Genomic DNA, 115,343 nt, shown 5'->3' with positions numbered 1-115,343 from the left:
CTGAACAAGTCGAGCATGACCGCCGCTACGACCAGGCCGATGAATACCTGGAGGTGCTCTACAAACTCTGGGAAGGCAGCTGGGAAGACGGCGCGGTGCTCAACGATCCCAAGGCGCGGGTGTACGCGCAGCCGGGCAAGGTGCACAAGGTCGCGCACCAGGGCGAGTTCTACCAGGTGGACGGGTATCACCTGTGCGAACCCTCGCCGCAGCGTACACCGGTGCTGTTCCAGGCCGGCAGTTCGGAGCGCGGGTTGCTGTTCGCCGGGCGCCATGCCGAGTGCGTATTCATCAGCGGCCAGAACAAGGCGGCGACCAAGGTCCAGGTGGACAAGGTGCGCGCCAGCGCGGTCGCGGCCGGGCGCAACCCGGATGACATCAAGGTGTTCATGGGCCTCAACGTGATCGTGGGTGCCACCGAGGAAGCTGCCTGGGCCAAGCATGCCGAATACCTCAGCTACGCCAGCGCTGAAGCAGGGGTGGCGCATTTCTCGGCGTCTACGGCGATCGACTTTGCCCAATACGAACTGGACGAGCCGATCCAGTACGTGAAGAGCAACGCGATCCAGTCGGCCACCAAGAACCTGCAGAACAACGACTGGACTCGGCGCAAGTTGCTTGAGCAACACGCCTTGGGTGGTCGCTATATCACTCTGGTGGGTTCGCCCGAACAGGTGGCTGATGAGTTGGAGTCGTGGATCAGCGAGACCGGGTTGGATGGGTTCAACCTGACGCGGATTGTGACGCCGGAGAGCTATGTGGACTTTATCGATTTGGTGGTTCCGGAGTTGCAGAAGCGGGGGTCGTACAAGACCGCTTATGAGACCGGCACGTTGCGGGAAAAAGTCTTCCACGGCGGCGCCCGACTTCCCGAACAACACACCGGTTCCACCTACCGACAAATTGCTTCTCTGACTGGAAATACCCAATGAAAAAGACACTGCTCACTCATCCAGTCAAAGCACTGGCCCTGGCATTCGGACTGTTCAGCTCAGCGGTATTCGCCGCCGATGCGCCGTTGAAGATCGGCACCACCGCCGCCTTTGCGATTCCTCTGGAAGCCGCTGTAGCCGAAGCCGGCAAGCAAGGCCTCAAAGTCGAGCTGGTGGAGTTCACCGACTGGATCGCACCTAACGTCAGCCTGGCTGCCGGCGATATCGACGTGAACTATTTCCAGCACATCCCGTTCCTGGAAAACGCCAAGGCCGCCGCCGGTTTTGACCTGGTGCCCTATGCGCCGGGCATCATCAACAACGTCGGGCTGTACTCGAAGAAGTACAAGAGCATCAACGACCTGCCCCAGGGCGCCAGCGTGGCGATTGCCAACGACCCGATCAACAGCGGTCGCGGCCTGCAACTGCTGGCCAAGGCGGGCCTGATCACGCTCAAGCCGGGCGTGGGCTACAAGGCCACCGAAGAGGACATCGTCAGCAACCCGAAGAAGATCAAGATTTTGCAAGTGGAGGCAGTGCAACTGGTGCGCGCCTACGACGATGCCGACCTGGTGCAGGGCTACCCGGCGTATATCCGCCTGTCCAAGACCTTCGATGCCGAGTCGGCGCTGCTGTTCGACGGCCTCGACCATCCGGAGTACGTGATCCAGTTCGTGATCCAGCCCAAAAGCAAGACCGACCCACGGGTGATCAAGTTTGTAGATATCTACCAGCATTCGCCGGTGGTGCGTGCCGCGTTGGATAAATCCCTCGGCAAGCTCTACCAAGTCGGCTGGGAAGATAAAAAATGACCGCCGCCCATGCCTCACTGCGCGACCTGGGCCTGCCGCCCAGGGACGCCGAACAGACCGAGCTGCACCCGGACCTCAATCGCGCCCATGTGCGTTTTATCAACCTGGGCAAGAGCTACGACGGCACCGTGCATGCCTTGCAAGGCATCGACCTGGCGATCCAGCGCGGTGAAGTGTTCGGCATCATTGGCCGCAGCGGCGCCGGCAAGTCATCGCTGATCCGCACCATCAATCGCCTGGAACAACCCAGCAGCGGGCGGGTGCTGATCGATCAGGTGGACATCGGCAACTTCGACGAAGACCGCCTGGTAGCCCTGCGTCGGCGCATCGGCATGATCTTCCAGCACTTCAACCTGATGTCGGCCAAGACGGTGTGGCAGAACGTCGAGTTGCCGTTGAAAGTGGCGGGCGTACCGAAGCTGCAGCGCGAGCAAAAGGTGCGCGAACTGCTGGAACTGGTGGGGTTGCAGGACAAGCACAAGTCCTACCCGGCGCAGCTGTCCGGCGGGCAGAAACAACGGGTGGGCATTGCCCGCTCGCTGGTGCACGACCCCGAGATCCTGTTGTGCGACGAGGCCACCTCGGCCCTCGACCCGGAGACGACCCAATCGATTCTCGGCCTGCTGCGCGAGATCAACCGGCGCCTGGGTTTGACCATCGTGCTGATCACCCACGAGATGGCAGTGATCCGCGAGATCTGCGACCGCGTGGTGGTGCTGGAACATGGGCGCATCGTCGAGCAAGGCCCGGTGTGGCAGGTGTTCGGCAACCCGCAACATGAAGTCAGCCAAACCCTGCTGGCACCGCTGCAACACGGGCTGCCGGATGAACTGCAAAGCCGCCTGCTGGCCACACCGGCGACGGCCGACGCGGCGCTGGTGCTGCGTTTGCAATTCAGCGGCGGCGACACCGACGAACCCGACCTCGCCGCCCTGTTCAGCGCACTCGGCGGTCGCGTGCGCCTTTTGCAAGGCGGCGTGGAACGCATCCAGGGGCATGCCCTGGGGCAATTGCTGCTGGCGGTAAACGGCTCGCCCCACAGCGCCGAAGAACTGCGCAAACGAGCCGGGAATTGGGCACAACACACAGAGGTGCTGGGCTATGTGGTTTGATCGTTTGGTACAAGGCGCCATCGACACCTTGTTGATGGTCGGCGTGTCATCGCTGATCGCGCTGCTGGTGGGAATCCCGCTGGCGGTATTCCTGGTGACCAGTGACAAGGGCGGCATTTACCAGGCCCCGGCGTTGAATCGCGTGCTGGGGGCGTTCGTCAATCTGTTCCGCTCGATTCCGTTCCTGATCCTGATGGTGGCGCTGATCCCGTTCACTCGGCTGATCGTCGGCACCACCTACGGCGTGTGGGCTGCAGTCGTACCGCTGACCATCGCCGCCACGCCGTTCTTTGCACGGATCGCCGAGGTAAGCCTGCGCGAAGTCGACCACGGCCTGATCGAAGCCGCACAAGCCATGGGCTGCCGCCGCTGGCACATCATCTGGCATGTGCTGTTGCCGGAAGCGCTGCCGGGGATCGTCGGCGGGTTCACCATCACGCTGGTGACCATGATCAACTCATCGGCCATGGCCGGCGCGATTGGCGCAGGGGGCTTGGGGGATATTGCGTACCGGTATGGGTATCAGCGCTTTGATACGCAGATCATGCTGACGGTGATTGTGCTGCTGGTGGCGCTGGTGGCGGTGATTCAGTTGGGGGGTGATCGGTTGGCGCGGGTGCTCAACAAGAGGTGAGGTATAGTCGGGCCATCGAAGACGCCCGGTATTACCCGTCATGACTCTCAAGCCCGACGACCTCAGCACCATCACCGCCACCACCCTCGGCCACTACAACAAAGTGGCCGAGGACTTCCGTGAAGGCACCCGCGATCACGATGTGAGCCAGAACATCGATGCCTTGCTGAGGCATATCCAGGGTACGGCGCCGTTTACTGTGCTGGATTTCGGCTGCGGACCGGGGCGTGATTTGCAGACCTTCACGCGCATGGGGCATATCGCCGTAGGCCTGGACGGCTCGGAGCGCTTTGCGCAGATGGCGCGGGAGGACAGTGGCTGCGAAGTGTTGCAGCAGGACTTCCTCAAGCTGGACCTGCCGGCTCAACGCTTCGACGGGGTCTTCGCCAACGCGGTGCTGTTTCATATCCCCAAGCAGGAATTGCCGCGTGTGCTCAAGCAACTGCATGGCGCGTTGAAAGCGGGCGGCGTGTTGTTCAGTTCCAACCCTCGGGGTGAGAACCAGGAAGGCTGGAATGGGCCACGGTATGGGTCTTATCACGACCTGGCGGCGTGGCAATCACTGCTGACGCAAGCCGGGTTTGTGGAGTTGGAGCATTACTACCGGCCGGCTGGGCTGCCCAGGGAGCAGCAGCCCTGGTTGGCGAGTGTGTGGCGCAAGCTGTAGATTTTCGTTGTCTGGTCTGACGCCATCGGGGGCAAGCCCCCTCCCACATTTTAAATGTATTCACAAATCAAACTGTGGGAGGGGGCTTGCCCCCGATAACGCCTGCTGAGGCAACCCTACTCCACCTGATACACCAGCGGTTTCTCACCCACCCCATATGCAGTCACACTGCGCCCGGCATAACCCTCCTTTTCCTCGACAGCAAAATTCGCCACCAACCGCGTCCCATCGGCAAAGGTGGTTTGCTGCACCTGCCTGTCCGGCGTCAGCCAACGAAAATCCGTCATCGCCTGGGTCGCCAAACGCTGGTGCAGCGGCCGGAAAAACCGATCCTGACGCAGGATCAGCGGCAGCCGCTGCTTAACGGTCGAAGCACTCAGGTGATACAGCGGCGGCACGTTGTAGAGCAGTTGCGTCAGCTCGTTTTCAGCCTGCACATTGCTCAGCTTCAGGCTGTCGAACAGCCAGTGGTGGGTAGTGATCACCGAGCCGTGGAACACCGCCTGGTACAACGGCAGGCGCATGCTCGGTTCAAAGTGGACCGTGCGAAACGGCTCTTTGAGCGACACCGGCTTGAAGAACACCGTCGGCTGCTCCGGCGGGTACCAATTGCCCACGTAATGGGGCGATTGCTTGTCTTGGGTCATATCCCGATCACCCCAACCAATCACCGGCGTCTGCATGCCGTGGGCGAACAGGATGCCCTGGGCGGTGAGGGCATTGCCGTCTTCGGAACCGGTTGGCAACTTGAGCACCGTGTTGAGCCAGCGCGAGGCGTCGATATTGCCCTCGGCGTTTTGCGCCTGGGTCATCAGGGCGCCGTCGCGGTAGCTGTCGAACACCATGCTGGTGGCATAGGCGTCGAGGAACCACGCGTTGAAGCCAGCCTTGGCCTGCACTGCCTTTACGCGGGCCTCCAACAGAGGCCGCACGCAGCGCGGGTCAGTGTAGTGGCCGGACTGCTGGAAGCCGGTTTTCAGCTTGCCATCCTTCAGCACAATCGCGCACTCGCGGTAGGCCCTGCTGCCCAGGTGGGCGGTGGTCCAATCCGGATTTTCCGTGGCGGACAACGCAGTTTCATAGGAATCGTAGGGCGCCATCAGGTAACCCGCATCGACCCCGGCGCGTATGGCTTCGGGGTGCCACAGGCCGCCCTCCCAGCCTTCGCCCAGGGTCAGCAGCAAGCGTGAAAGACCTGAGTCACGCAGCGACTGGATCGCCCCGCTGCCCCAAGTTTGAGGGGCGTCACTCAGCGCCCCGGCAAACGCGACAGCCAACTCGCTGCGCAGCTCACCATAACGTGCTGCGAGGCGCGGCATGTCAGGCTCATCTACCTGCCAACTCTGCCTGGCCTTCCGGTTGATGGCCGCGTTCAGCCCGCGCAGCAGCACCGTCTGCTCATAGCGATTCAAGGCCGTGGCCTGCGCCAGGATCTTCGCCGACTCCTGGTCGAGCAAGCCTTTGAGTTCATGGCCACGCAGGCGCTTGAGCAACAACGGCCAGTCACGCACATCCTCGGCTGCCAGCAGGTCATTGCCCCACAGGTAGACATGGCTGGCACCCAGCAGCTTCTGTGCTTCGGGCGTCTGCCGCAGCTTGTCAGCCAGCGGTTCATAACGCCCTTGCTCGACCAGCCATTGGCGATAGCGCTTGGCGCCGGCCAAGGGATCTGCCTCCCCCAGGTGCAACAGCAGGGTCATCGGCGCAGCAGGGTCGAGCGCGGTGAACTCATGGGCCACTGACAGTGCCATCCCTTCCTGCCAGCGCAGGCGATTGTTGTAGGGGTTGGTCAGCAACCAGTTCAAGGTGAAGCCCCCGTGGTCCAGGCCCCACAGCGGCAGGCTCAGGTCTTGGGTAGTGTTGAGGTCTCCTTGTTCCTGCAAAAACGCTGTCCATACAGCGTTGTCGGCGGGCACGTAATGCCCTTCGGCCAATGGCCACATCAGCCCCTGCCCAAAGGCGCTGGCGGGTTGTTGAAGGATCTTCAATTCGGCGGGTTCGTGCGCGGTGATGGCAAGCGTCAGGTCGCGTTGCGCAAGGCTGGCTGCCACACGAAAGGCCCCCCACTGCCAACTGGCTTGTTGGGCGTTCTGCACGAGTTCGCTGACTGCGCGTGCAGCAACGCCGCTGCTGGCCTGCACCGGCGCCTGGCCGTTGGGGGTGACGCGGATGGAGAGGGTCGCGGGGTCGAGTTCGACGCGCCACAGCGGGTTTTCAAGGACAGTGCTCGCAAGGGCCAGCGGGGAGATGAGGAATGTGCAGAGCAGTAAGCAATGACGATGCCAGTTCATAACGTTCGACCGGTTGGGTGGAGGTCGGGAGGGTAAAACAGACTGCTGCCTGACATGGCAGTGATAGAAATTTCAGGAAATTTCTCACAGCCCCCCAGCCCTATGGAGATCCAAATGTGGGAGCGGGCTTGCGCGCGATTGCGGTGGATCTGCCACTTCATTGTTGACTGACCGACTGCTATCGCGGGCAAGCCCGCTCCCACATTTTTGATCTGCATTTTTTCTGGTTAACCGCGTTGCTCCGGCTTGGGTTCGCGGATCTTGTACCAGGCCACGTACAGCGCCGGCAGGAACAACAACGTCAGCAAAGTCGCGATGATGATCCCGCCGATCATCGCGTACGCCATCGGCCCCCAGAATACTTCCCGGGCAATCGGGATCATGCCCAGGCTCGCCGCCGCCGCAGTGAGCAGAATCGGCCGGCGCCGGTGCTCGGTGGCTTCCACCACCGCATCCCACGGCGTATAGCCGGCCACCTCGTATTCATGAATCTGCGTCACCAGGATCACCGAGTTGCGGATGATGATGCCGATCAACGCCAGAATCCCCAGGATCGCCACAAAGCCCATGGGCGTGCCCGTGGGAATCAGCGCCAGCACCACGCCAATCAGCCCGAGCGGCGCGACGCTCGCTACCAGAAACATCTTCTGCACGCTGTGCAGCTGGATCATCAGGAACGTCGCCATGAGGAACAGCATCAGCGGCACTACGCTTGCAATCGGCCCCTGGGCCTTGCCGCTTTCTTCCACGGTGCCGCCGGTGGCAACCTTGTAGCCCACCGGCAGGCCGGCACTGAACTTGTCGATCTCCGGCTTGAGCTGTTTCACCAAGTCCGTTGGCTGCATCTCATCACGCACCGAGGCCTTGATGGTGATAGTCGGCTTGCGGTCGCGACGCCACACCAGCGGCTGCTCCAGCTCGTAGCGCACGGTGGCGAAGGCCAGCAGCGGAATCGAGGTACCGTTGGGCGTGACGATCTGCAGGTTCTGCAAGGTTTCCGGCGTACCGCGTTCAGCATCTTCGGCACGGCCGACCACGTTGATCAGGTAGATATCATCGTGCACCTGGGTCACCGAAGATCCGCTGACCACGCTGTTCATCAACTGCGCCACGTCTTCCGACGACAGCCCCAGTTGCCGCGCCTTGTCCTGGGCGATGTCGATGCGCAGCACTTTGCCCGGCTCGTTCCAGTCGTAGATGATCTCGCCCAGGTGAGTGTTCTTGTCCAGCAGGGTCGCCAGTTCGATGGCGTGTTTGCGCACCTGGTCGGTGTCTTTGCCCGACACGCGATACTGAATCGGCCTACCCACCGGCGGGCCCATTTCCAGCGGCTGCACGTAGCTGCCGATACCGACGAAGTCGTCGCGCAGGCGCTTTTGCAGACGCGCGATCAACTCGCCGCGCTCTTCCAGGCCCTTGCTCACGATGACCAACTGCGCGTAGTAGGGGTTTTCCAGTTGCTGGTCGAGGGGCAGGTAGAAACGGATCGCGCCCTGGCCGATATAGGTGCTCCAGCGGGCGATGTCCGGGTCGTCCTTGATGATCGCTTCCAGGCGGTCGACAGCCTTGCGCGTCTCGTTGATCGAGGCGTTTTGCGGCAGGTTCAGGTCGACGAGAATCTCCGGGCGGTCCGACGAGGGAAAGAACTGGTTCTGCACGAACTGCATGGAAAACACCGACGCCGCGAACAGCGCCACGGTGATGCCAATCGCCCACCAGCGGTTACGCATGGCCCATAGCATGCCGCCATTGAAAGCGCGCCCGATCCGCCCCGGCTCTGCATTGTGAGGTTTGACGTTGGCACTCAGGATATGCACGCCGATCACCGGCGCAAACAGCACCGCCACCACCCACGAGACCAGCATCGCCACGGCTATCACAGCAAACAGGGTAAAGGTGTACTCGCCCGCCGAGCTGGCGTTGAGGCCGATCGGCACAAACCCCGCCACGGTCACCAGCGTACCGGTGAGCATGGGGAACGCCGTCGAGGTGTAGGCGTAGGTCGCCGCCTGTTCCTTGGTCTCGCCTTTTTCCAGGCGCGTGATCATCATCTCGACGGTGATCATCGCGTCGTCCACCAACAGGCCGAGGGCGATGATCAGCGCACCGAGGGACACGCGCTGCATGGTGATGCCACTGTATTCCATGAACACGAACACCAGCGCCAGCACCAACGGAATCGAGCACGCCACCACCAGCCCGGCGCGCATGCCCAGGCTGATGAAACTCACGACCAGCACAATGATGACGGCTTCAAACAAGGCGCTGGTAAAGCCGCCGACCGCCTCTTCCACCACTTCCGCCTGGTCGGATACCTTGTGCACACCGACGCCCACTGGCAGGTCGGCGGTGAGTTCGTCCATGCGCTCGTGCAGGGCCTTGCCGAACGACTGGATATTGCCGCCCTTCTGCATGGCAATCGCCAGCCCGATGGCTGGCTTGCCGTTGAAGCGAAACATCGGCCGCGCCGGGTCCACATAACCCCGGCTGATGTCCGCGATATCCGCCAGGCGGTAGAACCGGTCATTGAGCCGCAGGTTGACGTTGGCCAGGTCTTTTTCTGAGGCGAACTGCCCCGAGGTGCGCACCGAAATCCGCTCCGGCCCGGCCTCGATCACCCCAGCCGGCGTCACCGCGTTCTGCGATTGCAGGCTCTGTACCACCTGGCGCTGGTCAATCCCCAGTGCCGCGAGTTTGCGCGTGGAGAAGTTCAGGTAAATCACTTCATCCTGCTGACCGATCATCTCGACCTTGCCCAGCCCCGGCACCGAGCGGATCTCGGCGCGCACCTGCTCCACGTAGTCACGCAACTGGCGCATCGACAGGCCATCGCCGGTAAAGGCGTACACCGAGCCGAACACATCACCGAACTCATCGTTGAACGACGGTCCTTGCAACCCCGGTGGGAAGCTGCCGCGAATGTCGTCGATCTTCTTGTGCACCAGGTACCAGATATGGGGGATGTCCTTGGCGCTGGTGGTGTCCTTGAGGAACACGAATACCGTGGACTCGCCCGGCCGGGTGTAGCTTTTCACGTAGTCGAGGGAGTCGAGCTCTTCGAGCTTTTTCTCGATGCGGTCGGTGACCTGCTTGAGGGTTTCTTCCTGGGTCGCGCCCGGCCAGCGGGTCTGGATCACCATGGTCTTGATGGTGAACGAAGGGTCTTCCTCGCGGCCCAGGTTCATGTACGAAAACACGCCCATCAGCAGCGCGACGAACATCAGGTACCAGACGAAGGACTGATGCTTGAGCGCCCAGTCGGATAAGTTGAAGCTCCCTTTCATCGCGGGCTGTCCTCGTCGATTTTGACTGTTTGCCCGGGTTTCAGGCTGTTCACGCCGGCGGTGACGATGCGCTCGCCGGGTTTGACGCCGCCGTTGAGCAAGGCGCTGTCGGCATCGCGGCTGATCACGCTGATGTCGCGTGGTTGCACGGTCTTGCTCTGGGTGTCGAGCAGCCAGATGCGGGTCTTGCCGTCGACGTCCTGCAAGGCGCTCAGGGGCACTTCGATGCGCGGGGCGATGGCGGTGCTCAACGTTACGCTGATCGCCGTGCCGAGGCGGAACGCGGGCGGCGTTTCGGCCAGGGTCAGGCGCGCACGCCGGGTGCGCGTGGCGCTTTGGGCCTGGGGTTCGATCTCGCGCACGATGGCGGTGGTGTGCACGCTGGGGTCAAGTTGACCGGCAACCAGGAACACCACGTCCGGTGGCAAGCGCTCGGCGAGGCCGGCGGGCAGGTCGATCACCGCTTCCTTGATATCCGGGCGCGCCAGGGTCACCACTTGCTGGCCGGCGCTGACCACCTGGCCGGCCTCGGCATTCCAGGCGGTGACGATACCGGCGTGGTCGGTGCGCAATTCGGCGTAGTTGAGCTGGTCCTTGGCCTGGTTGACCGACGCCTTAGCCTGGTCGAGGGAAGCCTGGGTGGTCTTCAGGTCGGTCTGGGCGATATCCAGTTGGGCCTGGGCGCCGACGCCACGGTTGAACAGTTCCTGCTGGCGGCGCGCATTGGCCTGGGCGTTGATGTATTGCGCCTGCACGCGGGCCAGGTCGCCCTGGGCCGAGCGCAATTGGTTCTGTTGGTCGGTGGGGTCGAGCACAGCGAGCACGGCGCCCTTTTCCACCTCGGCGCCCACGTCCACGGCGCGGCGGGCAATGCGGCCGGGTACGCGGAAGCCTAAATTACTTTCGTAGCGGGCCTGGATGGTGCCAGCGAAACGGCCGAGGTTTTCCTGGTCTTCCGCCTTCACTTCCATGGACAGTACCGGGCGCACGGGCTCGGGCGGCGGTTCTTCCTTGGAGCAGGCCACCAGCAACAGGCTGGCGGCGAGTATCCCCATAAGGCGCTTCATGGCTGGGCTCCAGGCTGGGCGATCTCGACAATCATGCCGGGGTGCAGCAATTGCCCGCCGGCCACCACGACTTTTTCGCCCCCCTTGAGGCCGTCGCCGATGATGACTTTGCCGGTGAGGTAGCGCGCCACGGTGACCTTGTGCAGCTGCGCCTTGCCATCGCCGTCGATCAACCACACGGCGGGTTCGCTGAGGTCTTTGGTCAGCGCGGCCCACGGCAATTCGATACTGGCCTTGGCCGGGCCATTGGCGGTGGCGCTTACCACTGAGCCCAGCTCCATGCCCTTGGGTAAGGCTTGCAGGGCGATTTTGACCTGTACGGTGCCGGTGTTGGCGGCCACTGCCGGGGTGACCTCCCGGACTTTGCCCACAGCCTTGATGCTGGGGTTATCCAGCAGGCTGACGGTGATCGGCGCATCCGGCGGCGGTTCCATCAGCAGGGACTCGTAGACGTTGAACACCGCATCACGCTCGCCATCCCGCGCCAGGCTGAAAATCGGCACGGTGGCCTGCACCACCTGGCCGACTTCGGCCTGGCGCGCGGTAATCACCCCGGGCGCTTCGGCGATCAGCGCGGTGTAACCGAGTTGCTCGCGGGCGTTGGCCAGTTGGGCCTGGGCGGCAGCCAGGGCGCTCTGGCTGCTGCGTAATGCGGCCTGGGCGGAATCGTATTCGCTGCGGCTGGTGTAGCCCTTGGGCAAGAGTTTTTCCTGGCGCACGAAGGCGGCGGCGGTCTGCTTGACCCGCGCCTGTTCGGCCACGACCTGGGCCTGGGCGGAATCGACGTTGGTCTGCAAGTCCTTGGGATCGAGCCTGGCCAGCACTTGCTTGGCGGTCACGCGGTCGCCCACGTCCACCATGCGCTGGATGATCTTGCCGCCGACACGGAAGGACAGATCGGTTTGCACCCGGGCCTGGATATCACCCGTGAGAGTCACCGCCGCAGCAAAATCCGCCGGCTGCACGGTCTGCACGAACACCCGTGAATGGGCCTTGGGTTCAGCCTTGTCCTCGCCACAGCCGCTCAACAGCGCCAGTAGGCCAAGGCCGAGAATACAGGTGGAAATGCGAGCGCCCATGCAGGCTCCTTTTGCGTGATGCCGACGTGCCAGTGTGTATGCGACTGTGAGCTTAGTTCAGGGTTCCTTATCTGCATGGAGGCTCCCATACTCCAATGGTTCCCAAGGCGACTGGATGCCCACGCTCAAGACCCTCGCGGTGGCCAATTACCGCTCGATCAATAAATTGGTGGTGCCCCTGGACCGGTTGAACCTGATCACCGGCCCTAACGGCAGCGGTAAGTACAACCTGTACCGCGCCCTGCGTCTTTTGGCGGAAACCGCCCAGGGCGCGTCTGATTATCCAGGCGTCCCGGCAGCCAGCCGGTTGATTGCGGCGTTGCAGCAGGACGAGGGGTGTAATTCGATTGTGCTGGAGAAGGGGCTGGGGGAAACCCGGATCGTCGGGCAGGGGATATTGGATGCCCCCGCCTGGCATTGGCCGGAGTAAGTGGTGGCTGGGCGGGCCTCTTCGCGAGCAAGCCCGCTCCCACATTTAACCGAGTTCCACCTTTGGAATGCGGGCGAATGTGGGAGCGGGCTTGCTCGCGAAAGCGGTAGATCAGTCACCACAAGAGCAAGGGATCAGCCCTGCCACTTCCCGCCTTCGACAATCACACTCTCAGGCTTGGTGTCATCGCTCAGCTCTTTACGCACATACTGGTCATACAGCTTGAGCAGGAATTTCTCCTCGCCCAACTTGGCCAACTCGGCATTCACCCAATCGCGCAGTTCGATGTTGCCTTTCTTCACGGCCGGCGCAATCGGCGCTTCATCACCGAGCTTCTCTTCCAGCACGCGGTAGCCCGGGTTCTGTTTGGCCCAGCTGAACAGCACTAGGTTGTCCTGGGCATAGGCATCGCCACGGCCAGCGGACAACGCTTGCAGCGACTCGGAGTTTTTCTCGAACTTGAGCAGTTTCCAGTCCGGGTGGTTCTTGGTCAGCCAGATATCGGCGGTGGTACCGGTGGTGACGATGGTGGTGCGGGTGGCCAGGTCATCCAGGCTTTTTACCGTGCTGTCATTCGGCACCAGGGCTTGCACCGCGACTTTCAGGTTGGGGTTGGTGAAGTCCACCGCCTCCTTGCGCTCCGGGGTCACGGTCATGTTGGCGAGGATCAGGTCGACCTTGTCACTTTGCAGGAACGGAATGCGGCTGGCCGGTTCGACGGCCACAAACTCGACCTTGTTTTCATCGCCCAGCAGGTCCTTGGCGAACTGGCGGCCGATGTCGGTATCGAAGCCGACGTAGCGCCCAGCTTCGTTGACGAAACCAAAGGGCGGCTTGTCGGTGAATACACCCACGATCAGCTTGTCGCGCGCCTTGATCTTGTCGAGGTAGCTTGCGGCAGCAACCGGTTTTGCAGGCTCTTCGGCCTTTTTATCGCAGCCGGCGAGCAGGGCGACGGCAAACAGTGGCAGCAGTAGTTTTTTCATATCAGCTCCAGTTCCTGGGTTTTCTTCGGCAGTGTTGAAACAAAGGAGAACTTCTCCAGGAACTGCTGCGCGCGTGCGGTTTGCGGGTTCGTAAAGAATGCCTCGGGGGTGTTGTGTTCGAGGATGCGACCGGCCTCCATGAACACCACGCGGTCGGCGACGGCGCGGGCGAAGGCCATTTCGTGGGTGACGATCAGCAGGGTCATGCCATCGCGGGCCAGGCCCTGGATCACTTCGAGCACCTCCTTGACCATCTCCGGGTCGAGGGCTGCGGTGACTTCGTCAAACAGCATGACCTGGGGGTTCATGCACAGCGAACGGACGATGGCGATGCGTTGTTGCTGGCCGCCGGAGAGCTGGCGCGGGAAGGCATCGCGCTTGTCCGCCAGGCCGACGCGGGCCAGCAATTTTTCCGCCTGTTCGCGGGCTTCACGGGGGTCGCGTTTTTGCACTTTCAGCGGGCCGAGCAGGATGTTGTCGAGCACGCTCATGTGCGGGAACAGGTGGTAGCTCTGGAACACCATGCCCACGTCCTGGCGCACCTGGCGCCAATCGGTGCTTTTGTCCAACAGCTCTTTGCCGGCGAAACGCAGGCTGCCGCTATGGGCGACTTCCAGCCCATTGAGGCAACGCAGCAAGGTGCTTTTGCCGCAACCGCTGGGGCCGAGAATCACCACCACTTCACCGCTTTGCACGCTCAGGTCGATGCCCTTGAGCACCTGCGCCTCGCCAAAGAATTTGTTGAAATCCTGGAACTCGATCAATGCGTTCATGCCTGGCCCCAGCGCCGTTCCAGCACCTTGGAGGCAGCCGACAACGGGTAGCAGATAAAGAAGAAAAACAGGAACAGCACGCCGTAGATCAACACGGACTCGTAGGTGCGTTCGATGATTTGCTGGCCGACCTTGATCACGTCCACCACACCGATCAGCACCGCGAGGGAACTGGTCTTGATAATGCGCGTGTAGACATTGATGGTCGGCGGCGTCATGCGCTTGAGCGCTTGCGGCAGCAGCACGTAGCCGTACAACTGCGGACCTGACAAACCAATCGACAAGCCCGCTTCACGCTGGCCACGGGGCAGCGAATGCAACGCGCCGCGCACCACCTCGCCCACTTCGCTGGCGCCCCACAGCGACAGCACCAACACCGCGCACCAGAAGCTCGGAATGCTCAAACCAAAGAAAATCGGCAAGCCGAAAAACACCAGGTACAGCCACACCAGCACCGGGATCGCGCGGAACAATTCCAGGTACACCCGCAGCACGCCGTTGATCAGGCAGTTGTTCAAGGTGCGCAGTACGCCGTACAGCACGCCGCCGACGGTGCTCAAAGCGATACTCAAGAACGAAATCGACAGGGTTTGCGCAGCGCCCTTGCCCAGTTGCGGCAACGACACCCACAGCAACTCAAGACCCGAACTGGCCATGCTGGAGCCTCCTTTCCAGGCGGCTGAGCAGCAGCGACAGCGGCAAGAACAGCAACACGCAAATCAGCGTCAGAACGGCGAGCATTTCGTAGGTCTTGTAGTAGAGCGCGATGTAACTCTTGGTGGTGTAGAGAATCTCCGGCACCGCCACGGCGGAGACCACGGTGGTCTCCTTGAGCAGAAAGATGAAGTTGGCGAACAGCGCCGGCAGGCTGAGGATGCCGGCCTGGGGCAGGATCACATGGCGCAGCAGTTGCCAATCGGACAGGCCGATGGACTTGCCCGACTCGATCTGTGCCAGCGGCACCGCTTCCACACCGGCGCGCAGCACTTCGGTGAGGTACGCGCCGCCGAGGAAGGTCATGGTGATGATTGCCGCCCAGAACCCGGAGATATTGAAGCCCAGTGCCGGCAGCGCGAAATACACAAAGAACAGCTGGATCAGCAGCGGCGTGTTACGCGCCAGCTCCACATACAGCGCCACCAGGCGCGACAGGTACGGCGTGCGAAATACCAGCAGCGCCGCGTTGATCAGCGCCACCAGCAGGGAGGTGGCAATAGCGATCAGGCCCACTTGCAGCGTCACCCCCACGGCCTTCAGGAACGCCGGCAGGGTGCTGAGGATAAAAGCGAAATCGAAGGTCATTTCCAGTCCATGACGCCGCAAGGGTAATGCAGCGAGCGCAATCCGATCCGGTGTGGGTAACGCCGGCTAGCGCGAACTTTAAAGGTATAAAAAGCAAACTTTAAATACCTAAATAGAATATTGATATCACCCAAAAAGATAACCGGCGGGTTCGCGGGTTTGGCGGGTGAGAGCTATGGTTTGGAGGTCTGAGATTCGAGGGATCGAACAATGAACAAAGCGAAACCGATGGACCCGCAGGAACTGGTGAAGTGGCTGGTGGCGTTGCGCAGGGCGATCAATAGCAGAGCTCTTTAGATCAAAGCGGATCAAATGTGGGAGGGGGCTTGCCCCCGATGGCGGTGGGTCAGCAAAAAATGTGCTGACTGAACCACTGCAATCGGGGGCAAGCCCCCTCCCACATTTGGATTGCATTCCAGATTTCAGGCATAAAAAACGCCGACGCTAAACAAGCCGTCGGCGTTCAAACCTTGAAGGGGGTTTGGGCTACATCAGAACGCAGGCACTACCGCGCCGTTGTACTTCTTCTCGATGAAGGCTTTGACTTCCGGGCTGGTCAGGGCCTTGGACAGCTTCTGGATCGCGTCGCTGTCCTTGTTGTCCGGGCGAGCCACCAGGAAGTTCACGTACGGCGACTTGGCGTCTTCGATGATCAGCGCGTCCTTGGCCGGGTTCAGGCCGGCTTCCAGGGCGTAGTTGGTGTTGATCAGGTCCAGGTCAACCTGATCCAGCACGCGTGGCAGCAGGGCCGATTCCAGCTCCTTGAATTTCAGGTGCTTGGGGTTGTCCTTGATGTCTTTTGGCGTGGCCAGGGCGTTGGTCGGGTCTTTCAGGGTGATCACGCCGGCTTTCTGCAGCAGCAACAGGGCGCGGCCGCTGTTGGAGCCTTCGTTCGGGATGGCCACGGTGGCGCCATCTTTGAGTTCAGAGATGTTCTTGATCTTTTTCGAGTAACCGCCGAAGGGTTCAACGTGCACACCGACCACGGTGACCAGGTTGGTGCCCTTGCCCTTGTTGAAGTTTTCCAGGTACGGCAGGGTCTGGAAGTAGTTGGCGTCCAGACGCTTCTCGGCAACCTGTACGTTGGGCTGTACGTAGTCGGTGAAGACTTTGATTTCCAGGTCCACGCCTTCTTTGGCGAGGGTTGGCTTGACCAGTTCGAGGATCTCGGCGTGCGGGATCGGCGTGGCGGCCACCACCAGTTTTTCGTTGGCCTGGGCGAAGCTTGCAGTCAGGGCAGCCGCCAGTGCGGTAAACAACAGAACCTTTTTCATGCAGTGTCCTTATCGAAATTCCGGGGCGTCTCTGACGACCGTTTTTTATGTAGTGTGCCAGCGAAGTGCTATCGCGGCGTGGGAGGGACAATACCTAGATTTTTTATTCCGGAACAATATCTTTTATTCACGTTGATATTCCATTTTGTTCATGCAGGAATTTACTTAACGTTTCCCGCTCGGCGGGGCTGGCGCGCTCGAAAATCCGCCGCACCTGTTCCAGCGCAGAACCCGCCACCGGCAGATTCAAATGTTCGGGCAAAATCTCATCCCCACTGCTGACCAGCAAGGCAAAGTGAATAACGTTTTCCAGCTCGCGGGTATTGCCCGGCCAGCTGTGGTGTTCCAGCACACGCTGGGCCGCATCGCTGATCAGCGGCACCGGCAGGTCCAGGCGCTGACTGTAGATGCCCAGGAAGTATTCGGCCAGGGACAGGATGTCACCGACCCGCTCACGCAGCGCCGGCAAATCCAACCTACCTTCGCTCAGATAGTGGAACAGCCGCTCATGGAACTTGCCGGCGGCGACGGCCTGGGCCAGGTCGATGCTGGTGGCGGCGACCAGGCGCACGTCCACCGGGCTCGGCTGATGGGCACCGACACGGGTGACTTCATGGTTTTCCAGGGCGGCCAGCAGTTTCACCTGGATCGGCAGCGGTAAATCGCCGATCTCGTCCAGGTACAAGGTGCCGCCATTCGCCGAGCCGAACCACCCTGCCCGGCTACTGGCCGAACCACTGTGGCTGCCGGCGGCATAACCGAACAACTCGGCATCGGCGTAGGTCGGGCTGATGGCGCCGCAATTGACCGAGACAAACAGACCGGTGCGGTCGCTGCCACGGTGGATATGCCGCGCCAGCAACTCCTTGCCGCTACCGGTCTCGCCGCGAATCAGCACGGGCAAGGCACGCGGTGCGAGGCTTTCGAGGTCTTCGCGCAGTTGTCGCGAACGCGGGTCGACAAACACCAACGCCTTGGCGCGGATACTCAGCGGGCTTTTTTCCGCGTCGGGAAAGGTCAGCAATGGCTGGCCGTAGGTTTCATGCAGACTCATGGCAGGCTCCCGCCCCCAATCCACTCAAGGGACGGGGCGTTGAAAAAATTCAGGCAGTACGCCGGGCGTGATGCTCAAGGCGGCTTTGCAGGCGATAGAGGTAGGCAAAGCCTTGCTCCCAGCGCTGGTGGCCGGACTTCACATTGATATGCCCCGCCCCCGACAGAATGCCGGCTTCGGCCCCCCAGTTGCGCGCCAGCTCCAGGGCTCGCGGGGCGCTGACGGCACTGTCGTTGTCGGAGCTGACCACCTGGCTGGGGAACGGCAACAGGTCGGTCGGGATCGGCGCAAAATTACGCAACGCAGGAGAGCAGGCAGGACGTTCGACATCGGCCGGGGCCACCAGCAAGGCACCGCGTACCTGGCGCAGGAAGTGCACCGGCGCGGTGGCCGCCCAATGCGCCACCGTGATGCAACCCAGGCTGTGGGCGATCAGGATCACCGGCGTGCTGTCGGCCGCGATGGCCTCGGCCAGCGCAGCAACCCAGTCCTCGCGGCGCGGGGTCAGCCAATCGGCCTGCTCCACGCGGGCGCTGTTGGGCAGGCTGTTCTGCCAGTGACTTTGCCAATGATCTTCTGGCGATCCTTGCCAGCCCGGCACGATCAGATAACGAATCGACTCGCTGTGCATGGGTGTGCCCTCCTGCAGCGTTTAACGTTGCTGAACAGTATAGGGACGGGGGTTATATTCGTTAAGGAATAAGAAGCTATTTATTAATAACCAAAATCTCAAAATTAATGGAGTTCAAAATGTGGGAGGGGGCTTGCCCCCGATGGCGGTGTATCAGTTACAGATTGATTGGCTGACACACTGCAATCGGGGGCAAGCCCCCTCCCACCTTGATCGCATTTCAAGTTGAGGATTGAATCGCAGGCAAAAAAAAGGCCGCACCCTGCCAAGGAGACGGCCAAAAACTTGTCGAGGCTTTTGCAACTAACGTGCGGTAATCACCGACAGCTTGGTAATGCCCGCGCGCTCGATAGACGCCATGGCTCGCGCCACTTCGCCGTAATTCACCCCATCATCCGCCTGCAGTTGCACCCGCACATCGGGGTCCTTGGCCTTGGCCGCCTGCAGGTTGAACTCCAGCAGGTCCGGCTGGATTTCGTCCTTGTTGATAAACAGTTTGCCGGCGCCGTCGATGCTCACCACCAGCGGGTCTTTCTGCTCCACCGGGGCCACGGCCTCCGTCTTGGGCAGGTTGATCGGAATCGCGTTGGTCAACAGCGGCGCAGTGACGATAAACACCACAAGCAGCACCAGCATCACGTCCACCAGGGGCGTGACGTTGATCTCGCTCAGCACTTCATCGCTGTCTTGCGTGGAGAAGGCCATGTCAGGACGCCTCCTTCACTTTCTGCGGGGTGCCGGCGCCGGCTTTGTGCAAGGTTGGGTGCAGCAGCACGCGGAAGGAGTTCTTCTGCGCCAGGCTATAGAAGTCGTGGGCGAAATCATCGAGGTCGGCAGCGGTCAGCTTGAGGCGACGCAGGAAGTAGTTGTAGACCAGCACCGCCGGCACCGCGACGGCGATACCCACACCCGTCGCGACCAGTGCCGCACCGATTGGGCCGGCCACGGTTTCAAGGCTGGCGGAACCGGCGGCGCTGATGCCCTTGAGCGCTTCCATGATGCCCCACACGGTGCCGAACAGGCCGATGAACGGCGAGGTGCTGCCGATACTGGCGACCACGGCCAGGCCGGTTTCCAGGGAGCGACGCTCTCGCACGATCTGTTGGCGCAGGGCGCGTTCGAGACGGTCCTGGTGGTTGATCGCCTGGCTCAGGTCGGCGGCCTGTGGGGTTTCGCCCACCTGGATCGCGGCATAACCGGCCTGGGCGACACGGGCGGCGGCGCCCGGCTGGGTTTGCGCCAGCTCAGCGGCAGAGTCGAGGCTCGACGCTGCCCAGAACTGTTTATGGAACTTGCGATCCTGCGCCTTGAGGCGACCGAACTGCACGCCCTTGAGCAAGGCCAGGCCCCAGGTGGCGACCGAAAAAACCACCAGCAGCCAGATCACCGCGCTTTCGATGGATTCAAGTGGAGATGCTAATGCCATGATGTCTTCCCTCTGTGCAGGTCGCGGCGTGTGCAACACACCGCAGCCGAATAGTTAGTGAATCTTGAAATCGATCGGGACGCTGACCCAGCCGTCCTGGGCCACATCGCCCTGCTTGGCCGGCACGAAGCTCCAACGCTTCACGGCGTTCAGTGCGGCGTCATCGAGTTGCTGGCGACCGCTGCTCTTCTGGATCTGGATCTCGCCCGGCTTGCCGCTGGCCAGTACATGCACGCGTAACAACACCGTGCCTTCCCAACCGCGCCGCTGGGCCAGGGACGGGTACTCCGGCGCCGGGTTCTTCAGGTACGCGGCGTTGGCCGAAGCGGGCGTGACCGGAGCCGGCGCCGGTGGTGCTGGAAGCGCAGGCGGTGCAGGGGTCGGTGGTGCAGGCGGTTGCTCGATCGGTTTCGGTGCGGGCTTGGGCTCAGGCTTTGGCACCGGCTTCGGCTTAGGTTTTGGAATCGGTTTGGGCGGCGCCGGCTTGGCGGCCAACTCATCCACCACCGGCGGCGGTGGCTCGACCACGGGCGGCGGCGGTGGTGGTGGCACAGGCGGTGGCGGTTCCACCACCGGCGGCGCCGGCTGGGAAAATTCGATGGTCATCGGCGGAATTTCCGGCGGCACGATTGGCAGCACCGGGGTCGGCTTCTGGCTCACCCAGTAGATCACCGCACCGTGCAGGGCCAGCACCAGCAGGCCGAGCAGAATGCCTTCGCGACGGCTGGAGAAACGCTTCGGGGTCTGCTGCGTTCGCAGTTGCCCCAACGGCGCGCGGTGCGGCCGGCCAAGGTCGACCAACTCACCACCCGGTGTCTGGCGCCACGGCGCCTCGTGTGCACTGGCGGCGGTCTGGACATTGCCCATTGATTCACTCCCTACGGTTTTCAAGCATAAAAACCGACAGGCCTGCTTGGAAGGCCGTCGTGGGCTGAATCATCGGGGCCAGGGGCTTATCTCTTAAAGTAATCTTTGCAGTTATACATAGGCCTAAAACGAATAAACGAAACAGACTGAAACGCCAAAGCCCCGGCCTGCGTGGCCTCGCGTCCAGGCGATGTTTTTCCATGCTTTCCAGGCATAAAAAATATTCGGCAAAGGCATGGTTCAGGCCGGGCTGTTTGCACACAAATCCAGCAACTGACGCTGCAGGCTTTGCCCCGCCGCACCCAGGCCAGTGCGCCCATACAACGCCAGCCGCACGCCCTGCACCGCAGGCAAACCGCTATCCGCACCTAATACGACATGCCCGGCCTGCACCACACGCCGGGGCAACAGACTGATACCCAACCCCGCCGCCACCGCCGAACACACGCTGGCCAGGCTCGCGCTGGAGTAACCGATGCGCCAGCGCCAGCCCCCCACTTCCAGGTGTTGCAGCATTTCATTGCGGTACAGGCCCCCCACCGGAAAGGCCACCAACGGCAAAGGGTCGCGCCCCAGGGATGGCGTACTGCGGCTGTCCACCCAACACAACGGCTCTGGCCATGAGGCCAGGCAGTCGTCGCTGTCGCCCATCTGCTTGACCAGCAATACGTCGAACTCACCGCTACGGTACTGGCGCTGCAACTCGGGGCCAAGACCGCTGGTGACCTCCAGGCGCACCCTGGGGTACGCCAGCACAAAGGCCGATAACAGCGGCATCAGGCGTTCGGCAGCGAAGTCTTCCGGCACACCGAGGCGCAGCACGCCGTCGCTTTGCTGGTTGACCAACACGTCGGCGGCTTCCTCATGCAACGCGAGGATGCGCCGCGCATAGGCCAGGAGGCGCTCGCCTTCCGCCGTCGCCACCACACGACGTTGGTCGCGATCCAGCAACTGGCACGCTACCGCCTCTTCCAGGCGGCGGATCTGCTGGCTGACGGTGGACTGGGTCAAGTGCAGGCGCTCTGCCGCGCGGGTGAAATTGCCGCAGTCCACCACGGCGACAAAGCTGCGCAACAACACGGGATCGAACATCGTGCTCACCATTCCATTTGCCACTGGTTGGCATGGTTATATTTAATTTCAGAATACCTCGGCGACTGTGGATACTTCACGCCTCATTTGCACACTCCGCAGGTTCTGCATGTCGCTTCACTCCTCAACCGCAGGCCGGTTCGCCGGCTGGGGCCTGCTGGTGGTCCTGGGCCTGAACCTGCGGCCGATCCTCAGTTCCATCAGCCCGTTGCTCGGCGAAATCCGCCTGGCCACCGGCCTGAGCTTCCAGAGCAGCGCCCTGCTCACCAGCCTGCCCGTGGTGTGCATGGGCCTGGTGGCGCTGGTGGGCGTGCGTGTTGAAGCGCAGTTGGGGGAACGACGCGGCATCGCCCTGGGCCTCATGATGATCCTGTTGGCGTGCCTGGCCCGCTGGCTGATGGGCCAAGGGTCGACATTGCTGGTGACTGCGTTGCTTGGCGGTGCCGGCGTGGCACTGATCCAGGCGTTGATGCCGGCGATGATCAAGCGTGAATTCCATCACCGCGTGCCGGTGGCGATGGGCGTTTATTCGGCCTCGTTGATGGCCGGCGGCGGCCTGGCGGCGCTGATCAGTCCGGTGGCGGCCACGTATTTTCAGCAATGGGAGGCCGGGCTGGGCGTGTGGTTGTTACCCGCGTTGGCGGCGCTGCTGCTGTGGGCCTGGTTGCCACTGGGTGCGGCAAAAAACGCGAACGTCATCCCTGCCTACAAGGGGCTGCGCAATCGCCGTGCCTGGCTGCTGGCGCTGTATTTCGGCCTGGTGAACTGCGGCTACATGAGCCTGGTGGCGTGGCTGCCGGCCTACTATCAGCAACTGGGTTGGGGCGTGTTGCCCAGTGGTTCATTTCTGGCGTTCATGACCATCTTCCAGGTGATCGCCGCGCTGTTGATGCCGGTGCTGGCACAACGCGGGATCGACCGTCGGCCATTGCTGTGGATCAGCTTGCTGGCCCAAACCCTCGGCTACCTCGGCCTGTTACTGGCGCCGCTGGAATCTCCCCACCTGTGGGTGGCGCTGTGCGGCTTTGGTCTGGGAGCATGTTTTGCCCTGAGCCTGTTGCTCACCCTCGACCACCACCGCGACCCGCGCCAGGCCGGGCAACTGGCGGCATTCGTGCAGGGCGTGGGCTTTTTGATCAATGCGATTTCGCCATGGATGACCGGCTGGCTACGCGAACTCACCGGCAGTTTTGCCAGCGCGTGGGTGGTGTTGACGGTGACGGCCTTGGCCATGCTGCTGGTGACACGGGTGTTCAGCCCGGCGACATACCGGACGGCACACGCTCTATAGATATGCATTTAAGATCTAGATAAAACAAACAAGCTTCATTGACGGAATAAGTACCCCCCTTAAAATCCCGGTTCTCCTACAGGATGCCGGGCACACCATGGACCTTCGCCAACTGCGCTACTTCATCGCGCTGAACGAGCACCGCAGCTTCGTGCGCGCGGCGGACGCCATGGGCATCACCCAGCCCGCCTTCAGCCGCAGCATCCAGGGCCTGGAGCAGGAGTTCGGTTGCGTGTTGGTGGACCGCGCCCATAAAGACCTGCGACCCACCCCGGAAGGCCAGGTGGTGCTGCAACACGCGTTGAGCCTGGTGCAAGGCGCGGCCCTGCTGAGCCATGAAGTCACGCGCATGACCAAACTCGACGCCGGCGAAGTGCGCTTCGGCAGCGACGCCGTGGCCGCGGAGAACCTGGCGCCCCAGGCCATGGCGCGGTTCATCACGGCTTATCCCAGAGTGCGCACCGTGTTGCAGGTGGACAACTGGGTAAAACTCGGGCGCAGCCTGAACCGTGAAGAGATCGAATTCTTTATCGCCGATGTGCGTCACTTCGAGGCGGACCCGAACTTCCAGACCCTGGCCCTGACACCTCGACGCAGCGTTTTTTTCTGCCGTGCGGGGCACCCGCTGCTGGCCAAGGACAGCCTGTCCACCAACGACCTGTTCGGCTACCCGCTGGCCACGCCGCTGATCGCACCCGGCATCCGCAAACTGCTGGCCAATCTCAGCGGGCGCGTCGACTTCGCGCCCGCCATCGAGCTGGAGCAATTTGCCGCGCTGGCCACTGTCGTGCGTCAGTCCGATGCCATTGGCCTTGGCGCCGAAGAGGCGTTTGTCGAAGGGTTCATCAAAGGCGAACTGCACGCACTGCACTGGCGCAACCTGCCGCACGCCCTGGACAGCCTGAGCAACCGCTGCGGGGTGATCAGCCGCGCTGGGGTGCGCTTGTCGCCTGCGGCGAAGGCGTTGATCGAAACCCTGCAGGCGGTGGAAACCCAAGCCGATTGGCCCGCGCAAACGTCCCGAAATCATTGAAGCGCACACCCATCTCAGCCATGACCTTGTGTGCCACCTTGGCGGTCATCTGGCGGATGTAGAACGGCTCCTTCACCACAAAATGGTGGATGCCGTGGGTGCTGCCGAAGTTGAAGCAGAACGCCTGCAACGGCCACAACCACCAAGGGTTCAATACCTGGGTCTGCTGGATCACGTTGCCCAGCTCCACATCGCCGTAGTAGTGCATGTTCGAGCTGACGAAATGCAGGCAAAAGGTACGCAGCACGTTGGGGCCGATGATCACCACGGCAGCGATATCAATCACCTGCATCATCTGCACGGTGCCGGCTGACCACTCGATAGGCGCACCGAGCAAACTGGCAATGCCATTGGCGGCATGAAAGCCAAGGAACACATACCACGCGCCCCAATGCAGCAGCGCCAGTGGCGCATACACCAGCAGCGAGCGCTTGAGAATCGTCAGTTTGTGCGTCCAGGTCCTGGCCCGCAGGATGCGGATGAAGGCCGACATGACGTTATCGCCTACCATCAGCAACCGCGCAAAACCCCAGGGCTCGCCGTTGGTGATGGCGCGCTCTTCCATGTCGGTTTCGGTGCCGGAGACCTTGTGATGGTTGAGGTGCAGGTGCCGGCGCACCCACGGGTTGATGGTGCTGGGCCGCGCCAGCCATACCAGGCCCATCATCAGGTTGTGGGGCACGCGCTGCTTGCGAAAGTACATGCTGTGGATCAGGTCGTGTTCCAGCTCGTGGGTCAGTGAAGCCAGGAACGCGTTAAGCAGCAGGCAGACCCACCAGGCCATATGGCCGGTGATGTAGAGCGCCGCCGAACCGAGCATGCCCAGCAACGCAAACGCCAGGATGCCCGCGCCCAGCGCGTCCTGATGCAGCAGCCAGGGATGCTGCTGGCGCAGGCGCACACCCTCGGCCAGCACCACGTCACGGATATGCGCCGAACGCTGTTGCGCGTTCATCTGCCGGGGACTTGCAGAAGTACCGTCCATGCTTCCATCCTCTTGAGTATTGTTGGATGCATCCTGGCCCAAGCGGTCCGCCAGGGCATCGGCCACACACGCCAACCTGTTGACCGCAAGCGCCAATCGCCATGACCGAACCCACCTCCCTCGCCAGCTGGACCCGCGCCCTGCGCAAGCAACTCGACGCCCTGGGCCTCGACAGCGCCGCGTTGTGCCTGCAAGCCGGGCTCGACCCACAGCTGATGGACGACCCGAATGCGCGCTACCCGCTGTCGGCGACCACGCGTTTGTGGGCGCTGGCGGTGCAGGCCAGCGGCGACCCGGCGATTGGTCTGCGGGTGTCGCGGTTCGTCAGCCCCACCACCTTTCACGCGCTGGGCTATGCGCTGGTGGCCAGCGGCAGCCTGCGGGAAGTGTTCGAGCGCATCGTGCGCTATCACCAGGTGGTCAGCGATGCGCTGGCCCTGGAGCTGAGCGGCGATGGCGAACGCTATCGGTTTCGCCTGTTGCAACTACCCGGCAACCCGGCGCCGGCGTTCGAAGCCATCGATGCGTTTGCAGCAATCTACGTACGCACCTGCCGCAATCGCCTGGGCCGTGAATACGCGCCACTGGCGGTGTATCTGCGAAGACCCGAACCCGCAGACCCCAAGCCGTGGCACACGGTGTTTCGTGCGCCGGTATTTTTCGGCGCCGAAGAAGACCGCCTGGAGTTTGCCGCCATCGATTTCGACAGCCACCTCGACGACGCCAACCCTGAGTTGGCCGAGCACAACGAAACCGTGCTCAAGCGCACCCTCGCTCAACTGCAACCGCTGACCTGGGAGCGCAAGGTGCGTCGGGTGATCGAAGCGCAGTTGCCCGACGGCGAGCCGAGCGCCGAGCGGGTTGCGCAGGCGCTGCACCTGAGCCTGCGCAGCCTGCAACGCCATCTGGCGGATGAAGGCTGCCGGTTTGATGCGTTGCTCAATGAGTGCCGGGAGAATTTGGCGTTGCTGCATTTGCGGGATCCGCAATGCTCATTGGCCGAGATTAGCCATTTACTTGGGTTCGCCGACACCAGCAGTTTCAACCGCGCGTTCAAGCGCTGGACGGGAATGACGCCGGGGCAGTTCAGGGATGGGTTGCGGTAGGTGGATTTGCGGTGTTCGTGATGGCCCCATCGCGTGCAAGCCCGGCTCCCACAGGGGAATGCATTCCAAATGTGGGAGCTGGCTTGCCTGCGATGGCGGTGGTCCAGGTATTGAAGATGCCGGATCAATCAGCGCCCACGGTCACGCCGCAACAACTTCTTCACCCGCGCCACCAAGGCCTTGGCTTCAAACGGCTTGAGCAAGTAATCATCCTCATGCAGTTCCAAACCGCGCAGACGGTCCTCGATCCCTTCCGGGGTCGTCAAGAACAAGACCGGCGTCTCGCCCTTCTTGCGAATCGCCTGCTGCAACTTCCAGGCATTCAAACCCGGCAACATGACATCCAGGATCACCAAGTCATAGTCAGTGCTTTCCACAAACCGCTGAGCGGCCATGCCATTGGCTGCGACTTCCACTGCGAAGCCGGCCTCACTCAAGCCCTGGGCCATGACTTGCGCCAATTTCGGCTGGTCTTCCACTAACAACACCTGCATGCCTACCTCTTGGTTTATTACAAACCTGTAATCGAATTGTTCGGCTTTTGACCGAGACCGCTGGCTAAGGTAGCGGCCTGCTTTCTGGAGCCGTTCCCATGTACCGCAATGCCTTGTTCTTGAGCTTCGCCATCAGCGCCAGCGTCCTGGCAGCACCACCGTTGCCGCGCCACGCCGACCTGGATTTGCACACCGCACGCCAACTGGCAGACGCCAGCCTGGCACAGTGCACGGCAGCACTTACCGTACTCGACCGGGGCGGCAATCCGTTGCTGAGCCTGCGGGCCGACGGCGTAGGTCCACACAACAGCATCGCCAGCCAACGCAAAGCGTACACGGCGTTGTCGACTAAAACCCCCACTCGGTTGTTTGCCGAGCGTGCGCGCAACAACCCAGAGGCCGCCAACCTTAACAGCTTGTCCGAATTGCTGTTGCTCGGGGGCGGCGTGCCGCTGTTCGCCGACACTGAACTGGTAGGCGCGCTTGGCATTGCCGGTGCCGGCGGTGCCGAGCAGGACGACGCGTGCGCGGTAAAGGCGGCCAATCAACTTGGCCTGACAATCACCCCTTGAGGAAACCTCGATGAAAACCCTGACTATGACCCTCGCCGCCCTCAGCCTGAGCGGCCTGAGCAGCCTGGCCCTGGCGGCCGGCAACCCGTTGAGCGTGCATGTGCTGAACCTGGAAAACGGTCTGCCGTCTGCCGGTGTCAACGTCACCCTGGAGCAACACGTAGGCGATCACTGGCAGTCGCTGTCCGAAGGTGTCACCAACCAGCAGGGGCGCATCGCCGAACTGTTCCCGGCCAACCAAGCCATGAAGCCGGGCGAGTATCGCGTGGTGTTCAAGACCGGTGACTACTACAAGAAAGCCAATCGCGAGACGTTTTTCCCGGAAGTCCCGGTAATATTCGAGGTCAAGCAGGCCGACCAGCACTACCACATCCCGCTGCTGCTGAGCCCTTACGGCTTTTCGACGTATCGCGGTTCCTAGCCAGCCCCCGCGGCCTGCCGCAAGCGCGGCAGGTCGAGCACTTCAATCGCGCCGTAACTCAGCTTGATGATCTCCTGCTGCTCTAACGCCTTGAGCAAACTGTTGGTGGTCTGGCGCGACAGGCTCAGCATCGCGGCCAGATCTTCCTGGGGCAGTTGCAGGACGCGACGGGAATGCTCTATCTCGCCGTACCCGCCGGCAATCATCAGCAGCCGGTGAGCGATACGTGTCGCCGCCGGCATCAGGCTCATCTGTTCGATATTGATCAGCGACAGGCGCAACTTCTGGCTCATCAACAACGCCATGTCGCGCCAATACGCCGGGCTTTGGTCAAGAATCTCGAGCATCGCCGATTGCGGTACCTGCAACAGCGTGCACGGCCCAACCGACAAGGCGTCGTGGGTACGCGGCAAACCGTCGAACAGGCAGATCTCGCCGAACCAGTAAGGCGTTTCAACCAGGCTCAGAATAGCTTCCTTGCCCTGCGCATTGACCGCGCTGACCCGCACCGCCCCCTCCAATACCGCATACACCCCACAGGGCGGATCACCGCGCCGGAACAGGTACTGCCCCGCCGTCAGCTGACGCAGCCGAGCCGCCGCCAGCAAACTATCCTGTAGCGGTACAGGCAGGTGGCTGAACCACTGGCCGGTGGCCAATCGGGCATGCCAGGTTGCCGCAATCATGAGAACTCCAGAGATTGTCGCCCAGTTGACAGTCAGTCGCCGGCTGACGGGAGATGATCAAACATCCTACAGGAGGAATAACAATGAAAAGCCTCATCGACCACCTCAGTCAATATGCCGCGTACCACCGCGACCCGCGCAATATCGCCAGCCACTTTGTCGGCATTCCACTGATTGTGGTGGCCGTGGCCGTGCTGTTGTCACGCCCCGAATGGGCGGTGGGTAACTTCTGGCTTTCACCCGCCGTGATTGTCGCGCTGTTTTCAGCATGGTTTTACCTACGCCTGGAACTGGCACTGGGTGTGCTGATGACGGTGCTGATGGGGCTGTCGGTGTGGGCCGGGCATGTGCTGGCGGCGCAGAGCACGTTGGTGTGGCTCAGCAGCGGTGTGGGGATGTTTGTGGTGGGTTGGGTGATCCAGTTTGTCGGCCACTATTACGAAGGCAAGAAGCCGGCGTTTGTGGATGACGTGTCGGGGCTGATCGTGGGGCCGTTGTTTGTGGTGGCGGAGTTGGCGTTTCTGCTGGGGCTGCGGCAGGGGCTCAGGCAGCAGATTGAAGAGCGCTCTGGGCCGGTGGCGCACCGTGATCTGAAACCTGGCAAGGTCTGAATGTGGGAGGGGGCTTGCCCCCGATGGCGGTGTTTCAGTGACATGTTTATCAACTGACCCACTGCTATCGGGGGCAAGCCCCCTCCCACATTGGCTCCATTTTTAGATTGGGTATTGTGGGGTTTTTAGGCTTTTTGCCAAACCTTGGGTTTGAAGAACAGCGTCTCGCCGCGCGCCAGGCCGTTCAGGCTGTCGTGGTCTTTCACCACTTCAGCTTCGATCAGCTCGCTCTGGCCTTCCACTTTCAACGTCACACGGGTAGTCGCGCCAAGTGGGCGAATATCCCGCACTTCAGCCGCGTGATGGTCTTCCAGCTCATGCCGCGACAGCGACACTTCGTGTGGACGGAACAGCACGTGCTTGTCTTCCCCCAAGTGCAGGCGGTTCGAATCCCCGAGGAAGTGGTAGACGAAATCGCTGGCCGGGTTTTCGTAGACGTCACCCGGTGAACCGATCTGCTCGATCACACCCTTGTTCATCACCACGATACGGTCGGCAACTTCCATGGCCTCTTCCTGGTCGTGGGTCACGAACACCGAGGTCAGGTTGATGTCTTCGTGCAGGCGTGCCAGCCAGCGGCGCAGTTCTTTACGCACCTTGGCGTCGAGGGCGCCGAAGGGCTCATCCAGCAGCAACACTTTAGGCTCTACCGCCAGGGCGCGAGCCAGGGCGATACGCTGGCGCTGGCCACCGGAGAGCTGCTCCGGGTAGCGATCCGACAACCAATCCAGTTGCACCATGTTCAGCAGTTCATGGACCTTGACCGCGATCTGGCTTTCGCTCGGGCGCTGGTTCTTCGGTTTCATGCGCAGGCCGAACGCCACGTTGTCGAACACGGTCATGTGACGGAACAACGCATAGTGCTGGAACACAAAACCGACGTTGCGATCGCGCACGTCGTGGCCGGAGACGTCTTCACCGTGGAACACGATGCTGCCGTCATCCGGGGTTTCCAGGCCGGCGATGATGCGCAGCAAGGTGGTCTTGCCGCAGCCGGACGGGCCGAGCAAGGCCACCAGCTCGCCACTCTGGATGTCCAGGTTGATGCTGTTCAGGGCCTTGAAGGCGTTGAAGTTCTTGCTGACATTACGGACTTCGATCGACATGACTTATTCCTCAGCCGCACCGGCGCGCAGGCGGTTAATACGGTTCTCGCTCCACTGCTTGAGCAGCAGGATGAAGAGCGCCAGGATCAGCAACAGACTCGCCACCGCAAACGCGGCAACGTGGTTGTATTCGTTGTAGAGAATCTCGACGTGCAGCGGCAGGGTGTTGGTCACGCCGCGAATGTGGCCGGACACCACCGACACCGCGCCGAACTCACCCATGGCCCGCGCGGTACACAGCACCACGCCGTAGATCAGACCCCATTTGATATTCGGCACGGTCACGTGCCAGAACATCTGCCAGCCATTGGCACCGAGCAGGCGCGCGGCCTCTTCTTCCTGGGTGCCCTGTTCCTGCATCAGCGGGATCAGTTCACGGGCCACGAAAGGCACGGTGACGAAGATGGTCGCCAGCACGATGCCAGGCAAGGCGAACACGATCTGGATGTCGTGGTCCTGCAACCACGGGCCAAAGAAGCCCTGGGCGCCGAACATCAACACATAGACCAGGCCGGCGATCACCGGCGACACCGAGAACGGCAGGTCGATCAGCGTCACCAGGATGCTCTTGCCACGGAACGAGTACTTGCTCACGCACCACGCGGCGCTGACGCCGAACACCAGGTTGAGCGGCACCGAGATCACCACGGCGATCACCGTGAGTTTCAGCGCCGACAGTGCGTCCGGTTCGAGGATCGCGGTGAAGAATGCGCCGAGGCCGTTCTTCAGGCCCTGGGTCACCACGATAAACAGCGGCAACAACAGGAACAGGGCGAACACCAGCCAGCCAAGGCCGATCAGGATGCGTCGCGACGCGGCGCTGCCACGGCGGGCAGCGTTGGCCGAGGACGCGGCGGAAATAGACGATTGGGACATGTTCCGCGCCTCCTTATGGACGTTCGATGCGCCGCTGCAACAGGTTGATCAGCAGCAGCAGGACAAAGGAAACCACCAGCATCAATACGCCAATGGATGTGGCGCCGCGGTAGTCGTACTGGTCGAGCTTGACCATGATCAGCAACGGCAGGATCTCGGTTTTCATCGGCATGTTGCCGGCAATGAAAATCACCGAACCGTACTCACCGACACCACGGGCAAACGCCAACGCGAAACCGGTCAACCAGGCGGGCAGGAGCGCCGGCACCAGGATGTGACGGAACACCTGCAACGGCTTGGCGCCCAGGCAGGCGGCGGCTTCTTCGACTTCCCGGGGGATATCGGCCAACACCGGCTGCACCGTGCGCACCACGAACGGCAGGGTGACGAAGGTCAGCGCCAGGGTGATACCCAGCGGGGTGTAGGCGATCTTGAAGCCCAGGTCGGCGGCGAACTGGCCGACCAGCCCGTTAGGCGTGTACAGCGCGGTCAGTGCAATGCCGGCGACAGCGGTGGGCAAGGCGAACGGCAGGTCGATCATCGCATCGATGACCTTGCGACCGGGGAAGGTGTAGCGCACCAGCACCCAGGCCAGCAGCGTGCCGATCACGCCATTGATCAGCGCGGCGTACAGTGCGGTGCTGAAGCTCAGTTGCAACGCCGCCAGCACACGCGGTGCGGAGATGATGTTCCAGAACTGATCCCAGGTGAGTTGAGCGGCGTGTACAAACATCGCCGCCAGCGGGATGAGTACGATCAGGCTGAGGTACACCACGGTGTAGCCCAGCGTCAGCCCGAAGCCGGGTATGACGGGGGAGATACGACGCGACATAAGAGTCCTTGGTCAAAGGGTAGAAACCACTGTAGGAGCGCGCTTTTCTGTGGGAGCCGGGCTTGCCCGAGATGCAGGCACCACGGTGTATCAGTCACACCGCAGTGATGCTATCGCAGGCAAGCCAGCTCCCACAGAAAAGCGGGCCCCTACAGGTATTTTGGCTTACTGCGCCGTGTAGATCTGGTCGAACACGCCACCGTCGTTAAAGAATTTCGGTTGGGCAGTTTTCCAGCCGCCGAAGTCTTTGTCGATAGTCACCAGGTCCAGTTTTGGGAACTGCTGGGCGTATTTGGCGGCCACTTTTGCATCGCGTGGGCGGTAGAAGTTTTTCGCCGCAATCTCCTGGCCAGCCGGGCTGTACAGGTGCTTCAGGTATTCAGTGGCGATTTCGGTGTTGCCCTTTTTCTCGGCGTTCTTGTCGACCACGGCCACCGGCGGCTCGGCGAGGATCGACAGGGAAGGCACGACGATGTCGAACTTGTCGGCGCCGCCGTCTTCCTTCAGCGCCAGGAAGGCTTCGTTTTCCCAGGCCAGCAACACGTCACCCTGACCGTTGTTGACGAAGGTGATGGTCGAGCCGCGAGCGCCGGTGTCCAGCACAGGTACGTGCTTGAACAGCTCCTTCACGTATTCCTGAGCCTTGGCTTCGCTGCCACCGGCCTTGAGGCCATAGGCCCAGGCGGCGAGGAAGTTCCAACGGGCGCCGCCGGAGGTTTTCGGATTCGGGGTGATCACGGACACGTCTTTCTTGATCAGGTCGCCCCAGTCCTTGATGCCTTTAGGGTTGCCCTTGCGCACCAGGAACACGATGGTCGAGGTGTATGGGGTGCTGGCGTCCGGCAGGCGAGTCTGCCAGTTTTCCGGGAGGGTCTTGCCCAGCTTGGCGATTTCGTCGATGTCACCAGCCAGGGCCAGGGTGACCACGTCGGCGCGCAGGCCGTCGATCACGGCACGGCCTTGCTTGCCCGAACCACCGTGGGATTGCTGGATCTTGACGTTGTCGCCTGGGTGGGACTGTTTCCAGAAGTTGGTGAACTCAGCGTTGTAGTCCTGGTACAGCTCACGGGTAGGGTCGTACGAGACGTTGAGCAACTCGTAGTCCTTGGCAACCGCGGAACCTGCAAACACGGCGCTGGCCAGGGCGGCCAGGGCGTAACGGCGAATCGACGACATAGAAGCTCCTGAAATTCTTGGGGTGTTGGCTTTTTTTATAGTTGCGGGTCTATCGCCGTTCTTGCTCAGCTCGGTTTGTTACCCGGGTTTTGCAGGCGGAATTTTTCTTTGCGTTCGATCTGGACCACTTGGGCGTTGTGCACCGTGATTTCCACCGCGCCAAACCGCAGATCGCGCAGGGCGCTCTGGATCTCACGCAAAATGGCTGCTTCGTCCTGGCCGTCGACGCTACGTAGAGATGCGCTCATGGTCTCGCTCCTGAAATGAATAGTGCCTCGCAGTGGCGGCACTGCTTGCGGCGTGAGGGCGATAGTAGATAAGCGCAGATATTCTTAAAAATACTATTTAAGAATGTTTATATAACCAGAAAGAATTTTCTGGTGGGACGCGGGGTTGCGCGCAGCTTGCGTTCAAATGTGGGAGGGGGCTTGCCCCCGATAGCGGTGCGTCACTCACATCTTCATTGACTGACAGTCTGCCATCGGGGGCAAGCCCCCTCACACATTTGAACGCATTTCAGGTTCGGATCGCGGGTGCCTTGGACCAATCTAGTTCGCCCGCCGGCATCGGCCGGCCAAACCAATACCCCTGCCCCATATCGCACTGCTGATCCAACAGGAACCGCGCCTGTTCCACCTGCTCGATCCCCTCGGCATGCACCTGCATGCCCATGCTTTTTGCCAGGGCGATTACCACGCGCACAATCGCCGCATCGTCCTCGTCCCACGGCAACCCGGCGACGAAGCCTTGGTCGATCTTGAGCTTCTGCACCGGCAGGCGCTTGAGACGCAACAGCGACGAATAACCGGTGCCGAAGTCGTCGATGGCCAGGCGCAGGCCCAGTTCGCGCAGGCGATGCAGTTGCTCCAGGGCCACTTCAGGGTCGTCCATCACCGCGCTTTCGGTGACTTCCAACTCCAGGAAAGCCGGATCCAGGCCCGTGTCGTGCAGCACCTGGGCGACCTGCTCGTAGAGCTCGCGCCGGGCAAACAGGCGGCTGGACACGTTGATGGCGATAAAACTCAGTGGGGCCCCATTCCCCAGCCAGTCGCACATTTGCCGGCAGGCCCGGTCCATGACCCAGGCGTCGATATCGGCAATCAGGCCGGTGCGCTCGGCAATCGGGATGAACTCGCCCGGCGGCACCAGACCGCGCTCCGGGTGCTGCCAGCGCACCAGTGCTTCGACGCCGATCAAGCGGCTGCCCTGCAGGTCGTGCACCGGCTGGTAGTAGACGCACAGCTCCTGCTGTTCAAGCGCACGGCGCAACTCACTGGCGATCTCCACCCGGTTCTGCGCATGGGCGGTCAGTTCTTCGGTGTACAAGGCGTAGCCTTCGCGCCCCGCGCTCTTGGCCTTGAACAGCGCGGAGTCTGCGTTGCGCAACAACTGCTCGGCGCTCAGCGCGTCATTGGGAAACAGGCTGATCCCGATGCTGACGCTGATAAACAGCTGATGGCCGTCGAAAATGAATGGTTGTTTCATTGCATCCAGAATCCGTTGTGCCAAGCCTGCTGCCTGAGCCACCTGTGGACAACTTTCTGCCAGCACGGCGAATTCATCCCCACCCAGGCGCGCCAGGGTCACCCCTGGGCCGAACAACGCCTTGAGCCGTTCGCCGACGACTTTGAGCAACTGGTCGCCAACGTTATGGCCCAGGCTGTCATTGATGATCTTGAAGTGGTCCAGGTCCAGCAACAGCAGGGCGCAACCGCGCTTGTGGATCTGCGCCGAGGCCAGCGCCTGTTCGGCGCGGTCGGTGAACAGCAGGCGGTTGGGCAGGTCGGTCAGCGGGTCGTGATGGGCGAGGTGCGCCAGTTCGTGCTCGGAGTCCTTGATGGCGCTGATATCGGAAAACACGGCGACGTAATGGCTGACGTGGCCCTGGTCATCGTGAATCACGCGAATGGTTTGCCACTGGGGGTAAATCTCGCCGCTTTTACGTCGATTCCAGATTTCACCGCTCCATTCGCCGGTGCGCTCAAGGCTCTGGAACATCTGCTGGTAGAAATGCGACGAATGGCGCCCGGACTTGAACAGACTGGGCTGCTGGCCCATGACGTCTTCGCGGCGGTAGCCGGTGATCGCCATGAAGGCGCGGTTGACATGCACGATCAGCCCTTGCGCGTCGGTGACCAGCACGCCTTCACGGGTGCAATCAAACACGGCGGCGGCCTGGCGCAGGCGTTCGCGGTTTTCCTTCAGCGGTTGTTGCAGCTGGTTGGCACGGGCAAATCGGGCGCACATCAGGTAAATCGCCAGGGCGCTGAAGGCCACCCACACATAGCCGCGCACCTGCAGCCAGCGCCCCAACTCCCGCGGTTCATCGAGAAAGCTGATCAATAAGTGGTTGCTGAGCTGGAGCCATGCGACGGAAACCAGCAGGTATACCAGCCCCACACGCAGGGCACCTCGGTATGAAAACGGCATATGTTCAGTAATCCTTACCAAAAAAACAGAATCGCCCTACAAAGGCTGCGGATTATAGAATAAGAAACATCCAGTCACTCCTATCTGAAAGGGCGGCTGGTTTTCTCTGTAGGCTTAGTGATAATGCGTGAGCTGTTCTTTTCTTTATCTGAGGGCCATACAGCCTATGTGGTACAACGGTTTTCTTGACCTGTCAGCCTGGCAACTGGTGGCAGTCACGCTGTTGATGACCCACGTGACCATTGTTGGGGTCACGGTCTATCTGCACCGCTATTCAGCCCATCGCTCCCTGGAGCTCAATGCCGGCCTGAAACATTTCTTCCGCTTCTGGCTGTGGCTGACCACGGCGCAGAACACCCGCGAGTGGACCGCTATCCACCGCAAGCACCACGCCAAGTGCGAAACCGTCGACGACCCGCACAGCCCGGTCATCAAGGGTCTGTCCACTGTGCTGCGCAAAGGCGCCGAGCTGTACCGCGCCGAAGCCGAAAACCCCGAGACCCTGCGTATCTACGGCAAGAACTGCCCCGACGACTGGATCGAACGCAAAATCTACACCCCCTACCCACTGTTGGGCGTGGCGATCATGGGTGTGATCGACCTGCTGCTGTTCGGCACCATCGGCATCACCATCTGGGCGATCCAGATGATGTGGATTCCCTTCTGGGCCGCCGGCGTGATCAACGGCCTGGGGCATGCCGTGGGCTATCGCAACTTCGAATGCCGTGACGCGGCGACCAACCTGGTGCCGTGGGGCATCATCGTCGGCGGCGAGGAGCTGCATAACAATCACCACACCTACCCCAACTCCGCCAAACTGTCGGTGAAAAAATGGGAGTTCGACCTGGGCTGGGCATGGATCAAAGTATTCAGCTTCCTGCGCCTGGCCAAGGTGCAGCGTGTCGCCCCTATTGCCCACCGCGTGGAAGGCAAGGGCCACCTGGACATGGATACCGCCATGGCGATCCTCAACAACCGCTTCCAGATCATGGCCCAGTACCGCAAGTTGGTGATCGGCCCGCTGGTCAAGCAGGAGCTGGAAAAGGTCGATCACTCGGTGCGTCATCAGTTCCACCGCGCCAAGCGCCTGCTGTCGCGGGAAACCAGCTTGCTGGATGACCGCCATCACGTGCGCATCCAGAGCATGCTGGAACACAGCCATGCACTGAAGGTGATCTACGAAAAGCGCCTGGCGCTGCAGCAGATCTGGCTCAAGACCAGCTCCAATGGCCACGATATGCTGGCGGCCATCAAGGAATGGGTGCATGAAGCCGAGGCCAGCGGCATCCAGTCCCTGCGGGATTTTGCTCACCAATTGAAGACTTATTCGCTGCGTCCTGCGGCAGTCTGATGCTGCGGTGGGAGGGCTTGCCCTCCCACCTATCAGCTTTTTGGCGTCATTTACCGGGCACCGGCAATCGGTCCTGTTGACGGAACTTCACTGCAATTCGCCTCTCTCAATGAACACTTCGCCATCATGGTGGCCCCTTGTAGTGACCGCTGCTCCTGTTTGCGGCGCGCCCAGAGAGAGTTGTGCCGATGGTTCACGAAAAGTCCTCCTTAATCGACGCGCCAGCAGCTGAGCATCCCCGCCCAGCAGCGGCGGCGACCCTGCTGGCGCTGGTGCATGCCCAGGGCGAAGTCGAGCGACTGAGCGAACGTGAGCAACTGCTGAGCTCAATGCTGGTCAGCGTGAATGCCGTGCTGTGGGCCATCGATTGGGAAACCCGTCGAGTGCTGTATGTGAGCCCGGCCTACGAACGCGTCTTCGGGCGCTCTGCCGGCCTGCTGCTGGCCGACCACAGGGAATGGCGCAACAGCATTCACCCCGAAGACCTCGACTACGCCGAACACAGCCTGGCCCGCGTGCTGGAACAGGGCGCCGTGGAAGACCGCGAGTACCGCATCATCACCGCCGACGGGCAGATCCGCTGGCTGAGTGACAAGTGCTACATGAACCAGCAAGTCGAGCCCGGTGAGCCGCTGATCGTGGTGGGCATGGCCGAAGACATCACCGAAAAGAAACAGCTGGAACTGGAGCTACACCGTCTCGCCACCACCGACGTGCTGACCCAGAGCAGCAACCGCCGGCACTTCTTCGAATGCGCCAACCAGGCCTTCGACAGTGCCTGTGCCCAAGGTGCACCGCTGGCCTTTTTGCTGCTGGATATCGATGACTTCAAAGACATCAACGACAGCTACGGCCACCTGGAGGGCGACCAGGTGCTGCGCCGTATCGCCGAGAGCGGTCGAGGGGTGCTGCGCCGTGGCGATCTGTTCGGGCGCATCGGTGGCGAAGAGTTCGCCGCCGTACTGCCTGGCTGTGCGCCGGAGATGGCGTTGCAGGTGGCCGAGCGCCTGGGCCGGGAGATCCAGGAGCTGAGCTTCAGCTACGAAGGCCAGGCCTTCAGCGTGACCATCAGCCAAGGCCTGGCCAGCCTCACTGAGCACGACTCGACCCTGGACAGCCTGTTCGCCCGCGCCGATGCGGCCATGTACGAGGCCAAGCGCCTGGGCAAGAACCGCGTGATCGCGGGCTAAACACTGCTCAAATGTGGGAGGGGGCTTGCCCCCGATAGCAGAGGGTCAGCCAGCACATGGGTGACTGATACACCGCCATCGGGGGCAAGCCCCCTCCCACATCAGGATTTGCGCACTCGGGTCAGCTCCGACAAGCCCACCTTGAGCAATCGCGCCGTCTTGCCCGCCGCCAGTTCTTCCAGGCCTTCATGCTCGGTCAAACGCGCCATCTGCGCCGCCAGGTTCACCACCAACGCATCCCGGGCGTACACGCCGCCCTCCAACGAGTAAATCGCCGCAATCAACTGGCGCAGCTCCAACGGCAAGCGCCAACGCGCACGCAGTGCCGAGCCATAGGCAGCGCCAAAGGTGTAGAGGGACTCACCAATCGCTTCGTCATCCAGTTCGCCGCCCCCCTGGCGCCAGTCCTCCAGGCAGCGCAACAGCGCCAGGTCGCCCAGCCGATGGAGGATACCCGCGCTGTAGCAGCGTTCGTGATCCAGCTCCAGCATGCAGGCCAGGCGCCGGGCGTAGTCGGCAGTGTCCTGGGACACTTGCCAGTGCCGCTCGGCATAGGCGACCAGCGCCGGGTCACCGAGTACCACGTTGTGCTTGAGCGCCAGCCCGAGGATCAGGTTCATGCTTTGCCCTGGCACCAGTTTGTGCAGGGCGCCGGGCAGGGTCTGCACCGGTGCGCCGTGATGGCCGGCACTGTTGGCGGCGGCGATGAGCACGGCGGTGATTTGCGGGTCCATACGCACCTGGTCTTCCAGGTGCTTGAGGTCCAGGCCTTCTGGCCCGAGGCTGTGTTGCACGGCGGCTTTCACATCGACCCGCAATGGCGCGCCATCGCACACTTCGCGGCGCCGCTCGAGGAACACTGGCAAGGTCATGCCGGGCGCCAGCGGCGGGATCTCGCAGTACACCGTTTCGCCTTCGTTGAGCAGCAGGTCTTGCAGACGCTGGGTCAGGCCTTCCATATTCAGGGGTTTGGTCAGGTACGCCGTGGGCGCCAGGGGCAAGGCTTCGCGCACGCTGGCGCTGTCATTGCGACTGCTCAGCAGAATGAACGGCAGAAGCGGCGAGCGGCGCTTATGGCGCACACTGCGCAACAGGCTCAGGCCATCGATGCCGGGCAACTCCCAATCGGCCAGGATCAGGTCGTAGGCCTTATCCCGCAGCAGGATCGCCGCTTGCTGGCCGTCCGCACACACATCCAGCCGCGCATCGCAGCGCACATTCAACAGCACTTGCTTGAGCAGGTCCCGCGACCAAGGGTCCGCCTCGGCAATCAACACGCGGGGTACAGCGGGTAAATCAACAGCAGTCATCCAGCACGCTCCATCGGCAATGCTTGCAACCTTAGTCAATGGAGCCGCCTACGTACAATGAACACGGGCTGAATGTGCGGCAATGGGCGTAAAAAAACCCGCCGAAGCGGGTTTTTTCTGTCGATCCAGTCAGCGTGCGCTTACAGCTCGGAGAAGCACTCTTCGATGATCGCCAGGCCTTTGTCCAACTGCTCGTCCGGCGAGGTCAGCGGGACCAGTACGCGCAACACGTTGCCGTAGGTGCCGCAGCTCAGCAGGATCAGGCCCTTCTCACGCGCCTTGGCCACCACGGAGGCAACGGCAGCGGCGTTGGGCTTGTGGCTGTCGCCATCTTCGAACAGCTCGACCGCGATCATCGCACCCAGGGCACGCACTTCGCCGATCACCGGGTACTTGGCCTGGATGGCTTTGAGACCAGTCACCAGACGCTCGCCAACTGCCTTGCAGCGGTCCAGCAGGTGCTCCTCTTCGAACACTTCCATCACCGCCAGCGCAGCTGCACAAGCGATCGGGCTACCGGCGTAGGTGCCGCCCAGGCCGCCTGGCGCGATGGCGTCCATGTATTCAGCCTTGCCGCACACACCGGCCAGCGGGAAGCCGCCAGCGATGGATTTGGCGAAGGTGGTCAGGTCGGCGGCAACGCCCATCTGTTCCATGGCGAAGAACGTACCGGTACGGCCGGCGCCGGTTTGCACTTCGTCGGCGATCAGCAGGATGCCGTGCTTGTCGCACAGTTCGCGCAGGCGCTTCATGAAGGATTTCGGCGCGACGTAGAAACCGCCTTCGCCCTGCACCGGCTCGATGATGATGGCGGCGATATCACGCGGCTCGGCATCGTTCTTGAAGATGCGTTCGATGCTGGCGATGGAATCGTCATCGCTCACGCCGTGCAGTTCGTTCGGGAACAGCGCGCGGAACACGCCGCCTGGCATCAGGCCCATGCCGGCCGAGTAAGGTACGACTTTACCGGTGAGGCCCAGAGTCATCATGGTGCGGCCGTGGTAGGCGCCGGTGAACGCGATCACACCGGCACGCCCCGTGGCGGCCCGCGCAATTTTCACGGCGTTTTCCACCGCTTCGGAACCGGTGGTGACCAGCAGGGTTTTCTTGGCGAAATCGCCTGGGACCTTGGCGTTCACTTTCTCGCACAGTTCCACGTAAGGCTCATAGGCCAGTACCTGGAAGCAGGTGTGAGTCAGTTTGTTCAGCTGCTCGGTCACGGCGGCGATGATTTTCGGGTGCACGTGGCCGGTGTTCAGCACGGCGATGCCGCCGGCGAAATCGATGAACTCGCGACCTTCAACGTCGGTCACGGTGGCGTTCTTCGCCGATTCGGCAAAGATCGGGTGAATCTGGCCAACACCGCGCGGTACAGCGGCTTCACGGCGTTTCATCAGGGATGCGTTGGTCTTGCTCATAAAGTCCTCATTCGCCACTCATCGGGTGGCGTGGTCCAAGGAATACGTGGCGGGGAGGCAACTACGGCAGCATGCGATGATCGACTGCCACAGCTTTCCCGGTCACTACGAATTGCGGGGTGAAACACGCAAAGGGTCAGCGCTCTCGTGCCCTTTGCGTTTGCTGCAATCTGTTGCCGGGTCAGATGCCCAGGCAGAGGTATTTGATTTCCAGGTAATCCTCGATCCCGTACTTGGAGCCTTCACGGCCCAGGCCCGAGGCCTTGATGCCGCCGAACGGCGCCACTTCGTTGGAAATCAACCCGGTGTTGACGCCGACCATGCCGTACTCCAGGGCTTCAGCCACACGGAACACACGGCCCAGGTCGCGGGCATAGAAGTACGACGCCAGGCCGAACTCGGTGTCGTTGGACATTGCGATCACTTCGGCTTCGTCTTTGAAGCGGAACAGCGGCGCCAGTGGGCCAAAGGTTTCTTCCTTCGCCACAGCCGCGTTTTTCGGCACGTCGACCAGGATGGTCGGCTCGAAGAAGTTACCTTCCATCACCTTGCCACCGGCCAGCAGCTTGGCGCCTTTGCTCAGGGCGTCAGCGATGTGTTCCTGCACCTTGGCCACGGCTTTCTCGTCGATCAGCGGGCCAGTGGTGGTGCCGTCTTCCAGACCGTTGCCGATCTTCAATTTGGCCACCGCCACTTTCAGTTTCTCGGCGAATGCGTCGTACACCGAGTCCTGGATGTACAGGCGGTTGGCGCAGACGCAGGTCTGGCCGTTGTTGCGGTACTTGGAGATGATCGCGCCTTCGACGGCCTTATCCAGGTCGGCGTCGTCGAACACGATGAACGGCGCGTTGCCGCCCAGCTCCAGGGAAACTTTCTTGATGTCCTTGGCGCATTCGGCCATCAACTGGCGACCGATTTCGGTCGAGCCGGTGAAGGACAATTTACGCACGATCGGGTTGCTGGTCAGCTCGCCGCCGATGTCGCCGGCACTGCCGGTGACCACGCTCAACACGCCTTTCGGGATACCGGCACGGTGCGCCAGTTCAACCAGGGCCAGGGCCGAGAACGGGGTTTGCGAAGCAGGCTTGATCACCATGGTGCAACCGGCGGCCAGGGCCGGGCCGGCTTTACGGGTGATCATCGCAGCGGGGAAGTTCCACGGGGTGATCGCGGCGGTCACGCCGATCGGCTGCTTGATCACGATCAGGCGCTTGTCCGGCTGGTGGCCAGGGATCACATCACCGTAGATGCGCTTGGCCTCTTCGGCGAACCACTCGATGAAAGAGGCGGCGTAGACGATTTCGCCCTTGGCTTCGGCCAGTGGCTTGCCTTGCTCGAGAGTCATCAGGCGACCGAGGTCTTCCTGGTTTTCGATCAGCAGTTCGAACCAACGGCGCAGCTTGTTGGCGCGCTCCTTGGCGGTCAGTGCACGCCAGGCCGGCAAGGCCTTGTCGGCGGCTTCGATGGCGCGGCGGGTTTCCGCAGCGCCCATCTTCGGCACGGTGCCGAGAATCTCGCCCGTGGCCGGGTTGTTGACCTTGATGGTCTGACCGTTGTCCGCATCGACCCAAGCGCCATCGATAAAGGCTTGCTGGCGGAACAACTGGGTATCTTTGAGCTGCATGTCGGGTTTCCTTAACAGCACCGCGCGCACGCGGAGCGAATTAGAGTTGTTGAAAGGCGCCTTGTGGGCTGCCGTCAGGGAAATCAGCCCCAGCACGCGGGATAGCGTGAATAGCGCGCGGGAGACAGAGCGTTTGAAATCTCAAACGAATCCTAGGATCAATGGGGGGGCAGGGCAATAGTCTGTTCGAAAAAAAGAACGAAAACGGCACTTTTAGTCGAACTTTCTGATCAGCGTCGTTGGGCCGGATTCTGCCATTCCGATGGGTGGTGCCCGGCCTAGGGCCTTTATGCGGCGAATTCCTACGCTTGGATGCCCAAAGACCAGCATGGACGCCCAAGGTCGACATGGGTATGATGTCGCCCGCACAAGCATCCGTAGCTCAGCTGGATAGAGTACTGCCCTCCGAAGGCAGGGGTCGTGGGTTCGAATCCCGCCGGGTGCACCAGATACAATGAGAAAGCCCCAGGTCGAAAGGCCTGGGGCTTTTTTGTAGACTGTCGATCAGCCCGATCAATGAGTTCACACATGAACGACAGCAGCCAGAACCAACTCCCTCCCGCTCCACTAGGTGAAATGCTGCTGTTCCAAAGTAGTGATGGTTCAGTTCGCCTGGAATGCCGCTTTGACAGCGACACCCTGTGGCTATCACAGGCCATGATTTGTGAGCTGTACGGTAAAGCGAAAGCGACTATTAGCGAACATATCAGCCACATCTTTGCAGAAGGTGAATTGGTTGAGAATTCAGTTGTTCGGTTTTACCGAACAACTGCCGCCGACGATAAACCTTACAACGTTAGGCATTTCAGCTTACCGCTGATTCTGGCCGTCGGTTATCGCGTCCGCTCCAAGCGAGGTACGCAGTTTCGCCAATGGGCTACGCAGGTATTGCAGGAGTTTTTGGTCAAAGGCTTCGTCATGGATGATGAACGGCTGAGGAACCCTCCAGTAGGCCGCTCATTGGTTCCTGACTATTTCGATGAGTTGCTTGAGCGCATTCGCGATATCCGTGCCAGCGAGCGACGGGTTTACCTGCGGGTTCGGGAAATTTTCGCGATGGCTGCGGACTACGTGCCATCGAACAGTGAAACCACGGCTTTTTTTCAGATTATTCAAAACAAGCTGCACTTCGCTAGCACAGGCCTCACAGCCGCAGAGTTAATAGCCCAACGTGTCGATTCGACTCAACCGAATATGGGACTCACCAGCTTTAAAGGCGATGAGGTACGTAAATGCGATGTCACCATCGCCAAAAACTATTTGCGTGCCGACGAAATCACCGCATTGAATCGCATAGTCACTATGTGGCTGGATTTTGCAGAAGACCAAGCCTTGAGGCGCAAACAGATCTTTCTACGGGATTGGCAGGAAAAACTGGATCAGTTCCTGGCCTTCAATGATCGTGAGGTTTTGCAGGATTCCGGTCAGATCAGCAAGCTCGTGGCTGACGACAAAGCCAAAGCGGAATACGAACGTTACAACCAGCAACGCAGAGTGTTGAAAGAAGCCAGTGGAGAATCCTTAAGCATAGAGACGCTGCGGGCTATCTCACGGAGAAAAAATCCGTAAGACCGTTCGCATTAACTTGGCATAAGCCCCAGGTCGAAAGGCCTGGGGCTTTTTTGTGGGCGTTGGGCAAAGACCGCATCGCCCGCCCTTCGCTTCAAACCCGGGCAGGCGACACAATGATTTTCACATTATGTTCTTTGTTTTTGACCAGTTCCTCGAAGCCCTGCCCCACGATCTGCTCCAACTGAATACGCCCTGTCACCAGTGGCGTGATGTCCAGCCGCCCGTCCGCGATAAATGCGATCACGTCAGCGAACTCTCCGTTGTAGGCCAGGGCGCCCATTACCTGTTTTTCCGTGGACACCAACTCGAAGAAGTTGAATTCGCTGGGCTCCTCGAAGATGCCCACCAGTACGCACTTGCCGGCCTTGCGGATCAGGTCGATGGCAAGTTTGGCGGTGTGTTTGTTACCGATGCATTCGAAACTGACATCCGCCCCGAGCCCGCCGGTCAGGCGGCGTACTTCGGCCAGGGCATCGCATTGATTGGGATCGAGCACGTGGGTCGCTCCCACTTCCAGCGCCTTGGCCTTGCGTGCTCCGGACATCTCCAGCGCGATCACCTGAGCAGCACCGGCGGCCTTGGCGCACATGATGGTGCACAGGCCAATGGTGCCCGCGCCGACCACCACCACGTTTTGCCCCAGCAGGCTTCCGGCTTTTTTCACCGCGTGCATGCCTACGGCCAGAGGTTCGATCAGTGCCCCGGCTTCAGCCGGAAAGTTCGCCGGCAACTTGTACAACAGGTTGGCGGGCACGTTGACCCATTCGGCAAAGGCACCGTTGTTCATCAGCCCGGTGAAGGCCAGGTTTTCGCAAATGTTGTACAGCCCGTGGGTGCAGTAGTAGCACGTGCCGCAATGCTGGCAGGCATCGGCTGCCACCGACTCGCCGACGCTGAAGCCCTGCACCCCGGCACCGAGCTCGACGATTTCGCCACAAAACTCATGACCGAGAATGCACTGGCCCTTAATCCCGGTCAGCGGGTGCGGCGCATCAACCGGTATGAACACCGGACCGGCCACGTACTCGTGCAGATCGGACCCGCAAATGCCGCACCATTGCACTCGGATCTGCACCCAACCCGCAGGGGGCGAAACGGGCAGCGGCACATCTTCGACGCGGATATCGTTACGGCCGTGCCATACGGCGGCACGCATGCTGCGTTGCGAATTGCTCAAGAGGCTCATGGCGTTTTTCTCCTTGAAGCGGATGGCACTGGTGTGCCGAGCGGTTTACCAGTGCCAGAGCAAAGCCAATGCCAGCTGCGTGAAAACGCCTGGACACGCCTTTCATAGAGCGGCCGAAGAAAACCCGAGGGTAGCCGGCATTGAGCTCAAATGAGATCCGTGATGCCAGATCGTAAGCGGCGGCCATGAGACCGTGAGACATCGCGTCTCACGGCCTTTGTGAATCAACGCTTCTGCAACGCCTCCAAACGCGCCGGCAGGTCTTCGTCAGGGAAACGCGCATGCAATGCCAGCAGTTCTTCATCCGCGGCTTTGCTTTCACCGGCTTCACGCAAGCGCACAATCTCCTGCAACCCCTCCTCCAACGAAGGCAACACCACCGGCGCACGCTTGCTGAATTTGGCGCTCGACTCATCCGCCATCGAGCCCGTGACTTGCGCGCTCTCTGCCTGGGGCGCGGCGGCCATTCGGGCGACTGGGGCAGGCGCGGACATCGCGGGGGCAGCGGGACGCGGTGCTTCGTCGTGCAGCGCAGAGAAGGTCGCGGTGGAAATGTCGGGTTGCGGCACGGGCGAGCGCATCACCACGCCGATCATCAGGGCCAACCCTGCAACGGTGGCGAATGCCATCTGCCAGCGTGGCCGTTGGCAGGCTTGCAGCCAGCGTTGCCACAGGTTCGGCTGCGGCGCCGGGGCTTCGCGGCGGGCGGTGTTGAGGATGAAGGCGTCGAGGGACGCCGGCGGCTCGACCGGGCTGTGTTGACGATAGTGCTGGAGCAATTCGTTGTCGGAATCGGGAGTGTTTCGGGAGTCGATCATGCGGGTATCTCCTCGGCCAGCAGGCGGCGCAGTTTCTGCTGGGCGTAACGCAGGCGGCTTTTCACGGTTTCCAGCGGGGCGTTGGTGAGGGCGGCGATTTGCGGCACTTCGAGGTCGCCGTGCAGGCGCAGCAGGAAGACTTCGCGCTGGTCTTCGGGCAGGTCTTGCAGCGCGGCATCGAGCCGCGCCTGGTCACGGCTCAGGCTCAGTTGCTGCTCGGGGCCGGCGCTGTCGTCGGCCTGGGCGTGCAGTTGTTCGTCGTAGCTGTCGTGCAACGGGTTGTGGATGCCGTGCTTGCGCCAGTGGTCGATCAGGCGGTTGCGGGCGATCTGGAACAGCCAGGTGCGAAAACTCGCCCGGCCTTGTGGCTGGGTGGCGCTGCGGATCAGGCTGAGCCAGGTCTCCTGGTAGATTTCCTCGGCCAGTTCGGCCTTGTTGCTCAAGGACACAAGGAATCGGTACAGGCCCTGGCGGTGCCGCGCGTACAAGGCTTCGAACGCGGCGCTGTCGCCGGTGCGGTAGCGGGCCAGCAGCGATTCGTCGCTGGGTAGATCATCTGGAACAGCCATGTAGGGGGCGAACTCCTTTTTATCAGCCGAAGCTGGTCTAACTGTGGGAGGGGGCTTGCCCCCCGATAGCAGTGGGTCAGTAGCACACTTGATGCTGATACACCGCCATCGGGGGCAAGCCCCCTCCCACATTTGATCAGTGTTGCGTTGAAGATCAGGGTTTCAGGCTTTGGGCCAGTTCCACCAGTTGCACAAATTCATTGCGCAAGCCGAACGGGTCATCGCCCCGGGCTGAGCGGGCCAGTGCGGCGGTGTCCTGCAGGCTCATGCTGCCAGTGTAGCGGCCATCGCCCTTGAGCTGTTGGGCAAAGGCAGCCACTGCCGCCGCAAAGCGCAGGTCGTCGCTGGCTTTGGAGGGTTCCTGGCTGATGGGCCGTTCGATCAGTTGGCTGGCATCGCCAGCAGCCGGTTTGTAGCGCACGCGCAGCATCGCCAGTTCTGCAGATTTATCCTCGGCCACAGGCGCAGTGGTGTAGCGCAGAGGCTCCAACCACCCCTTCTCGCCCTTCGGCACAATTTCGTACAGTGCCGTGACCGTATGCCCTGCGCCAATCTCACCGGCGTCGACCTTATCGTTATTGAAATCCTCACGCTTCAAGGCGCGGTTTTCATAGCCAAGCAAGCGATATTCGCTGACACGCGCCGGGTTGAATTCCACCTGCAACTTCACATCCCGCGCGAGCACGGCCAAGGTCGAGCTGAGCTGATCCACCAGCACCTTGCGCGCTTCGCGCAGGTTGTCGATATAGGCATAGTTACCGTCGCCGGCATCGGCCAGTTGCTCCATCAGGTGTTCGTTGTAGTTATCCACACCGAAGCCCAGGGTGGTGAGGGACACGCCGCTCTTGCGCTGTTCGACGGCCATTTGCTTGAGGCTGTCGAAATCACTGATGCCCACGTTGAAGTCACCGTCGGTGGCCAGCAGGATGCGGTTGATACCCTTGTCGATAAAGCCTTCGCGGGCCATCTGGTAGGCCAGTTCGATACCGGACGCGCCCGCCGTGGAGCCACCGGCGGTGAGTTGGTCGATGGCGTTGCGGATCTTGACCTTGTCGCGCCCGGAGGTGGGCTTGAGCACTACTCGGGACTCACCGGCATACACCACCAGCGAAACGCGGTCCTGGTCGCGTAATTGATCCACCAGCAACTTCAGCGTGCTTTTCACCAGCGGCAAGCCTTCGCGGCGGTCCATGGAGCCGGACACATCCACCAGGAACACCAGGTTGGCCGGCGCCAATTGCGCAACGGCGCGGTCGGACGCCTTGATGCCGATGCGCAGCAGCTGAGTATGCGGGTTCCACGGCGTGGCGGCGACTTCGGTGGTCACGCCAAAAGGCGAGCCATCGGTGGGCAGCGCGTAGTGGTAGGGGAAATAGTTGACCATCTCCTCCAGTCGCACGGCGCCTTCGGGCGGTAGGCTGCCTTGGTTGAGGAAACGCCTGACGTTGGCGTAGCTGCCGGTATCGACGTCGACACTGAAGGTGGACACCGGCGTCTCGGCCACACGGTGCACCGGGTTGTCCGGCAGGTTTGCGTATTGCTCGCGGGGTTCGCTGCGGTAGTCCATCGCGGCTGACTCCTGCATACGCATCGGTGCAGGCATTGCCATGCGTTTGACCAACGCACCCTGGGGTGACGCGCTTTGCAGCTCAGCGACGGGCTCGGCCGGTTTGGCCAACTCAGGCGAAGAGGACAGCCCGCACCCGGCCAGCGTTACCAGTACGGTAACCGCAAAGCCCTGGGCAGCAGGACGCAGGAAGAGCAGAGGACGGGACATGGGCTGAACCTCGTGAATGAAATGATCCGTTCACAAGGTCAGACGCAAGATGCGAGATGTTCGGGTTAACCCTGATTCAAATAACAGTCCAACTGTGGGAGGGGGCTTGCCCCCGATGGGGTGGGTCAGTCAAACATGTACTGACTGATCTACCGCTATCGGGGGCAAGCCCCCTCCCACATTTGGACCGTGGTGCTCTCAGAATCCGGATATCAGTCCGTGCCGTACTTCGGGTTACGCGGACCATACAGGATCCCCGCACGTTGCCCCGGTGACAGCAGGCGCGCACTGGTGATGCCGGCGATAGGATGCGCCGCATCGGTGGAGCTGTTGATCACCTGCTTGACCGCCGCCGTGATCAGCATGCCGACGAGGCCGCCGCTGTTGTTGTTGCCCTCTTCGCTGGACGCCCGCGCCGAGCCGGTCCACAGGGTGGTGCCGGTGCGCAGGTCCACCAGTTTGGCCGAAGCCGTCACGGCGGTGTCACTGGAGATCAGCATGTACTTGGTGCCGTACTCGGTGACGGTGATGTACAGCGCGGCGTCCGCACCGAAGATGTCATGCAGCTTGGTCGGTGGCAGGGCCTGGATATCGTTGGCCGTGGTCAGGCCGTTCTGGCGGAAGGTTTCATCCACCAGGGCTATCGGCAGCACGTAGTAGCCGGCTTCCGCCAACGGGTAGGTCACTTGCGAGACCAGGCTGTAGGAAGCCTGCACTTCCGGCGACTCATTGAGCGGCGGCAGTACCAGGATCGACTTCGGTCGTGCCTGCTTGTACGCCGTGTAATCAATGGTCTTGGGGGCTGCGCAACCGCCGAGCAGGGCCAGGGCCAGCAAGGCGCCCGTGAGTTTCAACAGGCTCATTTAGTGGCGACTCCGGTCTTGGCGTTTTTCAGCAGAAAGTCCATGTACGAGGCGGATTCAGGGAACAGCGCCTTCTCGGTGCGGAACTCCTGCACCATCTGGTCATCCTTGCCCATGCTCAGGTACAGCATGCCCAGGTGGGCGTGGTAACCCGGCGGGGCTTTGCGGCCGCTGGCATTGATCTTCTGCAGATCGCGCTCCAGTGCCTCGACCTGCGCTTCCTTGGGCTCACCCTTGAAGTATTCGTAAACCTGCGGCTGATAACTTTCCCATTGATACAACGGCTGGGGCGCGGTTTGGCACCCGGCGACCGTCGCCACTGCTGTCAGCATCAGCGCCAACTTGACTGCCTTGCTCATCCTTGTACTGCTCCTTGAGGTGCTGCTGATCAGTTGCGCGGGTTCCAGGCGCCGGCATTGATGCCGTCGACGAGGCGGTTGATGGCTTCGCGCATGGCCAGGTCGAGGACCTTGCCATTGAGGGTGGAGTCGTAGCTGGCGGTGCCGCCGAAGCCGACCACTTCACGGTTGGACAGCGCGTATTCACCGGCGCCCTGGGTGGAATACACCACTTCGGAGGTGCTGATGTTGACGATATTCAACGCGACTTTGGCGTAGGCCACTTGGGTCTTGCCACGGCCGAGAATGCCGAACAACTGACGGTCGCCGGTTTCCTTGCGGCCGAACTCGGTCACGTCGCCGGTCACTACGTAGTCAGCGCCCTTGAGCTTCTGCACGGTGCCTTTGATCGCGGCTTCCTGGGAGATTTCGCCCATGTTGTCGCGGTCCAGCACGCTGAAGCGGTTGGTCTGCTGCAGGTGGGTGATCAGGATGGTCTTGGCCTGGCCGCCGAGGCGGTCGACGCCGTCGGAGAAGATGCCGCGCATGTAGCTGGAGCGGTTGTCGAACTTGCCCACGGCGATTGGCACGCGTACGCCGGAATAAGCGACGTTGGCGCTGGCGACTTGTTCCACCGGCATCGCGCGGTTGCTCTCCGTGGCGCAACCGGCCACGGTCAGCAGCGCTGCGGCGGTGAGGCCGGACAGCAGGATTTTGGACAGTGTGTTCACAGGGTGCTCCTGGGTGATAAATCGGTTAAAGCGGATGAAACTAACGGGATGGAATGTTACGGAGATCGGTGGCGATGAAACTGCTCAAATTACCGGTATAAAACCCCTCGACATTTGAGTTGCCGCTACGGGTCAAAATACCGCCAACGGTCTTCCAGTGTTGCCATTGTCCCGGCCCCATACTCGGCATGAGGCGTTCGCGCGTTTGCGCAAAATGCAGGACTTCGGTATCGCCTTTCTTGACCTTGACCTCATAGCTGAAATCAACCGAGACCAAGTACTTGTTGTCTTCGATGATCGTGCTGACGAGCGCGCCATGCGTATCCTGGATGAGCCGTTTGTAGACGACTTTCACATCGAGCAGGTAATCGGCGGAAGCCTTGCTGGTGGCGTATCGCTTGGCTTTAAGCAGGCGGTTAATCAGGTCAATGCCCAATTGTTCGCGGACTTTATCGTCCGACATGAAGCGATCGTTCTGCCCCTCCACCTCAACATCGAAGTTGTCGAGCCAGTAAGTAGCAGTCTTCGGAATCGTTACCGGCGCCGGGGAGATGTAGTAATCCGGCTTGGAGGCACAGCCCGCCAGTAGGCAGGCCGCGATAAGTACGGCAAACACACGCATGTCTGAGTTCGTCCCTGAAAAGTATCGTGCTTTAAACAATCGCGGCATTTTACGGAGTTGAAAGCGCTTCTCAAGCTGTTTTACCGCTCAAGTAATGTCGTTTTAATGGCACTGCCAGCCAAGCGCGCGGCGCTCGGTTATAAAGCCTTGTCGGGCAAACAAAAACCATCCGGGCGTTTGCTCGGCCCACTGAGTTTTTTGGGGTTTAAAAAAATAAACAACACGCACTTAAGTTATCCACATGTCTACGTCGGCACTGCAACCAAGAGTACAGCCCGGTCTCGGCGTTCCTCACCGGCTTCACGTTCTTCGTCATCCCGACCACGGCAAAGAACATCTTTACGCTGGAGACGGTGTTCAAGGACAAGGATGGCAAGGAACTGGGCCGCGTCAAAAAGAGCGAATCGGTGCGCACGTGGGTGCACCTGGTGCTGATCGTGGGCATCCCGTTCCAGAGCGATACGCGGGAAGTGGTCGAGGCGCTGACGCGCAGTACGCTGGATGAGGCGGTGCCGCGCAAGTTGCTGTAACCCCGCCCCCTGTAGGAGCGAGCTTGCTCGCGAAAAACCAGAGAACACCGCAGGCATTCAGCATGCCCGCGGTATCGTTGCCGGCCTCAGCTCACTTGATCAGGTCAGGTCGAGTGGTCTTGAGCATCGCTGCGCTCACCGCACCCTGAACCGAACAGGTGATCATGCCTTTGCTGGTCTTGGCCAGGTCACTCGGTGCGGGCTCGACCATCAAGATACGTTCGGCCGTATCGGTGACCAGCTTACCTGCGTTGTCATCGCCGCCCTCCGGTACCCAGGCTGATTGCTTGTGCGACCAGATCTGCGCACGCGCGAAGATACCGTTGGCTTTCTCCAACGCCGTACCCGGTACCTTACTCAGCTGTGCGTAAAGCGCGTCGGGCGCCTGCTCGGTGTAGAAACCCCAGTTGATGATGCGCGAGCCCATCAGGTCTTGGTCTTCGGCGAAAAAGCCGGTCAAGGTCATACCGTCAAACGTCAGTGCCGTGTCGAACATCCAGCGCTGGCCCATATCGGATTTTGTGCCGCCGCTGAGCGTGATCCTGCCGTTCTCCACCTTATGGGTGACACGGTCCTTGAGCCCTGGCTGGCTTACCACCGCCAGGGAGTTCTGGTCGCAGGCGAGAAAATTTTGCAGGGCTGGCGCTGCGGCGAAGCTGCTGGTGCAGGTCACCAGCGCAGCGAGCGAGATAAGCAGACGATGCAGTTTCATTGAAAGCTTCCTTGGGTCCAAATAATGGGTGGGTGGAGCGAGTTGGCTTCTGCAGTAATGGGATAAAACGGTTAACACGCATACAGGGCTTTGAGCATCGCGCCATTAGCATCAACTCATGGCGTTTGTGGCTGTTCTGAATGTGAACAGGCGCAGATTTGCTCCCACCCTTTCTCAATCATCCCTGCGTACTTACCGCACGATGCCCACCTTTCGCCAGCAAAGGCCGATTCAGATTTTTGATGCGTCTGGGCATCGCCAGTGTGTCGGCAGTGGATGGCATAGCATGAGGCATTGTGCCACTACTTTGATGCCTTGCGCGGTTTTGGGTGAGGGGCTTATAGTCCGGCCGTCGCCCAACAGGGCGATCGGATTTGGCGATCCGTTGACCGTATGCGAAAGCTTTCTGCTTGCTTGCAGGTGCTTTCGTACCCGCATCGCTGCTTTATGGCAGCTGTGCGCGGGAGACCTTCGGGTCTGCCGGAACTCGGTCCCGGTTCGCCAACCTGCGTACAGCTGTCACCCATTCGTTTGGCGACGATAGGTGACAGCCTCACTCTACTGACCGAGGTTTTACCTATGAACCGTTACATGCCCCTGACCGGCCACGACTGCACCGTCCCCGCCCTGCTGATCGACACCCAAGCCCCCCTCGACGTCCTCCACGACGCCGCCGTGCACCGCATCCAAGCCGTCACCCAACTCCTGGAAAACCTGGCCTTCCGCGATCAGCTCAGCAGCGACGCAGTAGTGCTGCAGGACTTCGCCCATCTGCTGGCGATTCCGCTGCGCGACGGCTGTGATTTGTTGGATGCGATCAGTCGCAGGCTGAACGCCAGCCCGTCCTGACTCAGACCGGGCGGCCGTTCAGGCCGCCCTGCTCAGGTATTGATGACAATCGTCTTGGCCAACATATCGCCCAAGCGACGACGCAGGCCGAACAATACAAAAGACCGTCCAGCACACTGAACAGCAGCTTCGGGGAAATAGTGGTCAGACCAACCATTAATGTAACCGTGTTCTGCCCGGCAGGCTGTTGTGCCTATGCCGGCGCGCTGTAAGAAACATCTCCCGAGTCGCGCCAAACTCCATTCGCAAAGCTCACTGGTCGCTGTGGGTAACAAACCAACAGCCCTTCGACGAACTGACAAAAGGACAAGTCAAGTCGCGTTATCCAACGCATATTGTCGATTTCCAACAATCGCCAGTTGTCTCCGCTGTCGAAACCGAAAGCAGTCCCGACGCTATCCCAGCCGAACAGCCACACCTCGCCCTTCGCGCACGCTTCATAGGGCCCGTCTTTATAAATTCCATCATCACCGAAGTAGTCAGCCTTAGCAGAAAGCAGCATCGGTTGAATCGTCAAAAGCGGCAGCGCGCAGTCGTCCTCCTTGATTTCACCGTGCCCCCGCTCCTGCATAAAAGCAAAGTACTCGTCGGGCGCCGCCGGCCACTGCTGCCGCATCACACTTATTTCACCTGAAGAAACAGGCGTCAGCCGCTCTAATAGCGCACATCCCAGCGCATTAAAGACTTCTAATTTTTCGTACATGTTCACCATAACCTCGGGGTTACTGCGGAAACGCTTTCAGCTACTCGCTTGAGTGCTCGTTATTGCTCCGCACGCCAATCGACGTAACCTTTCACCTCAATCAATTGATTAAGGATGAAGCTTGAGAAGTGATCGGCCAGCACCCTCACCTAAGAAATAGGTCAAAGAAATAGGGGTCAGACCCTGAGGGATCCCCGATTTTTCTTACCGAAAATCAAGAAATTGGAATATTGAAGACGCCTGCATGAGTCGGCAACTTGGTTTGCACCACACAAAAACAAGACCCCCGAACTCATGCAGGCCATCCGATTTTTACACAGAGCACTCGCTCAAGCACTGCCTTCAATCCATTCTCGCCGTCTGACAACGCTGGTGAGTTGTGTCAGTTCGTTACTACGAGGTCGTCGTCTGACGCTGACTGCGCTCGGACGTTTTATGCCAGGTCAAGCGTATCCAAAACATGCAATCAAGCGAGTGCACCGATTGTTGGGTAATCAACACCTGAGAGCGGAGCGGCCATTGTTCTACTGGGCGATGCTGCGGGCATTGCTGGGCTCCTTGAAGCACCCTTTAATCTTGGTCGACTGGTCGAGAATTGATGCGCCTGGCGACGCTTTTTTGTTAAGAGCTGCTGTCCCGTTTGCGGGACGTTCATTTCCTATTTATGAAAGCGTTCATGAACGCGAAAGTTGCCCAAGATATCAAAGTCGTCTGCTCAAAACGTTGGCTGAGTTACTGCCTGATGGGTGCGTTCCAGTCCTGGTCACTGATGCAGGTTTCCGGCGCCCCTGGATGAAGGCTGTAGCAGCGCAGGGCTGGTATTACGTGGCCCGTATACGAAATCGTGAGCTTTATCGTCGCGAAGACAATGACTGGCAACCAGTGAAGAATTTGTACGCTCTGGCCACCTCATCGGCCAAATCGTTAGGCCGTGTCGAGATGACAAGTAGCGCCCCTCACTTCATCGATTTGTACTGTGTCCGTCATTCAGCAAAGGGCCGCAAACACCAACGTGTTACAGGCTCATACGCTAGAAGCAAACTAAGCCGGCAGTCCGCTAGACGTGAGCGCGAGCCGTGGTTGCTTGCCAGTAACTTATCGCAAAGCGAGTGGAATCCAGCAAAAATCGTCGCGATTTATAAGCGGCGTATGCAGATCGAAGAACGCTTCCGGGATGTCAAAAGTGGGCATCTGGGATGGGGCTTGAACCTGCATCGAAGCCACTGTCCAAGGCGCATTGAAGTGTTGTTGCTGATTGCCGCTTTGGCCAACTACCTGATCTTCTTAACAGGGTTGCAGGCACGAGAGAACCAATTGGAGCGGCGTTATCAAAGCAACAGCCTCAAGGAGCGGCGAGTACTTTCTCTGTGGCGTTTAGGCCTGGAGTATTGGCGCAGTTGCACAGGTCTCGGAGACCGAAAGCAATTAGAAATATTGGAGCATGCTCTGCGTGATGAGGTGCATCATCAGGCGCAGAGCTTGGAGTAAATTTGTGGGGATCCCTCAGGGTCAGACCACCAATATACATTGGTGCACTAATCGTGGCCTCACCCCTATTTCCCTTTTTTATTTCCCTTTGAGGTGATTTCGCCACGGCACAAGCAAACCGTCCAGCAGGACTCGATCAATAACACCGTCCTCAATAGCGCCAACATAAGTAGTATCTAACTTAAACTCAAAGGAAAGATCTTCATCTTCAGATAGTTTTTTTACGGCACCTACCAGCGCCTCTACGTCATCTAGGTTTTTTGAGTCCATCTCAATAGGAAGTATGTTTGGCGGCAAAGCCGAATAAATTTCTAAAATCCCACCTACAACTTCCGCGCCACTCTCGTCTATCTCATCAATAAATCTCGGCGGAGTAACGCTCCATATTCTTGACGCAGCAACCTCATTCACAAGCTGCTGCACATTAGATCTAATAGACTTATCCAAATCCTGAGCCACGTAAAAAATTAACTTTTGCTTCGCAAGCTCTAGCGGTATGGAATGCATTACTCAGCTCCTTTTTTCGGAGGGTATGCCGGGAGAGCGGACCCTGGACCGCCCGGATTATATCTAAATCCTCCTGGCATATGCGCGTCCAAATGCCGTGTATCAGGCAGTGGCACAGTAAGTGGCGAACCCTGGACATGGTGCATAGGAATTCTCTCGCCCTTTAGCCCTGCATCTTCAGGAAAAACCTTAACCCATGCATCGTCAACTTTCGGCGTCTTCCCTTTAGCTATCGCTGCCCGATTTTCAGTACTTAAGATTTGACCATATCCAAGGTCATCCCAGTTATCACGCAGTGCTCTCCAGTCTGCGGCATTTGTACGAACAACGCCTGTCCGAGTAGTACCAGAAGTAACAACAGGCACAGGAGGCACGACTTCACCCGTCGCTTTTGCACCAAGAGCGCCACCTTTTGCAGTCTCGACATTCCGCGCTGCTGCCGCAGCATCCGCAGTAGCAGCTACCTCCTTCGCTGCAAGACTACCAAATCCTCCCACGCCTAATGCCGTACCGCCCGCCGTTGCGGCACCAAAGGGCAACTCAGCTGCTGTTAATGTCAGTTCGGTACAAACTACTGGGCTCATCCCACAGACATTTAACAGTGCTGGACCAAGCAACATTGCTCCTGCCACCGTTCCGGCTACAACTGCACCACCCGCCACCGTATAAGCGAGGTTTTCACGACGTTCATCATACATTTGCGCCGAGCATGCTTGCGCGCTCAGTCCTGCACAGTTTTGCTCCTTGTAGCGCTCATTTTCAGCCTTGATGCGCTCTTCAGCCTTTTGTTCAAGCGTCTTACCCTCAGCTAATGCACTAGCAATATCACCCAGCGAGTTGTTCTCAACCGCATTGTTGCCAGCCTTTGCACCGGCAAATGCACCGCTCAGGTCACCCCCTGCAAGTCCGCCCGCCAATCCCGACGCCAATGTCGAAAGCGCCGATATGGTCTGTCTCTGCTCCTCACTCAAATTCTCAGTTTTAATATCCGGATACAGCCGCGCCGCAATCAACTCCCCCGTACCAGCTCCCGCAGCACCGGCACCCGCCGAGTTCCCTTGTGCCTGTGCAACCACAGCACCCAGTACCACGTGGGCCATGATCCGGGCGGTATCGTTGCCCTGCGTTGATTGCTTGATGAGGTTCGCCAGATAGGGCGCCGACGCACCCGCAAGGGCAGAGCCGATGTCCCCCCCTGCCAGTCCTTGCAAAGCTGCCGTCACCGCTTGAGCGGCGCGTTGATAATCGCCCCCCGTTCCGTACGGCTGCATCACCGTGCGGGTCACCTGTGCGGCGATCTGTTCATCCGTTGGCCGGGTATTGCCCTCCCTGATCAGCTTGTCTCGCGCAGCCGCTATCGCTTCAGGATCTTTTTGAGCGTTGGCCGCGTTAATGGCACCTTGTGTGCGAACGATGTCCGACGCCTGAGTGCCAATATCCGCGATCAACTGCACCTGCCGCAGGCGCTTCTGCTCTTTCTCCTTATCGAAGATGGGGCTGATGCTGCCGTTAGCGTGTTCAACATCGTGGCTCAGTGTTGCAACGTCCTGCTGCTGTTTGGCAGGGTCGCGAATGTCAAGGGTGCCGTTGGAAATGGCCGATGACGTGGTGCCGCTGTCACTGTCACCATGTTTGAACGCAACCAAGCTTCCGGAGGGCATATTGCTAACGAAGGCGTTCGCGCTGCTTGCGCCACTGCTGACGCTAACGCTCTGCAACTGGCTCGTGTAATCAGCTTTGTTCTTCAAAACGCTCCAGCCAAGGGTGCCGGTGCTCAGGCGGTTCTTGTCCGGCGTGGCCGTGCTGGCGATCACGCTGCCATCGAGTTGGGTATGGTTGCCCACATCAATTTGGTAGCCACCCTTACCGCCGAACAGGCCAGTTTGCTCCTGCACACTTTTATAGTTGGAGTCGATCTTACTCTTGCTGATACTGAGTGAACCGCTACCCGTCATGGTGCCAAACGTGAAACTTGCACCACCGCTGACATCGGTTTGTTTGGACTTGTAGTCGTCAGTGTCTTGCAGACTTTGCAGCCTAAGATCGCGGCCTACTGCGGCCTTGATCTGGTCTGCACTGACCTGCGCCCCTTTGAGGACGGTATCTCGCCCACTGATCAGGCTAACTTGCCTACCCGCATTCAGAGTCGTTTCTGTCCAGGTCGTGCCATTGCCCTTTTCGTTGCCAGTCCCTTTATTCGCATTGGCAAAGATGCTTAGGCCAGCACCACTGGAACCAAACCCAAGGCTGACGCCCACGGCCCCGCCGCCACTACTGTTCTTGCCATCGAGTTTTTGTGTGTTGGCGGCCGCTTCCAGGCGAATATCACGCTCTGCGGCCAACAGCATTTCATTACCGGCCTGGAGCTTACTGCCCTGAACACGGATGTCTCCATCAGCGCCAGGCGTGCCATTCCCGGCAGCTACAATACTCAGGTTATTGCCACTGGTGAGGCTGCTGCCTTGGTTTGCTGTCTGCTCCTGGGTCTGTTTGGAGCTGGATTTTTGCGAGCCAAGCGAGATGGCGATGCCAACAAACTGCCCGGCGTTAGCTCCGTTCATACCGCCATTCTGCTGCGCAGCTTGCCATGCCTGCACCCCGGTCAAACCCGCCTTCACACCTTGCAGCGCCGAGAGGCGGCCGTCGTCCTCGCTCTTGGCTTGCTTGGCGGTCTTGTAAGCGGAGTCCACCGCACTACCCACGGTGCCGGACAACGCTAGGGTCAAACCACTGGTCTTGCTCTTCGAGGTCTGCTCGCTGCGGTTGTTGTTCTCGGAAGCCAGGATGCTGACATTTTGCCCAACCAGGCTGATGTCCTTACCGGCAACCACGTCTGAACCGCGAATGGTCAGGTCTTTGCCAGCCTGAATATCCACACTGCCCAGCACACTGCCTATGTTGCTGGCCCGGGTGGTTTCAATGCTGCTGGTGAAGGTGTTCTGGTTGCTGCTTGAGCCCAACGTAACGCCGATGCCGCCGCTGCTCATCAAGCCCGATTTTTTGGTCGAGGACGAATGGCTTTGTTCGAAGGTATCCGTCGCCCCATCTATCACCACATTGCGCCCGGCAATCAGGCTGGTGGCGTTGGTGGAAACCACATCACTGGCGGTAGTGCCAATGTCACGGCCAGCACGCGCGACGACGGTATCAGCGCTGATGGAAGAACCCTGCTGGCTGATCTGGTTACTGCTGTCGATGCGCGTTTTCTGGCTGCTGGACAGCAACCCTTTGCTGGTTTTGGTTTTGCGGTAATAGCTGTAGTCGCTGTCTTGCGCGGCGTTCAGCGCCAGATCATTGCCGGCGTACAGATAGGCTTCCTTGCCGGCGCTCGCACGGCTGGCGCTGACGACGACGTCGTTGCCAGCACTCAAGGAAAGGTTGTCACCGGCCACCAACGATGTGCCCACTTGTTGGACATGATCTTCCCGGCTCGTAACCTTCTTCGAATTAGATGCCGAGTGTTGCTCGTTCGCGACCGAACCGAGACTCAAATCACCCGTAGCCGCCATCGCTAAATTGCGCTTGGCATTAACCTGGCTGGCCACGGCACTGATATCACGTCCGCCAATCACATGCAGGTCGCGGCCAGCGTCGACCACGGAGCCTTGCTGGGCGATGGTGGTGAAGCTGGAACGGTTGCCGATGGCGCCGCTGTCGAGGGTTTTCGAGGCGGTGATGTTGACGTCGCCCACGGCCTTGACCGTGGTGTCGGCACCGCTCTTGAGTACGCCGCCGACGTTGTTGACGTTGCCGCCCGCCTGCATGACCAAATCGTTGGCCGATTCGATGCGCGCGGCGCTGTCGACGAAGTCGCTGCGTTCGGTGCGGTAGCTGCTGGCGCTTGCGTGGGTGGTGACGCTGCGTTCGTTGAGCAGGTCGGCGCCGGCGGCGAGGTTGACGTTGCCCGCGCTGATCACACCGCCCGCGCGGTTGGTCAGGTTGTTACCGCTGAGCAGGTCGAGGCGGCCACCGGCTTCCATCAACCCACTGTTGGTGAGGTTGCCGCCAGCGTTCGCCAACAGGCTGCCGGTGGCACGCAAGGTGCCGGCGTTGTTGAGGTTACGGCCGGTGATCAGGTTGACGTCAGTGCCGGAAATCAATGCGCCGTTGGGCGCCAGGCGGTTGCCGGCCTGGGCCAGGTACAGCACCGGCACCAGCACTTGTTGGCCGGCGACAGTGGCGTTTTCCAGCCACACGATGTCGTGGGTCAGGGCGGCGACTTGTTCGGCGGTGAGGCTCACGCCTACGGACAAATTCAGCGCGCTTTTGCTGCTGATGGCGTTGTCCATCAGGTGCTTGAACAGGTCGGCGTCGCTGGTCTGGCCATCGATGAAACGCTGGCCGGTGCGAGCGAGCACGGCTTGCTGGATCAGGCGCTGTTCGTAGAAGCCATCGCCGAGGCGTTTTTGCGCGGTGTCGGGGTCATAGCCGAGCTTGCTCAGCATGTAGTCCGAGCTCATGAACTGGCGCATGTCGGTGAGCAGCGGGTTGGTTTCGATCAGGTACTTATGCGGGTTGGCCGCGAACTGGCTGGTGGGCAGGCCTTTGGCGCCATCGCTGTCGCTGAGGTGAAACAGGCCGTTCTCGCCAGTGGGCAGGTCGAAGCCGGGCAGGCCCAGCGGGTTGACCTGTTGCTGGGCAACGTCCGGCGGCAGTTGCGGGTTGAGGCTGACCAGGGTCGAGTAGCCCGGCGCATTGGTGTTGGCACCGCTGCCGACGTAGGTGTAGCCACCGCGCACGACGCTGTTGTCGATGCCGGCCTGGGCCTTCACATCCACGCTGCCGCCGGCTTGGATCACGGCGGCGTAACTTTGGTCTGGCGCGCTTAACTGGGTGGTCTTGCGCAGGGCGATCTGCTCGCTCTCCATCTTACCGATGAACGAGGCCAGGCCCGCTTCGACGCCGCCCATGTCCTGGCCTGCCGAATAGCGCTGGGTGAAAGCCGCTGCCTCGCGGTACCAGCCCCCCGGCTTACGCTCGCGCTCGGAAGTGAAGACGCGATCGTACTGAGTGTCGTGGGTCACGACACCGACGTTGGTGAGTTGGTTGACGATGGCCGTGAGGTTGCCACCGGCGGCAATGCTACTGCTGCTGTTGAGCAGCTCGCCGCCGGTGAGCTGCATGTTGCCGCCCGAGGTGATGCTGGACGCTGCAGTGGCCTGGCTGACGATGAAGTGATCACGCTGGGTAATCAGGAACGGGTGGTTCTGCTTGGGGCCGTCGCAGTCGCCACCGGTCACGCGAAAGATGCAGGCGGTGGGCGTGATGGAGGCGCTGTAGATGCCGGACTCGGTGTTGAGCACAGTGCGGATGTTCTGGATCGTGCTGGCGGCCAGGATCAGGTTGCGCTCGCTTTCGAGGGTGCCCGAGCTGTTGATGATGCTGGTGGCCAGGCCACCCTGGCCGTCGCGGTCGACGCGCAGGTTGCCCATGGCGTAAATCGTGGCGCCGAGGTTTTTCAGGCGGTCAACCTTGAGGTTCAGGTCGCCGCCGCTGAAGATCAAACCGTGGTCGTTGAGCAGGTTGCCCACCGAAAGATCCAGGCTGCCCTGGCTGGCGACGCTGCCGCCCACGGTCCAGTCCTGGCCGCTGCCGACCAGGGCACGGGTGCCGAGCAGCTTGCCGGTGGCGGTCTGTTGCAGGTTATCCACGTTGACGGTCAGGCGCCCGGCCTGGATCGCGGTGCTATTGGTCCAGTTGGCTTTATCGAGGGTCAGGTCGCCGTTGGTGACCAGGCTGCCACCCACGTCATCGAGGCTGATGCCACTGAGGTCGAGCACGCCGGTGCCCACATGCAACACCTTGCCGCCGGTGTTCTGGAAGCGGGTGGCGGCGAGGCTCAATTGGTCGTTGGCGGTCTCCAGGCTGCCGCTGTTGTTGAGCAGGCCGCCGATGGCGTAGCGGGTCTTGCCGCTGGTGCCCAAGGCGCGAATTTGCCCGCTGTTGTTCAGGCTGGCGGTCTCGACATCGAGGGCCGTGGCGCTTTCGATCAGGCCACGGTTGGTCAGTGCGCCATTGAGGCTGACGTCGATGCGGTTACCGGCGATCTCGCCGCCGTTATCCACATTCATACCGGTCAGGTGCACGCGATCGCGGGCGAACAGTGCGCCGCTGCCGTTGTTGAAATCCGTGGCGTCGATCTGCACATCACCGGCTTTGGCGGCGATGCGGCCACCATTGTTGTCTAGGGTGCCGGCGGTGATGGTCACGCCAGCGTTTTCACTGTGGATCAGGCCATTGCCGCTGTTCTGCAACAGGCCGCTGGTGGTCAGGACCAGGCCATCGTTGGCGGCCAGGGTGCCGTTGTTCTGGTTGTCGACGCTGTTGGCGAACACGGTCAGCAAGCCCTGGCTGGCGAGCTTGCCACCCTGGTTATCGATGTGCGCGGCGCGCTGGATCAGCAACGGCCCGGCGCTGGCCAGCTTGCCGTTACGGTTGATCAGGTCGCCGATCAAATCCAGGGTGATCGCCCCGCCGCCGGTCAGGCTACCGGCGCTGTTATTCAGGCTATTGCCGTTGAGGGTGAACGCACCGCTGCTGTCGATGATGCCGCCCTGGCTATTGTCCAGCAGGCCGCTGACGGTGAGGGTCTGTGCGCCGTCGCTGAGCAGGCGACCTTTGTTGCGGTTGTCGACACTGGCGGCGGTGATGTTCAGCGCCTGCTTGGCGCTCAAGGTCGCGCCCTGGTTATCCAGGCTTTGCGCAGTGGCGGTGAGGCTGCGATTGGCGATCACAGTGCCGGTGTTGGTGATGCGCTGGCTGTCGAGGCTGACGTCGCCACCGGTATTGCGCGTGTTGTCAGGGTTGACCCCGGCTTCAATGATGCCGCTGTTGGTCAATTGGCCGTTGCTGGCCAGGGTGATGCTGTCGCGTGCGGCGAGGGTCTTGCTGTTTTTCAGGGCGCCCTTGGTCTGTGCCTTGAGGGTGGTGCCGGCGTAGACCGCACCCTTGGTCTCCAGGCTGGCGGCCTTGATGTCCACCGCACCGCTGGCGGCGGCCTGGGCCATGCTCAGGTGGCCGTTGGCATCGAGTTGAATGTCACCGCCACTGGCGGCCAGCGTACCGTCGAGCTTCACGCCCACACCGGCTTCGGTGCCCACCAGTTTGATCGCGCCGGCGTACATGCCGCCCAAGGCCGACGAGTCAATCGCCAGCTCCGGCTTGGCACTGCCGTCATCGGCACGGGCGGTGGTTTTCAGGCTTTGGGCATCGACGTCATTGCGCCCGGCGATCACCGTGAGTTGTTTCGCGTTGATCTGCGCATTGATCTTGGCCGAACGGGTGATGATCTCGAAGCGGTCGACGTTGCTCGCGTTCAGGCCTTTGCCGTCGATGGTCACGACGCCGCCGTCGACCTGGTAGCTTTTCAGTTGCCCGGCCTGATCGATCACCGGTTTACCGGTGGTCAGGGTGACGTTGGGGGTGTTGATGAAGCCGCAACCGTTGCAGCTGATGCCGTAAGGGTTGGCGACGATCACCTTGGCCGACTGGCCCGCCACTTCGGTGTAGCCGCGCAATTGGCTGGGGCTGCCGCCTTTGACTTCGTTGAGGATGACATTCGCCGCGCCACCCTTGAGGTTCGGGTTGCCGACAATGATCCCGCCCAGTTGCGTGCTTTGCACAATGCTGTTGGCGTTGTTGAGGATCACGCCGTTGGGGCCGACGTTGTAGTCCTTGAATTGGTTGTGGGACAGGCCGCTGCCATTAGGGGTGGCGATGTTCACCACCGGCACGCCGTTGCCCGCCTGGCCGACCGTGGTGCCTGGGCCACTGACCACGATGCCTTCGGCGCTCGCCAGCAATGGCTGCCAGAACAGCGCGTTGGCCAGGATCAAGGCCAGGCCGCGTTGGCTCAGGGTTTTCAGGGCAGTAACAGGGCGAACGTCCATATTCAAAATCTCAAGGCAGCGGGCGTTGAATTACAGGTAGAAATCCAGGCGGAAATAGATCGGCGCTTCGCGCTCGGTCATCACGCCAGGTCGCTCCAGGGAGTGGGCAAAGGTCACGCTGGTGCTGACGTTTTTGCCACGGGCGAACAGCTCGAGGGAGTTACTCGACACCCGGCCGTGCTGGTCATCGTTGTAGCGATCGTGGCGAATCACGCCCTGGTCATAGCCGACGCTGGCGCCGTATTCGGCAAAGGCCGGGCGCATCCAGTCGAGGGTCACCGGGCGGGCCCAGCGCACTTCGTTGCGCCAGTAGCCACCACTGTCGCCGGTCAGTTGCTGGTCCTTGAACCCACGCACCGAGTACGAGCCGCCGAGGCTCATGCGTTGCGCCGGGTACAACACGTCTTCACTGCGTTGCCCGGTGGCCAGGCTGGAAAAACTCAATGATTCGCCCCACAGCGTGAACGGTTGCAGGTAGCTCACCGTGGCGGTGTATTTGCGGTAGCGCGGGGTGGGGGTGAGGTTGCCGCGGATACGTTCCTGGTCATCCTTCTGGGCGTCAAAGGCACCGGTGCCGTTTTGCATGCCGACATCCAGGTTGACGAAGGCGCTGCCGATGCGGCGTCCATGGGTGATGCCCACCTGGAACTCGCTGAGGCGGTTGCTGCTGACGTCCAGGCGCTCGTCGTTGAAGTAGTTGTTGGTGCGCAGATGGGTCAGGCCGACATTGACCGAGGTCTTGCTCACGTCATCGCGATGCACCACGCGCTCGGCACGCAGTTGGTGGTTCTGGCTGTCGCCTGTCTGCTTGTACTTGTAGCCGTCAAGGTCGCCCGGCGTGCGGTAGTCGCTCTCGCTGTAGGTGTAACTGAAGTTCCACCAGCCCCACGGCACGTTGTAGTAGAGCATGCTGTTTTTCGAGGTTTTCTGGTGGTCGCTGATGGCGTCGTGGCCACCGCGCAGTATCAGTTGATCGGCCAGGCCCAGGGGACTGTCCCATTCCAGGCCTGCGCCCCATTGCTGTTCGCCGGTGCTTTTCTGCCCGTCGTTGTTGCGCGACAGGCTGGCGCGCCAGGGCTTTTGAGGGGTGTTCTTGACCAGCACTTCGCTGCCGCCGATCTGGCTGCCGGGGGTCAATTCCATCTGCGCCTGCCTGGACGGCAAACGGCTGAGCTGGTCGACCAGTTGCTCGACCTCCCGCAGGTTCAGCGCCTCGCCGACTTTGCCGGGAAACGCCATGGCCAACTCGCGGTCTGTGACGGTGCTGCCTTGGGCGCCTTTCAATCCTTCGAGCTTGCCTTCGACCACCAGCACCTGCAGGTGGCCGCTGGAGAGGTCCTGTTGCGGCAGGTAGGCACGGCTGGTGACGCGGCCTTTGGCGATGTAGTAGTCGGTGATCACCTTGAGCAGCTCATTGAGCTGCGCCACGCCCAGGCATTGGCCGATATAGGGCTTGAGCAGACGCGTGCGATCGGCGCCGGACAGGCTGTCGGCGCCCTTGAGCTCGATGTCTTTGATCGGGAAGCAGCGGGTGTCGACCGGCGTGGCGGGAGCCTGGGGCTTGGCTTCTTTGCCAGGCAGGTCCTGGAGTTCTTCCAGGCGCCGACGCTGCTCTTCCAGAAGACGGTTCTGGCGGTCGCGGATCAGGTCCTGATCCCCTGGCGTAGGGGCGGCGGTGGCGCTGTTCAGGCTCAAATAAGCGAGCAGGAAAGTGCACAGAAAGTACCGAGTCCGTGGCAATAACAAAGACATGTTCGATCCGTCGAAAATCAAGGGCCGGCAAACTAACATCGAACTTGTACTCACTCAAAACACCGAGCTAGTTGCACATTCGTACTAGTTATCCACACAACCCGTTGATTAATAACAACTAAATTTAATCAGATAGATGTGCGGCGTGTCATCGGAAGTATTATTCCGACCAGCGGCAGCACTATTGATCGCGATTCATCGGAGAACTTATTAATTGCCATTAATTGGCCATCAAGCTCTTACCGAGATAAGTTAGTACCGGAAAAAGCAGAAAAGTTCGCGGGCGTTTTGTGAATTGGATCCCACTTGTCGGGATTAACCGAGGTCGTTCCCACGTTGCATGGGAACGACCTTACAGCGCACTGGCTCAGCTGGCGTCTTTGTTCTGGTCCTTGCCGGGCACCAGGGTCAGCCCCGGCTTTTCTACATCGCGGGAGACATGGGACTTCACACCCGCCACACCGCCCTCCTCGTCATTCTGGATCACCAACACCCCAGGTCGGCGCAACTGCTCCAGGTCCCCTTCACCGAGGCTGAAGCTCTCGCTCAGGCGCTTGTCGCTGAGGGCGTTGCCCTCGGCACGGCGCTGGGCAAACTTGCGTCCCTTGCGTTGCTGGTAGCGCGCCCAAGTGACCAGGATCACGGCGTTGAACAATGCAATCCACAGGTACACCTGCAGGGTATTGAGCGCGGCAAAAATCGGCGCCTCGATGCGCGGCCCTCCGTGGGTTTCCAGCATCGAAGTGATCCCCCGCGCCAGCAACCAGATCAACCCGGCCCAGGCCATCAGGGTCAACACCACATCAATGATCCACATCACCAAACGCTGGCGGGTTCTGACCAGTTTCATGATCACGCCTCCTCTTCGGTAGGTTTGATGCCGCGATCAGGGCTGACCCAGCGCGCACGCTTCTGATGTTGGTTGAACAGCACCTTGGGGAAACTGACCAGGGTAGTGAACAGGCTCACCAGCCAGAACACCATCGGGTACCACACGGTCCAGAACAGGGTTTTCCACAGGTCTTTCTCGTAGCGGCGGTCGATCATGATGCTCACCGCGAACTGCAACAGGCATACCATCGCCAGCACCAGCCCGGTAAACGCCGGCGGGACCAGCGAGTCCACGGTAATGGCCGGTGGCAGCACCATGAATTTGCCGAGCACGTAGAAGATCACCGACAACAGGAAGGTAAACGCCCAACCGGTGGACAGGCAGTACTCGAACAACAGCGGCCACAGGTAGCGATGGCGCCATTGCCAGATGCCACGGATGTTCTTGAACAGCACTTCGGCACCGCCCTGGGCCCAACGCAGGCGCTGCTTCCACAGGCCGCCGACGGTTTCGGGCATCAGGATCCAGCACAGCGCGCGAGGCTCGTAGAAGATGCTCCAGTGATCGAGCTGCAGCTTCCAACTGACATCGATGTCCTCGGTGATCATGTCGGTGCTCCAGTAGTCGATGCGGTCCAGCGCCTTTTTACGGAACGCTACCACCACACCCGACACTGTGAAGATCCGGCCAAACACCCGCTGCGTACGCTTGATCAAGCCGATGATCGACGAGAACTCGCCGACTTGCACTCGACCGATCAGCGTCGAACGCGTGCGGATGCGTGGGTTGCCGGTGACGGCGCCCAGACGCGGGTTGTCGAGCATCGGCGCGACCATGTAGGCCGCGGCGTTTTTGTCGAGCAGCGCGTCGCCGTCGATACACACCAGGTACTCGCTGCGCGCCGCCACGGCGCCCATGCGCAGGGCCACCGCCTTGCCCTGGTTCTGCGCCAGGTGCAGCACGCGCAGGCGCGGGTTCTCCAATGCCAGGGCATCAAGTACGGCGGCGGTGTTGTCCTTGGAGCCGTCATTCACCGCGATCACTTCGATGTTCGGGTACAGCTGACCCAGCGCCGCATGAATGGTATCGGCGGCGTTATCGCCTTCGTTGTAGCAAGGGATGATGATCGAGATCAGCGGGTTGCCGGCCAGGGTTGGCGCCGGGGTGTCCTCTTCCCAGGGCCAGTGGCGCTCCCAGTGCAGCCAGAAGTACAGGCCGCCGGCGATCCACAACGCCGACATGAACAGCGGGTAGAAAAACACAAAGTCCATCAGGAACTGCCCGGTGACCAGGAAGATCAGGCCCAGGGGCACACCCAATACCAATGCCAGCACGAATAAAGCCAAGAGTCTGTCGAACATGGTCAAGGGTTCCATTGGTTGGAAAGGGCCGGACGCACAGTCTTCAGGTCCGGGGAGTTTTCCAGGAAGTTGTCCGGGTAGTAGCCAAAACTGGTGACACCCTGGCGCTTGAGCACCCCCATCCATTCAGCCATCTGTTGGCTGTCGATGTCCGGTGCGGCCTTGGTGCGCCAGTCTTTGGCTTGCAGTTCGAATACGGTGCGCTCCAGCGCGCCAGGGCGTGCCTTGACCGTCGCCACCAGCTTCTCCAGCCAGGCGTTGGAGGTCTTGTATTCCTGGCCTTCCATCAGCGGCATGGCCATGGGCGCGGTCCAGTCGTAGGTCTGGAGGAAGTCATCAAGGTTCTGCGCGAACCAGGCTTCGCTGCCTGGGTTGAGCATCGGCTCGGCGAAGATATTGCGCGCCGTCAGCAACTGCGGCCCACCGATGGCGCGGACCTTGGCGGTCAGCTCCTTGGTGAAGTCGATCAGGTAGCGGCTCTTGAAGCGCGTCCAGCGTTGCATCACCGCCGGGTCGGCACGCAAGGCCTGGATTGTGCCCGGCAGGCCGGCGGCGACATAGGCCTTGAGCGCGGCAGGGCTGGCATCTTCGAAATCGTTGAACACCGCATCGTCGTGGTACAGCACGCCGTCGATGGCGTTGTTGCGCGCCAGGTCTTCGTAGATCTCACCGATGATCTTGCGCACCTGCGGGTCAAACGGCGACAGGCGTTTGTATTGGTCCGGGTCGAGGCCGACCTGGCCGGTTTGCGGGTCCCAACGCGTCACGCGTGGCAGCTTGGGGTCGAGGGCAAAGCTGAGCACCGGCATCCACGCATACACCGCAGCATGAGCCCGGGTGTGCAACTGCCAGGAGACGCGGTTGAACAGGTCGGCACGCACCGGCAGGTGGCGGTTGGGGAAGTACAGCTCATGCACCAGGCCGTCACCCTTGGGGTCGGCGAAGGCTTGCAGGAACACGGTGCCCGCGCCCATGTCCACCACGCGTTGCACCAACTGGTCGAGGTTGCGCGCTTGCTGGGCCGGGTCCGGGTCGTAGACGTTATCCAGGTCGACGTGCAACACGCGCATCGGTGCCTTGGTTTGCGCCGCGACGATGCTGTTGGCGAAGTGTTCGCCATCCGGGTCGGAAGCCACCAGGAAGCGCGGGCTGTTCATCAAGTCGGCAGAGCTGTCGAGACCATCTTCCAGGGTCAGGGCCATCTGGTAGCCCTGCTCGCCAATGATCGCCAGCGAGGTGCCCTTGGCAGCACCGTACGGCCAGACCCACACGCGCGGTTTTTTGCCGGTGACGTTCTGGATCTTGTTCGAGATAGCTACGACGTCGGCACGCATGCGCGCATCGAACTGCGCCTGGCTTTCATAGCGGCCCGTCGCCGGGTCAAAGCGCAGCGAAGTCGCCGCCGGCTCCAGGTTGCCCTGGGGGTTGGCCAGGATGCCTTTGTGGTTGTTGTCGGTGTGCGCGGCGATTTCCACCAGGCCCGACTGCGACACTTCGCGGATCTGCTGCCAGGTGAGGAACTCGCCACGTGGCCGTGGCTGGCCGGCGAAATCCACCGGCTGGTTCATCGGCGTATCGATCCAGTAGCCCACTGGCGCCAGCAGCGCCGGCCAGCGATAGGCGCGCAGCACCGGCATCACCCGGGTGTAGAAACTGGAGTAGCCGTCATCGAAGCTGAGCATGATGGCTTTGGGCGGCAACGCCGGCCCACCGTTGCGGGCCGCCAGGATCTGGTCGACGCTGACCGCTTGGTAGCCGTTCTCGCGCAGCCAGGCCAGCTGCTCGATCAAACGCTCGGTACGCACCGCCACCACCGCCTGATCGGGGTCGCGATCCTCGACGTCGTGGTAGGCAATGCCCAGGAAATGGTTTTTCGGCCACGGCGCTTCATTGACCGGTGTCGGCCGCTCGGCGGGTGGAGTGAAAGGTGCGGGTTGCTGGGCGCAGGCACTGGCCAGCATTACACCCAGGATCAACAGGCAACGGCTGAAGACGGTCATGGTCAGGCTCTTCTAGAAACGGTAAGTGAGGTCGACGAGCAGACGCAGATCGCGTTCGCGATCACCGTCGTATGGTCGGCTGACCAAGCTCAGGTTGGCGCCGGCTTCCAGGACATCGTTCCAGCGAAAACGTTGGCCGTAGCCCACCAGACCGATGCCACCGGTGGAATAGTCCCGCTGGCTGTAGGTACCCGCACCGACCTGGAACTGCTGACTCCACTGGGTCTCGTAGCGGTGATAGAGCACATGGTTGATATTGAGGACCGGCAACACGGTGAAGTCCGACTTCGGGTTGAAGTAGATCGTGTCTTCCTTGCTGTTGCGGCTGGCGCCGACTTCCAGGCCCAGGTCCACTTGCACTTTCGGCGAGCTGTAGAGGCCTTCGCGGCCACTGAGCAAGGCTTCGAAGCGGTCGTTGCCGTCGCTGAAATGGGACGGGCTGAGGGTCAGTTTCCACTCGCGGCTTTCATTGGCGCGCCAGCGGATAAAACCGCTGCCGCCGTTGGCCGTAATTCCGTCATTCAGCGCCCGCAATGGGGTGGTAGACAGCAGGTAGCCCAGGCTGCCGCCGTATTGCCAGTTGTCATTGATGTCGCGGGCAATCGACACGGCGGCGCCTTGTTTTGAGCCATCGCCGTAGGAATGGTTGGAAACCTCGGCTTCAATGGTCATGTCGCGGGTGCGCCGCTCTACACCGACCACCTGCCAACGATGCTGCCCGGTGCCCTCTTCGAACGTGGCGCGGGCATAACCGGCACCGGCGAACAGGCGCCAGTCTTCATCGATGGGCGGCGTGTAGAGGCGACTTTCAATGCCCCAGTCACGGCTACCCGAGACGGCACCGGCATCGCCGTTGCTGCCGCCGCCGAAGCTTTTACCGGTGTAGGCCTCGACCCGCAGCTCGGCCATGTCATGCACTTCACGCAGGCGTTGCAGGCGCTGCACCTGGCGGTTGTCGGGGTTACGGGCGACCACGTCGTCGGTGAGGATGTCGAGTTGGCGCCACTCCTGCAGGTCCAGGGCGGTGTAGGCCTGACTCACTTCCAGGCCAATGTCTCGTGGGGCCTGGGCCTCTGTTTCCTTGAGCGAGCGTTCAGCGCGTCGAGGCCAGTCACGGGCGCGGTACATTTCCGCTTGCGCCAGGCGCAGGCCGATGCTGCCTGGGGCCTTGCTCACCAGGTCGTCCAAGGCTTTTTCGCTGGAGGGCAGGTCGGCGCCGTAGGTGCCGGCCTGCGCGGACAATTGCTGGGCGTCCATCCACTCATCGTTCGGGTTGCCAATCGGCAGCCCTTTGAGTTCAACCCTTGGTTTCTGGGTGTCGGCCAAATTCTTGGCGACCGCACGTGCTTCATCCACCTGGTCGTTTTCGAGCAAGGCGTAGAACAGCGCGGTGGTGTCTTCAACACGGTCGCCCACGTCCGCATCGGGGGCGTCCAGCGCCTCGCGGTACAACGGTGCAGCCTTTTCCGGCAGACGCTGGTCGAGGTAGGACGCGGCCACCCAACGCTTGGCGTAGGTGGGCAACCGCACGCCTTCGGCCTGGAGGGCCTCGTATTCGCGGATCACCTCAGCGGTACGCGCCCGCGCCTTGAGGGCGCCCAGGCGGTCGATGCGCCAGATCAGCACGTCATCATGGGCGGTGGCGTCCGGGGTCCAGCGGGCGAGGAGCTTGTCGTAGTCCTGGAGCGCACGGTCGGCGATGACATAGCGTTCTTTTTCGGTACGCGTGGCGAACTCGGCGATGCGCACACGCTCGGCGGCCAGGTCACCTTCGAGGCGACGCTGGGTCACCGGATCGACCAGCCCCGGACGCTGGGCCGACAGGCGCAACGCCGGCTGCGGCAGGCGGGCCTTTTGCAGGGCGACCACGTATTCGCGGGCGACCTCCGGTTTGTCGCCGGCACGGATAAAGGCCTGGTCGAATTCAAACAGGGCGTCGTAATTCAAGCCTGCACGGGTCAGGGCGTAGCCCAGCGCCATGCGGCGGTTGGGATCGTCGGGCTTGGCGGCCACCAGCGCGCGGGTGCGTTGCACCGCGTCGCTGGCCTTGCCACCGTCAGCCTCGGTAAGGGCCAGGCCCAGTTGCAGGTCGATATTATTCGGCTCACGCAGCAGCGCCTTGCGATAGACCGCTTCGGCCTGCGCCCACTGCTTCTGGTTGCGATATGTGCGCGCAACCGTGGCCAGCGCCTGGGCGGTCAGGTTGCGGTTTTGCCCCTGGGCCTCGTACACCTTCAGCACTTCGGCATCCTGGCCGGCCCAACCGGCGATCACCAGGTGGTCGCTGATCTGGCCTGGCGTCTGACGCTCGGCTGGCCATTGGCGCAATTGGGTCAGGGCGGGGGTGAAGTTGCCGTTGCGCGCCTGGATGATCAGGGCGTCGTAGGCCGGGTCGGCCATGGCAAAGGTGGGCATCAGCAACTGGCTGCACAAGGTTACCCCGATGAGCAGCCGCAAACGGCCTGAGGCACTGAGTGGGAGTGTTCGCAGCATATCGTGAGCTTCCTTACACACGGAAAGCTGTAACGATAGGTGGTCCTGAGCGATTTGCATCAGGGTGTCGGCGTCTCGTGACCCGACCTAGCTTTCCTGTAGGAACTATCCCCGACGCGCGGATGGAAAAGGACAAGTCATAACAATTGTTCAGAATTGCACTGCAAATCTGAAATACGAATGGGGGAGCAGGGTTGGCTGCGATAGAGGGTTGCCAGTCGACATGAGTGTCGACGGTTTGACCTTTATCGCGGGCATCCCCGCTCCCCCATTTTTTATTTCAGGGCGATGGCGAAATTTTTACTGCGCGCCGCCAACCGCACCGACTTTGGACATGACGAAGCTGATGAACTGCTCGACGGTCATCTTCTGGCCGTTGAAGGTCACTTCATTGTTGGCGTAGTGAAGTTTGGAGACCACGTCGCTGCCCACCAGCGTCGCCAGTTGCGTACCAACGGCCATGCCGCTGACCATCTCGCTGGCCATCTGGGATTGCTGCTCGATGGCTTTAGGGTCGGTCACACCGCCAACCTGCGCTTGCAGGGCGGCAACGTCGGCGATCATCGGCTTGGACAAGGTCAGGTTGGCATCCAGCAGCGAAACCATTTGCTTGCCCAGCTCAACTGGCGGCAGTTCCATGGAAGTCGGCTTGGCCAGGTCCAGCACCAGATTGAATTTGCTCTCACCGTGGGTGGTTTTCAGCGACAGGTTTTCCAGCGCCAGGTGGGGCTTGGCAGCCAACAGTTGGTTGACGTTGGCTTCGGCCAGGGCCTGCTCGGCTTCGGTCAATTGCAGCTCCGGCACTGGCTGACCGGCAGCGGCAGCGGCTTGCACCGGCTGCATCTTGTCCTGGTACAGCTTGGTCAACACCAGGCCCGATGGCACGTCGATGTTCTTCAGGCTCAGGGCCATGGCGGCAGAGCCGACCGGTTTGCCCTGGTAGCCGATCTCGTCGATCTTGTAATCGACGCGGCCAGCCATGTTGTTGTCTTTGACTTCGCTGGAGTCTTTCTGCTCGAAACCCTTGAGGGTCAGCACGGCTTTCTGCGGGCCGAAGGTGAGCTTGGTGTCCGTCAGCTCTACGGTGTTCTGCCCGGTGTAGAAGCCGAAGGTGGATTTCTCCAGGTTGCTGGCCACGGTCAGGCCGGCGAATTCGGCGTTGAACGGCGCGCCATTGGCGTCAACGACGTCCAGCTTGAGGCTGTTCATGTAGCCATCCACCTTGACCTTCTTGCCTTCGGCAGTGCTGTCGAAGTCCAGGTTGAGGCCGGAGAAGCTCACAGAAGACGTCTCGTCCTTGAACTCCAGGGGCAGCAGTTCGAGATTACCGTTCACCGAGCGGCTGTAGCCGATATTGGCCACGCCTTTGAGCGGCGACACATCTTTGGCGGCGGCGAACCACTTCTCGGTGGTGGCGTTCTTTTCCAGTGCATAGTGACTGGTGGCCATGACCGGCAGCCATTTCAGCGACACCAGGCGCGAGAATGGAAGCGGGCCGTGTTCGATATGGTCGACAATCAGCAGCTCAGGGTTCGGGTTCTGTTCGCCGAAGACCGAGCCCTGGCCCTTGAGGCGATAGTGCGCGGTGCTGCTGAACAGGCCACGGTCCAGGGACACCAGCTCCAGGGTGACGCTGCCGTCGACGCCCGCCATGGAGCGTTGCAGTTCCTTGTTGGCGTCCTGCACGGCCGTTTGCAGCACCGGCTCCAACTGCTTGCCGGTGTACCAGGCACCGCCTGCACTGACGACGCCGACGGCGACAACAAAACCCAAAAGAACGACTGCTGGCTTATTCATGAAGTGACCTGATCAAATCCTGTGAGAAGTGGGCTGTCTTCCTTGAACCCCGAGGGGGTTGGCTCAAGCCCGCCGAAAACGGGGGAAGATTAGCACTGGGGGCCGCGAACGGCCCAGCTTTTCAGAGGGATCAGTTCAGCAGGAGTTCAGGAGTACTCCAACTCAATTTCATCCAACTGGTGGTCGAAACTCTTCAGCCGCGCCGTCCAGGTGTACACCAGCACCTCAAACTCGCGATGTATCACGGCGTTGCCCGGGGTATCGGTCTTGGGGTCGCAGAAGTCCAGCTGGTAGCGCTCGCGGGCCATTTGCGTGGCCACATCGGACAATTCCCGCGCGTTGTTCAGCCAGTGCCGACCGTCAGCCACTTGCCGGTCGAGCGCCACGCACTGTTTTTTCAGGACTTCGAGGCTTTTTTCCAGGGGGGTGCCGGTGAGGTCGCCCATGACTTCCTGGAAGGTACGTCCCGGCTGCCAGTAGCTACCCCAGAAATAGCGGTCGAATACCGTCTCGACCCGGCGCAGCGCGACCTTGGTGTCCCAGATCGCGACACGGGTCTTGCCCTGTTCGAGGAGCTTTCGCTTCACCCGTTGATTTTGGTAGGAGGCCCAGGCCACCACGCCGATGGACAGGGTGCCGATCACCAGGCAGGCGCTGTCGAGAAACACCATGGCCTTGTCGAGTTGGTGAGCCAGCATGACGCCATAGAAATAAGCAGCCGATAACAGCACCAGTGCGAAGAGCACGCACCAGAAAGCGGGAGCATAAGGGTTTTTCATTATTGGAATCCCCATGAGCAAACGCGAGCAGTGTCAGGTGGAGCGTCACGGCGCCCCACCTGACCAAGCATAGCTTTTAGCTCAGGGTTTGCCGGGCTGTGACGCTTGCGTTCGTCCGCTTTCCCACCCACCGCCCAGGGCCAGGAACAGATCGATCTGGCTCATGGCGACCTGGGTGTTGGCCGCTGCCAGCTGTGCGCGCACATCGGTATAGGTGCGGGTGGCTTGCAGGTCGGCCAGGAACGATGCGCGACCGGCCTGGAAGAAGCGATGGGTCTGCCCCGCCGCTTCCTTCGCCGACTCGCCGGCCTCATTCAGGGCATCGCGGCGTTGCAGTTGCGCGGTGTATTGCGCAAGGCCGGTCTGGGTTTCGCGGATGGCATTGAGCACCACGCCATCGAAGTGCGCCAGAGCGCCCTGGGTCGCGGCTTCGGCTTCGTGGATACGCGCACGGGCGCCGTTGGTCGGCACCGTCCAGCTGATCATTGGGCCAAAGCCCCAGCGGTTGGTGGGCGCCGTACCCAAGTCGTCCAGAATGCCGACGGTGCCAACGGTGGCGCCGATGCTGATGTCCGGGTACAGCGCAGCGGTGGCCACACCGATACGCGCGGTGGCGGCGGCCAATTGGCGTTCGGCCTGGCGCACATCGGGACGGCGTTTGAGCAGCGCCGCGCCATCGCCCACCGGCAGCAATTGCGCGATATGCGGCAGCTCGGCGCAGCTGCCCGTGCCGGCCGGCAATTGGTCCACCGGCTTGGCCAGCAGCATCGACAGGCGGAACAGTCCGGCCTGGCGCGCCGCTTCGTAGCGCGGCATGTCGGCGCGCAGGGATTTGTATTGAGTCTGCGAGCGGGTGACCTGGGTTTCATCGCCCCGCCCGGCGTCGCGCAGGCGTTGGGTCAGCTGGGTGCTCTGGGCTTGCAGGTCGAGGGACTCGTTGGCGATGGCCAGCTCTTCATTGGCTGCGCACACCTGGGTGTAGGAACGCACGACATCCGCCACCAGGGTGATGCGGGCAATGTCGGCAGCGGCCTGAGCCGCATCCGCGTTGGCCTGGGCGCTTTCGATACCGCGCTGCAAGGCGCCGAACAAATCGAACTGATACGAGGTGGTGATGCCCACGCTGCCGATGTTGGCCACCGGGACTTTTTCCGTCAGCAAAAACGCCTCGCCGGATTCCTGCAGACGCTGGGCCTCGGCCTTGGCGCCCGCGCTCCAGCCGCCCGCCGACTCAGCTTCCTGGGTTTGGAAACGCGCGCGTTGCAGGTTGGCGGCGGCCACCCGCAAGTCGGTGTTGGAGGCCATGGCTTGGCGCACCAGTTCATCCAGGCGCGGGTCCTTGTACAGCTTCCACCAGTCGGCCGGCACCGGGGCCGACACGACATTGCTACCCTCGCCGGCGATCTGCCCTTGCAGGTCGCCCCGGTTGATGGCGGATTTTTCCGGCAGCGTGTAATCCGGCCCCACCACTTGGCAGGCCGACAGCAGCAACCCCAGCGCGGCGGTGGCCAGCAGTTGCTTCATGGCTTGTCTCCGTCTTTGACCTTGTCGCCGATGATCGAGACGGTGGCCGTACGCCCGGCGATCATGCGGAAGTCCGCCGGCACATCGTCAAACGCGATACGCACCGGAATCCGCTGGGCCAGGCGCACCCAACTGAACGCCGGGTTGACGTTGGGCAACAGGTTGGAGCCGCTGCTGCGGTCGCGGTCTTCGATACCGGCGACGATGCTTTGCACGTGGCCATGCAGGCGGGCGTTGTCGCCGATCACACGGATGTCCACGCCCATGCCGACGTGGATGCCGTCGAGCTTGGTTTCTTCGAAATAGCCGTCAATGTGAAAGGAATTGCTGTCCACAACCGACAACACCGGGCGTCCGGCGGTGACGAACTCCTGGGTACGCGGCGCACGGTCGTTGACGTAGCCATCCACGGGGCTGCGGATCACCGAGCGGTCGAGGTTCAACTGCGCGGAATCCACCGTCACCTGGGCTTCGGCCAGGGCCGACTGGGCACGGGCCACGCGGGACTGGCTTTCTTCCAGCTGCTCGCTGGGCACCAGGTTGCCCAGGCCACGGTTACGCTTGTACTCGCGCTGGGCCTGGGCCAGGGTTTCCTGGCGATCGGCCACGGCGGCCTGGGCTTGGCGTAGCGCCAGCTTGAAGCGGTCCTGGTCCACGGCAAACAGCACCTGGCCCTTGGTCACCAGCTGGTTGTCGTGCACGTCCACGCGCTGGATCAGCCCGGACACGTCCGGGGCGATCTGCACGATGTCGGCACGGATGTGGCCGTCACGGGTCCAGGGGGCAAACATGTAGTACATGACCATGCGCCACACCACGACGACCGCGAACGTCACGATCAACAGCGTGAGGACTACACGGCCGATGGTCAAAAAAGGTTTTTTCATGTCATCAGGTATCGACTGAGTGAGTCCACCGCGCCCAGCAACAGCGCGTAGAGCCCCACATTGAACAATGCCCGGTGCCAGACCAGGCGATAGAAGTGGAGGCGGGTCAACAACCCGTGCACCACCAGGAACAACACATACGTAATGCCCATCAGCACCAGCAGCGTGGGCAGGAACACCCCGCTGATATCCAGATCACCGATCATAAAGGCGCTCCATCAGGCAGCGGCACTTCCATCTCAGTGCCGCCAATGAACTCCACACCCGGCAGCAACGCCAGGCGCAAACCGGCCAGCGCATGCAACAAGTGCAGACGGGTGTCGTCTTCGTCTTGCAGGCCCTGGCCGTTGAGCGCGCGGCGCGTGCGGTCGAGGGTCATCAGCAGACCGCTGGGCGCGGGTAAGCGTTCACCGGCCTTCAGGCACGCCTTGAAGTAACCGCCCACGCCTTCCACCACTTGGTTGAGCAACACCCGCGGCACGCCGAGGATGCGCGGCGAGTAAGCCAGCAAATCGAGCAGGTTCAGCGCCACGCGCAAATCGCGCAGGGCGGTGCCGGTGTCCTGGTTGATCAGGGCCAGGCGCGGCAGGTGCTGCATCAGGCGGTCGAGCATCTGCACGGCCATGTGCCGGTGTTCGGCCAGGGTCGCAGGCTCGGTGAGGCTGACGATGTCGCGCCAGCTGAACCGGGTCAGGCGCTTGGCCGCCAGCTCGGCGCCGAAGGGCCGCGCGATCAGCGTCCACACAAAGGCGAACAGCAGGCCCACCGGCCCGGCCAGGTTGACGTTGGCGAAGTTGAGGAAGTCGGCGTCGTAAGCCCCCTGGATGCTGATGAACGACGAGGTGTTCACCAGCGTCAGCAACATGCCCAGGTAGAAACGCGGCTGCACGGTGAGCGTGCCGATGCAGATGAACGGCACCGCGAACGCCAGCACCAGCATCGGGAAGTCATGCAGGTTGGGCAGCACCAGGAACAGATAGAGGCTGGCGAACAGCACCGACATGGCGGTCCAGAAGAAAAACCGGTAGATCTGCGGCGCCGGGTCATCCATCGAAGCAAAAAAGCTGCAGGCGACGGCGGCCAGGATCACCGCGCTGCCGCCGTCGGTCCAGCCGAGCAGAATCCACAACACCGACGCGACAATGATCGCGGTGACGGTGGAAAACGCCGAGTAAAGCATCAGCCCACGGTCGAGGAACGGCGTGAGCCGGCCCAGGCGCCAGTGACGGTACACGGCGCGCCAGGTGTCCTGGCTTTCGCACTGGATGGCGGCTTGCAGGCTGCGGCAGTCTTGCCACAGGTCGATCCACTCGGCCAGACGATACAGCGCATTGGAGAACAGCAATGTGTGGCGGTCGTCGAGCGCTTCGCCGCTTGGTTGCAGGGCGTCGACCTGGTCACGCAGGACACGCCAGCGTTCCATCGGCGCCGCTTCTTGGGTGTCCTCCAGCCACTGGCGGGTCGCTTCCAGCAGCGGCGTGATTTTATCGAGGAACTCCGGCGCGCGATGCTCGATGGCATAAAGCGCGTCGTCGAGGGCGTCCACCACCGGCAGCAGATGGATCATGCGCCCGCGCAACTCCTTGGTATTGCGCACCGTCTGCGGCCGCGCGCCTTCGTGAGGCAGCTGGCCGATCATCAATTCGAGGGTGTTGAAGGTGGCGACCATGCCGCCGCGCAAGGTGCTGATTTCTTCAGGCTGCACATTGCGCGTGATAAAGCGTTGGCTGTAGACCTGGGCATCGGCAAACCACTTGGCCACCGAGCCATCGAACACCGGCATCAGCCGGCGCGGCCAGAACATCGCACCCACCACCGCTGCTACTACGATACCGAGGAAGATTTCTTCGGTGCGCGCTTCGGCGACATCCCACACCGCCAGCGGGTTATCCACCACCGGCAGGGCGATCAGCGGCAAGGTGTAGCCGGCGAGCATCAGCGCGTAGTTGTTCGCCGTGCGCAGGTGCATCGACAGGAACAGCAACGTGCCCGTCCACAGGGCAATCACCACCACCAGCATGTAGGGCGACTGCACGAACATCGGCACGAACAGCACGGCCGCCGCGGCACCCATGAAGGTCCCGATGGCACGGTACAGCGCCTTGGAACTGGTCGGGCCGACAAACGGGCTGGAAACGATGTACACCGTGGCCATCGCCCAGTACGGACGCGGCATTTGCATAAGCATGGCGATGTACAGGGCAATCATCGAGGCCGCGAAGGTGCGCACCCCGTAGAACCAATCACGGGCGGGCGGAAAACCGGTGAAAAATCCGTTCAAAGCGACGCCGCCTCGAAGGCGCGCAGCACACGCAGCGCGGCTTCCATATCACCTTGGGTCATGTCGGCCAGCACTTCCTTGCGCAGGCGCACCAACTGCACCTCCACCGCTTGCACCAGCTCACGGCCACGCTCGGTGAGGCTGAGGGACTTGGCGCGGCGGTCGTGGATGTCTTCGGTACGGCACACGTAGCCGTCGGTGCACAGCCGGTCGAGCAGGCGCACCAGCGACGGACTTTCCATCCCCGAGGCCTGGGCCACTTTGACCTGATGCACACCGTCGCCCAGACGGCCGATCATCAACAACGGCACGGCGCAGGCTTCGGAAATGCCGTAGCTCACCAGCGTGGTCTGGCAGATTTTGCGCCAGTTACGGGCGCCCACCACCATGCTGCTGCTGAGGTTCATCTGGAGTTGTTCGAGGGATTGAGGCACTGGATAGTTCGCATACAGTTAGTTTGCTAACTATCAATATGATGGGTGAAGCCAGATGCGTCAAGTTTTGAAACAATTTTGCGGATGGGTGGTGGGCGGTAGCGGTAAGTAAAGCGGGTCTTGGGGGCCGGTGCTGAATTCTCGCCATCAACTCCAGGCCCGTGCGTCAGAAAAAGTTCACTAACGCGGAAAAACCTCAGTTTTTTTTAACCTTCACCAGATTTTTTCAACTTTTGCCCTTTCTGCTAAGTTTTTTGCACCCCTCGCCCACCCCGCAACATCAGATTCAACTCATCCACCACTTCTGCCCAATCTGCATCCTCCAGAATCTCCTCGCGCAAAAACGCCTTCTGGCTGTCCGTCCAGAAAAACGCATCCGCCAGGTTCAGCTCCGGCTTGAGCGGTGAATGCACCGCCACGAATTTCTCGATACTCACCGGGTCATCGGGCAGCCCGAGCTGTTTGAACAGTGACGGCAAGCTATGTACGGGCGATTGCATGACGGGCTCCTGATAGAAAAGCATTCACCCAGTCTAGCGGCAGCCCTCGGGTTGCGCCGACGGGACGTTGCACAACACGAACAAGCGCGCCCTGGCGCCTCCGCCATCCTGGCGACTGAGTTCGCGCCAGCCTTCGGGCAGCGGGGCGAATTCGTCCGGCGCTTCGTTGCTGCTGATCAGCCACACGCGGCGGGTTTCGGCGGGCAGTGCCGACAGGCGGTCGAGGTAGATGCGCCCGCCGTCCTGGTCCACCAGAGTGCCGAAGCCGTAGGCATTCGGCCGGGTTGAGGTGCCATCCGGCTTGGGTGGGGTGTAGAGCTGCAATTGGGCATCGGTCTGGTCGTAATACACGTAGCTGAGGTACCACAACATGTCGCTGAGGACGATGCGGTCGTCTTCCTGGTAATTGCGGTTGACGAACTCCACCGGCACGTTGAGCTGGTCGTGCTCATCCACGGTGAAATTGTTCTTCAACCCCACCAGCTCGACGCCGACGAACAGCGCAAACAACGCCGCCCCCAGCAGTGCAAACCGCGACGACAGGCGGTCGATGGCGATCGCCAGCAGAATCGGCAAGCCCAGGGCGTACACCGTCAGGTAACGCTCGATAAACACCGGGGAAATAAACGACACACCGTAGACCAGCAGCAGCGGCAACAGGAAAAAAAGCATCAACAGGACTGCCGGTCGGTGGCGCTCGCGATCACGCCAGGCCGTGATGACAACCACCGCCACCAGTAACAGCGGAAACAGCCAGAACAGCGGCGCCCAGAAGCCGACGCCTTCATCCTGCAGCACGAACTGCCAGATCATCGACGGCAGGGAGAACAGGCTGACCGGATCCTCCCAACCGATGTCGCCCCCCACCTTGAGCTGTTCGACATGCTGCACCAGGTCCAGCAGGTTCGGCAGCCACGGCAGGTACACCAGCACAATCGCAGCGTTGGCCAACCACCAGGCCGGGCGCGTGATCAACCGCTGGCCTCGCGGCGCCGTGCCGCAGAGCACAGCCAGGTAAGCCCAGTGCACCAGCACGCACAGCGCGGTGAAGTAATGGGTGTAGAAACCGACCGTCATCAACACGACATACGCCGCCAGATAGCGCGTGCGCTCGGGTTGGCGCACCCAGTACACCAGCGCCAGCGTCGCGCCCAGCAGCCATACCCCGAGCAGCGAATACATGCGCACTTCCTGGCTATAGCGCACCGCGGTCGGCAACAACGCCAGCAGAATCCCCGCCAGCACCGCCGCGCGCCGGGTGGAGAGTTGCCGGGTGAGCCAGATGCCCAGGCCCACGGCGACCACACCAGGAATGGCGCTCATGCCGCGTATCGACCAGATGCTGTCGCCGAACAGCTCGATCCAGCCGCGCAGCAGGAAAAAATACAGGGGTGGGTGCACGTCGTGCGCCGCGTGAAACCACAGATCGCCCAAAGCGTATTCACTGAGCAGCAGGCTCGAGCCCTCGTCGCCCCAGATCGCCGCCGACGTCAGGTGGTAAAAGCGCAGGGCCAAGGCCAGTGCCATGATCGGCACCCACCACAGTCGGCTGATCCAGCCGGCACCTTCCCACGTCAGACGATTGAGTGCCGGTAACGTCCCGACCTTTTCGTTTTGCTCTACCACAGACCGACGCACCTCAATTCCCCTGATTGCCCAAGCGCAAACACCGCCACTCTAGGACAAAAGCCCAAGATCCGCCGCTGGAATCGGACAAATCAGCAATTTGTGCAGGGCTTCTCCGAAGCAACCGTAGGAACAGGCTATTATTGCGCCCCTCCAAGGACTCAGGATCAAGGACACGTCATGCGCATCGGTTTTCTGTCACCCCTGGCACTGGCATTGCTCGCTGGTATTTCCCAACAGGCCCAGGCCAGCTCCGACGACTCGTGCTACCCCGACTGGCGGGTTTCACATGACAGCCTGGACGCGTGCAGCAACCTGCCCTTCCTCAGCCCCGGTAACGACAGCCGCGTCAACCTGCGCCTGCTGCTGGCCGACAAAAACGCGGCGCCCCTGGCACCCAACCCTTTGAGCGAAGACGATCTGTCCCAAGGTTTTGGTCCTGTGCCCTTTGCGGTCTATCGCCTGGCGCCGATTCCGAGCACCCACGAAGAACCGGACAACAAGCCCGACGACTCCCACACTGCCGAACTGGACACGCTGCTCCAGCCCCTGGGCATCAAGCGCGACGAGTACAAAACCGCCGGGGAAGAATTTCTGAGTGGCGAAGGCAGCCGCTGCCGCAGCAACGACGATGACAGCGCCACCGCGTTCATCAGCCAGGTGATCAAGGCCGACATGCCGGCGACGGAACGCGAGTTGCTGGTGAAGGCGCGCTTGCAGCTGCTGACGGCCTGCTCCTGGGAAGGCCAGGTGGTGGACGCCCAGCAGATCCAGTCTGCCGATGGCCAACTGTTGCGCGCCTACCTGCAAGCCGCCGCTGACTTCTACAGCGGCCGTTTCGGCGACGCCGAACGGGGTTTTATCGCTGCCGGCGCCAGTAATCTGCTTTGGCTGAAGGAAGCTGCGTCGTACATGACCGCACGCACGTCCTTGAACCAGGCCCAGGCTGAAGCCTTCGACGAATACGGCATGCCGCAACTCGCGCGTGTGGATAAGTCGGCCTTGAACGATGCCGAGCAGGGTTTTGTCGGCTACCTGAAGACTTATCCACAGGGCGACTACATGGCCTCCGCCCGTGGCCTGCTGCGCCGGGTTTATTGGCTGGGGGATGACAACAGCAAGCTTGCCGAGGCCTACGCCTGGGCCATGACCCAGGCCACTGACGCGCAGCGCAATGTATCGGTGGACGAGCTGGTGGAGGAAGCCGACCTCAAGCTGCTGATGGTCAACAGCGAAACCGTCAGTACACCGATGATCCAGTTTGTCAGTGACTTGATGGTGATGCGCGGTGGCAACCAGCCCGCCCTCTCCCGCGCCGATCTGGAGAAACAAAAAGCCGCGTTCACCAGTGCGCCAGAGCTGTATGACTACCTGCTGGCGGTCAATGCGCTGTACAGCGAGCATCAGCCAGATGCTGCCTTGAAGCTGTTGCCGCAAAGCGTACCGTCGAACCTGACTTATTTCGCCTTCAGCCAACAGACCCTGCGCGCCCTCGCCCTGGAAGAGAAAAAAGACTGGAAAGGCGCCGAAGCCCTCTGGCTGCAACTGCTGCCGCTGGCCAAATTGCCACTGCAACGCGACCAGCTGGAGCTGGCCCTGGCGATGAATTACGAGCGCAGCGGCCAGTTGGCCAAGGTGTTCGCCGCCGACTCGCCGATCAGCGCCAAGCAGGTGCGTTACATCCTGCTGCGCAACGTCGCCGGCCCTGAGCTGCTGCGCCAGCAAATCGCCCAGGCCAGCGACCCGCTGGAACGCCAGACCGCACAGTTCGTGTTGCTCTACAAAGACCTGCTGCGCGGCCAGTTTGCGACCTTCGCCGACGACCTCAAGCAACTGCCAGCCAGCGCCCCGGAAGACAAACTGGGCACCAGCCTGGGCTACGTCTACAGCGCCAGCCAGACCTTGAAGCTGTTCCAGTGGAACGGTGAAAAAGCCGAGTCCGGCTACGCCTGCCCGAGCATCGCGCAAATCGCCGCGACCTTGCAGGCCGACGCCAAAAACCCACAGGGCCTCAACTGCCTGGGCGAATTCATCCTGCGTAACGGCCTGGACGGCATGCCGCTGGAACAGGCACGCGCCGCCGGTAGCCTGGGCAGCACCGCGTCGGATTTCAAGGGTGAAACCTTCTCGCGCCTGGACGGCTACAAACAGGTGATCGGCAACGCCAAGGCGCCGAAAAATGACAAAGCCTACGCGCTGTTCCGTGCGATCAACTGCTACGGGCCATCGGGCTACAACAGCTGCGGTGGCGTCGATGTGGAGCCCGCCGTGCGCAAGGCGTGGTTCCGTCAGTTGAAAACCGGCTTCGCCGACACCCAGTGGGGCAAGTCCCTGCAGTACTACTGGTGAAGCACCTGTGGCTCGGCTTGCTGCTACTGGCAAGCCCGGCCTTCGGCGCCGTCGACGCCCGCGACTATGACGCGTTCTGGCTGTGGAGTGGCGTCACCCCACAGCCGGTACTCAAGCAGGCCAAGACCCTGTACATCCTCCAGGGCCAGATCAACTCGACTCGCCGCGCGCCCCAGCGTGGCGTGCGGATGATCGCCCAGGGCATCAGCGTGCCGCGCCTGACCCAGGGCGACATCTGGATCGTCTACCGCGCCCACACCCTGCGCTGGCCCGAGCCGGTCTACAGCCAACTGCTCGGTCAGGTGCAACGCTGGCGCGACGCGGGCAACCCAGTGGTCGGTATCCAGATCGACTTCGATGCGCGCACCCAATACCTGCACGAATACGCCGGGTTCCTGCGCGACCTGCGCCAGCGTTTGCCGGCCAACCTGCGCCTGAGCATCACCGGCCTGATGGACTGGAGCAGCAACGCCGACCCGGCCGCCATCGCCCAACTCAAGGGCGTGGTGGATGAAGTGGTGGTGCAGACGTACCAGGGCCGCCACAGCATCCCGGACTACGCGGCGTACTTGCCACGCATGAATCGGTTGGGGCTGCCGTTCAAGATTGGCTTGATTCAGGGGGGTGAGTGGGCAGAGCCGGGGTATTTGCAGGGGAGCGAGTGGTTTCGGGGGTACGTGGTGTTTTTGCAGAATCGGTAACCTGACCCGCACCCACCGTGCGCAATGGATACACCGATTCCCAGCCGCCACCCAACGCTTTATACAAGCCCACCATCGCCAGGGACACGCCGGTGGAGCTTTCCACCCACTGCTCCTGCGTCGCCAGCAGCGCGCTTTGCACGGTGAGCACGTTGACGAAATCCACCACGCCTTCCACGTACTGCTGTTGCGCGGTGCGCAGGGCAATCTGGTTCTGGCGCACGGCTTCGGCCAGGCTGTCGCGGCGCAGTTGGCTGGCGTTGTAGCGGGTCAACTGGTCGTCGATCTCATGCCAGGCGCGCAGCACGGTTTGCTGGTAGGCGAGCGCCGCTTCCTGTTGCTGGGCTTCACGCAGGTTCAACATGCCTTGCAGGCGCCCACCGTTGAACAGCGGCAGGCTCAATTGCGGGCCGAAGGCGAAGGCACGAGAACCCCAGGAACCGAAGTCCGAGAGTTGCATGGCCTGGGATCCGAGGCTGCCGGACAAGGTGATACGCGGGTAGAAGTCACCCTTCGCTACACCGATGCTGGCAGTGACGGCGTGCAGGCGCGCCTCGGCCTGGCGGATGTCCGGACGGCGCTCGGCCAGTTCGGACGGCAGGCCAATCGCGACCTGGCGCTGGGTTTGCGGCACGGCGGCGTCCTTGGACAGTTGCGCGTGCAGCGCTTGCGGCGGCGCGCCCATCAACAGGCTGAGGGCGTTGATCAGCTGGTCCTGGCGCTGTTGCAGGTCTGGCAAGCGCGCCTCGATGGCGGCGACTTGGGCGGCGGCTTCGGCGACATCCAGGTCGGTCGCCACGCCGTCGGCCAAGCGCAATTGCGACAGCTTGAGGCTGTGGCGCGCGACGTCGAGGTTCTGCTCGGTGACAGCGCGGGTGTTCTGCACGCCGCGCAGTTGGATGTAGTCCTGAGCGGTCTCGGCGAGCACCGATAGCAGCACGGCACGGCGGTCGTCTTCGGCGACTTGCAGGGTGGCGTCGGCGGCTTCGGTTTCGCGTTTGACGCGGCCCCAGAAGTCCAGCTCCCAGGAGGCGGAGAAGCCTGCGTCCCACTGGTTGAACGCCGCACGGCCGTTCTCGCCGGACGGGTCGCTCAGGCCTTTGCCGCTGTTGCGTTTGCGCTGGTAAGCCCCCGTCGCATCAACCTCGGGGTAGCGCTCGGCGGTCGTCACCTGGCGTACAGCGCGGCTTTGTTGCAGGCGACTGCTGGCCAGTTTCAGGTCGAGGTTATCGGTGAGCGCACGGCGTGTGAGGGCCGAGAGTTGCGCGTCTTGGAACACATCCCACCAACGTTCCTGCAAGGGTTCCGTGACGGCACGGCTGGCTGCCTGGCGCCCCTGGGGCTCGCTCCATTGCGTCACTTGCGGACCTTGAGGCTTGTGGAAGTCCGGACCGACCGTGCAGGCACTCAGGCTGATGAGGCTCAAGGTGAGCCAGGCAACTCGCTTCATTGCTGGGCCACCTCACGCTGCTGCGCAACCGGCCGGGTGTCGACGCTGGCTTCCACCGACATGCCGACACGCAGGCGTTCGATGTGGGCCTGGTTGGGTTCGAGGACGATCTTCACCGGAATGCGCTGTACCACCTTGGTGAAGTTGCCGGTGGCGTTGTCGGGCTTGACCGAGGCGAAGGTCACCCCGGTTGCAGGCGCGAGGCTTTCAAGATGACCGTTGAGCAACTCACCATCGAGACTGTCGACGCGCACCTGCACCGCTTGGCCGGCGTGCATATGGGAGAGCTGGGTTTCCTGGAAGTTGGCCACCACGTAAGCCTCCTCCAGCGGCACGACCGCAAGGATCTTGCTGCCCGGTGTCACATAGGCGCCCACCCGCACCGCCCGCTCACCGACCATGCCATCCACCGGCGCGACGATGCGCGTGTACGACAGCTGATAACTGGCCAGTTCCAGCGCGGCCTGGGCACGCTTGAGTCCGCCTTCGGCGGCATCGCGCTGGGCGGTGAGAATTTCCACTTGCTTGCGTTCGGCCGCCAGCACCGCCGTGGCGTTGGCCAGCCGCGCAGTGGCCTGGTCGATGCGGGTCTTGGCTTGCTGGGCGTTCTGCACCGTGCCGGCGCCCACACCGGCGAGGTGGTTGTAGCGGTTCAGTTCGTGTTCGGCGAAGGCCATTTCGGCGCGGTCCGCCGCGACGGTGGCCTGGGCCTGGGCAATCACCGAGCTTTGGCGCTCCAGCGTCGCGGTGGCGTTTTTCAGATGAGCCTGGGCGACCAAGGCGTCGGCATCGGCGGCCTGGGCGGCGGCGCGGAAATCGCGGTCGTCGATCAGCGCCAGCAGTTGCCCGGCTTTGACGCGCTGGTTGTCTTCCACCAGCACCTCCTTGATGAAGCCGGCCACACGCGGTGCCACCAGGGTGAAGTCAGCGGCAACGAAAGCGTCGTTGGTGGTCTGGCGCTTGCTGCCCAGCACGCCCGGCGCGACCAGGTAAACCAGCACGCCGACAGCAAATACAGCGATGACGGCGACGGCGATTTTATCTTTGCGTTTCATGAACAGTCCTTTCAATCAAGTCGGTGCGCGCGGCGGAAAAATCCGCGTGGGCATCCAGAAAATCAGCAGGATCAACGCCACCGCGACCGCGGCCATGACGTAGTACAAATCCGAAGAGGTCAGCACCACGGCCTGCTCGTGCAGGCGGTGCGCCAGGCCTGGCGCGTCGCCGTCGACCAGGGGCGAATTGCCCAGACGATCGACCAACATGGTCGAGTGGAAGTGCAGGCGCTGGGTGGTCAGCGTGTCGAGCACGCCGGTGGCGATCACCGCGGCCAGGCCCTTGATGGTGTTGAACCAGGCCGAAGCGAACGGCCCGTCCATGGGCTGGATGCTGCCGGTGGAAAGCATCAGCAGCGGCAGCACGGCCATCGGTTGCCCAAAGATTTGCAGCAGGTACAGGCCGTAGAAATCGTCGCGAATCCAATCCGACGTCAGGTGCGCACTGCCCACGCAGCACAGCACCAGCATGCCCAGGCCGATCCCCAGCACCCAGCGGCAATCGACCCAGCGCAGGTTGCACAGCGCCGCCACCAACGGCAGCGCGATCAACTGCGGGATCGCCATCAGCAGCATCACCGGCGCGGTTTGCAGTGGGCGGTAACCCTGCACCTGAGCGAGAAAACTCGATGGGATGATGATCACCGAGGTCAGCACCATCAGCACGCCCGCCAGCACAATCAGGGCGAACGAGAGGTTGCGCAGGCCGAGCATCTGCAGCTTGAAGAAGGGTATGGGCTGCGACCATTCGTTGAGCATGAACAGCACCAGCAACACACCGCCGCCACACAGCAGGAAGGTGATCAGGCCCGACTCGAACCAGTCCAGGCGGTTGCCTTGCAGAATGCCGACCACCAGCATGCAGATCGTCGGGAAGCCCAGCAGCAGGCCGCGCCAGTTGAACTGTTTGAAGCGCTCCAGGCGCAGTGGATCCTGCGGCAGGCCATAGGCCACGGCGGCCATGGCCAGCAGGCACGGCGCAACGATCTGCCAGAACGCCCACTGCCAGCCGACGTACTCGGTCCACAGCGCCGCCAGCGGTGTGCCGAGGCTTGGGCCGAAGGTGGCGGTGAGCGCATAGCCCGCCAGGCCGTACAGCTTGACGTTGGCCGGCAGGAAACGCAGGGCCACGGTCATCAGCATCGGCGGCAACGCGCCACCGGCCAGGCCTTGCACGGTGCGCAGCACCAGCAGGCTTTCATAGTTCGGCGCGAACGGGCACAGAATGCCGAGTACGGTGAACAGGCCGATGGCGCAAAGGGTGAAGCGGCGCAGGGAAAACGTTACCGAGCACCAGGGCGCAAAGGCCATGGCCGCCACGGAAGTGGCGGTGTACGCCGCGACCAGCCAGGTGCCTTCGTCAAACCCGATGTACAGCGCGCCACGGATATCCGCGAGGGCCACTTTGGTGACCATCTCGTTGAGACCGGAGACCAGCACCGCCAGCAACACGCCGACCAGGCCAATGATGATGCGCGGGCCGAATACGGGCGGGGTCATGGCAGTGGGTTTGGCTGCGGCCGCAAGGGTGGGGGCAGCGAGGGAAGTCATGAACAGGTAACTCGGAATGATCAATACCCAAGCAGTTTAATCAGGCACACACATGACAAAAAGTTACTTGTTGGCAAGGTATAAGTGTGCCAAACGCAATTGTCAGACGGGCTGCGCTTCGAGCCACGTGGCATGGCAACTCTCGCGCATGGTTTCGCGCAGCCATTTGTGGGCGGGGTCCTTGTCGAAGCGCGGGTGCCAGGACTGGGCCAATACCAGCGTCGGCAACGAGATCGGCAAAGCGAAGGCGCGCAGTGGCAGTTTCAGACGCGTGGCGCTCAACAGCGCCTCCTTCGGCACCGGCAACAGCAGGTCGGAATCGGGCAGCATGAACATTGCGCCGTGAAAGCCCGGTGCGATCATCGCCACGCGCCGCTCCAGGCCCTGGGCATTCAGCGCGGTGTCGATCGGCCCCCGCGCGATGCCGCGCCGCGAGATGCTGATATGCGAATAGCTGGCGAAACGTGCGGCAGTGATTTCTTCGTCGAACAACGGATGGTCTTCCCGCGCCAGGCCGACGAAGGTAGTGGAGAACAGGTTCTGCACTTTCACTTCGGGGCTGGCGGGCATGGTGTTGCTCACCCGCAGATCCAGGCGCCCTTCGCGCAACGCCTCGTCGTCGGTGTCGCCTTCGGGCACGAAGCACAGCTCACACAGGGGGGCCATGCGCTCCATGGTGTCGAACAGGCGCCCGCCATACACACCGATGAAAAAGTCATTGGCGCGCACGCTGAAGCGGCGACGCAGGGTGCTCAGGTCCACCTGGTCCGCCGAGCGGAACAGCAGCGCCGCCTGCTCCACCACATTGCGCACCTGACCTTGCAACTCCAGGGCCTTGGGCGTGGGCACCAGGCCGCGACCGGCGCGCACCAGGATCGGGTCGCCTACCGCTTCGCGGATACGCGTGAGCGTGCGGCTCATGGCCGCCGGGCTGAGGTTCATGCGGCGCGCGGCGCCCACTACGCTGCCCTCATCGAGCAGGGCATCGAGGGCGACCAGCAGGTTCATGTCCGGTAGTTGCATGCCAGGCACTCGTGAACAACGGGGCGTGAAGTGAGCGCAATCGTAGCAGGCTTTACAGGTAGCGCCTCAGTTTGACGGGCAGGTATTTCGCGAAGGTGGATTTAGGGTGAGCCTGGCACTTGCGCACGATGTCCGGCAGCGCGCTTTCCAGTTCGTCGGCCCGGGTCAGGCCTTCGTCGTAGGCGCTTTTACCGCTCAATGCCGGGAACATCACGGCGACACGGGTGATGGCAAAACTCTTCATCTGGATAAGCGGGCGGGAAGGATGATTACGGCGGAACTGACTGACTTCTTCGTTTAACGCACTGCAGGACTGAAACGTCGTTTCCATAAAGGACAGCTGGGTACTCTTTGTCCTGAGCTCTTCAGGTGTAAAGATCATCTCGTTTTGCGCGTCGATTAACGCTGGCTGGTCTGCATTCACCGTCCAGGGCTTGAAACGCCATTGTTGGGCCGCCGCCACGGCGGCTGCGCCGAACTCAGGCTTGGTGGCGCTGAGCGCTTTTACATCGCTGACCGAACCATCCCTGTGGATATTCAAGCTGATGCGCGCATGTCCCGGAAGGGACGTCAGAAACGCCGGGTATTGCGGCTTGGGCATGAACACAGCTTCGGGTACGAACTCCGCCAACACCGAGGTCGATAACAACACAGCCGCTGCCAAGACAAGAAAACGCATCGTCGTAAATCCCTTTACCAGAACGGTTCGACGCCATCGCGGCGCCGAATTCGGGCGGGATTATCGAAGCCAGCCAGGGCAAAGAGCAACCATTCCTATTTAAAAGCGAAGATTCTTATGGCCTCGTGGGATCAACGCTGCATACCCCAGCGCTTGACCGTCAGACGCTCGAACGTATCAAACACCAGGTTTTCCACGAGCAGGCCGATCAGGATCACCACCGCCAGCCCGGCGAACACCTTGTCCGTGTACAGTTCGTTGCGGTTCTGGAAGATGTACCAACCCAGGCCTCCTTTGCCGCTGGTGGCACCGAACACCAGTTCGGCGGCGATCAGGGTGCGCCAGGCAAATGCCCAGCCGATCTTGAGGCCCGCAAGGATCGACGGCAGCGCCGCCGGGATCAGGATGAACAGCACGAAACGCATGCCTTTGAGGCCATAGTTGCGACCGGCCATGCGCAGGGTTTCGGACACGCCGAGGAACCCCGAATAGGTATTGAGTGCCAGCGCCCACAGCACCGAATGCACCAGCACGAAGATCAGGCTGTTCTGCCCCAGACCAAACCACAGCAGCGCCAGCGGCAACAGCGCAATCGCCGGCAGCGGGTTGAACATCGAGGTCAGGGTACTCAGCAGGTCACGGCCCAGTTGGGTCGACACCGCCAAGGTAGTCAGGGCGAACGCCAGTACGATGCCGATCAAGTAGCCTTTGATCAGCACGGCCAGCGAGATGCTGACTTTACTGAGCAATTCACCACTGAGCAGGCCGTCGTACAGCGCGTGAAAGGTCTGCAAAAAACTCGGCAACAGCAGGTCGTTGTCCTGGTAGCGCGCAACGGCTTCCCACAGGATGGCGAGCACAATCAGGATCAGGCCCTTGCGCAGCCAGCCTTGTTGCCACAGGCGCTGTCGCAGCGGCAACGCACGTTCCACAGGGACGCTGAGCAGCGGTTCTAGGGTGATTTCAAATTCCTGGCGCATTGGTTGACCCTTCAGTAGGCGATGCGGATATCGGCGAAACCCAACTCACGTTCGGCCTCGGGCGCTTCATCGAACAGCAAGCGATGAATGCGCCGCGCCGATGCCTGGAACGCCACGCCTCCGAGGCTGTGCAGGTCGTATTGATGGCTGTGGACTTCCGCACGTACACGCCCGGGATGAGGCGACAGCAAGAGGATGCGATTGCCCACCACCAGCGCTTCTTCGATGGAGTGCGTGACGAACAACAGGGTGAAGCGCACCTCTTCCCAGAGCAGCAGCAACTCTTCCTGCATTTTGCGTCGGGTCAGGGCGTCGAGGGCGGCGAAGGGCTCGTCCATCAACAGGATTTTCGGCTGCATGGCCAGGGCACGGGCGATGGCGACGCGGGCTTTCATGCCGCCGGAAAGGGTGTGTGGATAGGCATCGGCAAAGGCGCTGAGGCCGACTTTGTCGAGGTAGTGCAGCGCGCGTTCTTCTGCTTCGGCGCGCTTCAGGGTTTTCGAGGCCAGCAGCGGGAACATCACGTTCTGCTTGACGGTTTTCCACGGTGGCAACTGGTCGAACTCCTGGAACACCACGATGCGATCCGGGCCGGGTTGCTCGACCTTTTGCCCCAACAGGCGGATCTCGCCTTCGCAGGGTTTGATAAACCCGGCGATGGACTTGAGCAAGGTGGATTTGCCACAGCCCGACGGGCCGAGCAGCACGTAGCGGTCGGCCGGGTCGATCTCGAAACTCACTTGGTGGGTGGCCCGCACCACCCGCTCGGGCGTGCGATATTCCAGGCTGACGTTATCCACCGCCAGCAGCGGCAGCGCCGTGTTCGGAGTGCTGGCCGCGTGGCCTTGCAGGGGCATGTTCATTTCATCTCACTTGGCGCAAATGGGGATCAGAAAGGCGCATCGCCCTGGATGGTGGTGCGAAACAGCTTGCGGCGCAGGTGGCTTGGGCAGCCGGCGGCCAGGTGGATCAGCGAGCGGTTGTCCCAGAACACCAGGTCGTGGGGCTGCCATTGGTGGCGATAGATGTTGTGTGGCAACACGCTATGGGCGTAGAGCTGGGCCAGCAGGTCACGGCTTTCGTCTTCCGGCAGGCCGACGATGCGGGTAGTGAACCCTTCACTGACGAACAGCGCCTTGCGGCCGTTTTCCGGGTGGGTGCGCACGATGGGGTGCACGACTTCCGCGACCTGGGCGAGCTGCTCTGGGGTCAGCGTGGGGCGCCAGTTACCTTCGAATTTGGTCTCGCTGTAACGCGCGGTGTAGGAATGCGCGGCGCTGCGGCCCTCGACGGCTTTACGCAGGTGCTCGGGTAACTGGTCCCAGGCTTTGTGCATGTCGGCGAACAGGGTATCGCCGCCTTCAGACGGCAGTTCCTGGGCGTGCAGCATCGAGCCCAGGCTCGGCAGCTCTTTGTAAGACAGGTCCGAATGCCAGAATTTTCCCGCGTCTCCCAGGCCGATGGATTGGCCGTTTTCAATGATGTTGGAGACGATCAGGATTTCCGGGTGGTTGGCCAGCAGGAACTGTTTGAGCACGTGGATCTGCAGCACACCAAAACGGCGACTGAAGGCGATCTGCTGTTCGGGGGTGATGCGCTGGTCGCGAAACACCACAACGTGATAGTCCAGGTGCGCACGGTGGATGCGCGCAAAATCCTGCTCGCTGACCGGGCGTGACAAGTCCAGGCCGATGATCTGGGCGCCGACGCTGCCGGAAAAAGGGAGAATCTCGAAGGTTTGGGCGGTGGCGGTCGCGGTTGGAACAGTAGAGGTGGCGGACATGAGGTCACTCCCGGTCAGTCAGGAGAGCGACTTTATAGATATAAGAACCTCAGTTTAAATACTGATAATGAATATCTATATACGGGAAAGTGCCATGAGAATTCATACCCCCTGGCACCTGGGGAATAAACTGCAACGGTGAAGTGTTGAGTCCATAGCTGAGGCTGTTGCTATTGATAACTGCTGGAGCAGGCTCAATGAACCTGGTTGCGTAAGACGCCATAAATGCCGGCTGTGGGCGCTGGGAGCATGATGTTGAACCGCTTACAAGCCGAAACCGTGCTCGTTTGACAAGCTTATGGGCAGTCTCTAGTGTGCATTGGATCCAATTAGCCACCCAATTAGAAAAAAGGAGGATAGCGTAACCGTGACGCAGAAGCCGAACCCTTTAAACAGCATCAAGATAAGCGGTCCTATTCCCGCGCATCTTGCTCGTTCCGTGATTGAAGAAACCTTGCGCAACGCCATCCTGGATGGTCGATTGCCCTGCGGTACCGCCATGCGCCAACAGGAACTGGCCAGCCTGTTCGGCGTCAGCCGCATGCCGGTGCGGGAAGCCTTGCGCCAGTTGGAAGCCCAATCACTGCTGCATGTGGTAACGCACAAAGGCGCCGTGGTTGCACCCTTGATCGAGGATAACTCGGCCGAAACCTATGAACTGCGAATGCTCCTGGAGTCTGAAGCGCTGCGCTTGTCGATTCCTTTACTCACCGAGGCCGATATTGCCGAGGCGGACGCCATCATCTGTGCTCTTGAACAGGAAAAAGACTACGCCGAAATGGGCCGCCTCAATCGACTGTTTCACATGGCCTTATATGGCAGGGCCCCGAACCAGCGGCTACTCAAATTGGTGGAGCACGGTTTGAACGAAGAGGAACGTTTCCTGCGTTACAACCTTGAAGCCATGGGGCTGGGCGAAACGTCCCAGGAAGACCACCGCGAACTGCTGAGCCTGGTGGCCAAGAAGAAAACCCAGGAAAGCATCCTGACGCTGCGCAATCACTTGATGCGAGGCATGGAAGTGATCACGGCGTACCTCAGTGGCCTGGACGCCCAAGGCAACAAAGATACGCAATAAGGCACACGGCTCTACTGCCCCGACCTTCCCTGTGGCGGGGCGTCCTGACTCACGGTTAGCGCCTCGCCCCCAGGAAACTTCCCACTTACAACAAAGAACCCAACTTACATTAATATTATTTAGAAAAACTTCTAACATATTTGTATGTTCGCCAACTTGTTTAACCCGCTTATCATATTTTATTAACAGCCCCGACATCCTTCACATTCAGCGATCCCGCGCGCCAGCAGCCGTTTAACAACAGCTGAGCCCCTGCCAACCACAAGAAATTTATCGCTGTTTACACAGCAGACGCAACAACTCATAGGCATCAACCATGCATCAACCGTTACTTGAAACAGCAAAACTGCAATTATGTAGTCATTCGTTATTTTCAGAAATAACTTCCTTACGAAAGTTACAACTTTTCATGGAAAGCCATGTATTTGCAGTCTGGGACTTCATGACCCTCGCCAAACGCCTGCAACAGGATCTGACCTGTACGCGTCTGCCTTGGCTGCCACCGTCAGACCCGCAGGCCGCACGTCTGATCAACGAGATCGTATTAGGCGAGGAGTCAGACGAACATCCCGCGAAAGGTTATTGCAGCCACTTCGAACTTTACTTGGAGGCGATGGCAGAGGTGGGCGCCAACACGGCGTCTATCAACCACTTTATTACACTGCTACGCCAAGGCCTGGAAGCACACGCTGCCTTACAGGAAGTCGAGGTTCTTCCTGGCGTGGTTCGCTTCGTCAGCGACACCTTGAACCTCGCGCTGAATGCACCGACCCACTGTGTGGCTGCAACCTTCCTGCACGGACGCGAGCATGTCATCCCGGCAATGTTCCAGCGCATCCTGCAATCCAACGAACTCATCCACCGCCAGGCGCCTACCTTGTGCGCCTACCTCAAGCGTCACATCGAGATGGACGCCCGGGACCATGGGCCGGCCGCCGAGCAGCTGCTCGAACGCCTCGCCAGCGCTGACCCGGCGTACGCGCATCAGGCCCACGAGGCAGCCCTTGCCGCCATGGAAGGCCGTAGCGCGCTCTGGGATGAGATTCAGGCCTCATTGCAAGAGGTGCGTCCATGAACACCGGCGACTACACATCTATTGCTGACGACTGGGAGCGGCGTGCAACCATCCGTACACGTCCTCGCCGCTTACTGGAAAACGATGACAAGCTGATCTACCCACTGTGCCGCCAGCCTTTGGTACTCAGCGCGACCTTTCTCGAACACTGCCCGCAGTGGCGCGATTTCGTGCTGGTGCAGAGCTTCTACAAGTTCATCAACGACGTGGTGATATTCGAGACCGAGATCGTCGACAAGACTGCGCGCAGTATTGCCAAGAACCGCTTCTCGATCCCCTTCCCGCTGGCCTGCCGCGTTGATGCGATGACGATCGTTGTGGACGAGGACTACCACGCGCTGGTCGCATTGGATTTCCTGCAGCAAACCGTGGCCATGACCGGCATACAACCGCTGGAGCTACCCAAGCAAATCGAATTGAGCCGCGCACTGCCGACAGCACAAGCTCAGGTGCCAGCCCATCTGCACGGTGCAATAGAACTGATTGCCGTGGCCATCGCCGAAAACACGGTGACCCATGATGTAGCGGCATTCTCCAAGGACAGCAGTGTCAAAGCCTCCATCCGTGGCTTGATGGCCGACCACCTGTTTGATGAAGGCCGCCACGCGCAATTCTGGACGCGACTTGTACGCCTGTATTGGCAAGCCGCGAACGCGGACGATCGCGACAGTATTGCCAAGGTACTGCCGGCGTTCCTGGCTCAGTACCTGACGAACGATCTGCAAAAAGACTTTGACCTTCACTTGATCGAACACCTCGATATCGACGCCAGCCTGCGCAACGCGTTCCGCAATGAAATCGCCGCGCTCACCTTCCCCATCACCCGCCGGCACCCGCTGTTGAGCAATATCCTTGGCTTCCTGCAACACAGCGGTTTGCTGCAGACGCCGAGTGTGGTGCACGCGTTGAAAGACTATTTACCGATGCCCGGGGACGCGACATGAAGCGCCTGACAATCGGATTTTCCGGTGCCAGCAGCGCCTTGGACGCCATCAGACGGGAGCTGGAACAGCATGGGCATGTCTCGAGCGATGAAGGCGCCGACCTGTGGATAGACGACGGACGTCAGCCGCTGCGGGACCCGGCAGACCCAACCCCGGCGTTGAGCCTGCGCCTGGGCGTTGGCCCGGTATCCGACTGCGGACTGCCCGCGCTGCAGTTGCGCGCCTATAGGGCCAACCGGCGCTTGTCGGGAATCCTGGACATCGCCGAAGAGCCAACGGGCAACGGACAACGGTTGCGCCAGCAAGTGAGCCACGCACTGGTGGAATGGGTCGGGCTGCACGTCAGTCGTTTCTCACGGGACCCTGGGTATTCCTCCGAGAGTACCGGTGCCAATGACTGGCCAGAGCACGGGTTGGACGCGCTTGATGCGCTGGCATTTGTCCATCGATTCAACCGTACCGAAGACCCCGCTGTAATGCGCGAAGCCCAAGTGCCCGTGATCGAAAGGGTGCAGGCCAGTCTCCATAGGTTCGCGGATCGACCGGCGCTGAGGATCGCCGGTAGCGTAGTGACTTACCGCGAGCTGCACGTACAGGCCCTCACGATCCAGCAACAGTTAAACCCCTTGTTGGGCAATACGCAGCCCCCGCCCGTGGTTGGCGTGTGCCTTGAAAAATCCATCGAGTTGTACGCCAGTATCCTTGCGGTGCTGGGCTGTGGGGCGGTGTATCTGCCGCTGAGCCCGGACCACCCGCCACAACGCCATCAAGTCATGCTCGAGACCGCAGGGGCGCGTGTGTTGCTGGACGCCGGCCAACATCCTTTGCGAGGGCACTTCACTGCACTGGATGTCACCCGTCTTGACCTTCGGCATGTCGACCTCACGCTTGCATTGATGCCAGCTCGCCCTCACCCCGATGCGGCCTGCATGACGCTATTTACATCGGGCTCCACAGGCCAACCCAGGGGCGTGCTGCTCAGCCAGGCAAACCTGGCGCATTTCACGGCCTGGTTCAGGTCCTTTATGAACCTGGATGACCAGAGCCGAGTCCTGCAGTTTTCGCCGTTGAGCTTCGACTCATCGCTGATCGATATTTTCCCTGCCCTGATAGCGGGTGCCGAATTGATCGTACCCAGTGCCGAGCAACGGCACGCCCCTGAGCAACTGATGGGTTTGCTCCACCTGCAGCGCGTCACCCATGCCTTTTTGCCGCCTGCGCTGTTGAGCATCCTGCCGCTTGATCAACCATTGGGCCTGACGCACCTGCTGACAGGCGGCGATGTGTGCGAACCCCATGTCATCGAACGCCTGGCAGGGCAGTGCCGGTTTCACAACCTGTACGGCCCTACGGAGACCACGGTGCTGATTACCCAGCGGACACTGCACCCCGGTGACTGCAACCGTAACCTCGGCTACCCCATCGCCAACAGCCAGGTGCTGATCCTCGATGACACGCTGCAACCGGTGGATGAAGAGGTAACGGGTGAGGTGTACATTGTCGGCCCCGGAGTCAGCCTGGGGTATGTGGGCACATCGCAGCCGCCTGCCAGTCCTTTCGTGGAACTGGCAGTACCAGGAGCTCCGCCACTGCGGGCCTATCGCAGTGGCGACCTGGCACGGTGGACCGCCGACGGGATAGTGCTGGGTGGGCGGCGCGATGACCAAGTGAAAATCCGCAGTTTTCGGGTCGAGCCGCAGGAGATTGAGCAGTGTCTGCGCGATAGTCGGCTGTATCGCCAGGTGGCGGTAGTAATCGACCGGGACAGCAGGATCCGCAGCTACGTCGCCCAGCCTGAACCACACGCGAGCGTGGCCGCTCTGAAGCACCATGCACGGCAGTGGCTGCCAGACTACATGCAGCCGGGCTTCTGGGAGGTGTTGCCCCACCTGCCGTGCTCCGTCAATGGAAAAGTCGACCGGCAGGCATTGCTGGCACTACCGGTTCGGTCTGCGTTGCAAGCTGTCGGCAGTGCCGCAAAAACTCCGCTTCACGTTCGGTTGTCCCGCTTGTGGAGCGAGTTGCTGGCGGTGCCCGCAGGTAATCTGTCTATTGACCAGAGCTTCTTTGATCTCGGCGGGCATTCGATTTTGCTATCGACGTTGCTGCTGCGCGTACGCGAGCAGTTCGGCCGTAGCTTTGTGTTGAGCCATTTTATTGAAGTGCCGACGATTCGTACGCTCGCAACGCTGGTGGAGAACGGTGAACGACCCGATGCAGGATCCGGCTGGGCGGCCGGTGATGCTCAATCGGAGTGGGTACTCGACACGTTGCCCGAGGACCGTGCAGGTGATCCGCACAAAGTCATCGTGACCGGAGCCAACAGTTTTGTGGGTATCCATATCGTCGAAGCATTGCTGGCTGCTGGGGCAACCGAGGTGGCGTGCCTGGTACGTGAGGAACCGGGGCGGTCGCCAATGTCACGACTCATCCAGGCGTTACATGAATACCGCCTGGAGCATGTGGACCTGAGCCGAGTGAAGGTATATGCGGCCGATATCAGCCAACCTCGATTGGGCCTGGCTGACGTTGTGCATGAGTCTCTCGCCAGAGACTTCGGCGTACTGGTCCATAACGCGGCGCGGGTCAATCACGTGATGGACTATGCATCACTGGCGCGGGACAACGTTGACCCCATACGCGAATGCCTGCGCTTGTGTGAAACCCACCGCAAGAAGGTCTTCAACTTTGTCTCGACACTGTCGGCCTCGAGCAGTGTTGACTCGCAGGGCTATATCCTCGAAGCACCCGCCTCTACCACGCTGCCGCTGTACATCAAGAATGGCTACAACCTGTCCAAATGGGTTGCGGAGCGGCAATTGGGGCATGCGGTGGCGCGCGGTGCCTGGGTGAATATCCATCGTCCCGGCAATATCAGCTTCAACAGCCAGAGCGGTGCGTGCCAGCCGCAAAAAAATCGCCTGATGCTGATGCTCAAGGGGTCACTGCAGCTGGGACTTCTGCCCAGGTTGGCGCTGAACTTCGACCTGATGCCGGTGGACTTTCTGGCTCGCTTCATTGCATTCCACAGCACCCGCTTTCACGCCAGCCGGAGTGTGTTCAACCTGCATAACCCACAACCGTTGAGCTGGGCGCACTACCTGGATGCGTTCAGTCGGGCGGGCCATCGCTTCAAGCGAGTGGGCATCGCTCAATGGCAGCAGGCGCTGCGAACGGTAAGCCAGGACAACGCACTGTTTGGCGTGCTCGGTTTTTACCTCGACCGCCTCGACGAAGACATCGGGGACACTTCAATGATTCGTTACGACAACGCGCGACTAGGTGTCCAGCAGATGGGTGAACACTACCCCGCAAAGGACACGGCACTGTTGAGCAAAGGCTGCAATTACCTCAAGGCCATCGGCTTTCTTTGAATACTCCAGGACAACCTCATGAAACTGCTGCAACCCGATACGTTAATCCGCAACCCGAGTGGCCTGCCGATAGTGGCGTCTGTTGTGGTCAACTGCTCCGCCTCTCGCCTGTGGGACATGGTGGGGCGATTTGCCGGCTTCGATATGTTCATTCCGGACTTGAGCCATATCGAAATGATGGGCTCAGGCGTGGGCGCCTTGCGGACAAAATTCTTCCGCGATGGCAATTGTGTAGTGGAGCAACTCAATAGCCGGGACGAACAGGCTATGCATATGACCTGGACCACGATCTACAACACCCTGGGTGTGGCCAGACTGTGGGCGGCGATCCAAGTGGAAGCACTTGAAGCGGAGCGCTCCAAGGTGATGTGGACAATTATTGCAGAGCCCGCAGAGACGGCGAACACAGGGTTCGAACAGTTTGTGCAAAACTTCGCCAGCAGCGCCCTGGACAATGTCCGCCGAATGCTCAGCTAAGCGGCAGGAGCGACGCGATGCGCCCCTGCCGATGAATCAGCGGGTCAGATCTTGAAGCTATCGACCAGCTGCTTCAAACGATTGGCCTGCTGCGACAGGGCATCGCAATCCTTCAGGGTTTCATTGAGATTGGCCACGCCCTGCTGGTTCAGCAAGTTGATCTGGTTGATGTCCACATTGAGGGTTTCCACCACGGCCGTCTGTTCTTCAGTGGCTGCGGCGACGGACTGGTTCATGCCGTCGATCTCAACGATTCGCTGGGTCACACTGACCAGGCGCTCACCGGCCTGGTTCGCGACCTCTACGCTTTCCTCGCTGGAGGCCTGGCTGGCATTCATGGTAGTCACCGCTTCACGCGAGCCCACTTGCAGCGAAGTGATCATTTTGTGGATCTCCTCGGCCGACTCCTGGGTGCGGTGAGCCAGGTTACGTACCTCGTCGGCGACCACCGCAAAGCCTCGTCCGGCCTCACCAGCACGGGCCGCCTCGATGGCAGCGTTAAGCGCCAGCAAGTTGGTTTGCTGGGAGATGCCTTTGATCACATCAAGGATGTGACCGATGTTGTCGGTGCTGGCGTTCAGGGTTTCAATCTGGGTGCAGGACAAGCTGATCTTCTGCGACAACTCCGACATGGCAAGGATGGTCTGCTCGACCACTTTGCGGCCATCGTCGGCCTGCTCGCTGGCACCACTGGCGTGTTGTGACGCATCGGCGGCGTTGCGCGCGATTTCCTGGGTGGCGGCACCCAGTTCATTGATCGCTGCGGCGACGCTGTTAGTGCGCGCGCTTTGCTCGTCGGAACCGACGATAGAGGCATTGGACGAAGCCATCACACGCTGGGACAAGTCATGCACCTGGCGCGTAGCCGAGGACACTTCCGAAATCGACGCATGGATGCGCTCTACGAACTGATTGAACGCACTGCCGACTTCGCCAAACTCGTCGTTGCTAGTGACCGCCAGACGACGGGTCAGGTCACCCTCGCCTTGGGCGATATCCTGCATCGCCACGCCCATAGTGGTCAGGGGTCGCAGCAAAACTTGAATCAGCAAGCTCAGGAGCACGGCAATCGCAACCACGGCAATCAACATGGCAATCAACGCAGATGTCCGGAATTTGCCCAGCGGTGCGTAGGCTTTGTCTTTATCAATCGACAGGCCGATATACCAATCCGCGCCTGGCAAGCCGCTGATAGGGGTGAATGACAAGATTCGGTCCTGGCCATTGAGAACGACGTCCTGACTGACCTTCTCAATGCGCACTTGGGTGCCGGGGTAGATGTCCTTGAGGTTTTTCATCACCTGGTCCTGATCGGGACTGACGATAACTTGCCCGTCGCCACTGACCAGGAACGCATGGCCAATGCCGCCAAAATCCACCGAGTTGATGATCTTCACCAAGGTCTGCAGGCTCAGGTCACCGCCGACCACACCAAGCAACTCGCCGTCCTTTTTCACCGGCATGGCGATGGTCACGATCTGCCCACCCACCGCTGCCATATAGGGTGGCGTAAGCATCGGTTTATCTGCAGCTACTGCCTGTTTGTACCAGGGACGCTGACGTGGGTCGTAGCCATCGGGCATTTTTGCGTCAGGACGTTGGGTAAACACACCGTTGGTTTGGCCAACATAGGTGAACTGGAAGTTATCAGTTAACGCCGGCTGATCAACCAGGCCAGGAAGGTCGGCACTACTGCCTTGGTGAGCAACGTTTTGCGTAAGGCTTTCGAGTACCAATATTCGGCCACTAAGCCAGTTCTGCACACTGCTGGCAGTGAGTTCACCGGATTGCTGGATGGACGACTCCAGGTTCTGCTTGATCGTGCTGCGCTGCAGGTAGTCGTTGTAGAGGGTGAATAACGCGAAGGCCAGAACCACGACGCCTGACGCGGCCAACAGAATTTTATGACTGAACTTGAGATTCATTTCATCGACTTCTTTTGCCAAAGGGGGGTGAGCGTGCCGAGTGGAACATTCCATGTAACGGTATAGGCAGCTTCTCGGGCCGCTCTATTTCGGTGCACGCATGGCTCGTCAGGCTTTCGGCCAAGCCGCGGCAAAGCTTAGGAAATTGTGAGACGTTTCTGATTTTTAAGCAGGAAACTGACCAGCGGTAGACATGTGTGAGGAAACTACAAGTTGTGGTGACTTATAGCCCCAAGCGACAAAACCCCTGTCTGCTAGCGCAGACAGGGGTTTCGGAATTCAATCTTGACGATGACCTACTCTCACATGGGGAAACCCCACACTACCATCGGCGATGCATCGTTTCACTGCTGAGTTCGGGATGGGATCAGGTGGTTCCAATGCTCTATGGTCGTCAAGAAATTCTGTGTACCGGACCGTTGGGTTAGCAACGTGCCGGTGAAATTCATGGACTTCTACATAAACAAAACCCCTGACTGCATTAGCAATCAGGGGTTCTGGAATTTAATCTTGACGATGACCTACTCTCACATGGGGAAACCCCACACTACCATCGGCGATGCATCGTTTCACTACTGAGTTCGGGATGGGATCAGGTGGTTCCAATGCTCTATGGTCGTCAAGAAATTCGGGTACTGAGTCGCGGCCTAAGCCTCGCTTCAGCAAATTGGGTATGTGACAGCTTTCGGTGCTTTGTGAGCGTCGAACTTTCGGTTCATTTTCGTCTTCACACACCGCAATCTGATGCTCGTTAGAGTGGTCAAATTGCTTGGGTGTTATATGGTCAAGCCTCACGGGCAATTAGTATTGGTTAGCTCAACGCCTCACAGCGCTTACACACCCAACCTATCAACGTCGTAGTCTTCGACGGCCCTTCAGGGAACTCAAGGTTCCAGTGAGATCTCATCTTGAGGCTAGTTTCCCGCTTAGATGCTTTCAGCGGTTATCTATTCCGAACATAGCTACCCGGCAATGCCACTGGCGTGACAACCGGAACACCAGAGGTTCGTCCACTCCGGTCCTCTCGTACTAGGAGCAGCCCCTCTCAAATCTCAAACGTCCACGGCAGATAGGGACCGAACTGTCTCACGACGTTCTAAACCCAGCTCGCGTACCACTTTAAATGGCGAACAGCCATACCCTTGGGACCGGCTTCAGCCCCAGGATGTGATGAGCCGACATCGAGGTGCCAAACACCGCCGTCGATATGAACTCTTGGGCGGTATCAGCCTGTTATCCCCGGAGTACCTTTTATCCGTTGAGCGATGGCCCTTCCATACAGAACCACCGGATCACTAAGACCTACTTTCGTACCTGCTCGACGTGTCTGTCTCGCAGTCAAGCGCGCTTTTGCCTTTATACTCTACGACCGATTTCCGACCGGTCTGAGCGCACCTTCGTACTCCTCCGTTACTCTTTAGGAGGAGACCGCCCCAGTCAAACTACCCACCATACACTGTCCTCGATCCGGATAACGGACCTGAGTTAGAACCTCAAAGTTGCCAGGGTGGTATTTCAAGGATGGCTCCACGCGAACTGGCGTCCACGCTTCAAAGCCTCCCACCTATCCTACACAAGCAAATTCAAAGTCCAGTGCAAAGCTATAGTAAAGGTTCACGGGGTCTTTCCGTCTAGCCGCGGATACACTGCATCTTCACAGCGATTTCAATTTCACTGAGTCTCGGGTGGAGACAGCGCCGCCATCGTTACGCCATTCGTGCAGGTCGGAACTTACCCGACAAGGAATTTCGCTACCTTAGGACCGTTATAGTTACGGCCGCCGTTTACCGGGGCTTCGATCAAGAGCTTCGCGTTAGCTAACCCCATCAATTAACCTTCCGGCACCGGGCAGGCGTCACACCCTATACGTCCACTTTCGTGTTTGCAGAGTGCTGTGTTTTTAATAAACAGTCGCAGCGGCCTGGTATCTTCGACCGGCATGAGCTTACGGAGCAAGTCCTTCACCCTCACCGGCGCACCTTCTCCCGAAGTTACGGTGCCATTTTGCCTAGTTCCTTCACCCGAGTTCTCTCAAGCGCCTTGGTATTCTCTACCCAACCACCTGTGTCGGTTTGGGGTACGGTTCCTGGTTACCTGAAGCTTAGAAGCTTTTCTTGGAAGCATGGCATCAACCACTTCGTCACCTAAAAGGTAACTCGTCATCAGCTCTCGGCCTTAAGATCCCGGATTTACCTAAGATCTCAGCCTACCACCTTAAACTTGGACAACCAACGCCAAGCTGGCCTAGCCTTCTCCGTCCCTCCATCGCAATAACCAGAAGTACAGGAATATTAACCTGTTTTCCATCGACTACGCTTTTCAGCCTCGCCTTAGGGACCGACTAACCCTGCGTCGATTAACGTTGCGCAGGAAACCTTGGTCTTTCGGCGTGGGTGTTTTTCACACCCATTGTCGTTACTCATGTCAGCATTCGCACTTCTGATACCTCCAGCAAGCTTCTCAACTCACCTTCACAGGCTTACAGAACGCTCCTCTACCGCATCACTTACGTGATACCCGTAGCTTCGGTGTATGGTTTGAGCCCCGTTACATCTTCCGCGCAGGCCGACTCGACTAGTGAGCTATTACGCTTTCTTTAAAGGGTGGCTGCTTCTAAGCCAACCTCCTAGCTGTCTAAGCCTTCCCACATCGTTTCCCACTTAACCATAACTTTGGGACCTTAGCTGACGGTCTGGGTTGTTTCCCTTTTCACGACGGACGTTAGCACCCGCCGTGTGTCTCCCATGCTCGGCACTTGTAGGTATTCGGAGTTTGCATCGGTTTGGTAAGTCGGGATGACCCCCTAGCCGAAACAGTGCTCTACCCCCTACAGTGATACATGAGGCGCTACCTAAATAGCTTTCGAGGAGAACCAGCTATCTCCGAGCTTGATTAGCCTTTCACTCCGATCCACAGGTCATCCGCTAACTTTTCAACGGTAGTCGGTTCGGTCCTCCAGTTAGTGTTACCCAACCTTCAACCTGCCCATGGATAGATCGCCCGGTTTCGGGTCTATTCCCAGCGACTAGACGCCCTATTAAGACTCGCTTTCGCTACGCCTCCCCTATTCGGTTAAGCTCGCCACTGAAAATAAGTCGCTGACCCATTATACAAAAGGTACGCAGTCACAGAACAAAGTCTGCTCCCACTGCTTGTACGCATACGGTTTCAGGATCTATTTCACTCCCCTCTCCGGGGTTCTTTTCGCCTTTCCCTCACGGTACTAGTTCACTATCGGTCAGTCAGTAGTATTTAGCCTTGGAGGATGGTCCCCCCATATTCAGACAAAGTTTCTCGTGCTCCGTCCTACTCGATTTCATGACTAAGAGATTTTCGCGTACAGGGCTATCACCCACTATGGCCGCACTTTCCAGAGCGTTCCGCTAATCTCAAAGCCACTTAAGGGCTAGTCCCCGTTCGCTCGCCACTACTAAGGGAATCTCGGTTGATTTCTTTTCCTCAGGGTACTTAGATGTTTCAGTTCCCCTGGTTCGCCTCTTGCACCTATGTATTCAGTACAAGATAACCATCTTATGATGGCTGGGTTCCCCCATTCAGACATCTCCGGATCAAAGTCTGTTTGCCGACTCCCCGAAGCTTTTCGCAGGCTACCACGTCTTTCATCGCCTCTGACTGCCAAGGCATCCACCGTATGCGCTTCTTCACTTGACCATATAACCCCAAGCAATCTGGTTATACTGTGAAGACGACATTCGCCGAAAATTCGAATTTCTCAATTAAGAGAACTCACAAATTTTACCTTAGCCTGATCCGTTACCAGTGAAAGTAACGTTCAGTCTATCTTTCTATCACATACCCAAATTTTTAAAGAACGATCTAATCAAAGACTAGAAATCAACATTCACCATCACCTGGATGGAATGCTCATTTCTAAGCTTTCATACGTCAGAAGCAGTAGTGGTGGAGCCAAACGGGATCGAACCGTTGACCTCCTGCGTGCAAGGCAGGCGCTCTCCCAGCTGAGCTATGGCCCCGTATTTCTACAGGCGTTTCCCACACAAAATTGGTGGGTCTGGGCAGATTCGAACTGCCGACCTCACCCTTATCAGGGGTGCGCTCTAACCAACTGAGCTACAGACCCAATTTCGGGCTGCTTCTTTATCGTCTTCTTCAATGAATCAAGCAATTCGTGTGGGAACTTATGGAGCAGCTGATGTCGTCGATTAAGGAGGTGATCCAGCCGCAGGTTCCCCTACGGCTACCTTGTTACGACTTCACCCCAGTCATGAATCACACCGTGGTAACCGTCCTCCCGAAGGTTAGACTAGCTACTTCTGGTGCAACCCACTCCCATGGTGTGACGGGCGGTGTGTACAAGGCCCGGGAACGTATTCACCGCGACATTCTGATTCGCGATTACTAGCGATTCCGACTTCACGCAGTCGAGTTGCAGACTGCGATCCGGACTACGATCGGTTTTATGGGATTAGCTCCACCTCGCGGCTTGGCAACCCTCTGTACCGACCATTGTAGCACGTGTGTAGCCCAGGCCGTAAGGGCCATGATGACTTGACGTCATCCCCACCTTCCTCCGGTTTGTCACCGGCAGTCTCCTTAGAGTGCCCACCATTGCGTGCTGGTAACTAAGGACAAGGGTTGCGCTCGTTACGGGACTTAACCCAACATCTCACGACACGAGCTGACGACAGCCATGCAGCACCTGTCTCAATGTTCCCGAAGGCACCAATCTATCTCTAGAAAGTTCATTGGATGTCAAGGCCTGGTAAGGTTCTTCGCGTTGCTTCGAATTAAACCACATGCTCCACCGCTTGTGCGGGCCCCCGTCAATTCATTTGAGTTTTAACCTTGCGGCCGTACTCCCCAGGCGGTCAACTTAATGCGTTAGCTGCGCCACTAAAAGCTCAAGGCTTCCAACGGCTAGTTGACATCGTTTACGGCGTGGACTACCAGGGTATCTAATCCTGTTTGCTCCCCACGCTTTCGCACCTCAGTGTCAGTATTAGTCCAGGTGGTCGCCTTCGCCACTGGTGTTCCTTCCTATATCTACGCATTTCACCGCTACACAGGAAATTCCACCACCCTCTACCATACTCTAGTCAGTCAGTTTTGAATGCAGTTCCCAGGTTGAGCCCGGGGATTTCACATCCAACTTAACAAACCACCTACGCGCGCTTTACGCCCAGTAATTCCGATTAACGCTTGCACCCTCTGTATTACCGCGGCTGCTGGCACAGAGTTAGCCGGTGCTTATTCTGTCGGTAACGTCAAAACAATCACGTATTAGGTAACTGCCCTTCCTCCCAACTTAAAGTGCTTTACAATCCGAAGACCTTCTTCACACACGCGGCATGGCTGGATCAGGCTTTCGCCCATTGTCCAATATTCCCCACTGCTGCCTCCCGTAGGAGTCTGGACCGTGTCTCAGTTCCAGTGTGACTGATCATCCTCTCAGACCAGTTACGGATCGTCGCCTTGGTGAGCCATTACCTCACCAACTAGCTAATCCGACCTAGGCTCATCTGATAGCGCAAGGCCCGAAGGTCCCCTGCTTTCTCCCGTAGGACGTATGCGGTATTAGCGTTCGTTTCCGAACGTTATCCCCCACTACCAGGCAGATTCCTAGGCATTACTCACCCGTCCGCCGCTCTCAAGAGAAGCAAGCTTCTCTCTACCGCTCGACTTGCATGTGTTAGGCCTGCCGCCAGCGTTCAATCTGAGCCATGATCAAACTCTTCAGTTCAAACATCTTTGGGTTTTTAAGAAACCCTAAACTTGGCTCAGCAATCGTTGGTTACATCTTTGATTTCTCGCGGAGCAACTTGTGATGCTGATAATCTTGTTGACTATCAGTCTGACTCCACAAGCACCCACACGAATTGCTTGATTCAGTTGTTAAAGAGCGGTTGGTTAAGATCTTTCGTCTCAACCGAGGCGCGCATTCTACAGCAGCCTCATTTGCTGTCAAGTGATTATTTTCAGAAGTTTTCGAAGATTTCTTCAACAACTTCAACCACTTGCGCTTCCGATCTCTCGTTAGCGGGAGGCGAATTCTACAGCGTTACACGCTGCTGTCAACACCTCTTTTTCTCCGCTTTCGACCGAGAGGATCGAAACGTTAATAGAGCCAAACCACTTTGCTCTACCAACTCCTTCTGGGCTTCGATGAACTGAAGCAAGCCGCTGTCGAATTCTGCGTAACTCTTTGTTTACCAAGGAGTTTTACGTTTCGACTGCGCCGGAAGTGGGGCGAATTATAGACTTCCAGAATCTGCCGTCAACCCTTAATTTTGCTTTTCTATCAATTAGTTAGAGTTGATTAAAAAACCACCAATAAATAGCCGTAAACACCCTCTATATAGAAGACAAGATTCAGATGACGCCCGCCGCCTTCAATGCGGCCACATTCGCCACTCCCAACCCCAAGACCTCCTTAAGCACCTTGGCCGTATGCTCTCCCAGCAGCGGAGGCGCACTACGGTATTCCACCGGCGTCTTGGACAGCCGTATCGGGCTGGCAACCTGAGGCACCATTCCTGCCAATGCATGAGGCAGCGCCATCGCCAGCCCACGCGCTTTCACCTGAGGATCGGCAAACACCTGCGCCAGGTCATTGATAGGCCCACAAGGCACACCCACCTGCTCTAGCTGCGACACCCACTCGGCCGTCGTCTTGAACACCGTAGCCTGACGTATCAGAGGAATCAGCTCCGCCCGATTGGCCACCCGCACCTTATTAGTACAGAAGCGCGGATCATCTGCCCACTGCGGCTGCCCAGCCACTTCAGCAAACTTGCGGAACTGCCCGTCATTACCCACCGTCAGGATGAAGTCGCCATCGGCCGTAGGAAAGTCCTGATAAGGCACGATATTCGGATGGGCGTTACCCAGGCGCTTTGGTGGCACACCTGTCGTCAGGTAATTCATCGCCTGGTTGGCCAGGCATGCCACCTGAACATCCAGCAATGCCATATCGATATGTTGCCCGCCTCCATCATGATCCCGATGAGCCAGTGCCGCCAATATCGCCACGGTCGAGTAAAGCCCCGTGAGGATATCAGTCAGTGCCACCCCCACTTTCACCGGCCCTGCACCGTCTCCTCCCTCCGGACGACCAGTCAGACTCATAAGCCCGCCCAAACCCTGAATCATAAAGTCATAACCAGCACGCGACGCATAGGGGCCCGTCTGTCCAAACCCTGTAATCGAGCAGTAGATCAACTCCGGGTTGATCTCCTTGAGCGATTCATAGTCCAGCCCGTAAGCCGCGAGACCACCCACCTTGAAGTTCTCGATCAGGATGTCCGACTTGGCCGCCAGCTCACGCACCAGCGCCTGCCCCTCAGGCCGCGTGAAGTCGATTGTCACCGACTCCTTGTTGCGATTGGCCGACAGGTAATAAGCCGCCTCACTGGTGTTCTCACCATAGGCATCCTTAAGGAAGGGTGGCCCCCAAGCGCGCGTGTCATCGCCGCTGCCCGGCCGCTCGACCTTGATCACCTCAGCCCCAAGGTCCGCAAGGATCTGCCCGGACCAGGGGCCCGCCAGTACTCGCGATAAATCCAGCACCCGCAGATGCGAAAGCGCGCCCATGCCGTGCTCCTATTAATAGAACGCCTGAAGACCGGTCTGCGCGCGCCCCAGAATCAAGGCGTGCACGTCATGAGTCCCCTCATAGGTATTGACCACCTCGAGGTTGACCAGATGACGCGCCACCCCAAACTCGTCGGAAATACCATTGCCGCCCAACATGTCCCGGGCCATGCGTGCGATATCCAGGGATTTGCCGCACGAGTTACGCTTCATGATCGAAGTGATCTCAACCGCCGCCGTACCTTCGTCCTTCATGCGCCCCAGGCGCAGGCAGCCCTGCAGAGCCAAGGTGATCTCGGTCTGCATGTCTGCCAGCTTCTTCTGGATCAACTGAGTCGCCGCCAACGGACGGCCGAACTGTTGGCGATCAAGCGTGTACTGGCGAGCGGTGTGCCAGCAGAACTCGGCTGCCCCCAACGCACCCCAGGAGATGCCATAGCGTGCAGAGTTAAGGCAAGTGAAAGGCCCCTTCAAGCCGCGCACGTCCGGGAAGATGTTCTCTTCCGGCACGAACACGTTGTCCATGACGATTTCACCAGTAATGGAGGCGCGCAGCCCGACCTTACCGTGAATCGCCGGAGCGCTCAGCCCCTTCCAGCCTTTCTCCAGGACAAAACCACGGATGTCTCCAGCATCGTCCTTGCCCCACACCACAAACACATCTGCGATCGGGCTATTGGTGATCCACATCTTTGCGCCCGTCAGGCTGTAGCCACCCTCCACCTTGCGGGCGCGAGTGATCATCGCGCCAGGGTCGGAACCGTGGTTAGGCTCTGTCAGACCAAAACAACCGATCCACTCACCGGATGCCAACTTCGGCAGGTACTTCTGCTTCTGCGCCTCGGTGCCGAATTCATTGATCGGCACCATGACCAGTGACGACTGCACACTCATCATCGAACGATAGCCCGAGTCGACACGCTCCACCTCACGCGCAATCAACCCATAACTGACGTAATTCAAGCCACCGCCACCGTACTGCTCGGGAATCATCGCGCCGAGCAGACCGGTCTCGCCCATCTCGCGGAAAATCGCAGGGTCGGTCTTTTCATGGCGGAAGGCTTCGAGCACACGTGGCGCCAGCTTGTCCTGGGCGAATTGCTCAGCACTGTCACGCACCATGCGCTCTTCTTCGGTGAGCTGTTGATCCAGCAGCAGTGGATCGATCCAGTTGAAGCTTGCCTTGCCAGCCATGAATTAAGTCCTCGCGGAAGAAATCGGAAGTCGTGGAAGCAGCCTAGGCCCGGCAAGCGCGTAGGGCAAACGAGGTTTCCGCATAGGGTTGTGCTAATTTATCACTTCGAAGAAGCCATAAATGGCGTATATGCGCCTTGGCAAGTGAGGACACGGTATATGCGCAGGAAAATTCCCAGTACCACCGCTTTGGTCAGTTTTGAAGCGGCAGCCCGCCACGAGAGCTTTACCAAGGCTGCGCAGGAACTTTCGATCACCCAAGGCGCCATCTGTCGACAGATCGCCACTCTCGAGGAGTTTTTAAGTGTCGAGCTGTTTCGCCGTTCACGGCGCGGGGTAAAACTGACAGAGGCAGGGCTGTCCTATAGCCGTCGCGTCGCAACGCAACTGGATGCGGTGGAGCGCGATACGCTTTCCGTCATGGGGCAGCAGGGCGCCAACACCATCGAACTCGCTGTAGTCCCGACGTTTGGCACTCAATGGTTGATCCCTCGCCTCAAGGACTTCCAACGCCAACACCCTGAGGTCACGGTCAACCTCACGAATCGAACACGCCCTTTCCTCTTTGCCGACACCGAATTCGACGCCGCCATCTACTTCGGCGATGCCGACTGGTCCGGTACCGAGTCCCACCGGCTGATGGGCGAAAATCCTGTACCTGTATGCAGCCCTCGGCTGTTGGGTGACCGTGCGCAGTTCAGCGCCCTGGAGATTGCAGAACTGCCGCTCCTGCAGCAAACCACACGACCCTACGCGTGGCGCCAATGGTTCAACGCCCAACACCTGAACATCCCACGCGACATGACAGGCCCCCGTTACGAGCTATTCTCGATGTTGTCCCAAGCAGCCATGCATGACATGGGGATCGCACTGATCCCCCCGTTCCTTATCCAGCGCGAACTGGACGAGGGCCAATTGGTGATTGCAAACCCCGAAGCGCTGAGCAGTACGAAGGCTTATTACCTGATGATTCCTGACAGAAAAGTCGAATCTGCGTCACTTCACGCCTTCAGGGACTGGCTCATCGAGCAGTCGCATCGCTACAGCACCAGTGTTTAAAGGCTAAAGCCGTATTATTGACTTTGTAGTCAGCAATAATACAGTCCTACAGATGTATATATATGTCGCATTTAAGCAGACTGTATTTTTCAGGAAAAATTTGGCTCAAAGCTATGATCCACATGGCTTTGAACGACTATTACGAGCCAATGGCCGACTATTCACGCCAACCATGACAAAAGATTGCAAAAACGCCTGTGGCCCTTTAAGACCATGTATTTGAACAGATTATTTCGGCATGTTGCGACAATCAGTCACAGGGTGACTTGTAGTTAATTTTTCGTCACCCGTCATAATCCCTTGAAGGCCGTAAAGTTCGCCTGCAAAATGCCGCGCCCCGCTGTCATTTCAGCGGGATCGTGCTGATCGGCCGCCCCAGTTGCGCCACTCGCGGTGCACTGGCCTTTTTACAAAAAGATCAAAAGCAAAAAGATCATGCAGGAGATTTGACGTGCACATTGGTGTTCCTCTCGAAACCCAGACCGGTGAAACGCGGGTGGCTGCCACCCCGGAAACCATCAAGAAGCTGATCGGCCAGGGCCATAAGGTCACTGTACAAAGCGGAGCAGGCATCAAAGCCAGCATCGTCGACAGTGCCTATGAAACGGCAGGCGCGACCATTGGCAGCGCCAACGATGCGTTTGGCGCCGAGCTGATTCTCAAAGTGGTTGCCCCCAGCGACAGCGAACTGACGCTGATCAAAAGCGGCACCGTGTTGGTGGGCATGCTCAATCCGTTCAGCAACGAAACCATCGGCAAGCTGGCCGGGCAGGGCATCACCGCCTTTGCGCTTGAGGCTGCACCACGTACCTCACGGGCTCAGAGCCTCGACGTGCTGTCCTCCCAGGCCAACATCGCCGGCTATAAAGCGGTACTGCTCGCCGCTCATCACTATCCGCGCTTCATGCCGATGCTGATGACCGCAGCCGGTACCGTTAAGGCTGCCCGCGTATTGATCCTCGGCGCAGGTGTTGCTGGCTTGCAGGCCATCGCCACAGCGAAACGTCTGGGTGCAGTTATCGAAGCGTCCGACGTACGCCCGGCCGTCAAAGAGCAGATCGAATCCCTCGGAGCCAAATTCGTCGACGTACCCTACGAGACCGACGAAGAGCGCGAATGCGCAGTCGGTGTCGGCGGTTATGCCCGCCCGATGCCCACCAGTTGGATGCAACGCCAGGCCCTGGCCGTGCACGAACGCGCCAAGCAAGCCGATATCGTCATCACCACCGCACTGATCCCTGGCCGTAAAGCGCCGACCTTGCTCAGCGCCGAAACCGTGGCACAGATGAAGCCCGGCTCGGTGGTCATCGACCTCGCTGCAGCCCAAGGCGGCAACTGCCCGCTGACCGTCGCCGATCAGGTGGTGGTGGAAAACGGCGTGATCATCTGCGGCCCGACCAACCTGGCCGGCGCGGTCGCCGCCGACGCCTCGGCCCTGTATGCGCGCAACCTGCTGGACTTCCTGAAGCTGGTCTTCACCAAGGAAGGGCAGTTTGAAATCAACCTCGAAGACGACATCGTCGCCGCGTGCCTGATGTGCCGCGACGGCCAAGTCATCCGCAAAAACGCCTAAGCAGGGATTCAGACGATGGAAGAGCTTATCTCCCCCGGTATCTACAACCTGATCATCTTTGTGCTGGCGATTTATGTCGGTTACCACGTGGTCTGGAACGTCACACCCGCACTGCACACGCCGCTGATGGCGGTGACCAACGCGATTTCGGCGATTGTGATCGTCGGCGCCATGCTCGCCGCCGCACTCACCGTGACGCCCCTGGGCAAGACCATGGGCACCCTGGCCGTGGCACTGGCGGCAGTCAACGTGTTCGGTGGCTTCCTGGTGACGCGCCGCATGCTTGAGATGTTCAAGAAGAAAGCCCCGAAAGCAAAAGAAGAGGCGCCGAAGTAATGAGCATGAATCTGGTTACGACGCTCTACTTGATCGCGTCGATCTGCTTTATCCAGGCCCTTAAAGGCCTGTCACACCCGACCACCTCGCGACGCGGCAACCTGTTCGGCATGCTCGGCATGGCGCTGGCAGTGCTCACGACCGTGGGCCTCATTTATAAGCTCGGTGCTGAGCTGGCTACCGCAGGCATTGGCTACGTGATTGTTGGCCTGCTGATCGGCGGCACTGCCGGTTCGGTCATGGCCAAGCGCGTAGAAATGACCAAGATGCCGGAGCTGGTCGCCTTCATGCACAGCATGATCGGCCTGGCTGCCGTGTTCATCGCCATTGCCGCCGTAGTCGAGCCACAATCCCTGGGCATCGTCAAACACCTGGGCGATTCGATCCCTGCCGGTAACCGCCTGGAACTGTTCCTTGGCGCAGCCATCGGTGCAATCACCTTCTCCGGTTCGGTGATTGCGTTCGGCAAGCTGTCGGGCAAGTACAAGTTCCGCCTGTTCCAGGGTGCACCGGTACAGTTCGGCGGCCAACACAAGTTGAACCTGGTGCTCGGCCTGCTGACACTTGGCCTGGGCCTGGCGTTTATGTTCACCGGCAACCTCACCGCCTTCGCGTTGATGCTGGCCCTGGCCTTCGTGCTCGGCGTGCTGATCATCATCCCGATCGGCGGCGCCGACATGCCGGTGGTGGTGTCGATGCTTAACAGCTACTCAGGCTGGGCTGCAGCGGGCATCGGTTTCTCGTTGAACAACTCGATGCTGATTATCGCCGGCTCGCTGGTGGGCTCCAGCGGCGCGATCCTGTCTTACATCATGTGCAAGGCGATGAACCGTTCCTTCTTTAACGTACTGCTCGGCGGTTTCGGCAATGCGCCGGATGCGGGTGCAGCAACGGGCTCAAAAGAAGCACGTCCGGTAAAGTCCGGCTCTGCGGACGATGCGACCTTCCTGCTGACCAACGCCGACACCGTGATCATCGTCCCGGGCTATGGCCTGGCGGTGGCGCGGGCGCAACACGCGCTCAAAGAACTGACCGAGAAGCTGACCCACCACGGCGTCACCGTTAAATATGCGATCCACCCAGTGGCAGGCCGCATGCCTGGACACATGAACGTCCTGTTGGCGGAGGCCGAAGTGCCTTACGACCAGGTGTTCGAGATGGAAGACATCAACTCCGAGTTCGGCCAAGCCGACGTGGTGCTGGTGTTGGGCGCGAACGACGTGGTCAACCCTGCCGCGAAGAACGACCCGAACTCGCCGATTGCCGGCATGCCGATCCTCGAAGCGTTCAAAGCCAAGACCATCATCGTCAATAAGCGCTCGATGGCCAGTGGTTATGCCGGTCTGGATAACGAACTGTTCTACCTGGACAAGACCATGATGGTCTTCGGTGATGCCAAGAAGGTCATCGAAGACATGGTCAAAGCCGTCGAGTAACACTGTCTCAGCGCAATACTCGAAACCCCGGCCTGCGATAGGCTGGGGTTTTTTATTACTGCATGAAACCCGACCAAAGGCTCT

General features: G+C 60.4%; 91 protein-coding genes, 3 tRNA genes, 4 rRNA genes and 2 pseudogenes (1 of these 100 cut by a window edge). 30 read left to right on the top strand and 70 right to left on the bottom strand.

What is annotated here, in order from left to right:
• The 5 genes in view from ACZ445_RS01045 to ACZ445_RS01025 are tightly spaced (at most 40 nt apart) and all read left to right on the top strand, a layout consistent with a single transcriptional unit that may run on beyond the window.
• Positions 1–932 carry the 3' portion of an LLM class flavin-dependent oxidoreductase gene (locus tag ACZ445_RS01045; RefSeq protein WP_464707915.1) on the top strand. The gene continues 448 nt to the left of window position 1, outside the view, so 932 of the gene's 1,380 nt are visible here — the last part of the coding sequence; the start codon falls outside the window, past its left edge; its stop codon occupies positions 930–932.
• Positions 929–1,744 carry a MetQ/NlpA family ABC transporter substrate-binding protein gene (locus ACZ445_RS01040; RefSeq protein ID WP_025855519.1) on the top strand — a complete coding sequence of 272 codons (816 nt, stop codon included), beginning with the start codon at positions 929–931 and terminating at the stop codon, positions 1,742–1,744. The genes ACZ445_RS01045 and ACZ445_RS01040 overlap by 4 nt, the downstream gene beginning before the upstream one ends.
• Positions 1,741–2,856, top strand: coding sequence for a methionine ABC transporter ATP-binding protein (locus ACZ445_RS01035; RefSeq protein ID WP_058424825.1), 1,116 nt, complete (start codon positions 1,741–1,743; stop codon positions 2,854–2,856). Before ACZ445_RS01040 ends, ACZ445_RS01035 begins: the two co-directional genes overlap by 4 nt.
• On the top strand, positions 2,846–3,490 hold the full coding sequence (locus ACZ445_RS01030; protein WP_058424826.1) for a methionine ABC transporter permease: 645 nt from the start codon (positions 2,846–2,848) through the stop codon (positions 3,488–3,490). The genes ACZ445_RS01035 and ACZ445_RS01030 overlap by 11 nt, the downstream gene beginning before the upstream one ends.
• A 40-nt stretch (positions 3,491–3,530) precedes the next feature.
• Positions 3,531–4,157 (top strand): class I SAM-dependent methyltransferase, encoded by a 627-nt coding sequence (locus ACZ445_RS01025; protein ID WP_058424827.1) that lies wholly within the window; start codon positions 3,531–3,533, stop codon positions 4,155–4,157.
• Between the two features lie 116 nt (positions 4,158–4,273).
• Here ACZ445_RS01025 and ACZ445_RS01020 read toward each other — a convergent pair whose 3' ends face one another.
• The 4 genes from ACZ445_RS01020 to ACZ445_RS01005 all read right to left on the bottom strand — a co-directional run bounded on the left by ACZ445_RS01020 (position 4,274) and on the right by ACZ445_RS01005 (position 11,878).
• Positions 4,274–6,448, bottom strand: a complete 2,175-nt coding sequence (locus ACZ445_RS01020) for a glycoside hydrolase (RefSeq protein ID WP_464693877.1) — start codon at positions 6,446–6,448, stop codon at positions 4,274–4,276.
• Positions 6,449–6,675: 227 nt separating this feature from the next.
• Positions 6,676–9,732 carry an efflux RND transporter permease subunit gene (locus ACZ445_RS01015; protein ID WP_310863143.1) on the bottom strand — a complete coding sequence of 1,019 codons (3,057 nt, stop codon included), beginning with the start codon at positions 9,730–9,732 and terminating at the stop codon, positions 6,676–6,678.
• Positions 9,729–10,799, bottom strand: a complete 1,071-nt coding sequence (locus ACZ445_RS01010) for an efflux RND transporter periplasmic adaptor subunit (protein WP_464707914.1) — start codon at positions 10,797–10,799, stop codon at positions 9,729–9,731. The genes ACZ445_RS01015 and ACZ445_RS01010 overlap by 4 nt, the downstream gene beginning before the upstream one ends.
• Complete coding sequence (locus ACZ445_RS01005; RefSeq protein WP_464707913.1) at positions 10,796–11,878, bottom strand: efflux RND transporter periplasmic adaptor subunit; 1,083 nt, start codon at positions 11,876–11,878, stop codon at positions 10,796–10,798. Before ACZ445_RS01005 ends, ACZ445_RS01010 begins: the two co-directional genes overlap by 4 nt.
• Positions 11,879–11,993: 115 nt before the next feature.
• Here ACZ445_RS01005 and ACZ445_RS01000 point away from each other — a divergent pair.
• Positions 11,994–12,149: pseudogene (locus tag ACZ445_RS01000) on the top strand (AAA family ATPase); the annotation flags it as partial.
• Positions 12,150–12,442: 293 nt separating this feature from the next.
• Here ACZ445_RS01000 and ACZ445_RS00995 read toward each other — a convergent pair.
• The 11 genes from ACZ445_RS00995 to ACZ445_RS00945 all read right to left on the bottom strand — a co-directional run bounded on the left by ACZ445_RS00995 (position 12,443) and on the right by ACZ445_RS00945 (position 21,713).
• Complete coding sequence (locus tag ACZ445_RS00995) at positions 12,443–13,294, bottom strand: transporter substrate-binding domain-containing protein (RefSeq protein ID WP_058424833.1); 852 nt, start codon at positions 13,292–13,294, stop codon at positions 12,443–12,445.
• Entirely contained in the window at positions 13,291–14,067 is a 777-nt protein-coding gene (locus ACZ445_RS00990) for an amino acid ABC transporter ATP-binding protein (protein WP_058424834.1), read from the bottom strand. Before ACZ445_RS00990 ends, ACZ445_RS00995 begins: the two co-directional genes overlap by 4 nt.
• Complete coding sequence (locus ACZ445_RS00985; RefSeq protein ID WP_058424835.1) at positions 14,064–14,723, bottom strand: amino acid ABC transporter permease; 660 nt, start codon at positions 14,721–14,723, stop codon at positions 14,064–14,066. The genes ACZ445_RS00990 and ACZ445_RS00985 overlap by 4 nt, the downstream gene beginning before the upstream one ends.
• Positions 14,704–15,369 carry an amino acid ABC transporter permease gene (locus tag ACZ445_RS00980; protein WP_003187615.1) on the bottom strand — a complete coding sequence of 222 codons (666 nt, stop codon included), beginning with the start codon at positions 15,367–15,369 and terminating at the stop codon, positions 14,704–14,706. Before ACZ445_RS00980 ends, ACZ445_RS00985 begins: the two co-directional genes overlap by 20 nt.
• Positions 15,370–15,860: 491 nt before the next feature.
• A complete protein-coding gene (locus ACZ445_RS00975) occupies positions 15,861–16,643 on the bottom strand; it encodes a MetQ/NlpA family ABC transporter substrate-binding protein (protein ID WP_028615272.1) in 783 nt (260 codons plus the stop codon).
• Between the two features lie 127 nt (positions 16,644–16,770).
• The gene (locus ACZ445_RS00970) at positions 16,771–17,697 is read right to left on the bottom strand and encodes a sigma 54-interacting transcriptional regulator (protein WP_058424836.1); all 927 of its coding nucleotides are present in this window, start codon (positions 17,695–17,697) and stop codon (positions 16,771–16,773) included.
• Between the two features lie 49 nt (positions 17,698–17,746).
• A complete protein-coding gene (locus tag ACZ445_RS00965; RefSeq protein ID WP_058424837.1) occupies positions 17,747–18,328 on the bottom strand; it encodes an alpha/beta hydrolase in 582 nt (193 codons plus the stop codon).
• 303 nt (positions 18,329–18,631) lie between these two features.
• On the bottom strand, positions 18,632–19,033 hold the full coding sequence (locus tag ACZ445_RS00960; RefSeq protein ID WP_010565408.1) for an ExbD/TolR family protein: 402 nt from the start codon (positions 19,031–19,033) through the stop codon (positions 18,632–18,634).
• A 1-nt stretch (position 19,034) separates the two neighbouring features.
• Entirely contained in the window at positions 19,035–19,757 is a 723-nt protein-coding gene (locus ACZ445_RS00955; protein WP_122304852.1) for a MotA/TolQ/ExbB proton channel family protein, read from the bottom strand.
• 51 nt (positions 19,758–19,808) lie between these two features.
• A complete protein-coding gene (locus ACZ445_RS00950; RefSeq protein ID WP_464707912.1) occupies positions 19,809–20,621 on the bottom strand; it encodes an energy transducer TonB in 813 nt (270 codons plus the stop codon).
• A gap of 240 nt (positions 20,622–20,861) precedes the next feature.
• A complete protein-coding gene (locus ACZ445_RS00945; RefSeq protein WP_310863140.1) occupies positions 20,862–21,713 on the bottom strand; it encodes a LysR family transcriptional regulator in 852 nt (283 codons plus the stop codon).
• Between the two features lie 109 nt (positions 21,714–21,822).
• Between ACZ445_RS00945 and ACZ445_RS00940 the strand changes: the two genes are divergently transcribed.
• Positions 21,823–23,004, top strand: coding sequence for a CynX/NimT family MFS transporter (locus tag ACZ445_RS00940; protein ID WP_310863139.1), 1,182 nt, complete (start codon positions 21,823–21,825; stop codon positions 23,002–23,004).
• A gap of 97 nt (positions 23,005–23,101) precedes the next feature.
• Positions 23,102–24,037 carry a LysR family transcriptional regulator gene (locus ACZ445_RS00935; RefSeq protein ID WP_179029229.1) on the top strand — a complete coding sequence of 312 codons (936 nt, stop codon included), beginning with the start codon at positions 23,102–23,104 and terminating at the stop codon, positions 24,035–24,037.
• On the opposite strand, the gene ACZ445_RS00930 is transcribed toward ACZ445_RS00935, so the two are convergent.
• Positions 23,928–25,022, bottom strand: coding sequence for a fatty acid desaturase (locus ACZ445_RS00930; RefSeq protein WP_179029230.1), 1,095 nt, complete (start codon positions 25,020–25,022; stop codon positions 23,928–23,930). The genes ACZ445_RS00935 and ACZ445_RS00930 overlap by 110 nt on opposite strands.
• Positions 25,023–25,123: 101 nt before the next feature.
• Here ACZ445_RS00930 and ACZ445_RS00925 point away from each other — a divergent pair, with 101 nt between their 5' ends.
• Positions 25,124–26,128 carry an AraC family transcriptional regulator gene (locus tag ACZ445_RS00925; RefSeq protein ID WP_058424843.1) on the top strand — a complete coding sequence of 335 codons (1,005 nt, stop codon included), beginning with the start codon at positions 25,124–25,126 and terminating at the stop codon, positions 26,126–26,128.
• Between the two features lie 128 nt (positions 26,129–26,256).
• Here the strand turns inward: ACZ445_RS00925 and ACZ445_RS00920 are convergent, their stop codons facing one another.
• Positions 26,257–26,622, bottom strand: a complete 366-nt coding sequence (locus ACZ445_RS00920; RefSeq protein ID WP_058424844.1) for a response regulator — start codon at positions 26,620–26,622, stop codon at positions 26,257–26,259.
• A gap of 98 nt (positions 26,623–26,720) precedes the next feature.
• Here ACZ445_RS00920 and ACZ445_RS00915 point away from each other — a divergent pair, with 98 nt between their 5' ends.
• The gene (locus tag ACZ445_RS00915; protein WP_058424845.1) at positions 26,721–27,194 is read left to right on the top strand and encodes a GlcG/HbpS family heme-binding protein; all 474 of its coding nucleotides are present in this window, start codon (positions 26,721–26,723) and stop codon (positions 27,192–27,194) included.
• A 10-nt stretch (positions 27,195–27,204) separates the two neighbouring features.
• Positions 27,205–27,615 carry a hydroxyisourate hydrolase gene (gene uraH, locus ACZ445_RS00910; protein WP_058424846.1) on the top strand — a complete coding sequence of 137 codons (411 nt, stop codon included), beginning with the start codon at positions 27,205–27,207 and terminating at the stop codon, positions 27,613–27,615.
• On the opposite strand, the gene ACZ445_RS00905 is transcribed toward uraH, so the two are convergent.
• Positions 27,612–28,301 (bottom strand): Crp/Fnr family transcriptional regulator, encoded by a 690-nt coding sequence (locus tag ACZ445_RS00905; protein ID WP_058424847.1) that lies wholly within the window; start codon positions 28,299–28,301, stop codon positions 27,612–27,614. The genes uraH and ACZ445_RS00905 overlap by 4 nt on opposite strands.
• Before the next feature lie 83 nt (positions 28,302–28,384).
• Here ACZ445_RS00905 and ACZ445_RS00900 point away from each other — a divergent pair, with 83 nt between their 5' ends.
• The gene (locus ACZ445_RS00900) at positions 28,385–28,912 is read left to right on the top strand and encodes an Mpo1 family 2-hydroxy fatty acid dioxygenase (protein ID WP_179029910.1); all 528 of its coding nucleotides are present in this window, start codon (positions 28,385–28,387) and stop codon (positions 28,910–28,912) included.
• A 125-nt stretch (positions 28,913–29,037) separates the two neighbouring features.
• On the opposite strand, the gene ACZ445_RS00895 is transcribed toward ACZ445_RS00900, so the two are convergent.
• From ACZ445_RS00895 to dibA, 6 genes are all read right to left on the bottom strand, one after another.
• On the bottom strand, positions 29,038–30,018 hold the full coding sequence (locus ACZ445_RS00895; protein ID WP_179029909.1) for a sulfate/molybdate ABC transporter ATP-binding protein: 981 nt from the start codon (positions 30,016–30,018) through the stop codon (positions 29,038–29,040).
• 3 nt (positions 30,019–30,021) lie between these two features.
• Positions 30,022–30,894: a sulfate ABC transporter permease subunit CysW gene (cysW, locus tag ACZ445_RS00890; RefSeq protein ID WP_010214166.1), complete on the bottom strand. Its 873-nt coding sequence runs from the start codon at positions 30,892–30,894 to the stop codon at positions 30,022–30,024.
• A 13-nt stretch (positions 30,895–30,907) separates the two neighbouring features.
• Complete coding sequence (gene cysT, locus ACZ445_RS00885) at positions 30,908–31,726, bottom strand: sulfate ABC transporter permease subunit CysT (protein ID WP_016975029.1); 819 nt, start codon at positions 31,724–31,726, stop codon at positions 30,908–30,910.
• A 165-nt stretch (positions 31,727–31,891) separates the two neighbouring features.
• Complete coding sequence (locus tag ACZ445_RS00880; protein WP_016975030.1) at positions 31,892–32,902, bottom strand: sulfate ABC transporter substrate-binding protein; 1,011 nt, start codon at positions 32,900–32,902, stop codon at positions 31,892–31,894.
• 65 nt (positions 32,903–32,967) lie between these two features.
• A complete protein-coding gene (oscA, locus tag ACZ445_RS00875) occupies positions 32,968–33,150 on the bottom strand; it encodes a sulfur starvation response protein OscA (RefSeq protein WP_003170956.1) in 183 nt (60 codons plus the stop codon).
• A 268-nt stretch (positions 33,151–33,418) separates the two neighbouring features.
• The gene (gene dibA, locus ACZ445_RS00870) at positions 33,419–35,332 is read right to left on the bottom strand and encodes a phosphodiesterase DibA (protein WP_058426338.1); all 1,914 of its coding nucleotides are present in this window, start codon (positions 35,330–35,332) and stop codon (positions 33,419–33,421) included.
• 166 nt (positions 35,333–35,498) lie between these two features.
• Between dibA and desA the strand changes: the two genes are divergently transcribed.
• On the top strand, positions 35,499–36,683 hold the full coding sequence (desA, locus tag ACZ445_RS00865) for a delta-9 fatty acid desaturase DesA (RefSeq protein ID WP_058426339.1): 1,185 nt from the start codon (positions 35,499–35,501) through the stop codon (positions 36,681–36,683).
• A 188-nt stretch (positions 36,684–36,871) separates the two neighbouring features.
• The gene (locus ACZ445_RS00860) at positions 36,872–37,873 is read left to right on the top strand and encodes a sensor domain-containing diguanylate cyclase (RefSeq protein ID WP_058426340.1); all 1,002 of its coding nucleotides are present in this window, start codon (positions 36,872–36,874) and stop codon (positions 37,871–37,873) included.
• Positions 37,874–37,974: 101 nt separating this feature from the next.
• Here ACZ445_RS00860 and ACZ445_RS00855 read toward each other — a convergent pair whose 3' ends face one another.
• The 3 genes from ACZ445_RS00855 to gabD form a co-directional block, all read right to left on the bottom strand.
• Positions 37,975–39,183, bottom strand: coding sequence for an HDOD domain-containing protein (locus tag ACZ445_RS00855; protein ID WP_058426341.1), 1,209 nt, complete (start codon positions 39,181–39,183; stop codon positions 37,975–37,977).
• A gap of 140 nt (positions 39,184–39,323) precedes the next feature.
• On the bottom strand, positions 39,324–40,601 hold the full coding sequence (gene gabT, locus ACZ445_RS00850) for a 4-aminobutyrate--2-oxoglutarate transaminase (RefSeq protein WP_058426342.1): 1,278 nt from the start codon (positions 40,599–40,601) through the stop codon (positions 39,324–39,326).
• 181 nt (positions 40,602–40,782) lie between these two features.
• On the bottom strand, positions 40,783–42,225 hold the full coding sequence (gene gabD, locus ACZ445_RS00845; protein WP_058426343.1) for an NADP-dependent succinate-semialdehyde dehydrogenase: 1,443 nt from the start codon (positions 42,223–42,225) through the stop codon (positions 40,783–40,785).
• Between the two features lie 371 nt (positions 42,226–42,596).
• Here gabD and ACZ445_RS00840 point away from each other — a divergent pair.
• Positions 42,597–42,673, top strand: a tRNA-Arg gene (locus ACZ445_RS00840).
• 80 nt (positions 42,674–42,753) lie between these two features.
• Positions 42,754–43,794, top strand: coding sequence for a virulence RhuM family protein (locus ACZ445_RS00835; RefSeq protein ID WP_058426349.1), 1,041 nt, complete (start codon positions 42,754–42,756; stop codon positions 43,792–43,794).
• Positions 43,795–43,888: 94 nt separating this feature from the next.
• Here the strand turns inward: ACZ445_RS00835 and ACZ445_RS00830 are convergent, their stop codons facing one another.
• The 8 genes from ACZ445_RS00830 to ACZ445_RS00795 form a co-directional block, all read right to left on the bottom strand.
• The gene (locus ACZ445_RS00830) at positions 43,889–44,953 is read right to left on the bottom strand and encodes a 2,3-butanediol dehydrogenase (RefSeq protein ID WP_235594989.1); all 1,065 of its coding nucleotides are present in this window, start codon (positions 44,951–44,953) and stop codon (positions 43,889–43,891) included.
• 254 nt (positions 44,954–45,207) lie between these two features.
• Complete coding sequence (locus ACZ445_RS00825) at positions 45,208–45,801, bottom strand: hypothetical protein (RefSeq protein WP_464707910.1); 594 nt, start codon at positions 45,799–45,801, stop codon at positions 45,208–45,210.
• Positions 45,798–46,370 (bottom strand): RNA polymerase sigma factor, encoded by a 573-nt coding sequence (locus ACZ445_RS00820; protein WP_071493215.1) that lies wholly within the window; start codon positions 46,368–46,370, stop codon positions 45,798–45,800. The genes ACZ445_RS00825 and ACZ445_RS00820 overlap by 4 nt, the downstream gene beginning before the upstream one ends.
• A 154-nt stretch (positions 46,371–46,524) precedes the next feature.
• Positions 46,525–48,147, bottom strand: coding sequence for a vWA domain-containing protein (locus tag ACZ445_RS00815; RefSeq protein WP_464707908.1), 1,623 nt, complete (start codon positions 48,145–48,147; stop codon positions 46,525–46,527).
• A 212-nt stretch (positions 48,148–48,359) separates the two neighbouring features.
• Positions 48,360–49,010 (bottom strand): DUF799 domain-containing protein, encoded by a 651-nt coding sequence (locus ACZ445_RS00810; protein WP_058426354.1) that lies wholly within the window; start codon positions 49,008–49,010, stop codon positions 48,360–48,362.
• Complete coding sequence (locus tag ACZ445_RS00805; protein ID WP_025855472.1) at positions 49,007–49,369, bottom strand: DUF4810 domain-containing protein; 363 nt, start codon at positions 49,367–49,369, stop codon at positions 49,007–49,009. Before ACZ445_RS00805 ends, ACZ445_RS00810 begins: the two co-directional genes overlap by 4 nt.
• A 29-nt stretch (positions 49,370–49,398) precedes the next feature.
• A complete protein-coding gene (locus ACZ445_RS00800) occupies positions 49,399–50,079 on the bottom strand; it encodes a CsgG/HfaB family protein (RefSeq protein ID WP_058426355.1) in 681 nt (226 codons plus the stop codon).
• 40 nt (positions 50,080–50,119) lie between these two features.
• Positions 50,120–50,701, bottom strand: coding sequence for a hypothetical protein (locus ACZ445_RS00795; protein ID WP_058426356.1), 582 nt, complete (start codon positions 50,699–50,701; stop codon positions 50,120–50,122).
• 254 nt (positions 50,702–50,955) lie between these two features.
• On the opposite strand from ACZ445_RS00795, the pseudogene ACZ445_RS00790 reads away from it, so the two are divergent.
• Positions 50,956–51,231: pseudogene (locus tag ACZ445_RS00790) on the top strand (hypothetical protein); the annotation flags it as partial.
• A 91-nt stretch (positions 51,232–51,322) separates the two neighbouring features.
• On the opposite strand, the gene ACZ445_RS00785 reads toward ACZ445_RS00790, so the two are convergent.
• A complete protein-coding gene (locus ACZ445_RS00785; protein ID WP_058426357.1) occupies positions 51,323–51,943 on the bottom strand; it encodes a hypothetical protein in 621 nt (206 codons plus the stop codon).
• A gap of 591 nt (positions 51,944–52,534) precedes the next feature.
• Here ACZ445_RS00785 and ACZ445_RS00780 point away from each other — a divergent pair.
• Positions 52,535–52,792 (top strand): hypothetical protein, encoded by a 258-nt coding sequence (locus ACZ445_RS00780; protein WP_058426360.1) that lies wholly within the window; start codon positions 52,535–52,537, stop codon positions 52,790–52,792.
• Between the two features lie 193 nt (positions 52,793–52,985).
• On the opposite strand, the gene ACZ445_RS00775 is transcribed toward ACZ445_RS00780, so the two are convergent.
• A complete protein-coding gene (locus ACZ445_RS00775; RefSeq protein WP_160329178.1) occupies positions 52,986–53,495 on the bottom strand; it encodes a hypothetical protein in 510 nt (169 codons plus the stop codon).
• A 294-nt stretch (positions 53,496–53,789) separates the two neighbouring features.
• On the opposite strand from ACZ445_RS00775, the gene ACZ445_RS00770 reads away from it, so the two are divergent.
• Entirely contained in the window at positions 53,790–54,983 is a 1,194-nt protein-coding gene (locus ACZ445_RS00770; protein ID WP_464707907.1) for an IS4 family transposase, read from the top strand.
• 78 nt (positions 54,984–55,061) lie between these two features.
• Here ACZ445_RS00770 and ACZ445_RS00765 read toward each other — a convergent pair whose 3' ends face one another.
• The 16 genes from ACZ445_RS00765 to ACZ445_RS00690 all read right to left on the bottom strand — a co-directional run bounded on the left by ACZ445_RS00765 (position 55,062) and on the right by ACZ445_RS00690 (position 81,657).
• The gene (locus ACZ445_RS00765) at positions 55,062–55,490 is read right to left on the bottom strand and encodes a hypothetical protein (protein WP_058425799.1); all 429 of its coding nucleotides are present in this window, start codon (positions 55,488–55,490) and stop codon (positions 55,062–55,064) included.
• On the bottom strand, positions 55,490–63,379 hold the full coding sequence (locus ACZ445_RS00760) for a two-partner secretion domain-containing protein (protein WP_464707906.1): 7,890 nt from the start codon (positions 63,377–63,379) through the stop codon (positions 55,490–55,492). The genes ACZ445_RS00765 and ACZ445_RS00760 overlap by 1 nt, the downstream gene beginning before the upstream one ends.
• 30 nt (positions 63,380–63,409) lie before the next feature.
• Entirely contained in the window at positions 63,410–65,131 is a 1,722-nt protein-coding gene (locus tag ACZ445_RS00755; RefSeq protein ID WP_058425800.1) for a ShlB/FhaC/HecB family hemolysin secretion/activation protein, read from the bottom strand.
• Positions 65,132–65,498: 367 nt separating this feature from the next.
• Complete coding sequence (pgaD, locus tag ACZ445_RS00750; RefSeq protein WP_058425801.1) at positions 65,499–65,981, bottom strand: poly-beta-1,6-N-acetyl-D-glucosamine biosynthesis protein PgaD; 483 nt, start codon at positions 65,979–65,981, stop codon at positions 65,499–65,501.
• A gap of 2 nt (positions 65,982–65,983) precedes the next feature.
• Positions 65,984–67,324, bottom strand: coding sequence for a poly-beta-1,6-N-acetyl-D-glucosamine synthase (gene pgaC / locus ACZ445_RS00745; protein ID WP_058425802.1), 1,341 nt, complete (start codon positions 67,322–67,324; stop codon positions 65,984–65,986).
• A 2-nt stretch (positions 67,325–67,326) separates the two neighbouring features.
• On the bottom strand, positions 67,327–69,324 hold the full coding sequence (pgaB, locus tag ACZ445_RS00740; protein WP_464704650.1) for a poly-beta-1,6-N-acetyl-D-glucosamine N-deacetylase PgaB: 1,998 nt from the start codon (positions 69,322–69,324) through the stop codon (positions 67,327–67,329).
• Between the two features lie 12 nt (positions 69,325–69,336).
• A complete protein-coding gene (gene pgaA / locus ACZ445_RS00735) occupies positions 69,337–71,817 on the bottom strand; it encodes a poly-beta-1,6 N-acetyl-D-glucosamine export porin PgaA (protein WP_464707904.1) in 2,481 nt (826 codons plus the stop codon).
• A gap of 300 nt (positions 71,818–72,117) precedes the next feature.
• Positions 72,118–73,614: a YdgA family protein gene (locus tag ACZ445_RS00730; RefSeq protein ID WP_464707903.1), complete on the bottom strand. Its 1,497-nt coding sequence runs from the start codon at positions 73,612–73,614 to the stop codon at positions 72,118–72,120.
• A 146-nt stretch (positions 73,615–73,760) separates the two neighbouring features.
• Positions 73,761–74,393, bottom strand: coding sequence for an NADH:ubiquinone oxidoreductase subunit N (locus ACZ445_RS00725; RefSeq protein WP_310864189.1), 633 nt, complete (start codon positions 74,391–74,393; stop codon positions 73,761–73,763).
• Between the two features lie 81 nt (positions 74,394–74,474).
• Positions 74,475–75,917 carry an efflux transporter outer membrane subunit gene (locus tag ACZ445_RS00720; protein ID WP_464707902.1) on the bottom strand — a complete coding sequence of 481 codons (1,443 nt, stop codon included), beginning with the start codon at positions 75,915–75,917 and terminating at the stop codon, positions 74,475–74,477.
• A complete protein-coding gene (locus tag ACZ445_RS00715) occupies positions 75,914–76,804 on the bottom strand; it encodes an efflux RND transporter periplasmic adaptor subunit (protein ID WP_058425808.1) in 891 nt (296 codons plus the stop codon). Before ACZ445_RS00715 ends, ACZ445_RS00720 begins: the two co-directional genes overlap by 4 nt.
• Positions 76,801–77,010, bottom strand: a complete 210-nt coding sequence (locus ACZ445_RS00710; RefSeq protein WP_010214247.1) for a DUF1656 domain-containing protein — start codon at positions 77,008–77,010, stop codon at positions 76,801–76,803. The genes ACZ445_RS00715 and ACZ445_RS00710 overlap by 4 nt, the downstream gene beginning before the upstream one ends.
• The gene (locus ACZ445_RS00705; RefSeq protein WP_464707901.1) at positions 77,007–79,085 is read right to left on the bottom strand and encodes an FUSC family protein; all 2,079 of its coding nucleotides are present in this window, start codon (positions 79,083–79,085) and stop codon (positions 77,007–77,009) included. The genes ACZ445_RS00710 and ACZ445_RS00705 overlap by 4 nt, the downstream gene beginning before the upstream one ends.
• Complete coding sequence (locus tag ACZ445_RS00700; RefSeq protein ID WP_058425810.1) at positions 79,082–79,492, bottom strand: MarR family winged helix-turn-helix transcriptional regulator; 411 nt, start codon at positions 79,490–79,492, stop codon at positions 79,082–79,084. The genes ACZ445_RS00705 and ACZ445_RS00700 overlap by 4 nt, the downstream gene beginning before the upstream one ends.
• A 272-nt stretch (positions 79,493–79,764) precedes the next feature.
• Positions 79,765–80,019: a DUF2789 domain-containing protein gene (locus ACZ445_RS00695; protein ID WP_058425812.1), complete on the bottom strand. Its 255-nt coding sequence runs from the start codon at positions 80,017–80,019 to the stop codon at positions 79,765–79,767.
• A 33-nt stretch (positions 80,020–80,052) separates the two neighbouring features.
• Positions 80,053–81,657 carry a glycosyltransferase family 39 protein gene (locus ACZ445_RS00690; protein ID WP_058425813.1) on the bottom strand — a complete coding sequence of 535 codons (1,605 nt, stop codon included), beginning with the start codon at positions 81,655–81,657 and terminating at the stop codon, positions 80,053–80,055.
• Positions 81,658–81,825: 168 nt separating this feature from the next.
• Between ACZ445_RS00690 and ACZ445_RS00685 the strand changes: the two genes are divergently transcribed.
• Positions 81,826–83,994, top strand: a complete 2,169-nt coding sequence (locus ACZ445_RS00685) for a PA5441 family protein (RefSeq protein ID WP_310864192.1) — start codon at positions 81,826–81,828, stop codon at positions 83,992–83,994.
• Positions 83,991–84,695 carry a DUF3142 domain-containing protein gene (locus ACZ445_RS00680; protein WP_058425815.1) on the top strand — a complete coding sequence of 235 codons (705 nt, stop codon included), beginning with the start codon at positions 83,991–83,993 and terminating at the stop codon, positions 84,693–84,695. The genes ACZ445_RS00685 and ACZ445_RS00680 overlap by 4 nt, the downstream gene beginning before the upstream one ends.
• Here ACZ445_RS00680 and ACZ445_RS00675 read toward each other — a convergent pair.
• The 8 genes from ACZ445_RS00675 to ACZ445_RS00640 all read right to left on the bottom strand — a co-directional run bounded on the left by ACZ445_RS00675 (position 84,595) and on the right by ACZ445_RS00640 (position 93,216).
• On the bottom strand, positions 84,595–86,145 hold the full coding sequence (locus tag ACZ445_RS00675; protein WP_240164098.1) for an efflux transporter outer membrane subunit: 1,551 nt from the start codon (positions 86,143–86,145) through the stop codon (positions 84,595–84,597). The two genes, ACZ445_RS00680 and ACZ445_RS00675, sit on opposite strands and share 101 nt — an antisense overlap.
• Positions 86,142–87,200: an HlyD family secretion protein gene (locus ACZ445_RS00670; RefSeq protein ID WP_058425816.1), complete on the bottom strand. Its 1,059-nt coding sequence runs from the start codon at positions 87,198–87,200 to the stop codon at positions 86,142–86,144. Before ACZ445_RS00670 ends, ACZ445_RS00675 begins: the two co-directional genes overlap by 4 nt.
• Positions 87,201–87,215: 15 nt before the next feature.
• Positions 87,216–88,751, bottom strand: a complete 1,536-nt coding sequence (locus ACZ445_RS00665) for an MFS transporter (RefSeq protein WP_310864193.1) — start codon at positions 88,749–88,751, stop codon at positions 87,216–87,218.
• 102 nt (positions 88,752–88,853) lie between these two features.
• Positions 88,854–89,774 carry a LysR family transcriptional regulator gene (locus ACZ445_RS00660; protein WP_058425817.1) on the bottom strand — a complete coding sequence of 307 codons (921 nt, stop codon included), beginning with the start codon at positions 89,772–89,774 and terminating at the stop codon, positions 88,854–88,856.
• A 52-nt stretch (positions 89,775–89,826) separates the two neighbouring features.
• The gene (locus ACZ445_RS00655; RefSeq protein ID WP_058425818.1) at positions 89,827–90,453 is read right to left on the bottom strand and encodes a TonB family protein; all 627 of its coding nucleotides are present in this window, start codon (positions 90,451–90,453) and stop codon (positions 89,827–89,829) included.
• Positions 90,454–90,584: 131 nt separating this feature from the next.
• The gene (locus ACZ445_RS00650) at positions 90,585–91,433 is read right to left on the bottom strand and encodes an ABC transporter permease (RefSeq protein ID WP_179029415.1); all 849 of its coding nucleotides are present in this window, start codon (positions 91,431–91,433) and stop codon (positions 90,585–90,587) included.
• 11 nt (positions 91,434–91,444) lie between these two features.
• Positions 91,445–92,296 carry an ABC transporter ATP-binding protein gene (locus ACZ445_RS00645; protein WP_058425820.1) on the bottom strand — a complete coding sequence of 284 codons (852 nt, stop codon included), beginning with the start codon at positions 92,294–92,296 and terminating at the stop codon, positions 91,445–91,447.
• 26 nt (positions 92,297–92,322) lie between these two features.
• Positions 92,323–93,216, bottom strand: coding sequence for a TauD/TfdA dioxygenase family protein (locus ACZ445_RS00640; RefSeq protein ID WP_179029414.1), 894 nt, complete (start codon positions 93,214–93,216; stop codon positions 92,323–92,325).
• A gap of 367 nt (positions 93,217–93,583) precedes the next feature.
• On the opposite strand from ACZ445_RS00640, the gene ACZ445_RS00635 reads away from it, so the two are divergent.
• The 5 genes from ACZ445_RS00635 (at position 93,584) to ACZ445_RS00615 (ending at position 100,164) form a co-directional block, all read left to right on the top strand.
• A complete protein-coding gene (locus ACZ445_RS00635) occupies positions 93,584–94,294 on the top strand; it encodes a GntR family transcriptional regulator (protein WP_058425822.1) in 711 nt (236 codons plus the stop codon).
• Positions 94,295–94,610: 316 nt separating this feature from the next.
• Positions 94,611–95,369 (top strand): DUF3050 domain-containing protein, encoded by a 759-nt coding sequence (locus ACZ445_RS00630; protein WP_058425823.1) that lies wholly within the window; start codon positions 94,611–94,613, stop codon positions 95,367–95,369.
• Positions 95,366–96,313: a diiron oxygenase gene (locus ACZ445_RS00625; protein WP_464707900.1), complete on the top strand. Its 948-nt coding sequence runs from the start codon at positions 95,366–95,368 to the stop codon at positions 96,311–96,313. Before ACZ445_RS00630 ends, ACZ445_RS00625 begins: the two co-directional genes overlap by 4 nt.
• Positions 96,310–99,687: an amino acid adenylation domain-containing protein gene (locus ACZ445_RS00620; protein WP_310864197.1), complete on the top strand. Its 3,378-nt coding sequence runs from the start codon at positions 96,310–96,312 to the stop codon at positions 99,685–99,687. The genes ACZ445_RS00625 and ACZ445_RS00620 overlap by 4 nt, the downstream gene beginning before the upstream one ends.
• Before the next feature lie 18 nt (positions 99,688–99,705).
• Positions 99,706–100,164 (top strand): SRPBCC family protein, encoded by a 459-nt coding sequence (locus ACZ445_RS00615; protein WP_179029412.1) that lies wholly within the window; start codon positions 99,706–99,708, stop codon positions 100,162–100,164.
• Positions 100,165–100,208: 44 nt separating this feature from the next.
• On the opposite strand, the gene ACZ445_RS00610 is transcribed toward ACZ445_RS00615, so the two are convergent.
• The 9 genes from ACZ445_RS00610 to ACZ445_RS00570 form a co-directional block, all read right to left on the bottom strand.
• Positions 100,209–102,089, bottom strand: a complete 1,881-nt coding sequence (locus tag ACZ445_RS00610; protein ID WP_058425827.1) for a methyl-accepting chemotaxis protein — start codon at positions 102,087–102,089, stop codon at positions 100,209–100,211.
• Between the two features lie 283 nt (positions 102,090–102,372).
• A 5S ribosomal RNA gene (gene rrf, locus ACZ445_RS00605) occupies positions 102,373–102,488 on the bottom strand.
• 109 nt (positions 102,489–102,597) lie between these two features.
• A 5S ribosomal RNA gene (rrf, locus tag ACZ445_RS00600) occupies positions 102,598–102,713 on the bottom strand.
• A gap of 156 nt (positions 102,714–102,869) precedes the next feature.
• Positions 102,870–105,761: ribosomal RNA gene (locus tag ACZ445_RS00595) — 23S ribosomal RNA — on the bottom strand.
• 247 nt (positions 105,762–106,008) lie between these two features.
• Positions 106,009–106,084: transfer RNA gene (locus ACZ445_RS00590), tRNA-Ala, on the bottom strand.
• A 30-nt stretch (positions 106,085–106,114) separates the two neighbouring features.
• Positions 106,115–106,191 (bottom strand) — tRNA-Ile (locus ACZ445_RS00585).
• 83 nt (positions 106,192–106,274) lie between these two features.
• Positions 106,275–107,811, bottom strand: a 16S ribosomal RNA gene (locus ACZ445_RS00580).
• Together the 16S, 23S and 5S rRNA genes with 2 tRNA genes alongside form the textbook arrangement of a ribosomal RNA operon.
• A 629-nt stretch (positions 107,812–108,440) precedes the next feature.
• Positions 108,441–109,661, bottom strand: coding sequence for a CaiB/BaiF CoA transferase family protein (locus ACZ445_RS00575; protein ID WP_058424456.1), 1,221 nt, complete (start codon positions 109,659–109,661; stop codon positions 108,441–108,443).
• A 12-nt stretch (positions 109,662–109,673) separates the two neighbouring features.
• Complete coding sequence (locus ACZ445_RS00570; RefSeq protein ID WP_464707898.1) at positions 109,674–110,855, bottom strand: acyl-CoA dehydrogenase; 1,182 nt, start codon at positions 110,853–110,855, stop codon at positions 109,674–109,676.
• A 159-nt stretch (positions 110,856–111,014) separates the two neighbouring features.
• On the opposite strand from ACZ445_RS00570, the gene ACZ445_RS00565 reads away from it, so the two are divergent.
• The 4 genes from ACZ445_RS00565 to ACZ445_RS00550 all read left to right on the top strand — a co-directional run bounded on the left by ACZ445_RS00565 (position 111,015) and on the right by ACZ445_RS00550 (position 115,259).
• Positions 111,015–111,914, top strand: a complete 900-nt coding sequence (locus ACZ445_RS00565) for a LysR family transcriptional regulator (RefSeq protein ID WP_464707897.1) — start codon at positions 111,015–111,017, stop codon at positions 111,912–111,914.
• 451 nt (positions 111,915–112,365) lie between these two features.
• Entirely contained in the window at positions 112,366–113,487 is a 1,122-nt protein-coding gene (locus ACZ445_RS00560; protein ID WP_058424454.1) for a Re/Si-specific NAD(P)(+) transhydrogenase subunit alpha, read from the top strand.
• A 15-nt stretch (positions 113,488–113,502) separates the two neighbouring features.
• Complete coding sequence (locus ACZ445_RS00555; RefSeq protein ID WP_003220416.1) at positions 113,503–113,823, top strand: NAD(P) transhydrogenase subunit alpha part 2; 321 nt, start codon at positions 113,503–113,505, stop codon at positions 113,821–113,823.
• Complete coding sequence (locus ACZ445_RS00550; protein ID WP_058424453.1) at positions 113,823–115,259, top strand: NAD(P)(+) transhydrogenase (Re/Si-specific) subunit beta; 1,437 nt, start codon at positions 113,823–113,825, stop codon at positions 115,257–115,259. Before ACZ445_RS00555 ends, ACZ445_RS00550 begins: the two co-directional genes overlap by 1 nt.
• Positions 115,260–115,343: the final 84 nt, after the last annotated feature.

The organism is Pseudomonas allii, from assembly GCF_055380095.1.
The sequence above is the reverse complement of the archived record's forward strand: the minus strand, read 5'-3'. Positions and strand labels throughout refer to the sequence as shown.

Excerpts from the sequence above, each read along its gene's own strand:
- ACZ445_RS01040 (WP_025855519.1), top strand. The coding sequence starts at position 929 with ATGAAAAAGACACTGCTCACTCATCCAGTCAAAGCACTGGCCCTGGCA.
- ACZ445_RS01035 (WP_058424825.1), top strand. The coding sequence starts at position 1,741 with ATGACCGCCGCCCATGCCTCACTGCGCGACCTGGGCCTGCCGCCCAGG.
- ACZ445_RS01030 (WP_058424826.1), top strand. The coding sequence starts at position 2,846 with ATGTGGTTTGATCGTTTGGTACAAGGCGCCATCGACACCTTGTTGATG.
- ACZ445_RS01025 (WP_058424827.1), top strand. The coding sequence starts at position 3,531 with ATGACTCTCAAGCCCGACGACCTCAGCACCATCACCGCCACCACCCTC.
- ACZ445_RS01020 (WP_464693877.1), bottom strand. The coding sequence starts at position 6,448 with ATGAACTGGCATCGTCATTGCTTACTGCTCTGCACATTCCTCATCTCC.
- ACZ445_RS01015 (WP_310863143.1), bottom strand. The coding sequence starts at position 9,732 with ATGAAAGGGAGCTTCAACTTATCCGACTGGGCGCTCAAGCATCAGTCC.
- ACZ445_RS01010 (WP_464707914.1), bottom strand. The coding sequence starts at position 10,799 with ATGAAGCGCCTTATGGGGATACTCGCCGCCAGCCTGTTGCTGGTGGCC.
- ACZ445_RS01005 (WP_464707913.1), bottom strand. The coding sequence starts at position 11,878 with ATGGGCGCTCGCATTTCCACCTGTATTCTCGGCCTTGGCCTACTGGCG.
- ACZ445_RS00995 (WP_058424833.1), bottom strand. The coding sequence starts at position 13,294 with ATGAAAAAACTACTGCTGCCACTGTTTGCCGTCGCCCTGCTCGCCGGC.
- ACZ445_RS00990 (WP_058424834.1), bottom strand. The coding sequence starts at position 14,067 with ATGAACGCATTGATCGAGTTCCAGGATTTCAACAAATTCTTTGGCGAG.
- ACZ445_RS00985 (WP_058424835.1), bottom strand. The coding sequence starts at position 14,723 with ATGGCCAGTTCGGGTCTTGAGTTGCTGTGGGTGTCGTTGCCGCAACTG.
- ACZ445_RS00980 (WP_003187615.1), bottom strand. The coding sequence starts at position 15,369 with ATGACCTTCGATTTCGCTTTTATCCTCAGCACCCTGCCGGCGTTCCTG.
- ACZ445_RS00975 (WP_028615272.1), bottom strand. The coding sequence starts at position 16,643 with ATGAAAAAGGTTCTGTTGTTTACCGCACTGGCGGCTGCCCTGACTGCA.
- ACZ445_RS00970 (WP_058424836.1), bottom strand. The coding sequence starts at position 17,697 with ATGAGTCTGCATGAAACCTACGGCCAGCCATTGCTGACCTTTCCCGAC.
- ACZ445_RS00965 (WP_058424837.1), bottom strand. The coding sequence starts at position 18,328 with ATGCACAGCGAGTCGATTCGTTATCTGATCGTGCCGGGCTGGCAAGGA.
- ACZ445_RS00960 (WP_010565408.1), bottom strand. The coding sequence starts at position 19,033 with ATGGCCTTCTCCACGCAAGACAGCGATGAAGTGCTGAGCGAGATCAAC.
- ACZ445_RS00950 (WP_464707912.1), bottom strand. The coding sequence starts at position 20,621 with ATGGGCAATGTCCAGACCGCCGCCAGTGCACACGAGGCGCCGTGGCGC.
- ACZ445_RS00945 (WP_310863140.1), bottom strand. The coding sequence starts at position 21,713 with ATGTTCGATCCCGTGTTGTTGCGCAGCTTTGTCGCCGTGGTGGACTGC.
- ACZ445_RS00940 (WP_310863139.1), top strand. The coding sequence starts at position 21,823 with ATGTCGCTTCACTCCTCAACCGCAGGCCGGTTCGCCGGCTGGGGCCTG.
- ACZ445_RS00935 (WP_179029229.1), top strand. The coding sequence starts at position 23,102 with ATGGACCTTCGCCAACTGCGCTACTTCATCGCGCTGAACGAGCACCGC.
- ACZ445_RS00930 (WP_179029230.1), bottom strand. The coding sequence starts at position 25,022 with ATGGACGGTACTTCTGCAAGTCCCCGGCAGATGAACGCGCAACAGCGT.
- ACZ445_RS00925 (WP_058424843.1), top strand. The coding sequence starts at position 25,124 with ATGACCGAACCCACCTCCCTCGCCAGCTGGACCCGCGCCCTGCGCAAG.
- ACZ445_RS00920 (WP_058424844.1), bottom strand. The coding sequence starts at position 26,622 with ATGCAGGTGTTGTTAGTGGAAGACCAGCCGAAATTGGCGCAAGTCATG.
- ACZ445_RS00915 (WP_058424845.1), top strand. The coding sequence starts at position 26,721 with ATGTACCGCAATGCCTTGTTCTTGAGCTTCGCCATCAGCGCCAGCGTC.
- uraH (WP_058424846.1), top strand. The coding sequence starts at position 27,205 with ATGAAAACCCTGACTATGACCCTCGCCGCCCTCAGCCTGAGCGGCCTG.
- ACZ445_RS00905 (WP_058424847.1), bottom strand. The coding sequence starts at position 28,301 with ATGATTGCGGCAACCTGGCATGCCCGATTGGCCACCGGCCAGTGGTTC.
- ACZ445_RS00900 (WP_179029910.1), top strand. The coding sequence starts at position 28,385 with ATGAAAAGCCTCATCGACCACCTCAGTCAATATGCCGCGTACCACCGC.
- ACZ445_RS00895 (WP_179029909.1), bottom strand. The coding sequence starts at position 30,018 with ATGTCGATCGAAGTCCGTAATGTCAGCAAGAACTTCAACGCCTTCAAG.
- cysW (WP_010214166.1), bottom strand. The coding sequence starts at position 30,894 with ATGTCCCAATCGTCTATTTCCGCCGCGTCCTCGGCCAACGCTGCCCGC.
- cysT (WP_016975029.1), bottom strand. The coding sequence starts at position 31,726 with ATGTCGCGTCGTATCTCCCCCGTCATACCCGGCTTCGGGCTGACGCTG.
- ACZ445_RS00880 (WP_016975030.1), bottom strand. The coding sequence starts at position 32,902 with ATGTCGTCGATTCGCCGTTACGCCCTGGCCGCCCTGGCCAGCGCCGTG.
- oscA (WP_003170956.1), bottom strand. The coding sequence starts at position 33,150 with ATGAGCGCATCTCTACGTAGCGTCGACGGCCAGGACGAAGCAGCCATT.
- dibA (WP_058426338.1), bottom strand. The coding sequence starts at position 35,332 with ATGCCGTTTTCATACCGAGGTGCCCTGCGTGTGGGGCTGGTATACCTG.
- desA (WP_058426339.1), top strand. The coding sequence starts at position 35,499 with ATGTGGTACAACGGTTTTCTTGACCTGTCAGCCTGGCAACTGGTGGCA.
- ACZ445_RS00860 (WP_058426340.1), top strand. The coding sequence starts at position 36,872 with ATGGTTCACGAAAAGTCCTCCTTAATCGACGCGCCAGCAGCTGAGCAT.
- ACZ445_RS00855 (WP_058426341.1), bottom strand. The coding sequence starts at position 39,183 with ATGACTGCTGTTGATTTACCCGCTGTACCCCGCGTGTTGATTGCCGAG.
- gabT (WP_058426342.1), bottom strand. The coding sequence starts at position 40,601 with ATGAGCAAGACCAACGCATCCCTGATGAAACGCCGTGAAGCCGCTGTA.
- gabD (WP_058426343.1), bottom strand. The coding sequence starts at position 42,225 with ATGCAGCTCAAAGATACCCAGTTGTTCCGCCAGCAAGCCTTTATCGAT.
- ACZ445_RS00835 (WP_058426349.1), top strand. The coding sequence starts at position 42,754 with ATGAACGACAGCAGCCAGAACCAACTCCCTCCCGCTCCACTAGGTGAA.
- ACZ445_RS00830 (WP_235594989.1), bottom strand. The coding sequence starts at position 44,953 with ATGCGTGCCGCCGTATGGCACGGCCGTAACGATATCCGCGTCGAAGAT.
- ACZ445_RS00825 (WP_464707910.1), bottom strand. The coding sequence starts at position 45,801 with ATGATCGACTCCCGAAACACTCCCGATTCCGACAACGAATTGCTCCAG.
- ACZ445_RS00820 (WP_071493215.1), bottom strand. The coding sequence starts at position 46,370 with ATGGCTGTTCCAGATGATCTACCCAGCGACGAATCGCTGCTGGCCCGC.
- ACZ445_RS00815 (WP_464707908.1), bottom strand. The coding sequence starts at position 48,147 with ATGTCCCGTCCTCTGCTCTTCCTGCGTCCTGCTGCCCAGGGCTTTGCG.
- ACZ445_RS00810 (WP_058426354.1), bottom strand. The coding sequence starts at position 49,010 with ATGAGCCTGTTGAAACTCACGGGCGCCTTGCTGGCCCTGGCCCTGCTC.
- ACZ445_RS00805 (WP_025855472.1), bottom strand. The coding sequence starts at position 49,369 with ATGAGCAAGGCAGTCAAGTTGGCGCTGATGCTGACAGCAGTGGCGACG.
- ACZ445_RS00795 (WP_058426356.1), bottom strand. The coding sequence starts at position 50,701 with ATGCGTGTGTTTGCCGTACTTATCGCGGCCTGCCTACTGGCGGGCTGT.
- ACZ445_RS00785 (WP_058426357.1), bottom strand. The coding sequence starts at position 51,943 with ATGAAACTGCATCGTCTGCTTATCTCGCTCGCTGCGCTGGTGACCTGC.
- ACZ445_RS00780 (WP_058426360.1), top strand. The coding sequence starts at position 52,535 with ATGCCCCTGACCGGCCACGACTGCACCGTCCCCGCCCTGCTGATCGAC.
- ACZ445_RS00775 (WP_160329178.1), bottom strand. The coding sequence starts at position 53,495 with ATGTACGAAAAATTAGAAGTCTTTAATGCGCTGGGATGTGCGCTATTA.
- ACZ445_RS00770 (WP_464707907.1), top strand. The coding sequence starts at position 53,790 with ATGCAGGCCATCCGATTTTTACACAGAGCACTCGCTCAAGCACTGCCT.
- ACZ445_RS00765 (WP_058425799.1), bottom strand. The coding sequence starts at position 55,490 with ATGCATTCCATACCGCTAGAGCTTGCGAAGCAAAAGTTAATTTTTTAC.
- ACZ445_RS00760 (WP_464707906.1), bottom strand. The coding sequence starts at position 63,379 with ATGGACGTTCGCCCTGTTACTGCCCTGAAAACCCTGAGCCAACGCGGC.
- ACZ445_RS00755 (WP_058425800.1), bottom strand. The coding sequence starts at position 65,131 with ATGTCTTTGTTATTGCCACGGACTCGGTACTTTCTGTGCACTTTCCTG.
- pgaD (WP_058425801.1), bottom strand. The coding sequence starts at position 65,981 with ATGAAACTGGTCAGAACCCGCCAGCGTTTGGTGATGTGGATCATTGAT.
- pgaC (WP_058425802.1), bottom strand. The coding sequence starts at position 67,324 with ATGTTCGACAGACTCTTGGCTTTATTCGTGCTGGCATTGGTATTGGGT.
- pgaB (WP_464704650.1), bottom strand. The coding sequence starts at position 69,324 with ATGACCGTCTTCAGCCGTTGCCTGTTGATCCTGGGTGTAATGCTGGCC.
- pgaA (WP_464707904.1), bottom strand. The coding sequence starts at position 71,817 with ATGCTGCGAACACTCCCACTCAGTGCCTCAGGCCGTTTGCGGCTGCTC.
- ACZ445_RS00730 (WP_464707903.1), bottom strand. The coding sequence starts at position 73,614 with ATGAATAAGCCAGCAGTCGTTCTTTTGGGTTTTGTTGTCGCCGTCGGC.
- ACZ445_RS00725 (WP_310864189.1), bottom strand. The coding sequence starts at position 74,393 with ATGAAAAACCCTTATGCTCCCGCTTTCTGGTGCGTGCTCTTCGCACTG.
- ACZ445_RS00720 (WP_464707902.1), bottom strand. The coding sequence starts at position 75,917 with ATGAAGCAACTGCTGGCCACCGCCGCGCTGGGGTTGCTGCTGTCGGCC.
- ACZ445_RS00715 (WP_058425808.1), bottom strand. The coding sequence starts at position 76,804 with ATGAAAAAACCTTTTTTGACCATCGGCCGTGTAGTCCTCACGCTGTTG.
- ACZ445_RS00710 (WP_010214247.1), bottom strand. The coding sequence starts at position 77,010 with ATGATCGGTGATCTGGATATCAGCGGGGTGTTCCTGCCCACGCTGCTG.
- ACZ445_RS00700 (WP_058425810.1), bottom strand. The coding sequence starts at position 79,492 with ATGAACCTCAGCAGCAGCATGGTGGTGGGCGCCCGTAACTGGCGCAAA.
- ACZ445_RS00695 (WP_058425812.1), bottom strand. The coding sequence starts at position 80,019 with ATGCAATCGCCCGTACATAGCTTGCCGTCACTGTTCAAACAGCTCGGG.
- ACZ445_RS00685 (WP_310864192.1), top strand. The coding sequence starts at position 81,826 with ATGCGCATCGGTTTTCTGTCACCCCTGGCACTGGCATTGCTCGCTGGT.
- ACZ445_RS00675 (WP_240164098.1), bottom strand. The coding sequence starts at position 86,145 with ATGAAGCGAGTTGCCTGGCTCACCTTGAGCCTCATCAGCCTGAGTGCC.
- ACZ445_RS00670 (WP_058425816.1), bottom strand. The coding sequence starts at position 87,200 with ATGAAACGCAAAGATAAAATCGCCGTCGCCGTCATCGCTGTATTTGCT.
- ACZ445_RS00665 (WP_310864193.1), bottom strand. The coding sequence starts at position 88,751 with ATGACTTCCCTCGCTGCCCCCACCCTTGCGGCCGCAGCCAAACCCACT.
- ACZ445_RS00660 (WP_058425817.1), bottom strand. The coding sequence starts at position 89,774 with ATGCAACTACCGGACATGAACCTGCTGGTCGCCCTCGATGCCCTGCTC.
- ACZ445_RS00655 (WP_058425818.1), bottom strand. The coding sequence starts at position 90,453 with ATGCGTTTTCTTGTCTTGGCAGCGGCTGTGTTGTTATCGACCTCGGTG.
- ACZ445_RS00650 (WP_179029415.1), bottom strand. The coding sequence starts at position 91,433 with ATGCGCCAGGAATTTGAAATCACCCTAGAACCGCTGCTCAGCGTCCCT.
- ACZ445_RS00645 (WP_058425820.1), bottom strand. The coding sequence starts at position 92,296 with ATGAACATGCCCCTGCAAGGCCACGCGGCCAGCACTCCGAACACGGCG.
- ACZ445_RS00640 (WP_179029414.1), bottom strand. The coding sequence starts at position 93,216 with ATGTCCGCCACCTCTACTGTTCCAACCGCGACCGCCACCGCCCAAACC.
- ACZ445_RS00630 (WP_058425823.1), top strand. The coding sequence starts at position 94,611 with ATGCATCAACCGTTACTTGAAACAGCAAAACTGCAATTATGTAGTCAT.
- ACZ445_RS00625 (WP_464707900.1), top strand. The coding sequence starts at position 95,366 with ATGAACACCGGCGACTACACATCTATTGCTGACGACTGGGAGCGGCGT.
- ACZ445_RS00620 (WP_310864197.1), top strand. The coding sequence starts at position 96,310 with ATGAAGCGCCTGACAATCGGATTTTCCGGTGCCAGCAGCGCCTTGGAC.
- ACZ445_RS00615 (WP_179029412.1), top strand. The coding sequence starts at position 99,706 with ATGAAACTGCTGCAACCCGATACGTTAATCCGCAACCCGAGTGGCCTG.
- ACZ445_RS00610 (WP_058425827.1), bottom strand. The coding sequence starts at position 102,089 with ATGAATCTCAAGTTCAGTCATAAAATTCTGTTGGCCGCGTCAGGCGTC.
- ACZ445_RS00575 (WP_058424456.1), bottom strand. The coding sequence starts at position 109,661 with ATGGGCGCGCTTTCGCATCTGCGGGTGCTGGATTTATCGCGAGTACTG.
- ACZ445_RS00570 (WP_464707898.1), bottom strand. The coding sequence starts at position 110,855 with ATGGCTGGCAAGGCAAGCTTCAACTGGATCGATCCACTGCTGCTGGAT.
- ACZ445_RS00565 (WP_464707897.1), top strand. The coding sequence starts at position 111,015 with ATGCGCAGGAAAATTCCCAGTACCACCGCTTTGGTCAGTTTTGAAGCG.
- ACZ445_RS00555 (WP_003220416.1), top strand. The coding sequence starts at position 113,503 with ATGGAAGAGCTTATCTCCCCCGGTATCTACAACCTGATCATCTTTGTG.
- ACZ445_RS00550 (WP_058424453.1), top strand. The coding sequence starts at position 113,823 with ATGAGCATGAATCTGGTTACGACGCTCTACTTGATCGCGTCGATCTGC.